Annotated in this window: 107 protein-coding genes, 1 tRNA gene and 1 pseudogene (1 of these 109 cut by a window edge); 64 read left to right on the top strand and 45 right to left on the bottom strand. The window is 73.5% G+C overall.

What is annotated here, in order from left to right:
* Positions 1-1,239, bottom strand: the 5' portion of a protein-coding gene (locus V6U79_RS21710; protein WP_334615615.1) for a DUF6311 domain-containing protein. Its footprint begins 576 nt before the window's first position; the window shows 1,239 of its 1,815 coding nt (coding positions 1-1,239); the start codon lies at positions 1,237-1,239; its stop codon lies beyond the left edge, outside the window.
* A gap of 208 nt (positions 1,240-1,447) precedes the next feature.
* Here V6U79_RS21710 and V6U79_RS21705 point away from each other — a divergent pair, with 208 nt between their 5' ends.
* Complete coding sequence (locus tag V6U79_RS21705) at positions 1,448-2,158, top strand: class I SAM-dependent methyltransferase (protein WP_334533199.1); 711 nt, start codon at positions 1,448-1,450, stop codon at positions 2,156-2,158.
* 66 nt (positions 2,159-2,224) lie between these two features.
* Here the strand turns inward: V6U79_RS21705 and V6U79_RS21700 are convergent, their stop codons facing one another.
* The 3 genes from V6U79_RS21700 to V6U79_RS21690 form a co-directional block, all read right to left on the bottom strand.
* Entirely contained in the window at positions 2,225-2,749 is a 525-nt protein-coding gene (locus V6U79_RS21700; RefSeq protein ID WP_334615614.1) for a YbhB/YbcL family Raf kinase inhibitor-like protein, read from the bottom strand.
* A gap of 168 nt (positions 2,750-2,917) precedes the next feature.
* A complete protein-coding gene (locus tag V6U79_RS21695) occupies positions 2,918-3,817 on the bottom strand; it encodes a 2-hydroxyacid dehydrogenase (protein ID WP_334533205.1) in 900 nt (299 codons plus the stop codon).
* A gap of 187 nt (positions 3,818-4,004) precedes the next feature.
* Positions 4,005-4,091 (bottom strand) — tRNA-Ser (locus tag V6U79_RS21690).
* A gap of 221 nt (positions 4,092-4,312) precedes the next feature.
* Here V6U79_RS21690 and V6U79_RS21685 point away from each other — a divergent pair.
* Complete coding sequence (locus V6U79_RS21685) at positions 4,313-5,290, top strand: NAD(P)H-quinone oxidoreductase (protein WP_334615613.1); 978 nt, start codon at positions 4,313-4,315, stop codon at positions 5,288-5,290.
* On the opposite strand, the gene soxR is transcribed toward V6U79_RS21685, so the two are convergent.
* Complete coding sequence (gene soxR, locus V6U79_RS21680) at positions 5,277-5,747, bottom strand: redox-sensitive transcriptional activator SoxR (protein WP_334533211.1); 471 nt, start codon at positions 5,745-5,747, stop codon at positions 5,277-5,279. The two genes, V6U79_RS21685 and soxR, sit on opposite strands and share 14 nt — an antisense overlap.
* A 72-nt stretch (positions 5,748-5,819) precedes the next feature.
* Positions 5,820-6,527 (bottom strand): glycosyltransferase family 2 protein, encoded by a 708-nt coding sequence (locus V6U79_RS21675; RefSeq protein WP_334533214.1) that lies wholly within the window; start codon positions 6,525-6,527, stop codon positions 5,820-5,822.
* 123 nt (positions 6,528-6,650) lie between these two features.
* Here V6U79_RS21675 and V6U79_RS21670 point away from each other — a divergent pair, with 123 nt between their 5' ends.
* Complete coding sequence (locus V6U79_RS21670; protein WP_334615612.1) at positions 6,651-8,876, top strand: hypothetical protein; 2,226 nt, start codon at positions 6,651-6,653, stop codon at positions 8,874-8,876.
* Between the two features lie 145 nt (positions 8,877-9,021).
* Entirely contained in the window at positions 9,022-10,620 is a 1,599-nt protein-coding gene (locus V6U79_RS21665; protein ID WP_334615611.1) for a ricin-type beta-trefoil lectin domain protein, read from the top strand.
* Positions 10,621-10,671: 51 nt separating this feature from the next.
* Here the strand turns inward: V6U79_RS21665 and V6U79_RS21660 are convergent, their stop codons facing one another.
* The 6 genes from V6U79_RS21660 to V6U79_RS21635 all read right to left on the bottom strand — a co-directional run bounded on the left by V6U79_RS21660 (position 10,672) and on the right by V6U79_RS21635 (position 16,498).
* Entirely contained in the window at positions 10,672-11,271 is a 600-nt protein-coding gene (locus V6U79_RS21660; RefSeq protein WP_334615610.1) for a hypothetical protein, read from the bottom strand.
* Between the two features lie 56 nt (positions 11,272-11,327).
* The gene (locus tag V6U79_RS21655; RefSeq protein ID WP_334615609.1) at positions 11,328-12,794 is read right to left on the bottom strand and encodes a sensor histidine kinase; all 1,467 of its coding nucleotides are present in this window, start codon (positions 12,792-12,794) and stop codon (positions 11,328-11,330) included.
* On the bottom strand, positions 12,787-13,479 hold the full coding sequence (locus V6U79_RS21650) for a response regulator transcription factor (RefSeq protein ID WP_334533229.1): 693 nt from the start codon (positions 13,477-13,479) through the stop codon (positions 12,787-12,789). Before V6U79_RS21650 ends, V6U79_RS21655 begins: the two co-directional genes overlap by 8 nt.
* A gap of 68 nt (positions 13,480-13,547) precedes the next feature.
* Positions 13,548-14,060, bottom strand: coding sequence for a hypothetical protein (locus V6U79_RS21645; RefSeq protein ID WP_334533231.1), 513 nt, complete (start codon positions 14,058-14,060; stop codon positions 13,548-13,550).
* 124 nt (positions 14,061-14,184) lie between these two features.
* Positions 14,185-15,225, bottom strand: coding sequence for a phosphotransferase (locus V6U79_RS21640; RefSeq protein ID WP_334615608.1), 1,041 nt, complete (start codon positions 15,223-15,225; stop codon positions 14,185-14,187).
* 100 nt (positions 15,226-15,325) lie between these two features.
* Entirely contained in the window at positions 15,326-16,498 is a 1,173-nt protein-coding gene (locus V6U79_RS21635) for a thiolase family protein (protein ID WP_334533236.1), read from the bottom strand.
* A 100-nt stretch (positions 16,499-16,598) separates the two neighbouring features.
* On the opposite strand from V6U79_RS21635, the gene V6U79_RS21630 reads away from it, so the two are divergent.
* Positions 16,599-17,024, top strand: a complete 426-nt coding sequence (locus V6U79_RS21630; protein ID WP_334533239.1) for a PH domain-containing protein — start codon at positions 16,599-16,601, stop codon at positions 17,022-17,024.
* An 8-nt stretch (positions 17,025-17,032) separates the two neighbouring features.
* On the opposite strand, the gene V6U79_RS21625 is transcribed toward V6U79_RS21630, so the two are convergent.
* Together V6U79_RS21625 and V6U79_RS21620 are read right to left on the bottom strand one after the other, a co-directional pair.
* Positions 17,033-17,974 carry a rhomboid family intramembrane serine protease gene (locus tag V6U79_RS21625; protein WP_334533242.1) on the bottom strand — a complete coding sequence of 314 codons (942 nt, stop codon included), beginning with the start codon at positions 17,972-17,974 and terminating at the stop codon, positions 17,033-17,035.
* A gap of 27 nt (positions 17,975-18,001) precedes the next feature.
* On the bottom strand, positions 18,002-18,529 hold the full coding sequence (locus V6U79_RS21620; RefSeq protein ID WP_334533245.1) for a peptidylprolyl isomerase: 528 nt from the start codon (positions 18,527-18,529) through the stop codon (positions 18,002-18,004).
* 84 nt (positions 18,530-18,613) lie between these two features.
* On the opposite strand from V6U79_RS21620, the gene V6U79_RS21615 reads away from it, so the two are divergent.
* Positions 18,614-19,441: a hypothetical protein gene (locus V6U79_RS21615; RefSeq protein ID WP_334615607.1), complete on the top strand. Its 828-nt coding sequence runs from the start codon at positions 18,614-18,616 to the stop codon at positions 19,439-19,441.
* 70 nt (positions 19,442-19,511) lie between these two features.
* Here the strand turns inward: V6U79_RS21615 and corA are convergent, their stop codons facing one another.
* From corA to V6U79_RS21600, 3 genes are all read right to left on the bottom strand, one after another.
* On the bottom strand, positions 19,512-20,660 hold the full coding sequence (gene corA, locus V6U79_RS21610; protein ID WP_334533251.1) for a magnesium/cobalt transporter CorA: 1,149 nt from the start codon (positions 20,658-20,660) through the stop codon (positions 19,512-19,514).
* 434 nt (positions 20,661-21,094) lie between these two features.
* Positions 21,095-22,189, bottom strand: a complete 1,095-nt coding sequence (locus V6U79_RS21605; protein ID WP_334615606.1) for an aminotransferase-like domain-containing protein — start codon at positions 22,187-22,189, stop codon at positions 21,095-21,097.
* Between the two features lie 157 nt (positions 22,190-22,346).
* The gene (locus V6U79_RS21600; RefSeq protein WP_334527794.1) at positions 22,347-22,736 is read right to left on the bottom strand and encodes a CBS domain-containing protein; all 390 of its coding nucleotides are present in this window, start codon (positions 22,734-22,736) and stop codon (positions 22,347-22,349) included.
* Between the two features lie 117 nt (positions 22,737-22,853).
* Here V6U79_RS21600 and V6U79_RS21595 point away from each other — a divergent pair, with 117 nt between their 5' ends.
* From V6U79_RS21595 to V6U79_RS21575, 5 genes are all read left to right on the top strand, one after another.
* Positions 22,854-23,303 (top strand): NUDIX domain-containing protein, encoded by a 450-nt coding sequence (locus V6U79_RS21595; RefSeq protein ID WP_334615605.1) that lies wholly within the window; start codon positions 22,854-22,856, stop codon positions 23,301-23,303.
* Positions 23,300-24,070 (top strand): hypothetical protein, encoded by a 771-nt coding sequence (locus V6U79_RS21590; RefSeq protein WP_334615604.1) that lies wholly within the window; start codon positions 23,300-23,302, stop codon positions 24,068-24,070. The genes V6U79_RS21595 and V6U79_RS21590 overlap by 4 nt, the downstream gene beginning before the upstream one ends.
* A gap of 79 nt (positions 24,071-24,149) precedes the next feature.
* Positions 24,150-24,881 carry a phosphocholine cytidylyltransferase family protein gene (locus V6U79_RS21585; protein WP_334615603.1) on the top strand — a complete coding sequence of 244 codons (732 nt, stop codon included), beginning with the start codon at positions 24,150-24,152 and terminating at the stop codon, positions 24,879-24,881.
* Positions 24,869-25,936 (top strand): iron-containing alcohol dehydrogenase family protein, encoded by a 1,068-nt coding sequence (locus V6U79_RS21580; protein ID WP_334527754.1) that lies wholly within the window; start codon positions 24,869-24,871, stop codon positions 25,934-25,936. The genes V6U79_RS21585 and V6U79_RS21580 overlap by 13 nt, the downstream gene beginning before the upstream one ends.
* Complete coding sequence (locus V6U79_RS21575) at positions 25,911-26,633, top strand: CDP-alcohol phosphatidyltransferase family protein (protein ID WP_334527756.1); 723 nt, start codon at positions 25,911-25,913, stop codon at positions 26,631-26,633. The genes V6U79_RS21580 and V6U79_RS21575 overlap by 26 nt, the downstream gene beginning before the upstream one ends.
* A 528-nt stretch (positions 26,634-27,161) precedes the next feature.
* Here V6U79_RS21575 and V6U79_RS21570 read toward each other — a convergent pair.
* Positions 27,162-28,418: a glycosyltransferase family 4 protein gene (locus V6U79_RS21570; protein ID WP_334615602.1), complete on the bottom strand. Its 1,257-nt coding sequence runs from the start codon at positions 28,416-28,418 to the stop codon at positions 27,162-27,164.
* Between the two features lie 136 nt (positions 28,419-28,554).
* Between V6U79_RS21570 and V6U79_RS21565 the strand changes: the two genes are divergently transcribed.
* The 5 genes from V6U79_RS21565 (at position 28,555) to V6U79_RS21545 (ending at position 34,123) form a co-directional block, all read left to right on the top strand.
* Positions 28,555-29,415 (top strand): Fpg/Nei family DNA glycosylase, encoded by an 861-nt coding sequence (locus V6U79_RS21565; protein WP_334615601.1) that lies wholly within the window; start codon positions 28,555-28,557, stop codon positions 29,413-29,415.
* A 267-nt stretch (positions 29,416-29,682) separates the two neighbouring features.
* Positions 29,683-31,254, top strand: coding sequence for a sugar transferase (locus V6U79_RS21560; RefSeq protein ID WP_334527797.1), 1,572 nt, complete (start codon positions 29,683-29,685; stop codon positions 31,252-31,254).
* A 39-nt stretch (positions 31,255-31,293) separates the two neighbouring features.
* Positions 31,294-32,517 (top strand): sensor histidine kinase, encoded by a 1,224-nt coding sequence (locus V6U79_RS21555; protein ID WP_334527765.1) that lies wholly within the window; start codon positions 31,294-31,296, stop codon positions 32,515-32,517.
* Positions 32,518-32,549: 32 nt separating this feature from the next.
* Positions 32,550-33,311, top strand: coding sequence for a LytR/AlgR family response regulator transcription factor (locus tag V6U79_RS21550; RefSeq protein ID WP_334527768.1), 762 nt, complete (start codon positions 32,550-32,552; stop codon positions 33,309-33,311).
* Between the two features lie 161 nt (positions 33,312-33,472).
* A complete protein-coding gene (locus tag V6U79_RS21545; RefSeq protein WP_334527771.1) occupies positions 33,473-34,123 on the top strand; it encodes a DUF5701 family protein in 651 nt (216 codons plus the stop codon).
* 41 nt (positions 34,124-34,164) lie between these two features.
* Here V6U79_RS21545 and V6U79_RS21540 read toward each other — a convergent pair whose 3' ends face one another.
* Both V6U79_RS21540 and V6U79_RS21535 read right to left on the bottom strand, forming a co-directional pair.
* Complete coding sequence (locus V6U79_RS21540) at positions 34,165-35,370, bottom strand: sialidase family protein (protein ID WP_334615600.1); 1,206 nt, start codon at positions 35,368-35,370, stop codon at positions 34,165-34,167.
* Positions 35,357-35,878 (bottom strand): RNA polymerase sigma factor, encoded by a 522-nt coding sequence (locus V6U79_RS21535; protein WP_334615599.1) that lies wholly within the window; start codon positions 35,876-35,878, stop codon positions 35,357-35,359. Before V6U79_RS21535 ends, V6U79_RS21540 begins: the two co-directional genes overlap by 14 nt.
* 192 nt (positions 35,879-36,070) lie before the next feature.
* Between V6U79_RS21535 and V6U79_RS21530 the strand changes: the two genes are divergently transcribed.
* The 19 genes and pseudogenes from V6U79_RS21530 (at position 36,071) to V6U79_RS21440 (ending at position 56,686) form a co-directional block, all read left to right on the top strand.
* Complete coding sequence (locus V6U79_RS21530) at positions 36,071-36,748, top strand: response regulator transcription factor (protein ID WP_334527780.1); 678 nt, start codon at positions 36,071-36,073, stop codon at positions 36,746-36,748.
* Between the two features lie 68 nt (positions 36,749-36,816).
* Positions 36,817-37,818, top strand: coding sequence for a HAMP domain-containing sensor histidine kinase (locus tag V6U79_RS21525; RefSeq protein WP_334615632.1), 1,002 nt, complete (start codon positions 36,817-36,819; stop codon positions 37,816-37,818).
* Complete coding sequence (locus tag V6U79_RS21520) at positions 37,815-39,536, top strand: DUF4153 domain-containing protein (RefSeq protein WP_334615598.1); 1,722 nt, start codon at positions 37,815-37,817, stop codon at positions 39,534-39,536. Before V6U79_RS21525 ends, V6U79_RS21520 begins: the two co-directional genes overlap by 4 nt.
* Before the next feature lie 74 nt (positions 39,537-39,610).
* Positions 39,611-40,057, top strand: a complete 447-nt coding sequence (locus V6U79_RS21515; protein ID WP_334615597.1) for a DUF485 domain-containing protein — start codon at positions 39,611-39,613, stop codon at positions 40,055-40,057.
* Position 40,058: 1 nt separating this feature from the next.
* Positions 40,059-41,699: a sodium/solute symporter gene (locus V6U79_RS21510; protein ID WP_334615596.1), complete on the top strand. Its 1,641-nt coding sequence runs from the start codon at positions 40,059-40,061 to the stop codon at positions 41,697-41,699.
* Positions 41,700-41,798: 99 nt separating this feature from the next.
* The gene (locus V6U79_RS21505) at positions 41,799-42,560 is read left to right on the top strand and encodes an ABC transporter ATP-binding protein (protein WP_334527790.1); all 762 of its coding nucleotides are present in this window, start codon (positions 41,799-41,801) and stop codon (positions 42,558-42,560) included.
* Positions 42,561-42,577: 17 nt separating this feature from the next.
* On the top strand, positions 42,578-44,245 hold the full coding sequence (locus V6U79_RS21500; RefSeq protein WP_334615631.1) for an ABC transporter permease: 1,668 nt from the start codon (positions 42,578-42,580) through the stop codon (positions 44,243-44,245).
* A gap of 535 nt (positions 44,246-44,780) precedes the next feature.
* Positions 44,781-45,326 (top strand): annotated as a pseudogene (locus tag V6U79_RS21495) (flavin reductase family protein); the annotation flags it as partial.
* A 177-nt stretch (positions 45,327-45,503) separates the two neighbouring features.
* The gene (locus V6U79_RS21490; RefSeq protein WP_334615595.1) at positions 45,504-45,875 is read left to right on the top strand and encodes a DUF485 domain-containing protein; all 372 of its coding nucleotides are present in this window, start codon (positions 45,504-45,506) and stop codon (positions 45,873-45,875) included.
* Positions 45,853-47,526, top strand: coding sequence for a monocarboxylic acid transporter (locus tag V6U79_RS21485; RefSeq protein ID WP_334527807.1), 1,674 nt, complete (start codon positions 45,853-45,855; stop codon positions 47,524-47,526). Before V6U79_RS21490 ends, V6U79_RS21485 begins: the two co-directional genes overlap by 23 nt.
* A 123-nt stretch (positions 47,527-47,649) precedes the next feature.
* Positions 47,650-48,627: an NAD-dependent epimerase/dehydratase family protein gene (locus tag V6U79_RS21480; RefSeq protein ID WP_334615594.1), complete on the top strand. Its 978-nt coding sequence runs from the start codon at positions 47,650-47,652 to the stop codon at positions 48,625-48,627.
* Between the two features lie 78 nt (positions 48,628-48,705).
* Positions 48,706-49,935, top strand: coding sequence for an LCP family protein (locus V6U79_RS21475; RefSeq protein WP_334527812.1), 1,230 nt, complete (start codon positions 48,706-48,708; stop codon positions 49,933-49,935).
* Positions 49,936-50,223: 288 nt separating this feature from the next.
* Positions 50,224-51,435 carry an LCP family protein gene (locus V6U79_RS21470; RefSeq protein ID WP_334527815.1) on the top strand — a complete coding sequence of 404 codons (1,212 nt, stop codon included), beginning with the start codon at positions 50,224-50,226 and terminating at the stop codon, positions 51,433-51,435.
* Between the two features lie 213 nt (positions 51,436-51,648).
* The gene (locus V6U79_RS21465) at positions 51,649-52,557 is read left to right on the top strand and encodes an LCP family protein (protein WP_334527818.1); all 909 of its coding nucleotides are present in this window, start codon (positions 51,649-51,651) and stop codon (positions 52,555-52,557) included.
* Between the two features lie 50 nt (positions 52,558-52,607).
* Positions 52,608-52,943: a rhodanese-like domain-containing protein gene (locus V6U79_RS21460; RefSeq protein ID WP_334527821.1), complete on the top strand. Its 336-nt coding sequence runs from the start codon at positions 52,608-52,610 to the stop codon at positions 52,941-52,943.
* A 10-nt stretch (positions 52,944-52,953) separates the two neighbouring features.
* Positions 52,954-53,745 carry a glycerophosphodiester phosphodiesterase gene (locus tag V6U79_RS21455; protein ID WP_334615593.1) on the top strand — a complete coding sequence of 264 codons (792 nt, stop codon included), beginning with the start codon at positions 52,954-52,956 and terminating at the stop codon, positions 53,743-53,745.
* A gap of 52 nt (positions 53,746-53,797) precedes the next feature.
* Positions 53,798-55,255 carry a PAS domain-containing sensor histidine kinase gene (locus tag V6U79_RS21450; protein ID WP_334615592.1) on the top strand — a complete coding sequence of 486 codons (1,458 nt, stop codon included), beginning with the start codon at positions 53,798-53,800 and terminating at the stop codon, positions 55,253-55,255.
* 26 nt (positions 55,256-55,281) lie between these two features.
* The gene (locus V6U79_RS21445) at positions 55,282-55,743 is read left to right on the top strand and encodes an ATP-binding protein (protein ID WP_442933340.1); all 462 of its coding nucleotides are present in this window, start codon (positions 55,282-55,284) and stop codon (positions 55,741-55,743) included.
* Between the two features lie 61 nt (positions 55,744-55,804).
* Complete coding sequence (locus V6U79_RS21440; RefSeq protein ID WP_334527832.1) at positions 55,805-56,686, top strand: DUF5926 family protein; 882 nt, start codon at positions 55,805-55,807, stop codon at positions 56,684-56,686.
* A 48-nt stretch (positions 56,687-56,734) separates the two neighbouring features.
* On the opposite strand, the gene V6U79_RS21435 is transcribed toward V6U79_RS21440, so the two are convergent.
* The gene (locus V6U79_RS21435; RefSeq protein WP_334615591.1) at positions 56,735-57,943 is read right to left on the bottom strand and encodes an arginine deiminase; all 1,209 of its coding nucleotides are present in this window, start codon (positions 57,941-57,943) and stop codon (positions 56,735-56,737) included.
* A 163-nt stretch (positions 57,944-58,106) separates the two neighbouring features.
* Between V6U79_RS21435 and V6U79_RS21430 the strand changes: the two genes are divergently transcribed.
* The 5 genes from V6U79_RS21430 (at position 58,107) to pheA (ending at position 61,607) form a co-directional block, all read left to right on the top strand.
* Positions 58,107-58,844, top strand: coding sequence for a hypothetical protein (locus tag V6U79_RS21430; protein ID WP_334527837.1), 738 nt, complete (start codon positions 58,107-58,109; stop codon positions 58,842-58,844).
* 180 nt (positions 58,845-59,024) lie between these two features.
* On the top strand, positions 59,025-59,483 hold the full coding sequence (locus V6U79_RS21425) for a PAS domain-containing protein (RefSeq protein WP_334527839.1): 459 nt from the start codon (positions 59,025-59,027) through the stop codon (positions 59,481-59,483).
* 74 nt (positions 59,484-59,557) lie between these two features.
* Positions 59,558-59,947: an ACT domain-containing protein gene (locus V6U79_RS21420; RefSeq protein ID WP_334527842.1), complete on the top strand. Its 390-nt coding sequence runs from the start codon at positions 59,558-59,560 to the stop codon at positions 59,945-59,947.
* A gap of 102 nt (positions 59,948-60,049) precedes the next feature.
* Positions 60,050-60,640, top strand: coding sequence for a hypothetical protein (locus tag V6U79_RS21415; protein WP_334615590.1), 591 nt, complete (start codon positions 60,050-60,052; stop codon positions 60,638-60,640).
* A 10-nt stretch (positions 60,641-60,650) separates the two neighbouring features.
* Entirely contained in the window at positions 60,651-61,607 is a 957-nt protein-coding gene (gene pheA, locus V6U79_RS21410; RefSeq protein WP_334615589.1) for a prephenate dehydratase, read from the top strand.
* Positions 61,608-61,649: 42 nt separating this feature from the next.
* On the opposite strand, the gene V6U79_RS21405 is transcribed toward pheA, so the two are convergent.
* The 3 genes from V6U79_RS21405 to V6U79_RS21395 all read right to left on the bottom strand — a co-directional run bounded on the left by V6U79_RS21405 (position 61,650) and on the right by V6U79_RS21395 (position 63,357).
* Entirely contained in the window at positions 61,650-62,372 is a 723-nt protein-coding gene (locus V6U79_RS21405) for an AIM24 family protein (RefSeq protein ID WP_334527851.1), read from the bottom strand.
* A 75-nt stretch (positions 62,373-62,447) separates the two neighbouring features.
* A complete protein-coding gene (locus tag V6U79_RS21400; protein WP_334527968.1) occupies positions 62,448-62,792 on the bottom strand; it encodes a metallopeptidase family protein in 345 nt (114 codons plus the stop codon).
* A gap of 133 nt (positions 62,793-62,925) precedes the next feature.
* Positions 62,926-63,357, bottom strand: a complete 432-nt coding sequence (locus V6U79_RS21395; protein ID WP_334527854.1) for an OsmC family protein — start codon at positions 63,355-63,357, stop codon at positions 62,926-62,928.
* A 129-nt stretch (positions 63,358-63,486) separates the two neighbouring features.
* On the opposite strand from V6U79_RS21395, the gene V6U79_RS21390 reads away from it, so the two are divergent.
* The 3 genes from V6U79_RS21390 (at position 63,487) to V6U79_RS21380 (ending at position 66,014) form a co-directional block, all read left to right on the top strand.
* Positions 63,487-64,200: a hypothetical protein gene (locus V6U79_RS21390; RefSeq protein ID WP_334527856.1), complete on the top strand. Its 714-nt coding sequence runs from the start codon at positions 63,487-63,489 to the stop codon at positions 64,198-64,200.
* Between the two features lie 180 nt (positions 64,201-64,380).
* Positions 64,381-65,202 (top strand): HAD family hydrolase, encoded by an 822-nt coding sequence (locus tag V6U79_RS21385; protein ID WP_334527859.1) that lies wholly within the window; start codon positions 64,381-64,383, stop codon positions 65,200-65,202.
* Positions 65,202-66,014, top strand: a complete 813-nt coding sequence (locus V6U79_RS21380; protein ID WP_334527862.1) for an HAD family hydrolase — start codon at positions 65,202-65,204, stop codon at positions 66,012-66,014. Before V6U79_RS21385 ends, V6U79_RS21380 begins: the two co-directional genes overlap by 1 nt.
* Positions 66,015-66,024: 10 nt before the next feature.
* Here V6U79_RS21380 and V6U79_RS21375 read toward each other — a convergent pair whose 3' ends face one another.
* Positions 66,025-66,627, bottom strand: a complete 603-nt coding sequence (locus V6U79_RS21375; protein ID WP_334527865.1) for a bacterial proteasome activator family protein — start codon at positions 66,625-66,627, stop codon at positions 66,025-66,027.
* Positions 66,628-66,707: 80 nt separating this feature from the next.
* Here V6U79_RS21375 and V6U79_RS21370 point away from each other — a divergent pair, with 80 nt between their 5' ends.
* Together V6U79_RS21370 and V6U79_RS21365 are read left to right on the top strand one after the other, a co-directional pair.
* A complete protein-coding gene (locus tag V6U79_RS21370) occupies positions 66,708-67,505 on the top strand; it encodes an alpha/beta hydrolase family protein (protein ID WP_334615588.1) in 798 nt (265 codons plus the stop codon).
* Positions 67,506-67,582: 77 nt separating this feature from the next.
* On the top strand, positions 67,583-68,803 hold the full coding sequence (locus V6U79_RS21365; RefSeq protein ID WP_334527871.1) for an ABC transporter substrate-binding protein: 1,221 nt from the start codon (positions 67,583-67,585) through the stop codon (positions 68,801-68,803).
* Between the two features lie 69 nt (positions 68,804-68,872).
* Here the strand turns inward: V6U79_RS21365 and ddaH are convergent, their stop codons facing one another.
* Positions 68,873-69,706 (bottom strand): dimethylargininase, encoded by an 834-nt coding sequence (ddaH, locus tag V6U79_RS21360; RefSeq protein WP_334527874.1) that lies wholly within the window; start codon positions 69,704-69,706, stop codon positions 68,873-68,875.
* A 59-nt stretch (positions 69,707-69,765) separates the two neighbouring features.
* Here ddaH and V6U79_RS21355 point away from each other — a divergent pair, with 59 nt between their 5' ends.
* A complete protein-coding gene (locus tag V6U79_RS21355; RefSeq protein WP_334527876.1) occupies positions 69,766-70,224 on the top strand; it encodes an Lrp/AsnC family transcriptional regulator in 459 nt (152 codons plus the stop codon).
* Positions 70,225-70,300: 76 nt separating this feature from the next.
* Positions 70,301-72,157, top strand: a complete 1,857-nt coding sequence (locus tag V6U79_RS21350; RefSeq protein ID WP_334615587.1) for a beta-propeller domain-containing protein — start codon at positions 70,301-70,303, stop codon at positions 72,155-72,157.
* Between the two features lie 64 nt (positions 72,158-72,221).
* Here the strand turns inward: V6U79_RS21350 and V6U79_RS21345 are convergent, their stop codons facing one another.
* From V6U79_RS21345 to mobA, 3 genes are all read right to left on the bottom strand, one after another.
* Complete coding sequence (locus tag V6U79_RS21345; protein ID WP_334615586.1) at positions 72,222-73,331, bottom strand: T3SS (YopN, CesT) and YbjN peptide-binding chaperone 1; 1,110 nt, start codon at positions 73,329-73,331, stop codon at positions 72,222-72,224.
* A 90-nt stretch (positions 73,332-73,421) separates the two neighbouring features.
* Positions 73,422-73,676, bottom strand: a complete 255-nt coding sequence (locus tag V6U79_RS21340; protein WP_334615585.1) for a DUF6457 domain-containing protein — start codon at positions 73,674-73,676, stop codon at positions 73,422-73,424.
* Positions 73,673-74,302: a molybdenum cofactor guanylyltransferase gene (gene mobA / locus V6U79_RS21335; protein WP_334527887.1), complete on the bottom strand. Its 630-nt coding sequence runs from the start codon at positions 74,300-74,302 to the stop codon at positions 73,673-73,675. The genes V6U79_RS21340 and mobA overlap by 4 nt, the downstream gene beginning before the upstream one ends.
* A gap of 47 nt (positions 74,303-74,349) precedes the next feature.
* On the opposite strand from mobA, the gene fdhD reads away from it, so the two are divergent.
* The gene (fdhD, locus tag V6U79_RS21330; protein WP_334527889.1) at positions 74,350-75,207 is read left to right on the top strand and encodes a formate dehydrogenase accessory sulfurtransferase FdhD; all 858 of its coding nucleotides are present in this window, start codon (positions 74,350-74,352) and stop codon (positions 75,205-75,207) included.
* A gap of 5 nt (positions 75,208-75,212) precedes the next feature.
* On the opposite strand, the gene V6U79_RS21325 is transcribed toward fdhD, so the two are convergent.
* On the bottom strand, positions 75,213-76,268 hold the full coding sequence (locus tag V6U79_RS21325; RefSeq protein ID WP_334527892.1) for a DUF4192 domain-containing protein: 1,056 nt from the start codon (positions 76,266-76,268) through the stop codon (positions 75,213-75,215).
* 216 nt (positions 76,269-76,484) lie between these two features.
* Here V6U79_RS21325 and V6U79_RS21320 point away from each other — a divergent pair, with 216 nt between their 5' ends.
* The 5 genes from V6U79_RS21320 to V6U79_RS21300 all read left to right on the top strand — a co-directional run bounded on the left by V6U79_RS21320 (position 76,485) and on the right by V6U79_RS21300 (position 83,230).
* Complete coding sequence (locus V6U79_RS21320; protein ID WP_334527895.1) at positions 76,485-77,399, top strand: fructosamine kinase family protein; 915 nt, start codon at positions 76,485-76,487, stop codon at positions 77,397-77,399.
* A complete protein-coding gene (gene moaA / locus V6U79_RS21315) occupies positions 77,396-78,406 on the top strand; it encodes a GTP 3',8-cyclase MoaA (RefSeq protein WP_334527898.1) in 1,011 nt (336 codons plus the stop codon). The genes V6U79_RS21320 and moaA overlap by 4 nt, the downstream gene beginning before the upstream one ends.
* A gap of 3 nt (positions 78,407-78,409) precedes the next feature.
* Positions 78,410-78,655: a MoaD/ThiS family protein gene (locus V6U79_RS21310; RefSeq protein ID WP_334527900.1), complete on the top strand. Its 246-nt coding sequence runs from the start codon at positions 78,410-78,412 to the stop codon at positions 78,653-78,655.
* A 12-nt stretch (positions 78,656-78,667) separates the two neighbouring features.
* The gene (locus tag V6U79_RS21305) at positions 78,668-79,918 is read left to right on the top strand and encodes a metallophosphoesterase (protein ID WP_334615584.1); all 1,251 of its coding nucleotides are present in this window, start codon (positions 78,668-78,670) and stop codon (positions 79,916-79,918) included.
* 120 nt (positions 79,919-80,038) lie between these two features.
* Positions 80,039-83,230 (top strand): UvrD-helicase domain-containing protein, encoded by a 3,192-nt coding sequence (locus V6U79_RS21300; protein ID WP_334615583.1) that lies wholly within the window; start codon positions 80,039-80,041, stop codon positions 83,228-83,230.
* A gap of 97 nt (positions 83,231-83,327) precedes the next feature.
* Here V6U79_RS21300 and V6U79_RS21295 read toward each other — a convergent pair whose 3' ends face one another.
* Positions 83,328-83,945, bottom strand: coding sequence for an A24 family peptidase (locus tag V6U79_RS21295; protein WP_334615582.1), 618 nt, complete (start codon positions 83,943-83,945; stop codon positions 83,328-83,330).
* Between the two features lie 11 nt (positions 83,946-83,956).
* Entirely contained in the window at positions 83,957-84,928 is a 972-nt protein-coding gene (locus tag V6U79_RS21290) for an EamA family transporter (RefSeq protein WP_334527915.1), read from the bottom strand.
* Positions 84,929-85,273: 345 nt separating this feature from the next.
* Between V6U79_RS21290 and V6U79_RS21285 the strand changes: the two genes are divergently transcribed.
* Together V6U79_RS21285 and V6U79_RS21280 are read left to right on the top strand one after the other, a co-directional pair.
* Positions 85,274-85,786: an LppU/SCO3897 family protein gene (locus tag V6U79_RS21285; RefSeq protein WP_334615630.1), complete on the top strand. Its 513-nt coding sequence runs from the start codon at positions 85,274-85,276 to the stop codon at positions 85,784-85,786.
* Between the two features lie 140 nt (positions 85,787-85,926).
* The gene (locus V6U79_RS21280; protein ID WP_334615581.1) at positions 85,927-87,165 is read left to right on the top strand and encodes a DUF8462 domain-containing protein; all 1,239 of its coding nucleotides are present in this window, start codon (positions 85,927-85,929) and stop codon (positions 87,163-87,165) included.
* Between the two features lie 50 nt (positions 87,166-87,215).
* Here the strand turns inward: V6U79_RS21280 and V6U79_RS21275 are convergent, their stop codons facing one another.
* Complete coding sequence (locus V6U79_RS21275) at positions 87,216-87,761, bottom strand: GNAT family N-acetyltransferase (RefSeq protein ID WP_334527921.1); 546 nt, start codon at positions 87,759-87,761, stop codon at positions 87,216-87,218.
* Between the two features lie 138 nt (positions 87,762-87,899).
* Here V6U79_RS21275 and V6U79_RS21270 point away from each other — a divergent pair, with 138 nt between their 5' ends.
* Entirely contained in the window at positions 87,900-88,445 is a 546-nt protein-coding gene (locus tag V6U79_RS21270) for a DoxX family protein (protein WP_334527924.1), read from the top strand.
* Positions 88,446-88,649: 204 nt separating this feature from the next.
* Positions 88,650-90,095 (top strand): glycosyltransferase 87 family protein, encoded by a 1,446-nt coding sequence (locus tag V6U79_RS21265; protein WP_334527927.1) that lies wholly within the window; start codon positions 88,650-88,652, stop codon positions 90,093-90,095.
* 50 nt (positions 90,096-90,145) lie between these two features.
* Here the strand turns inward: V6U79_RS21265 and V6U79_RS21260 are convergent, their stop codons facing one another.
* The 4 genes from V6U79_RS21260 to moaC form a co-directional block, all read right to left on the bottom strand.
* A complete protein-coding gene (locus V6U79_RS21260; RefSeq protein ID WP_334527974.1) occupies positions 90,146-90,571 on the bottom strand; it encodes a molybdenum cofactor biosynthesis protein MoaE in 426 nt (141 codons plus the stop codon).
* On the bottom strand, positions 90,568-91,824 hold the full coding sequence (locus V6U79_RS21255) for a molybdopterin molybdotransferase MoeA (protein WP_334615580.1): 1,257 nt from the start codon (positions 91,822-91,824) through the stop codon (positions 90,568-90,570). Before V6U79_RS21255 ends, V6U79_RS21260 begins: the two co-directional genes overlap by 4 nt.
* 82 nt (positions 91,825-91,906) lie before the next feature.
* Complete coding sequence (locus V6U79_RS21250; protein ID WP_334527933.1) at positions 91,907-92,377, bottom strand: MogA/MoaB family molybdenum cofactor biosynthesis protein; 471 nt, start codon at positions 92,375-92,377, stop codon at positions 91,907-91,909.
* On the bottom strand, positions 92,374-92,865 hold the full coding sequence (gene moaC / locus V6U79_RS21245) for a cyclic pyranopterin monophosphate synthase MoaC (RefSeq protein ID WP_334527936.1): 492 nt from the start codon (positions 92,863-92,865) through the stop codon (positions 92,374-92,376). The genes V6U79_RS21250 and moaC overlap by 4 nt, the downstream gene beginning before the upstream one ends.
* A gap of 670 nt (positions 92,866-93,535) precedes the next feature.
* Here moaC and V6U79_RS21240 point away from each other — a divergent pair.
* From V6U79_RS21240 to V6U79_RS21225, 4 genes are read left to right on the top strand one after another with little or no spacing between them, the layout of a single operon-like run.
* A complete protein-coding gene (locus V6U79_RS21240; RefSeq protein WP_334527939.1) occupies positions 93,536-96,058 on the top strand; it encodes a putative bifunctional diguanylate cyclase/phosphodiesterase in 2,523 nt (840 codons plus the stop codon).
* Positions 96,055-97,353: a glycosyltransferase 87 family protein gene (locus V6U79_RS21235; RefSeq protein WP_334615579.1), complete on the top strand. Its 1,299-nt coding sequence runs from the start codon at positions 96,055-96,057 to the stop codon at positions 97,351-97,353. The genes V6U79_RS21240 and V6U79_RS21235 overlap by 4 nt, the downstream gene beginning before the upstream one ends.
* Before the next feature lie 10 nt (positions 97,354-97,363).
* On the top strand, positions 97,364-97,996 hold the full coding sequence (locus tag V6U79_RS21230; RefSeq protein ID WP_334615578.1) for a phosphoribosyltransferase: 633 nt from the start codon (positions 97,364-97,366) through the stop codon (positions 97,994-97,996).
* A gap of 29 nt (positions 97,997-98,025) precedes the next feature.
* Positions 98,026-98,427 carry a TFIIB-type zinc ribbon-containing protein gene (locus tag V6U79_RS21225; RefSeq protein ID WP_334615577.1) on the top strand — a complete coding sequence of 134 codons (402 nt, stop codon included), beginning with the start codon at positions 98,026-98,028 and terminating at the stop codon, positions 98,425-98,427.
* 84 nt (positions 98,428-98,511) lie between these two features.
* Here the strand turns inward: V6U79_RS21225 and V6U79_RS21220 are convergent, their stop codons facing one another.
* Positions 98,512-98,724, bottom strand: coding sequence for a hypothetical protein (locus tag V6U79_RS21220; RefSeq protein WP_334615576.1), 213 nt, complete (start codon positions 98,722-98,724; stop codon positions 98,512-98,514).
* A 243-nt stretch (positions 98,725-98,967) separates the two neighbouring features.
* Complete coding sequence (locus V6U79_RS21215; protein WP_334615629.1) at positions 98,968-101,634, bottom strand: replicative DNA helicase; 2,667 nt, start codon at positions 101,632-101,634, stop codon at positions 98,968-98,970.
* Between the two features lie 412 nt (positions 101,635-102,046).
* Here V6U79_RS21215 and V6U79_RS21210 point away from each other — a divergent pair, with 412 nt between their 5' ends.
* Complete coding sequence (locus V6U79_RS21210) at positions 102,047-103,609, top strand: hypothetical protein (RefSeq protein WP_334615575.1); 1,563 nt, start codon at positions 102,047-102,049, stop codon at positions 103,607-103,609.
* A 128-nt stretch (positions 103,610-103,737) separates the two neighbouring features.
* Here V6U79_RS21210 and rplI read toward each other — a convergent pair whose 3' ends face one another.
* The 4 genes from rplI to rpsF form a co-directional block, all read right to left on the bottom strand.
* Positions 103,738-104,184, bottom strand: a complete 447-nt coding sequence (gene rplI / locus V6U79_RS21205) for a 50S ribosomal protein L9 (RefSeq protein ID WP_334615574.1) — start codon at positions 104,182-104,184, stop codon at positions 103,738-103,740.
* A gap of 14 nt (positions 104,185-104,198) precedes the next feature.
* Positions 104,199-104,438 (bottom strand): 30S ribosomal protein S18, encoded by a 240-nt coding sequence (gene rpsR / locus V6U79_RS21200; RefSeq protein ID WP_007073789.1) that lies wholly within the window; start codon positions 104,436-104,438, stop codon positions 104,199-104,201.
* Positions 104,439-104,479: 41 nt separating this feature from the next.
* The gene (locus V6U79_RS21195; protein WP_179802407.1) at positions 104,480-105,016 is read right to left on the bottom strand and encodes a single-stranded DNA-binding protein; all 537 of its coding nucleotides are present in this window, start codon (positions 105,014-105,016) and stop codon (positions 104,480-104,482) included.
* A gap of 80 nt (positions 105,017-105,096) precedes the next feature.
* Positions 105,097-105,387: a 30S ribosomal protein S6 gene (gene rpsF, locus V6U79_RS21190; protein WP_120328341.1), complete on the bottom strand. Its 291-nt coding sequence runs from the start codon at positions 105,385-105,387 to the stop codon at positions 105,097-105,099.
* A gap of 628 nt (positions 105,388-106,015) precedes the next feature.
* On the opposite strand from rpsF, the gene V6U79_RS21185 reads away from it, so the two are divergent.
* Together V6U79_RS21185 and V6U79_RS21180 are read left to right on the top strand one after the other, a co-directional pair.
* Positions 106,016-106,798, top strand: a complete 783-nt coding sequence (locus V6U79_RS21185) for a deoxyribonuclease IV (protein WP_334615573.1) — start codon at positions 106,016-106,018, stop codon at positions 106,796-106,798.
* Between the two features lie 5 nt (positions 106,799-106,803).
* Positions 106,804-108,909 carry a hypothetical protein gene (locus tag V6U79_RS21180; protein WP_334615572.1) on the top strand — a complete coding sequence of 702 codons (2,106 nt, stop codon included), beginning with the start codon at positions 106,804-106,806 and terminating at the stop codon, positions 108,907-108,909.
* Between the two features lie 45 nt (positions 108,910-108,954).
* Here the strand turns inward: V6U79_RS21180 and V6U79_RS21175 are convergent, their stop codons facing one another.
* Positions 108,955-110,463: a glycosyltransferase family 87 protein gene (locus V6U79_RS21175; protein WP_334527965.1), complete on the bottom strand. Its 1,509-nt coding sequence runs from the start codon at positions 110,461-110,463 to the stop codon at positions 108,955-108,957.
* Between the two features lie 150 nt (positions 110,464-110,613).
* Positions 110,614-113,254: transglycosylase domain-containing protein (locus tag V6U79_RS21170; protein ID WP_334615571.1), on the bottom strand; the 2,641-nt coding region annotated here is incomplete at its 5' end.

Below are 113,254 nucleotides of genomic sequence, written 5' to 3'. Positions count from 1 at the left end.
GGCCTGCTCGGCACTGAGGGCGAGGAACACCCCGATGATCGGGCCGAGCGCCAGGGACCAGCGGGTGGGCACCACCGAGTGCAGCAGCGGCAGGCCCTCCAGCACCGCCCAGGGCGCGGGCACTCCGGTCTCCCGGCCGTTGAGCTGCACCTCCCGGCCGAGGGAGAGCACCGCGAAGAGCAGGCCGAGGGCGGCCAGGCCGAGCACCACCGCGCTGCGCCGCAGCCACCAGACCAGAGCGACCACGAGTACGACCAGCGGCCACCCGAAGAAGGCGTTCTCCTCGGTGGCGTTCTTCGCCAGCGGGGCGGCGGACCGGGCGTCGCCGGCGAGCGACTCCCGGGAGTACCCGACGAAGGCGGCCAGGTCGGTGCGGTAGCCCCGGATCAGCCGGGAGAGCCCGTGGTAGGAGCCGGGCCCGAAGAGCTGCACGTGAAGCGGGTACGCCAGCAGCGCGCCGGAGAGCAGGGCGGCGACACCCAGCCCGGCGAGGAACGGCCTGGCGTCCCGGCGCCGGGAGGGCCGGCGCAGGGCCAGCGCGCCGACCACCACGGCGAGGCCGATCGCGGTCATCAGCAGGATTTCCAGGTTGATGAAGGCCTGCCAGACGATGAGCAGGCCGAGCAGCACGCCGTTGCGGAGCCAGCGGCCCGGCTCGGCCAGCCGCAGGGTGCGCCAGGCGATCAGCGGTACGACGAACTGCGACACGATGTTCGGGTGCCCGTTGGCGTGCGACACCATCGCCGGGGCGAACGCGCAGAACGCCGCGCCCAGCCAGGCCGGTCCCCGGGAGCGGGTGACCACCCGGGAGAGGAAGAAGTACCAGGCGGTCCCGGTAGCGGCCAGTCCGGCGGTGAGGAAGATCAGGAAGGACCAGTGCGGGCCGAACAGGACGGTGACGGGCGTCATTGGTAATGAAATGGATAATACGGACGTGTTGGCCATCAGGTTCACGCCGTCCGGCACGTTCATCCGGTTCGAGGCGAATGGATAGGCAAATTCGGTCACCACGCGCGCGCCGTGCGCCATCATCCACTCGAACTGCCACTGGTCGGTCCGGTTGTCCCGGAGCGCGGCGCCTGGGCGCGACCAGAGGCGCGCGGTCACCCAGCAGGCCAGCAGGACGTAGCTGAGCACGGCGGCGGCGTCCCGCCACCGCCCCTCCCGAAGTGGTTCGCCGGGCTCGGCGTCCCCGGCCCTGGGGCGCGCGCCCGCGGGGACCGGTTCGGGAGTAGTCATGACAATTCGAGCGTAGTCACGGCATCGAGCTGACGTGACATGTTTCGGGGGACTGGCGTACTATGTGCCGGGTTCGCCGACCGCCGATCACGTGCCCACCCCCGACCGCATTTCGGCCACCACGGTGCCCCGATTCCTCCGCCGCTGAAGCGGATGGTTCACTCTGTCGGTCAGGCGCAGGTCGAGTCATATCGTGAGGAATCGACGCATGGCAGAAATCACTGGGGATCAGCGCGTCCAGTCCGAGGTACTGGAGGGCCTGGCGACCGCGGTCAACCATCGCAGATGGTTCGTCGAACTGGCGGTGCCCCACCTCGGTGACAACCCCATCGAGATCGGCAGCGGGCTCGGCGACTACGCGCTGGAGTGGTCGGCGCACGTCCCCCGGTTCACCGCGACCGAGGCCGATCCGGACCGGCTGGTGTCGCTCAAGGAGCGCCTCGCCGACCAGCCCGGCATCGAGGTACGCCAGATGCTGCTGCCGCACCCGGAGCGCGGCGACTACAGCGCGGCGGTCTCCTACAACGTGCTGGAGCACATCGAGGACCACGTGGGGGCGCTGCGCAGCATGCGCGACCTGGTCCGCCCGGGCGGCAAGGTGATCATCATCGTGCCGGCCTTCCAGTTCGCGATGAGCCCGGCGGACATCGCCACCGGACACGTCCGCCGTTACACGAAGAAGACGCTGGGCGCGGCGATGACCGAGGCCGGCCTGCACGTCGAGACCATGCACTACGCCAACGCGCTGGGCCTCATCGGCTACTTCATGGCGACCAAGGTCTTCCGGCTGATGCCGAAGGAGGGCCCCATGGTCAAGGTCTACGACACCCTGGTGCTCCCCGCCACCAAGGCCGCCGAGCAGCGGATCCGTCCCCCGTTCGGCCAGTCCGTCTTCGCGGTGGCCCGGGTTCCCGCCTGACCCACGCCGACGAGACCGGGCCCCCGCCGACGGCGGGGGCCCGGTCTGCTTCCGCACGGAGCGGCGTCACTCCTTGATCTGGTACGTCGGGCGGATGACCGCCCGGGCCAGGGTGTGGGAGGCGAGGTTGAAGCCGACGTAGGCCGGGGTGGCGCTCCGGTCGACGCCGAGGCGCTCCACGTCCAGGGCGTGCACGGCGAAGACGTAGCGGTGCGGGCGGTCGCCGGGGGGCGGGGCGGCACCGCCGTACCCGGTGTCGCCGTAGTCGTTGCGGACGCTGAACGCGCCGCCGAGGTCGGCCTCCCGCACCCCGGTCGGCAGCTCGGTCACCGACGACGGCAGGTCGACCAGCACCCAGTGCCAGAAGCCGCTCCCGGTGGGGGCGTCCGGGTCGAAGCAGGTCACCACGAAGCTCTTCGTTTCGGCCGGGAAGTCCGACCAGGCCAGGTGCGGGGAGACGTTCTCGCCGCCGTGCGCGTACCGCGCGTCCATCGGCTCGCCGTTGTGCACGTCGTCACTGGTCAGGTTGAACGACGGAACGGTCGGCAGCAGCTCGTACGGGTCCGGGGCGATCGGTCGTTCCAGGGTCATCGGGGGTCCTTCCGGTGCGCATGATGTACTGCGCCCTTCTTACCCCGCGATCGGGTTCGAACGAACCGAAAGCGCCACACAGGCGGGTCGCCGCTCGACGAGATGTACCCGCCAGCGCTCGCGCGGCAGCTCCGGGAACCTGCGTCCGCCCCCGGTGGGACCCGAAAGCTAGGGCCCGACGACGACGTTCGCGAGCGGCTCGCCCGCCGCGTACCGCCGCACCTGGTCGACCAGCAGCCGGCGAGCCCGGGGCGCCAACGCCGCGGTGAGGCCGCCGACGTGCGGGCTGATCACGACGTTCGGTGCGGACCACAGCGGGTGGTCGGCGGGGAGCGGCTCGGGTTCGGTGACGTCCAGGGCAGCGTGCAGCCGGCTCGTGCTCAGCTCGGCGAGCAGCGCCTCGGTGTCCACCACCCGCCCGCGCGAGACGTTCACCAGCAGGGCGCCGTCGGCCATCCTGCCGAGGAAATCCTTGTTCACCAGACCCTCGGTCTCCGGGGTCAGCGGCGTGGCCAGGATGACGACATCCGCCTGCGGCAGCATCTCCAGAACTTCGGAGACCGGGCGTACGCCGGGGCGGGCGCTCCGTGCCACCCGGCTGATCTCCACCTCGAACCCGGCGAGCCGGCGCTCGATCGCGGCCCCGATCGAGCCGTACCCGACGATCAGCACCCGGGCGTCAGCCAGCCCGGTCGACCAACCCGGGGCCCAACGGCCCTCGGCCCCCGCCCGGACGAATTCCGGCAGCCGGCGCCGGGCGGCAAGGGTGAGCGCCACGGCCAGCTCGGCGGTGGCCGTGTCGTGCACGCCCCGGCCGTTGGCCAGCGTCAAGCCGGGCCGCAGGTACGGCAGGACATGGTCGTAGCCGGCGGTCACGGTCTGCACCACTTTGAGCCGGGGCATCCGCGCCATCGGCTCGCAGAAGCGCGGATCGATGACGCCGTACGGGAGCGCATAGAACTCGACATCGTCGAGGTTCTCCGGCGTGGGTCGGTTGCCGTCGTACAGCGCGACGTCCAGCTCGCCAAGGTCGGCCACTGCGTCGGGGTGAGGGATCAGGTAGCGCATGGCGCCAATCTTGCTGAATCAGGCAGGTCCGGTCAGGCCCGCACGCGGTCGCCCAGTGCGCGAGCAGAGCGGGGACGTGCTGTTGAAGGTCTACGCCTCGTGCACAAGCGGCCAGGATGAGGTCTCGCCGTTCAGAGACACGCACCTGACCGCATTCGTTCGCGCTGGTCAGGGACTGCTTCTGCTGCGGAGGGTGTGGGATTCGAACCCACGAAGACATCGCTGCCTTACCGGTTTTCAAGACCAGCGCCATCGGCCACTAGGCGAACCCTCCCGGACCGCCACCCGCAGGTGCGCGACCGCTGCCTAGTCTGCCACGGGCGTGCCGCGGGCGAGCAGACCTCCCCGACCCGGCCACCGCGCCGGCTCGGCGTGGGTCACCCCGGACACCAGGCCAGGCCCCACTCAGGCGTCCACTGTGGCCCGGTGGCACGCACGGTGGACGAAATCCGCGCCCCGGCGTGGTCGAAAGGGCGGATCGGGTAAGACTGGGCCATGCGCGCGATCACGATCCCGAAACCCGGTGGACCCGAGGCACTCGTCTGGGCCGAGGTGCCCGACCCCGAGCCCGGCCCGGGCGAGGTGCTCGTCGACGTGCGGGCCAGCGCGGTGAACCGGGCCGACCTGCTGCAACGACAGGGGCACTACCCGCCGCCGCCGGGCGCGCCCGCGTACCCCGGTCTGGAGTGCTCGGGGGTGATCGCCGCGATCGGCCCCGACGTGACCGGGTGGGAGGTCGGCCAGCAGGTCTGCGCGCTGCTCGCGGGCGGCGGGTACGCCGAGCGGGTGGCCGCGCCCGCCGGGCAGCTGCTGCCGGTGCCGGCCGGCGTGGACCTGGTCGACGCCGCGGCGCTGCCGGAGGTGGCCTGCACGGTCTGGTCGAATGTCACCCGGCAGGCCGGGCTGGCCGCCGGCGAGACGCTGCTGGTGCACGGCGGCGGCAGCGGGATCGGCACCTTCGCCATCCAGTTCGGGGCGGCGCTCGGCGCGACGGTGGTGGCGACGGCCCGAGCGGCCAAGCACGAGCGGCTGCGCGAGCTGGGCGCGGCGCACACCGTCGACTACCGCGAGCAGGACTTCGTCGAGGAGGTCCGCCGGGTCACCGACGGCCGGGGCGCGGACGTCATCCTCGACATCATGGGCGCCTCCTACCTGGGCCGGAACGTGGCGGCGCTGGCCGACGGCGGTCGGCTGGTGGTGATCGGCATGCAGGGCGGGCGCAAGGGCGAGCTGGACCTGGGCGAGCTGCTGGCCAAACGGGCCACGGTGGCGGCCACCGCGCTGCGGTCCCGTCCGCTGGAGGACAAGGCGTCGATCGTGCGGGGCGTCCGGGAGCAGGTCTGGCCGCTGGTGGAGTCGGGCGCGATCCGGCCGGTGGTGGACCGGCGGGTGCCGATGACGGCGGCGGCCGAGGCGCACCGGCTGGTCGAGTCGAGCGACCACCTGGGCAAGGTGCTGCTCACGACGCCGTGACGTGGCCGTCCGACTCGGCGGGCCGGGGCAGCACCAGCCGGGCACCGGGCCCCTCGCCGGAGAGCGAGTCGCCCGGGTTGTTGAGGTGGCAGCGCTGCAACGAGAGGCAGCCGCAGCCGATGCAGCCGTCCAGGTCGTCGCGGAGCTTGCCGAGCAGCCGGATCTTCTCGTCCAGCCGCTCCCGCCAGGTGCGGGAGACGGCGGCCCAGTCGTCCGGGGTGGGGGTACGCGAGGCAGGCAGCGAGTCCAGCGCCTCGCGGATCTCGTCGAGCGAGATGCCGACCTGCTGGGAGATCCGGATGAAGGCCACCCGGCGCAGCTCGGTGCGGGCGTAGCGGCGCTGGTTGCCGCCGGTGCGCTCGGCGCGGATGAGACCGAGCCGTTCGTAGTAGCGCAGCGCCGACTGGGCCACGCCGCTGCGGGCGGAGAGTTGCCCGATGGTGAGGGCCTCGTGCATCACGGTCACCTTGAGTTGAAGTGAACTTCAACTTTCAGGCTAGCCGGGCGACCACCCCGGCCGCCACCGCCGTCAGCGCCGGGTCGAGCCCAGGGGGCGGCGGCGGGTGCGCTCCCGGCCGAGGATCCAGAGCGCCTCGACGCCGTCCTTCCAGGTGATCTTCTTGCCCTCCTCGCGGCCGCGCGCCCGGTAGCTGATCGGCACCTCGTACGGGCGGATCCGCTGGCGCAGCAGCTTGCCGGTGACCTCGGCCTCCATGCCGAAGCCCCGGGAGCGGATGTCGAGGGAGCGGTAGAGCGCGACCGGCATCAGCTTGAAGCAGGTCTCCAGGTCGCCGATGTAGGAGTTGAACAGCACGTTCGCCGCCATCGTGACGCCCTTGTTGCCCATCACGTACCAGAAGCTGTAGGCGCTGTGGCTGCCGAAGGTCCGGTTGCCGTAGACCACCGTGGCCCGGCCGTCGAGCACCGGGTCGAGCAGGCGCGGGATGTCCTGCGGGTCGTACTCCAGGTCGGCGTCGAGGATGACCATGTACTCGCCGTCGGCACTGTCGACCGCCGTCTTGATCGCGGCGCCCTTGCCGGCGTTGCGCTGGTGGGTGATCACCCGCAGCCGGGCGTCGTCCGCGCGCCCGAGGATCTCCCCGGTGCCGTCCCGGCTGCCGTCGTCGACCACGACCAGCTCGATCTCGCACGGATAGTCGACAGCCAATGCCTGCTTGAGGGCATCCGCGATGCGTTCTTCCTCGTTGTAGACCGGCATGAGGATCGAGAGCTTCACGGGAATCTCCACGGTGGCGACAGCAAGTCGCCCCTAGCCTAGCCTGGCTGCTGAGCAGCGCGGAGTCCGCCACGACCCCCGGCGGGCACCCGGGCGTCAGGAACATGGTGTTTACTTCCGCCCATGTCGGCAGCCGGCTGGATGCTCGTGGCGGCGCCGGTCGCCGCGCTCGTCGTACTCACCCGGGTTCTCCGTCCGCGCCGCGACCGGATCGCGCCGCTGCGGTTGGCCGTGGTCCGGGCCGCGCTGACCACCGGCGTCTTCGCCGTACTGGCCGTGGAGGTGCTCGGGGCGGCGCGCGCGCTGACCCTTCCGGCGCTCGCCGCGGCGTGGCTGCTCTTCCTGGTCGCCGTCGCGGCCGGCGCCCGGCTGGGACGCGGCCGGGCGGCCGTCCACCGGAGCGCCGCCGTCCCCACCGCGCGCCGGGAGGCGCTGGTGGGCGCGGGGGCGTCCACCACCGACCCGCCCGGCCACACCGGCCCGGTCCCGGCGTCCCTGCCGGACTCCGACGCCGCCGGGGCGGCGGTCCCGGCCTCCGCGCGCGGCGGCGTCGCGTCGGCGCTGGCCGGATGGACCGCCCGGCTGGCCGACTTCCGGCGTACGGCGGGCCGGGGCGAGCGGCTGCTCGCCGGCACCGTGCTCGGGGTGGTGCTGGTGGAGCTGCTCGTGGCGCTCCTCGCCGAGCCCAACAACTTCGACTCGCAGACCTACCACCTGCCCAAGGTGGAGCACTGGGTCGCCCAGCACAGCCTGGAGTTCTGGCCGACCGCCATCCACCGCCAGGTGACCATCCCGCCCGGCGCGGAGTACCTGCTCCTGCACCTGCGCCTGTTCACCGGCGGGGACGCGCTGCACAACCTGGTGCAATGGGCCGCGGGGATCGGCTGCCTGCTGGTGGCCACCCGGATCACCGCCCAGCTCGGCGGCGGGCGGCGGGCCCAGCTGCTCACCGCGTTCCTGGTCGCCACCACGCCGATGGTGGCGCTCCAGGCGACCAGCACCCAGACCGACCTGGTGGCCGCCGCCTGGGCGGGCTGCGCCGCCACCCTGGCCCTGGGCGGGCTGCGCCACCGCGCCGGCCTCGGCGCCGTGCTGGCGCTCGGCGCGGCCACCGGGCTCACCGCGCTGACCAAGACCAGCGGGCTGATCGCGGTCGGACCAATGCTGGTGCTCTGGGGCGTCGCGCAGCTCCGGCTGGCGTTCCGGCCGACCCCGACCGACGGCGGACCTGCCGACGACGACCGCGTACCCGGTGTCCGGCGGTCCCCCCGACCGGCGGGTGGGGTGCTCCGCACGGTGGCCGGCTCACTGCTGGTGCTGCTGGTCGCGGCGCTGGTGGTGGGTCCGTTCCTGGCCCGGGTGACCGCCGAGTTCGGCCACCCGCTCGGCCCGCCCCGGCTACGTGAGTCCATCCCGATGGAACGGCACGACCCGTTGTCCATCCTGGTCAACGCGCTGCGGATCGGGCACACCGCGTTCGACACGCCGCTGGCGCCGCTGCGCGCCGGCACCGCCGAAGCGATCATGGACGGTTCCCGGGCGGTCGGTGTCGACCCGCAGGACCGGGCGATCACGTTCGGCCGGGAGGTCTTCCCGGTGCCGGCCTGGTATCCGGACGAGGACCGGGTGGCGTTTCCCCTCGCCGGGTCACTGGCGCTGCTCGGGGCGGTGTTCGCGCTGGCCCGCCCGGCCCGGATCAGCCCCGGGGGCCCGGGGCCGCTGCGGGCCTACGCGGTGACGATGGTGGTGGCCGTCGGGCTGCACACCGCGATGATCAAGTGGCAGCCGTGGGGCAACCGCCTGCTGCTCTACGCGCTGGTGCTGGCCGTACCGCTGGCCGGTCTCTGGCTGGACGCGCTGTTCCGGCGCCGGCCCGCCCCGGGTCGGCGCCCGGTGGCGGCCGGGCTCGCGGTGGCGGTGCTGGCCACCGCCGCGCTCTCCGGCGTGCTGGCCCTGTCGTACGGCTTCCCGCGCCGGCTGGTCGGCGCCGGATCGGTCTTCACCACCGCGGAGTGGGACACCCGCTTCCTGCGCCGCCCGCAGTGGGCGGAGGAGTTCCGCTGGGCGGCCGAGGCGGTACGGGCCAGCGATGCCCGCCGGATCGGCCTGGCGCAGCAGAACGACAACTGGGAGTACCCCTGGTGGCTGCTGCTGCGCGACGCCGACGGCCGGTCGCCGGAGCTGGTGGCGTTGCAGTCGGTGCTGCCCGACCGGCCGCCCGCCGCTCCGGCCTCGGTCGACGCGATCGTCTGCACCGGCCCGCGCGCCGCCTGCCTCAAGCTGGTGCCGACGGGTTGGCGCCTGGAATATCGCGGTTACGTCGGCTACGCCCTCCCCCCGGCCTCCTGAACCACCCGCCGCCAGCGCTCGGAGCGGGGTCCGGCGCGCAGATGGCGGAAACCCTTCCGAGAGACATTCACATACCTCACTGTCACGCGTTACCTTCCGGTAACTCGATCGACGTCCCGCGATCGAACCGGAAAGGAGTGCGTCGATGCTTGGCACCCCCACCAGGCGCGCACCGGCGGTCCGACGGCACACCCTGGCCGTCGTCTCCGCCGCCGCCCTCGTCCTGCCGATGCTCCTCGGCCCGGCGTCCCCGGCCACCGCCGACGACCGTCCGACCGTCCAGCCGCTCCCGTCCCACCTCGAAGCCGTCCGGGCCTCCGAGGCCACCGCGCTCTACGGCTCGCCGGAGATCCGGCCGCTGGAGCAGCGGCGCACCGCCCTGGTCACCATGGGCGACAGCGAGATCTCCGGTGAGGGCGTGGGCAACTACGTCCCCGGCACCCACCAGCCCGGCAACTGGTGCGACCGCTCGTACGACCAGGCGGTGTTCCGCACCGGCATCCCGTCGGACACCCAGTACAACATCGCCTGCTCCGGGGCCACCCCGTGGCACCTGATCGCCGGCGGACCCACCCAGCACAACGAGCTCAACCAGGGCGACCACCTGGCGATCAAGGCCCGCAACACGCACGTCAAGCTGATCTGGGTGGTGGTCGGCGCCAACGGCGACGGCACGATCCAGTTCGGACCGGTCGCCACCGACTGCACCATCCGCCGGGTCTTCTTCCAGGGCCCCTGCTACCCGACCTACACCGACCAGTGGACCATCCGCACCGACGGCAGCCGTCGCGCGGTCACCGAGGCGCTCACCTCGATCCGGCAGACCATGACCGGGGCCGGCTACCGGAGCGCCGACTACGAGCTGGTGCTCATGTCGTACCCGAGCCCGGGCAGCCCGGACGTGGAGGACAACCCGAACTTCCCCGGCTGGTACAGCGGCGGCTGCCTGCTCTACCTGGCCGACGCGGCGTTCGCCCGGAACAAGGCGGTGCCGCTCTTCGAGTCGGCGCTGCGGGCGGCGGCGACCGAGACCGGCACCCGCTACCTGGACGCCAGCCGACTCTTCCACGGCCACGAGGTGTGCACCGACAACACCTCGGTGCGCGGCCTCTACATCGAGGTGGGCATCTGGGACGAGAACGCCGCACGGCAGTCGTTCCACCCCAACGCCCGGGGGCACGGCATGTTCGCCCAGTGCATCACCCAGTTCTGGAACTCCGGCCAGGCGCGGGCCACCTGCGTCGACCCGGCCAGCACCGGCAGCGGGGTGCTCTACGGCGGGCTGTTCGAGTTCAAGCAGCTCCGCAACGCCGCCACCGGCACCTGCGTGGACGGCAAGGGCTACGACTCACGCAACGGCACCGCGCAACAGTCGTACGGCTGCCACGGCGGCCGCAACCAGGGCTTCTGGTACGACCCGACCCGCCGGTCGCTGCACTCCGAGCTCTCCCACGACCGCTGCCTCGACGTGGCGGGCGGGTCGTTGACCGCCGGTACCGCGGTCAACATCTACGACTGCAACGGCAGCGCCGCCCAGCAGTTCGTCTTCGCCGGCAACCAGCTCAAGCCGGCCGGCGCGACGAACCTCTGCGTGGCGTTCGACAACCCGTGGTTCGGCACCCCGCGGCTGCGGCTGGCGGGCTGCTCCACCAGCACCCGGCAGCAGTGGTCGTTCGAGTCCCGGTCGTTCGCGAACCCGGTCGGGTACGGCCACGACGACTTCATCGGCTCCCGCGTCTACTGACCCGACGACGAGCGGAGCGGCCGTCCGGCGAGGGACGGCCGCTCCGCCCCCTCACCGCTGCTTGGCGGGGACCACGATCAGCCGGGCGACGGTGGCGTCGCCGTCCCGGGCACCGGCGACGCCGACCGTCGTACCGACCTCGATGTCCTTCGAGGCAATGGTGGTGCGCCGCTCGACCACCCGGAGCTTGTCGCCGAAGGTCCAGGTGAGGGTGAAGCCGTCGGCGGACTTCACGGTGACGGAGTCGCCGTCGATCGCGGTGACCTCGCCGCGCTGCACGACCACGGTCTTCGTGCCGCCGTCCCGGGTCTTCACCACCACCTCGCCGTGCAGGGTGTTCTGCCGCAGCAGCACCCGGGCCGGCCGCCGCTTGCGCCACTCGTCGCCGCGCTCGCCCGCCCTGTCCCGCGGGCCGGTGGACGCCTCCGGCGCGGCGGACGACGGCGCGGGAGCGGCCGCCAGGTCCAGCTCCCCGGGCTCGAAGCCCATGGCGGTGAGCGCCTGTCCCTCCGCGCCCAGCGCCGCGGCCACCTCGACGGCCGCCTCCTTCGCCGCGCCCGGCGACCGGTCGGCGGGCCCGCAGCCGGCGACGCCCAGCGCGAGCGCCGCGAGCAGCGACGTGGTGGCGATGGCGATTCCCTGACGTGCCATTGGTCTTCCTCTCGTCCGTGGTGTACCCAGCGTCGCCCGGCGGGATGGGCGGAAGGTCAGGTCGATGTTCGGGTCGGGTAAGGATCCGGGGGCAGCACGACGGTGAAGGCCGCCCCACCCTCGGCGGCGTGCCCGGCGGTGATCCGCCCGCCGAGCCGGCGGACCAGGCCGGCGGCGAGCGCCAGCCCCAGCCCGCTGCCCACCTTGCGCACCCCCCGGTAGCGCTGGTGCAGCGCGCCGCGTTCGAAGGCCACCGCCAGGTCGTCGTCGGTGAAGCCGGGCCCGCCGTCACGGACCTCCACCACCCCGCCGGCCGCCGGGCCGGCACCGGCGGGCCGGACCGCGAGCACCACCGGCGCACCCGGCGGTACGACCCGCAGCGCGTTCTCCAGCAGCCCGTCCACCACCTGCCGGATCCGCCCCGGATCGGTGTACGCCGGCACCGGCGCGTCCGGCAACTCGGCGCGGAACGGCACCCCGACCGCCGCGCACCGGTCGGACCAGGTGCGCGCCGCGTCGGCGGCGAGTCGGGTCAGGTCGACCGGCACGGGCTCCAGCGGGAAGTCCGCCGCCTCCAGCCGGGCCAACGCCAGCAGGTCGCTGACCAGCCGGTCCAGGTGTTCGGCCTCGGCCAGCATGGTGCGGCCGGTGCCCGACGTCTCGTCCCCGCCGATCACCCCGTCGGCGAGCGCCTCGGCCCAGCCCCGGATCGCGGTCAACGGGGTGCGCAGCTCGTGCGAGACGGAGAGCAGGAACTCCCGCTGCCGCCCCTCGCTGGTGGCCAGCGCGGCGGCCAGCCCGTTCAGCGCGTACGCCAGGTCGGCCACCTCGTCGGGCGGCTCCACCGGTACCCGTACCGCGCGGTCACCGGCGCGCAGCCGGGCGGCGGCGGTCGCCGCGACGCGGATCGGGCGGGCCAGCCGCCGGGCGAGCAGCAGCCCGGCCACCACCCCGGCGGCGAGCCCGGCCAGCAGCGGCAGCCAGAGGCTGCGCAGCACCTGACGCCAGGGGCCCTCGGTGGCGGCCCGGGTCAGCACCACGCCGTCCCCGCCGGGCAGCGGCCGTCCCTCCACCAGGGTCCGCTTCCCGGCGACGAGCCGCCGGCCGGAGACCTCCCTGCCGGCGGAGATCCGGTTCACCACCTGCCGGGGCAGCCCGGGCCGGTCCACCGTGCCGCCGCGGACGACGTACACCTCGATCTTCTGTTGGCGTAGTTGGCGGATGAGCCGGTCACCGGCGGCGTCGCGCTGCCGGGGACGGAGCCGCAGCACGTCCGCGGCGAGCCGGGCCTGGGCGGCCAGCGCGTCCTGGTCGCGCCGCTCCACACCACGTACCGCGAGGGGAACCGCGACCAGCGCGGTGACCAGGACGGAGACCAGCGCGACCGCGCAGGTGACCAGCACCGCGCGGGCGGTCAGCGTGCGGCCGAACCGGCGGCGCGGGGCGGTCGGCGCCGGGCCGGGACCGATCACCGGCAGCGCAACGGTGGGCTCGTGCGGCTGCGGCGGGCCGGGGTCAGCCATCGGCGGCGTACCCGACGCCACGGTGGGTGCGGATGACGCTGGCCGGGCCGAGCTTCGCGCGGACCTGCGCGACGTGCACGTCGACGGTGCGGGTGCCGGCGTGGGCGGCGTACCCCCAGACGCCGGCGAGCAGCTCCTCCCGGGTGAAGACCCGGCCGGGCCGGGCCATCAGGTGCGCCAGCAGGTCGAACTCGGTGGAGGTGAGCTGGACGGGGGTGCCGGCCGCGGTGACGGTGCGGCGGGCCGGGTCGAGGGTGACCGGGCCGACCACCCGGGGTCGGTGCGCGCCCTCGGGCGCACCGGCGGTGCGGCGCAGCACGGCGCGGACCCGGGCCACCAGCTCGCGGGGGCTGAACGGCTTGGTGACGTAGTCGTCGGCGCCCAGCTCCAGTCCGACGATCCGGTCGACCTCGTCGTCGCGGGCGGTGAGGAAGATGACCGGGGTCCAGTCACCCGCCTCCCGCAGGCGCCGGCAGATCTCGGTGCCGGCCAGCCCGGGCAGGGTGATGTCCAGTACGCAGGCGACCGGGCGCAGCCGGCGGGCGGCGGCCAGGCCGGCGTCGCCGTCCCGTTCCAGGTGTACGCCGAAGCCCTCCCGGCTCAGGTAGAGCCGGACCAGGTCGGCGATCGCCGGCTCGTCCTCCACCACGAGGACGAGCCCGCGCTGCGGAGCGTCGACGGTCACCGGGCCATGATGACCGACCGACGGTCACCAGGGATGCGCGGTCGTGTTCGGGTCAGGTAAGGATGGGGTCAGCGGGCCGGTACGGGGCGCAGCGTGGTGCCGGGCGCGACGGCCGGTGGCTCACCGATGGTGGCGACGACCCGCTCCCGGGGCGTGCGCAGCCGGGTGCGGAACGCGTGGTGGAGCAGCGTGTCGAGCTGCCACACCTGCTTCGGGTGCTGGGTACGGATGACGAACCGTTCGCGGGCCCCGTCGATCGCGGTGGCCGACAGCTCGACGGTCTGGGCCCGCGGGTCGGGGCTCCAGGTGACGTTGCTGAGTTCGCGCAGCTCGGCGTTGAGGTGCAGACGGAGCCGGTGCAGCACCCGGGTCTGCTGGGTGACGACCATCCGGCGGTGGGTGAGCAGGAGGAGGTACTCGCCACCCACCGGGTGGTCCGGTCGGCTGCACCGGGTGACCAGGATGGTCGCGTCGCCGGAGCCGACGCACTGCCGGAAGACCGGCATGTGCCGGCTCACCGTCTGGACCGCCAGTCCGGTCTCGGCGGCGGCCGGGAGGAACGTTCGCGAGAACACGTCCATGCCCTGGTAAACGAGTCGTGACCAGGGGTGACGTGGGTCACTGCCGCATTTTGGAAGTTCCACGGGCGTTCGTCGCACCGGGTGTGCGACGAACGCCGCCCCGGCGTCGGTCGCCGCGCGGGCGCTACCCGGCGGCCCGTGGGGGTTCCACGGTGGCCGGTCCGCCGGGGGTCACCGGGGGCGGGGCGAGCAGCTCCTCCAGCCAGCCGGGGACGGCGGCGGCGTACCCGGCGCGGGCCGGATCGGGCGTGTCGAGGGCCCGCCGCCAGGACAGCGCCCGGCTCACCGTGGTCACGGGCAGCGCCAGGTCGACGGCCTCCCGCAGGGTGGCCCGGTCGTGGCGGTCGGACCAGGCTTCCAGGTACGCGTCCCGCAGCCGGGTCAGCGCCGGGTCACCGACCGGCAGCGCGAAGGTGTGGGCGACCGAGCGGAGCGTCACCAGCAGGGTGCCGAAGGGGTGGGCGACCGAGGCGTCCCCCCAGTCGAAGAAGCGGTGGCCGCCGGCGGCGGCGAAGACGTTGCCGTCGTGCAGGTCGTCGTGCTGGACGGTGGCGGGAACGCCGATCTCGGCGAGCCGCCGGCACCGCTCGGCGTACGTGGCGCGCTGGGCGCGCAGCCGGTCGTGCGCCTGCGGGGTGAGTCCGTCCTCCGTGCCGAGCAGCAGGGACTCCTCGTCGTCCAGCAGCGCCTCGAACAGCCGCGGCAGGGTCTCGGGCCGGTGGTCGGGCACCCCGAGGGCGAGCAGCTCGTCGGCGTACGGGGTCATGGTGAGCTGGAGGTCGGCGTACTCCGGCAGGACCCGTTCCCAGCGGGCCGGGTCGCGGTCCCGCCCCAGCACGTCGCGCAGCGACTCGCCGCCGTCGGGCAGCAGCGACCAGCCCCGCTCGGCGTCGACCGCGATCGGGTCGAGCACCCGGCCGGGGGCGCGGCGGGCCAGCGCGGCCAGGAGCGCCGCCTCGTGCCGGGTGCCCGGGTTGTTGGCCTTGAACCAGACGTCCCCGGCGTCGGTCGGCACCCGCCAGACCAGTGACCAGGGACGTACCCGGGGCTCGACCGGGCCGGTGACGCGGCGGCCCTGCCGGCCGAGCTGCCCGGTCACCCAGTCGAGGGCGGCGCGCTGAAGGTCGGGGTCGGCCCAGCCGGGGTGCGAGGTCTCCAGGGTCACTCCGGCAATCTAGGGCCCCCGGCGACCCGCGGGCCAGCCGGTTTCCGGGCGACCGTCACCGCCCGGCGATGGTCAGAGCAGCATCACCGCCCGGCGATGGTCAGAGCAGCTCGACGATGGTGGCGTTGGCCATGCCGCCGCCCTCGCACATGGTCTGCAGGCCGTACCGGATGCCGTTGTCGCGCATGTGCTGGAGCATCGTGGTCATGATCCGGGCGCCGCTGGCGCCGAGCGGGTGGCCGAGGGCGATCGCCCCGCCGCGCGGGTTGAGCCGCTCCGGGTCCGCCTCCGTCTCCGCCAGCCAGGCCAGCGGGACCGGGGCGAACGCCTCGTTCACCTCGTACACCCCGATCTCCTCGATGCCCAGCCCCGCGCGGCGCAGCGCCTTCGCGGTGGCCGGGATGGGGGCGGTGAGCATGGTGACCGGGTCGTCGGCGGCGACCACGGCGGTGTGGATGCGGGCCAACGGGCGCAGGCCGTGCCGGCTGGCCCACTCGCTGGTGGTGACGGCGAGCGCGGCGGCCCCGTCGGAGATCTGCGACGCGGAGCCGGCGGTGACCACGCCGTCGGACCGGAACGGGGTCTTCAGCTCGCCGAGCTTCTCCAGCGAGGTGTCCCGGCGGATGCCCTCGTCGGCGGCGAACTTGCCGCCGTCGGCCAGCGCCACCGGGGCCAGCTCCGGGTCGAACGCGCCGGCGTCCTGGGCGGCGGCCGCCTTCTCGTGGCTGGCCAGCGCGAACTCGTCGAGCTGGGTACGGGAGAAGTGCCAGCGGGCGGCGATCAGCTCGGCGCCGACGCCCTGGTTGAACGGGAGCGGCTGGTCGTCGGCGAAGCCCTCGACGCCCCGGTAGCGGTCGCGCAGCTGGTCACTGAAGGGCATGCCCCCGCCCACGCTGGAGCCCATCGGCACCCGGGTCATCGACTCCACGCCGCCGGCGACCACCAGCTCGGCCTGGCCGGAGGCGACGGTGGCGGCGGCGAAGTGCAGCGCCTGCTGGCTGGAGCCGCACTGCCGGTCGAGGGTGGTGCCGGGGACCGACTCGGGCCAGCCGGCGGCGAGCACGCCGTTGCGGGCGATGTTCCAGGACTGCTCACCGACCTGGGAGACGCAGCCCCAGACCACGTCGTCGACCTGGCCGGGCTCGATCCCGGTGCGCTCGGCGAGGGCGCGCAGCACGTGCGCCGAGAGGTCGACCGGGTGGACGGCGGCGAGGCTGCCCTTGCGCCGCCCGACGGGGGTGCGTACCGCGCCGACGATGACTGCGTCACTCATGACTACTCCCCGGTAACTTGGGCTGCGTCGATCCTACGTCCTCCGGCGGCCGGTCGTCCGCCCCCGGGTCGCGCCGCCACCGCCCTGGCATGCTGGACCCGTGCACACCCCATCGTCCCCGGCCCGCCAGTGGCGGGTGCCGGCGGCCCTGCCGGTGGCGAAGCTGGTCGGCGCGGTCGCCCTGGTCCTGCTGGGCCTGCTCTTCGCCGACGGCGACCCGGTCCAGGTGGTGCTCGCCGTGGCGGCCGCGGTCGGACTCGCCGGGTGGGCGCTGCGCGACCTGCTCGCCCCGGTACGCCTCGCCGTCGACCCGGACGGCCTCACCGTGATCCACGGATACGCCGGCCGGCGGCGGCTGCCCTGGGCGGCGGTGGAGTCGATCACGGTGGAGCGGCGTACCCGGATGGGCCTCGCCGCCGAGACGTTGGAGATCGACGCCGGGGAGTCGCTGCACCTCTTCGGCCGGTATGACCTGGACGCTCCGCCGGCCGACGTGGCGGAGGAGCTGCGGGCCGCCCGCCCCTGACCGCCCGCTCAGGCGATCAGCGCGGCGGTGCGTACGAGCACCAGACCCAGCAGCGCGACCACGATGATCGCCGTGCCGGCGGCCTGGAAGACCGACCGCCGCATCCGCGGCGCGTACGCCAGCACCCAGCCCATCGCCGCGCCGGTGACCAGGCCACCGATGTGCCCGGGGATGGAGATGCCCGGCACGGTGAACGTGAAGATCAGGTTGATCACCAGGATCGGCACGATCGAGGAGGTGTCCCGGCCCAGCCGGCGCATCAGCACGAAGACGGCGGCGAAGAGACCGAAGATGGCGGTCGACGCGCCGGCCGAGGCGGCGTTCGGGTGGCTGAAGAGATAGGCCGCGACGTTGCCGCCGAGACCGGCGACCAGATAGAGCGCCAGGAAGCGCAGCGGCCCGAGCAGGGCCTCCAGGTCCCGGCCCAGCACCCAGAGCGCCCACATGTTCAGCAGCAGGTGCACCAGGCCGTAGTGCAGGAACATCGCGGTGACCAGGCGGTACCACTCACCGGTGGCGACACCCTCGATCGGGAACTGCGGCGGCCACTGCGCGAGCACCGCGCCCCACTGGGTCAGCGGCGTGCCGCCACCGAGCAGGCCACCCAGGCCGGAGCCGCCGACCATCGAGTCGCCGCCCCGGTCGCTGAGGATCGACAGCACCATGGCCAGCAGGTTCAACGCGATCAGGGTGCGGGTGACCAGGCCGCGGCGGCCGGCGGCACCGCCACCGAAGGCGGTACGCGCCGGCCGCACGCTGCGGCGTCCCTCGTTCACGCACTCCGGGCACTGGTGGCCGACGGAGGCTTCCCGCATGCAGTCCGGGCAGATCGGCCGGTCGCACCGGGTGCACCGGACGTACGTCTCCCGGCCGGGGTGGCGGTAGCAGACCGGAGTGGTCGGCACGGACCCACCGGTGGCGTCGCCGGCCGGACCGGGGCGTTCAGTCATGCGTGCAAAGGTACCTCGCGGGGGCGATCAGGCCGCGCGCTCGATCTCGACCCGCTCGATCACGACGTCCTGCAGCGGCCGGTCGTTCGGACCGGTCGGGGTGTTCGCGATCGCGTCGACCACCTTCGCCGACTGCTCGTCGGCCACCTGGCCGAAGATGGTGTGCCGGTTGTTCAGGTGCGGCGTCGGCGAGACGGTGATGAAGAACTGCGAGCCGTTGGTGCCCGGCCCGGCGTTCGCCATCGCCAGCAGGTACGGGCGGTCGAAGCGCAGCTCCGGGTGGAACTCGTCGGCGAACTTGTAGCCCGGGCCACCCCGGCCGGTGCCGGTCGGGTCGCCCATCTGGACCATGAAGCCGCTGATCACCCGGTGCGAGATGGTGCCGTCGTAGTACGGCCCGCTGCCCGGCTGACCCGTACGCGGGTCGGTGTATTCCTTGTTGCCCTCGGCCAGGTCGACGAAGTTGCGGACCGTCTTCGGCGCGTGGTTGCCGAAGAGCTCCAGCCGGATCGGGCCAGCGTTGGTGTGCAAGGTGGCGTAGACAGCCTCGGCCACGGGTACTCCTCACTCGTTGGTCAGTTCCATGCGGATCCTCCCATGTGCCCGATCTGGCAGTGCGGAGGCATCCGAAGGTGGAGGATGACGAAGGAACAACTCCCAGGAGGTGGGACCGTGTTTGGAATCGGGCGGCGCAAGACCCAGGGGCAGCTCGCGAGGGTGGAGCTCAACCAGGGCATCGGTCACCTGAGGCAGGCCGCGACGTACGCGGCGAAGGGCGCCGGCGCCACGGTCGGCCCGCGGGTCCAGGCAGCCCGGGTCGCCGTCGCGCCGACCGCCGTCGTCGTGCGGGACCGGGCGTCCACCGGCTTCGCGTCGACGGTCGCGGCCCTCGCGCCGCTGGCCCTCGCGGTCCGCAACGCCCAAGCCGAGGCGGCGGGCAAGGTGGTGACGGGCCGGAAGGCCGCAGCCGCCAAGCAGGCCGCGGTCAACAAGAAGGTCAAGGCCAGGAACATGAAGAAGAAGAAGCAGAAGAGGTCCGGCGGGATGTTGACCGGCCTGCTCGCCGCCGGTGCGGTCGCCGGGGTCGCCGGGGCGATGGCCATGCGCCGCCGCCGCGAGCAGCAGGAGTGGGCCGAGTACGACCCGACCCGCGGCGTCGACCCGGTGAGCGACGAGGTCGACACCCTGGTGGTGCAGACGCCCTCGGCGAACGGTGGCAAGGTGACCGACTCCTCCACCATGTCCAGCGGCGCCGGCACGGCCGGCGGCCCGACCGGCGCGGGCAGCTCCGCGGTGGCCGGCGGCGACAGCGCCTCGACCACCACCCCCGGCGCGCAGCCGGTGATCCACCGCAACGACAAGGTCCCGTCGGTCGCCGAGGGCGCCACGGACGTCTCCGGCCGTCCGGCGGACGACGTGAGCAAGGCGCTCGGCAAGGGCACGGCGAAGTCCAACAGCCGACCCTGACCAGGGACATCGCCGGCGGCGCGGGAGGCGACTCCCGCGCCGCCGGCGTGTCCGGGGGTCGGTGCGACGGTCAGAGCCAGCCGTTGCGGCGGAACCAGCGGTAGAGCGCCAGCGAGATGGTGAGCATCAGGGCCAGCACGCCCGGATAGCCGTACGTCCACTTCAGCTCGGGCATGTTCTCGAAGTTCATCCCGTAGACCCCGGCGAACGCGGTCCAGACCGCGGCGATGGCGGCCCACGCGGCGATCTTGCGCATGTCGTTGTTCTGGTCGACGGTGACCTGGGCCAGCCGTGCCTGGAGGATCGAGTTGAGCAGGTCGTCGTAGGAGTTGACCTGCTCGACGGTGCGGCTGAGGTGGTCCTGCACGTCCCGGAAGTAGCGCCGCACCTCCTCCGGCACCTCCCGGTTGGCCTGCGCGGTGAGGGTCATCAGCGGCCGCTGCAACGGGATCACCGCCCGCTTGAACTCCACCAGCTCCCGCTTCATCTGGTAGATCCGCTGGATCCGCCCGGTGCTCTGCCGGTCGAAGACGTCGGCCTCCAGCACGTCGAGGTCGTCCTCCAGCCGGTCGGCCACCTCCAGGTAGAGGTCGACCACCCGGTCGGTCACCGCGTACGCGACCGCCCACGGGCCGTGCACCAGCAGGTCGTGCCGGGTCTCCAGGTCGGCGCGGACGGCGGCGAGCCGGCAGGCGTCGCCGTGCCGGACGCTGATCAGGAAGTTCGGGCCGATGAAGAGCATCACCTGGCCGGTCTCCACCACCTCGGAGTACTCGGTCAGCTCGGTGTGCTCGCAGTAGCGGGCGGTCCGCAGGACCAGGAAGGCGACCTCGCCGAAGCGCTCCAGCTTCGGGCGCTGCTGGGCCTTGACCGCGTCCTCGACCGCCAGCTCGTGCAGGCCGTACGTCTCGGCGATGGCGGACATCTCGGTCAGCTCCGGCTCGTGCAGGCCGATCCAGACGAACGCGTCGCGCTCCTTGCGGGCGGCCTCCAGCGCGTCGGCGTAGTGCCACCGCCCGGGCTGGCGCCGGCCGTCGACGTAGAGGGCGCAGTCGACCACGCCGCTGCGTCCCGGGCCGGTCGGGGTGGGGGTGCGCGGGGAGCCGTCGGCGTTGAGGATCCGGGACATCGCGCGGACCGGCGCCGCCCAGGCCCGGGGGCGGGGCGGCCGTCCGGCGTGCGCTGTGGTCGGCCGTTCCTGGTCCGTCCGGTCGATCATGGCGTCCCCCTCCCCACGTCCCGCTGCGGCTTGCAGGTTACGCCGTGGCAGGTGCTCCGGTCGGCCGCCGGACCTGCCGAGGCGCGCCCGGGGAGCGGGCGTCCGGTGATGCTCGTCACCGGCGAGGCGTCGGGGCGGTCGGATCCGGCCGGACCGGGTGCCACGCCGCGGCCGATGGTGGGGCGGGGGCAGTGGGTGGCGCCGGGCGGGCCGGGCCGCCGCCAGGGGGGTGGGGGGCGACCCGGCCCACCCGGCGCCGTGGGGGCGGGGGTGAGGCCGCGGGGCGCCGCCGGCCGTCCCGTGGCGGCACCGACCCCCTGGTCAGGCGCTCGTCGGGACGCGAGCGACGCTCGCAGCATTGTGGGCCGCCGGCCGGCCCGAGGCGAGCCCCGGACCGGCCGCGATCGCGCTACTGTCGGAAACCCGACAGAAAATCAGCCCCGGACGGCCGCCACGGCCTCCGCGAGCCGACGGACGCCCTCGTCGATCCGGTCCGCGGTCACCGCGCTGAAGGCCAGCCGGAGCGCGTGCCGACCGCCGTCGATGACGAAGTCGGTCCCCTTGACCACGGCGACGCCGCGTTCGGCGGCCGCCGGAGCCACCCTGTCCACCAGCACGTCCTCCGGGAACTCCACCCAGAGGAAGTAGCCGCCGTCCGGCTCCACGAAGCGGACGTCCGGCAGGTGCCGGCGCAGCGACTCGGCGAGCACCCAGGCCCGCTCACCGAGCGCCGTGCTGACCTTCTCGATCGAGCGCTGGATGTCACCGGAGACGCAGAACTGGTGCACGATCGCCTCGGACACCATGCCCGGCGAGATGTAGAGGCTGGTGGCCTTCTTGGCGATGTCGGCGATCAGGTCCGCCGGTCCGACCAGGTAGCCGACCCGGACGCCCGGGCAGACCGTCTTGGTGAAGCTGGAGGCGTGCACCACGACGCCACGGTTGTCCATCGAGAGCATCGACGGCAGCGGCTCGCCCCGGAACCGGATGTCGGCGTACGGGTCGTCCTCGAAGATCGTGAACTCGTACTCGGCGGCGAGGTCGAGCAGCTCACGCCGCTTCTCCAGGGAGAGGGTCACGCCGGCCGGGTTCTGGTAGTTCGGAATGACGTGCGCCAGCCGGGGCCGCACCCCGGACTCCAGCAGCTTGCGCAGCTCGGCGGTGTCCAGGCCGTCCGGCTGGATCGACACCCCGTGGATCTCGCCACCCATCCGCTGGAGGTTGAGCAGGGTCCGGTCGTACGTCGGGCGCTCCACCACCACGGCGTCGCCACGCCGCACCAGGTGGTCGAAGAGGAACGCGTCCGCCTGGAGCGAGCCGTTGGTGATCAGCACCTGGTCGGCTTCGACGCCGTGCTTCTCGGCGATCCACTTCCGCAGGGGTGGGTAGCCGACGGAGGTGCCGTACGCCGTGATCCCGGCGGGGTCGGCGTCGAAGGCACGGACGGCGGCGGCCTTGAGACCCTCGACATCCACGATGTCCAACGAGGGAGCGCCACGGGCGAACGAGATCAGCTGCTCGGCGGTCATGCGCACGAGCCTAGGGCCTGGTCGGGTCGGTCCGACCGGCATACACGCCAAGTTCAACATGCGGGCAGAAGATCCACCAGCGGACGCGAGCAGAGCTCTCGTCCGCGCTGGTCAGGGGCCGCCTCGGCAGCACGTCGGCGGCCCCGGACCGGCGCGGTCAGCCGACCGCGAGCCGCTGCTGCGACCAGACCCGCATCAGGTCACGGACCGAGATCACCCCGGCCACCTCCCGCCCGTCGAGCACCACGAGGTGCCGGAAGCCACCCCGCGCCATCGCCGCGGCCGCCTCCTCCACCGTCCACTGAGGACCGGCGTAGACGACGTCCCAGCTCACATGGGCACCGGTGCGCTCGACGTCGCAGTCCAACCCGGCCCCGATCGCGTTCAGCACGTCACGTTCGGTCATGATGCCGACCCCTTCGGACTCCGGGTCGATCACCACCGCCGAGCCGACCCGGCGGGCCGACATCATCTGGGCCGCCTGGCGGAGCGTGTGCTCCGGACCCACGACGAGCACCTGGCTGGACATAGCTTCCCGAACCTGCATCACGCATCACCCCTTTGGGACGGCGGCACCCGGTCACCCCACATGGTGGGCCTCGGGCCAGACCGGGACAAGACCGGGCATCGGCGTGGCCCGGCTCCTCCTCGCTACTGTCGTGACGTGCCCACCGAGCCTCTCCGCTGCGCCGGCGCGCTGATCGTGCACGACGACGGCCGCCTCTTCTTCCAGCGCCGGTCCCCAGAGCGGCGACTTTTTCCCAATGCCTGGGACGTCGTCGGCGGCCATCTGGAACCGGGCGAGGAGATCGAGGACGCGCTGAGCCGGGAGGTCGCCGAGGAGACCGGCTGGTCGCTGTCGCACGTGCTAGGGCGGATCGGCGAGTTCCGCTGGACCGGCGACGACGGCGTGCCCCGGGTCGAGACCGACTTCCTGGTCCGGGTCGACGGCGACCTGACCCGGCCGCGCCTGGAGGCGGGAAAGCACACCGAGTTCCGCTGGCTGGCCGAGCGGGACCTGGCCGTGCTGGACGAGAACCGGAACGCCGGCGACGGACAGATCCGGCGGATCGCCGAGGACGCGTTCGCCGCGCTCCGGTCGATCGGTCTGTGAACTCCGCGGTCGAGCTGGCGCCGCACCGGTTCGCCGGGCTGGTCGCCCCGGCGGTCGACCGGACCTTCGTCGCCGGCATGCTCGCCGGCCGCGACGGCGGCGGCGCCGAGCTCAGCCAACGGTACGGCGGGCCGGCGGCCACCGGCTTCCTGGTCGAGTTCCGCACCCGGCTGGCCGCCCCGGGCGGCATGGTCGACGGGCCCGGCTTCGCCGCGGTCACCCGGTACCGGGATCCGGCCACCTGCCAGCGTGCCCTGGACAAGCAGGTCGCGCACGGGATGATCGCCCGGCGGGCGGACGGCGGCTTCACCGCCACCGAACGCGGCGCCGGCTTCCTCGCCGAGATCTACCAGGTCCACGGCGAGGTCACCGAGGAGCTGTGGGCGGGCCACGACGACCGGGTGCTGCGGCTGGTCGAGGCGTTCGGGCGGGTGCTCGGGTACGCGCTGCTGCTGGCCGAGGAGCCGGACGCCGAGCCGGGGGCGGCCTTCGCCACCATGGCCCCGCCGTACGAGCCGGAGGGCACCCCGCCCGGGGTGCTGCTGCTGAACCGGCTCGGCACGCTGCGTTACCACCGGGCGGACGCGCACGCCGCCGCGTGGACCGCCGCCGGGCACACCGCGGCCAGCGTCGTCGAACTGCCCGACGGGCCGGAACGGCACGCCATCGAGCTGGAGACGGACCGGCGGGCGGCCGGACCGTACGCCGCCCTGACCGCCGAGGAGCGGCTGACGGTCCTCGCCGACCTGGCAGCCCTGCCCGGCTGAGGCCCGGTTGACGCCAGGGCCGCCGTCACCCGGCGCTATCCTCCACGGTGACCTGGAGTCGTACGAGGGAGGACCCCGCATGATCGGGATGGTGCTCGCAGCCGGTGCGGGGCGCCGACTGCGCCCGTACACCGACACCCTGCCCAAGGCGCTGGTGCCGGTGGACGGTGAGACCACCATCCTGGACATCGCGCTGCGCAACCTCGCCGAGGTGGGGCTCACCGAGGTGGTGATCGTGGTCGGCTACGCGGCCGACGCGGTGGTTGCGCGCAAGGCGGCGCTGGAGAAGCGCTACGGCGTCCGGCTCACCCTGGTGCACAACGACAAGGCCGAGGAGTGGAACAACGCCTACTCGCTCTGGCTGGCCCGGGAGCACTTCAGCCGGGGCGTGCTGCTGGTCAACGGTGACACCGTGCACCCGGTGAGCGTGGAGAAGACCCTGCTGGCCGAGCGCGGCCCGGGGATCCTGCTGGCCGTCGACACCATCAAGGTGCTGGCCGAGGAGGAGATGAAGACCACCTTCGACGCCGCCGGCCAGCTCACCCGGATCACCAAGATCATGGACCCGGGCGAGGCGTACGGCGAGTACATCGGCGCCACGCTGATCGAGCCGCAGGTCGCCGAGGCGCTCGCCGACGCGCTGGAGACGACCTGGCGGCGCGACCCGAACCTCTACTACGAGGACGGCTACCAGGAGTTCGCCGACCGGGGCGGCGAGGTGCGGGCCGCGCCGATCGGCGACGTCTCCTGGGTCGAGGTCGACAACCACGCCGACCTGGCCCGGGCGCGGGAGATCGCGTGCCGCTACTAGCCCGCACGGTGCTGACCCCCCTGCACATCGACGTACGCCGGGGGGCCGTGGCGGACCTCGCGGCGATCCTCGCCGACGGGCGGATCTCCTCCGGCGGCGACGTCGCCGTGGTGGTCGGCCCCGGACAGGGCGAACGGATCGCCGAACTGGTCCGGCCGTCGTTGCGCTCGGCGGACGTGTTCACCGTCGCCGGGGGCACCCTGGACGCCGCCGACGACCTGGGCAGCAAGCTCCGGGCCCGCTCGTACGACGCGGTCGTCGGCATCGGCGGCGGCAAGACCATAGACGTCGCGAAGTACGCCGCCACCCGGCGCGGGCTGCCGATGGTCTCGGTGGCCACCAGCCTGGCCAACGACGGCATCGCCTCCCCGGTGGCCAGTCTGATCACCGATGGGATCAAGGGCTCCTACGGGGTGCACATCCCGATCGCGGTGATCGTCGACCTGGACTTCGTGGAGAGCGGCCCCGAGCGGCACAACCGGGCCGGCATCGGCGACGTGGTGAGCAACATCAGCGCGCTGGCCGACTGGGAGCTGGCCCGGCGGGTACGCGGTGAGCCGTTCGACGGACTGGCCGCCTCGCTCTCCCGGGCGGGCGCCGAAGCGGTGATCAACCACCCGGGCGACATGAGCGACGACTCGTTCGTCGCCGTCCTCGCCGAGGCACTGATCTCCAGCGGCCTCGCGATGGCGATCGAGGGCACCAGCCGCCCGTGCAGCGGCGGCTGTCACGAGATCATGCACGCGGTGGACGCGCTCTTCCCGGGCACCGCGTCGCACGGCGAGCTGGCCGGTCTGGGTGCCCTCTTCTGCACCTGGCTCCGCGGCGACCTGACCCGCTTCGCGCAGATGACGTCCTGCCTGGTGCGGCACAACCTGCCGGTCGTCCCGAACGACGTGGGGCTGACCGAGGACCAGTTCGTCGACGCGGTGCAGTTCGCGCCGCGTACCCGACCGGACCGCTACACCATCCTCGAGCACCTGGCGATGTCGCCTACCGAGACTCGGGAGCGGCTGGCAGACTACGCCGATGCAATCCGCGACCACTGTGGCTGATCCCCGTCCCACCGTCGCCGACTTCCACCGGGTCAACCGGGGCGGCGGCCTGTTCAGCGAATCGGTCAGCCAGTGGCTGGGCGCGGCGTTCGCGCTGGTCGCCCAGCGCCTCGGGCTGCGTCCCACCGCGCTGACCATCACCAACCTGGTGCTCGGGCTGGCCACCTCGGTGACCGTGGTGGCGCTCGCCGGTCGGGTCGCCGCCGGGGACGTGCCGGCCTGGGTGGTCGGGCTGGTCGCGCTGGTCGGCTGGCAGGTCGCGTACGCCCTGGACTGCGCCGACGGGCAGCTGGCCCGGGTGACCGGGCAGGGCAGCGCGGCGGGCGCCCGGATCGACGTGCTCTGCGACGTGGCCGCCCAGATCGCGCTGGTCGCGGCGCTCGGGGCGACCGCGGTGGCGCAACGGCCGGCGACGCCGACCTGGCTGGTGGCGCTCTTCGCGGGCAGCTGGATGGTCAACCTGGTGACCTCGGTGATGCAGTCCGGCCCGAACGCCGCCAGCATGGTCACCTCGACCTCGCTGCCGGTGCGCCTGGTGAAGCTGGTCCGCGACTACGGCGCGGTGATCTTCGTGGCCGCGCTGGTGCTGATGGTCGCCCCGGCGCTGACCTTCTGGGTCGTGGTCGCCTTCACGATCGTCAACGGCGGCTTCCTGCTGGCCAGCATCGCCTTCACCGCCCGCACCGCGCTGCGCTGACATCCACCTCGCCCCGCACGGCGCGGCGCGCAAGATCGTGCTCGATCCTGGAAGTAGTGGCCTCGACGCGAGTCGGACCGCACTGTTTCCAGGATCGAGCGTGACCTTGCACGGCACGGCGCGGCGCGGCGATCAGCCGGCGGGCCTCTCCTGCCCGGCGCGGACCGACGGCGGGCGTCTCCGTGCCTCTGATACCTCACAGGCATTTTGATACCTCTGAGGCATCACGCTCACCGGGACGCGCGTCTCCGTCGGGCGCCGGGCCCGGCAACGACATCGCGCCCGGCTACCTCCCCCGCCGTCAACCAGCGCGTCCCGCGTGGCGGCATCCCGACCTTCCAGGACGACCGGGGCCCAGCCCCGCCCGGCGAGCGGCCCAACCCGCCCGCACAAGGCGTCCCATCCGCCAGGCGCGAGCCTCCGAGCGCGCCCCGCGGGGGCGCGCCGGACGTCGCGGGGGCCCGCCGGCGTGCAGGCCCGGCCCGCGTGCAGGCCCGGCCCACGTGCGGTGGCCGGGTGGACGTCGGGTCAGGCGGGGTGGGCCGTGCGGGCCACGCCGGCGTAGATGTCGAGGAGGCGCTTGGTGACCACGTCCGGGTGGAAGGTCTGCTCGTAGCGGAGGCGGGCCGGCGGGGAGAGCGCGGCGGCGCCGGCCCGGGCGACCGGGAAGGCGGCGGCCATCGCGGCCGGGTCCGGCGGCACCACCCAACCGGCGGTCCCGGTGACCACGCCGGCCGGCGGCGGCGGCACGGAAATGCCCGTGGAGGCACCGGCGGAGGCGACGGCGGGCTCCCGGCTGCCGTCCGCCCCGACCAGGTACGGGATGCCACCGAGCGCGGTGCCGAGCACCGGCCGACCGCTGGCCATCGCCTCGATGATCACGGTGGGCAGCACGTCGTGCCACATCGAGGCGGCGATCACCACCGCGCTCGCCTCGACCGCCGCGCGCACCCCGGCCCGGTCGAGCTGACCGAGGTAGACCACGTCGGAGCGCTCGGCGGCGGCGGCCTCCACCAGCGGGCGCAGCTCGCCGTCGCCGGCGACGCGCAGCGTGCCGAGGGAACCCACCGGGTGCCGGCGCCAGGCCTCCAGCAGCAGGCCGAGCCCCTTCTCCGGCGTCAGCCGGGCCATGTAGAGGAACCCGTCGCCCAGCGGCGCCGGTGCGCCCGGGTCGGGCACGGCGTTGGGCTTGACCACGATCCGGTCGTCCGGGATGCCGTAGTCGCGCAGATGGTCGGCGATCGCCGAGGTGAGCGCGATGAACCGGTCCACCGACCGCCAGGTGCCCCGGTGCACCGCCAGGGTGGTGGCCATCAGCGCGCTCTGCGCCGCCGAGTCGCGGTAGCAGCGGTGCACGATCGCCGGCACACCCAGCGCCCGGCCCTTGCAGTCCTGGCAGATCGCGCCGTCCCGGAAGTAGATCCCCGACGAGCAGACCTGCCGGTAGTTGTGCACCGTCTGCACCACCGGCACGCCGTGCCGGTGCGCGGTCCGCACCACCCACGGCGAGATCAGGGGGTACGGGTTGTGCAGGTGCAGCACGTCGGGCCGGTGCTCGGTGAGCAGGCGGCTCAGGTCCTGCTGGGCGCGGGGCGCCCAGATCGGCGAGATGGGCAGCAGGGCCTTCGCCGCCTTCGACATCGACGGGATCTCGTCCGAGCTGCGGATGAACGGCAACACCTCGACGCCGGCGGCGCTGAGCTGGGCGATCTCCGAGTCGACGATGGTGTTCTCGCCGGACGGCTGGGCTTCCCGGTACCGGTTGTGCGCCACCACGATTCTCACGGAGCTCGCCTTTCGTTCGCGGTCGTACCGACTCCTGCTCGCGGCTGCGGGGCTCGCAAGCTCACTCCTCGCGCTCGCGGCAGGAACTCGCAAGCTCATTCCTCGCGCTCACCGGAAAGAAGGCTACCGTTGTCTGATGCCCGAACTACCGGAGGTGGAGGCGCTCGCGGGTCACCTGCGTGAGCGCGCGGTGGGGCGTCGCGTCGACCGGGTCGAGGTCGCCGCGATCAACGCCCTCAAGACGTACGATCCGGCGCCCGACGCGGTGGCCGGCCGGCCGGTGGTGGACGCCCGGCGGCACGGCAAGTTCCTCGACGTGGTCTTCGACGGCGGCCTGCACCTGGTGGTCCACCTGGCCCGGGCGGGCTGGCTGCACTACCGCGAGGCGTTCCCGTCGACCACCCCGCTGCGCCCGGGCAAGGGCCCGATCGCCGTGAGGGTACGCCTCGACGACGGCTCCGGCTTCGACCTGACCGAGGCGGGCACCCAGAAGAAGCTCGCCGCGTACCTGGTGACCGACCCGGCGCAGGTGCCCGGGGTGGCGAAGCTCGGCCCGGACGCGCTCGAGGCGGACCTGGCCACCTTCACCGAGCGGATGCGCAGCCGGCGGGGGCAGGTCAAGGGGGTGCTGACCGACCAGGCGGTGCTCTCCGGGGTCGGCAACGCGTACTCCGACGAGATCCTGCACGCGGCGAAGCTCTCCCCGTTCGCGATCACCGACCGGCTCACCGACGACCAGCTGGCCACGCTGCACGCGGCGACCCGGGCGGTCCTGGGCGACGCGGTCCGCCGTTCGGTGGGCCAGCGCGCGGCGGAGCTGAAGGGGGAGAAGCGCTCCGGGCTGAAGGTGCACGCCCGGACCGGGCTCCCCTGTCCGGTCTGCGGCGACACCGTACGGGAGGTGTCGTTCGCCGACTCCAGCCTCCAGTACTGCGCGACCTGTCAGACCGGCGGCAAGCCGCTCGCTGACCGACGGTTGTCGCGCCTCGTACGGTGAGTTACGACACTCTCCGGTTACGGAGAGGAATCGTCCCCGGCGCGTGGAACGTGCCCGTCCGCGCCTCTACCCGGCACCTCATCCATCGGTATAGTGGCTCGGTCCCCGGCTTCGAAACTGACGTGGAGCCGGCCGGATCCCGCCTGGTGAGTCCAGACGCGCTGCTCTTCGGGGCCGCGTCCGGTGCTGAGCCCGCGTGGGAGACTGGAACGGTGGGCGACCCGGGCCCCTCACGGCGAGTGAGCGGCGCGTGTCATGCGGGAGGACATGGGTGAGGTGACGACAAGCCTCCAGCGCCCGGTAACCAACACAGGCCGGAGCAAACTCGTGCGGCACGTCGACAGCTTCGAGATCCAGCCGCCGACACCGCCGTCGCACAACGGCGTCCCACGGTCGGCGTGGGCGCGGGCCCGCCGCCGGGTCTCGCGCTGGCACCGCCCGTACACCGTGGTGCTGCTGCTGCTCGACTTCGCCGCCGTGGTGCTCGCCGACTGGAGCGCCCAGGAGGCGTTCGGCCAGGCGCGGGCCGGCTTCTACAACGCCCAGGAGGACCCCACCTGGTTCTACACGGTGGCGTTCGTCCTGCTGCCCCTGGGCTGGCTGGTCATCCTCTGGGGCAACCGGGCCTACGACCGGCGCTACATGGGTCTCGGGCCGGACGAGTTCAAGCGGGTGATCCGGGGTGGGGTCGCGGTCGCCGCGACGGTCTCCTTCCTCGCGTTCGCGACCAAGACCGACCTCTCCCGTTGGACGGTGGGTTTCGCCCTGCTCGGGGCGCTGCTGCTGATCCTGGTCGGCCGGCTGCTGGCCCGCTTCACGCTGCACGCGGTACGCCGTCGCGCCGGCCAGGCCGGGCACCGGATGGTGCTGGTCGGCACCCTGCCGGAGTGCCTGGAGGTCTACACCGCGGTCACCCGCAACCCGGACGCCGGCCTGGTGCCGGTCGCCATCCACATCACCGACGGGTACGCCGCCGCCCGCGGCATCCAGACCCCGGTGCCGGTGTACGCCGGGCGGGACGTCCTCGCGCTGGTCCGTGAGGTCGGCGGGGACACCATCGCGGTCTGCGGGTCGGCCAGCGCCGAGCCGGGCGAGCTGCGCCGGCTGGCGTGGCAGCTGGAGGGCTCCGGGGTCGACCTGGTGGTCGCCCCGCAGCTGACCGACATCGCCGGCCCCCGGGTGCACATCCGCCCGATCGAGGGCCTGCCGCTGCTCTACGTCGAGGAGCCGACCCTGTCGGGGCCGGCGCTGCTGATGAAGAGCCTGATGGACCGGGTCGCGGCCGGGCTGGGCCTGCTGCTGCTGATGCCGGTCTTCGCAGCCATCGCCCTGGCGATCCGGCTCTCCGACCCGGGTCCGGTCTTCTTCCGGCAGCCCCGGGTCGGTCACGAGGGCCGCACCTTCCGGGTCTGGAAGTTCCGCACCATGTACGTCGACGCCGAGGACCGGCTGGCCGGCCTGGTCGACCAGAACGAGACCGACGGCATGCTGTTCAAGATGAAGCAGGATCCCCGGGTCTTCCCGGTGGGCCGCTTCCTGCGCGCCTCCTCGCTGGACGAGCTGCCCCAGTTGATCAACGTGCTCTGGGGGGAGATGTCGCTGGTGGGGCCGCGTCCGCTCCCCGCCGACGACGGCGACTTCCTGGGCGACGTGCGACGCCGGCTGCTGGTCCGGCCGGGCATGACCGGGCTGTGGCAGGTCTCCGGCCGCTCCGACCTGTCCTGGGACGAGGCGGTCCGGCTGGACCTCTACTACGTCGACAACTGGTCGCTGGCGTACGACCTGAGCATCCTGTGGCGGACCGTCGGCGTGGTGCTGGCCCGCAAGGGCGCGTACTAGGGGCTTGGCGCGGCGGCCCGGAGGGGCCAGGATCGCGGGGTGGGTGGCAACCTCTCCGCCGTCGTCGGCGTCGTCTCACTGGTCAGCGCGCTGGCCGCCGCGCTGTACGCGGTGGGCCGGCTGCGCGCCCGACGGGGCATCGCCACCGCCACCCAGCGGGCCACCTACGAGGTGCTGCACACCGCCGGCCTGGCCGCCGAGCCGCTGCGCGCGGGCCTGCACCCGGCGGGCGCGGCGAAGGCCGTACGCCATCTGCGGGCCCTGGTGGGTGCGGTCGGGCTGGCGTTGACGGACCGGGAGGCGCTGCTGGCCCTGGACGGGCGCGGCACGCACCACGGTGACCAGCTGCTCGCGGCGGCCCGGCGGGCGGCGGAGACCGGGCGGTCGACGGTGCTGGGCGAGTCGGAGCTGCACTGCGACCGGGTGGACTGCCCGGTCCGGGGCGCGGTGGTGGCGCCGCTGGCCGCGGAGGGCCGGGTGGTGGGCGCGCTGGTCGCGATCGCCGACGCCCCACCGGCGCCCGGCCTGGTGCAGGCCACCCTGGAGACCGCGCACTGGGCCGGCAACCAGCTCGCCCTGGCGGAGCTCGACTCGTCCCGGGAACGGCTGGCCCGGGCGGAGATCCGGGCGCTGCGCGCGCAGATCAGCCCGCACTTCATCTACAACGCGCTGACCGCGATCGGCTCGTTCGTCCGCACCGACCCGGAGCGGGCCCGGGAGCTGATCCTGGAGTTCGCCGAGTTCACCCGGTACTCCTTCCGGGCGCACGGCGAGTTCACCACCCTCGCCGAGGAGCTGCGCTCGATCGACCGCTACCTGACCATCGAGCGGGCCCGGTTCGGCGACCGGTTGCAGGTGCGGTTGCAGATCGCCCCGGAGGTGCTGCCGGTGACCCTGCCGTTCCTCTGCCTCCAGCCACTGGTGGAGAACGCGGTCCGGCACGGGTTGTCACGCAAGCCGGGCACCGGCATGGTGAGCATCGAGGCCCGGGACGCGGGTGCCGAGTGCCACATCACGGTGGAGGACGACGGGGTGGGGATGGATCCGGCCACGCTGACCGCGGGGATCGCCGAGCTGACCCGGGCCGGCAGCGACCCGGCCGAGGACGCCGGCCAGCACGTCGGGCTCTCGAACGTCGACGAGCGGCTCCGGTCGGTCTTCGGGGACCGGTTCGGCCTGGTCGTCGAGACCGGCCCCGGCTCGGGTACGAAGGTGAGCCTGCGGGTGCCGAAGTTCCACCCCGGGGTACGGGCGGGCTCGTGAGCGAGCGCAGCGAGCGAACAGGGGCCGGCACAGTGAGCGGGTCCGGATTTCTCCGGGTGCTGGCGGTGGACGACGAGCCGCCGGCGCTGGACGAGCTGGCGTACCACCTGCGGGCCGACTCCCGGGTGGCCCGGCTGCACACGGCGGGCGACGCCACCGAGGCGCTGCGGGTGCTCCGCGACACCGACGTGGACGTGGTCTTCCTGGACATCCGGATGCCCGGCCTGGACGGGATGGAGCTGGCCCGGGTGCTGCGCCGGTTCGCCCGACCGCCGGCGATCGTCTTCGTCACCGCCTACGACGACGGCGCGGTGGACGCGTTCGACCTGGGCGCCACCGACTACGTCCGCAAGCCGGTGCGCGCCGAGCGGCTGGCCGAGTCGCTGCGCCGGGTGATCGGCTCGCGGGTGGTCCCCTCGCACCCGGCGGCGCTGGCGCGGGCGGAGGAGGACCCGACCATCCCGATCGAGCTGGCCGGCACGACCCGGATGCTGCCCCGCTCGGCGGTGCGCTGGGTGGAGGCGCAGGGCGACTACGCCCGGCTGCACACGGCCGACGGTTCGCACCTGGTGCGGGTGTCGCTGGCGACGCTCGCCGAGCGCTGGGCGGACGCCGGGTTCGTCCGGATCCACCGGTCGTACCTGGTGCAGTTGCGGTTGATCGCCGAGCTGCGGCTGGTCAACTCCGGTTACGTGGTGGTGATCGACTCGGCGGAGCTGCCGGTGAGCCGGCGGCACACCCGGGAGCTGAAGGACCGGCTGGTCCGGGCGGCGAAGCAGGACTGGAACCGCTGATCCCGGCGCCGGCCCCGCCCACCGTCCGTGACCCGCCGCGACCCGTCAGCCCTGAGCCGCTCGACTACCCGTACGGACACGGCCGTGCGTTTTTCGTGGTTCGGGAATAGGGCCGCTTCGTCGTACGCTGTACGGTACTCCGTACGAGAGTGGAGGCCGCCGTGTTCGACGCCGCTACCGAATTCGACCGCCAGGTCGACCGCCTGGTCGAGCTGGGCTACCCGGCCCTGGCCGACCTGACCGAGGACGCCTTCCGTGACCTGGTCGCCCCGCTGCGCGCCGCGGCGGTCTCCGGGGCGGCGGGCCTGCCCGCGCCGACCGAGGGTCGGGTGCCGTTCCTGCTGGTGATCACCCGCGAGCTGGTGCCGGTCGAGGCCCGGGTCGCGCTGACCACCCTGGCCGGCAAGCGGAAAACCGGCATCGTCGACCGGCACTACGCCGAGGGTGACCTGCCGCGCTTCGACCCGATCAAGGAACTGGAGGTGCCGGCCGGGCCGGCGTACCTGCTCTTCGACGTCGACCGGGGCGAGGAGACGCTGAACCTGGCCCCCGCCGCCGCGATGGAGGTGATCACCGGCCAGGGTCGGCTGCCGCTCACCATCGACGAGGGGCTCGCGTTCGTCACGCTGCACCCGGAGGCGCTGGCGAAGAACAAGTGCTTCTCGCTGGTCGGCTCCCGCTGCGGCGACAAGCGGGTGCCGGCGATCTGGATCAGCCAGGGCGCGCCGAAGCTGGGCTGGTGCTGGTACGGCAACCCGCACACCTGGCTCGGCTCGGCCACCGCCCACCCGGTACGGGTCGGGCTCGCCTGAGTCCGCGGCGGCGCGGCCGGTCGGCCGCGCCGCCGCACCACTCAGAACGCAAGTTGGAACTGGTTCCAGGAACGCCCGTCCCGCGTCAGGACGAAGTGGTCCGGCTCGCCGTTCGACCCGTCGTAACGATCGAAGAGCCACGCGTAGCCGGGGGCGACACTCGCCGAGCCGACGGGCCGGCCCTTCCCTCGCGCCAGCGTGAAGCTACCTCCGTTGTCCCGACTGACCAGGACTTCCGCCATCCGGTTGCCCTCCGGGCCGGTCTGAGTGACCGCCAGCAGGGACCCGTCCACCCCTACCGTCAGGTCCCAGTGCGGCCCCGTCGGCAGGTCGGCGCCGGTGGTGGACCAGTTCCTCCCGCCGTCGGTGCTCCGCGCCAGCGTCACCGAGCCGTCCGCGGCCGACACCAGCTGGTATCCCGCCCGGCCGTCGCCCCCCACCAGCGCCAACAGGCTCGTACCGGCCGGCGTCGTCCAGGTCTCCCAGGTCGCGCCACGGTCGATGCTGCGGGCCCCGGCCGTCGTCGAACCTGTCCGGTATGCCGCCCAGATCGTGCCGTCCGATGCCGGGTAGAGGCTGAAGAGCTCAAGCGGTGACGGCTGCTTCCCGGTGAGCCGGTAGACGTTCCCCGTCGACGGGTCCACCGCCAACGGCTCATCCATTGCCCCACAGTCGTACTGGCAGAAGACCGGTCGGGCGGTTGCCGGGAACGCGCGCACCCCCACGATTGCCCGGCTCGCGTCCCGCCAGGTACGGCCGTGGTCGGTGGAGAGGCGGAGCAGCCCCCCGTCGTCCACCAGATAGAACCGGTCACCGAGTACGGAATAGTCCAGGTTCCCTGCCTGCCCGCCCGGGCCCGGCTGGCATCTGGTGGCCTGATACCGGGCTTCGTTCCAGTCGGACCAGGTCCGGCCGCCGTCGCCGGTGTGCGCGAAGCGGAGCACGCAGCCGTCGACGCGCACATCCACCCCGGAGTCCGGGCCGGTCAGCGTGAAGTCGCCGGGGTTGCCGAGCAGGGTGGGGCTGGGCGACGGCCCGTGCGGCCGCCCCGCTGACTCGAACCGCTCCGGCGGGGCCACCAGCGGCGCGACCGCCACCACAGCCAGCAGGGCCAGGGCGGTCGCCGCCAGCGCAACCGACCGGTGCCGGCGGGAGCGGGCCAGGGCGCGCAACTCGTCGAGCGGCGGCTGCCGGACCGCGCCGGCGATCGTGTCGACCTCGAAGCCGGACAACTCACGATCGGACATCGATCCTCCCAGTGCTGGTACTGCCGGTGACGTCGGAGTCGGTGAGCAGCGCCGCCAGCGCCTGCCGCCCACGGGAGAGCCGGGACTTCACCGTGCCGGCGGAGACGCCGAGGGTCGCCGCGACCTCATCCACCGGCAGGTCGACCAGGTAGTGCAGGGCCAGCGCGTGTCGCTGCCCCTCGGGCAGCTCCCGCAACGCGGCCAGCAGGGCCAGGTGATCTGGTGAGCGGTCGGCGACGGCGGGCGGCGGACCGATCCGGAGCAGCAGCCGGTCGAGTACGCGTCGCCGCCGATGCCGGCTGCGGGCGACGTTCACCGCGACCCGCCGCAGCCACGCCTCCGGGTTGTCCAGGCGGGCGAATCGCCCGGGCGCCGCCAGAGCCCGGGTGAAAGCCTCCTGGACCGCCTCCTGGGCCTCGCTCAGGTCACCGGTCATCGCGTAGAGCTGGACCACCAGCCGTCGGAAACAGCCGGCGTACAGCTCGGAGATCAGATCACCGTCGGACACCGTCACCTCCCTTCTCCACCTGTCCCACTCCTCGGCGGGGCGGAAGGTTCCGGTGACGTGGACAGTTCGGCCCGTCGTCCACAACGAACCCGCGCTCATCCACCGGGTTATCCACAGGAGTGAGGCGTTCTCCACAGGTTGTTCACAACGTCCCCCACCGATCTCCACGGCCGCTCCCTACAGTCGGGGACCATGAACGAACGCCGGGTACTGGTGGTCGAGGACGAACGGACCATCGCCGAGGCGGTGGCCGCCCGCCTGCGCGCCGAGGGCTTCACAGTGGACATCGCCGCCGACGGCCCGAGCGCCGTCGCCCGATTCCGCGACGGGCGGCACGACCTCGTCGTACTCGACGTCATGCTGCCGGGCTTCGACGGCCTGGAGGTGTGCCGGCGGATCCAGGCCGACCGGCCGGTGCCGGTGCTGATGCTCACCGCCCGCGACGACGAGAACGACCTGCTCGTCGGATTGGCCGTCGGCGCCGACGACTACCTGACCAAGCCGTTCTCCATGCGCGAACTGGCGGCCCGGGTGCACGTGCTGCTGCGCCGGATGGACCGGGCGGCCAGCGCGCCACCGGCCGGCGTACGGCTCGGCGACATCGAGATCAGCCCCAGCGAACGCCGGGTGGTCAAGGGCGGCGTCGAGGTGCACCTCACCCCGACCGAGTTCGACCTGCTGGTCCACCTCGCCGGGCGGCCCCGCGCGGTGCTGCCCCGGGAGCGGCTGCTCGCCGACGTCTGGGGATGGGCCGACGGCACCGGCACCCGCACCGTCGACAGCCACGTCAAGGCGTTGCGGCGCAAGCTCGGCGCCGACCTGATCCGGACCGTCCACGGAGTCGGATACGCGCTGGAAGTACCCGCGTGATCGGCGAGCTGATCGACTGGGCGAACCGGGTGCTGCCCCGGCCACTCGACCCGGTCCGCTCGATCAAGATGAAGCTCGGCGTCCTGCTGGTCGCCTCCTGGACGGTCGCCATCGGCTACTTCTGGTACGGCATCGGCTGGCTGCCGCCGGGGACGACGGTGACCGTCATCTGCATCGCCCTGGTCACGTCGCAGGTGCTGGCGCACGGGATGACCTCTCCGCTGCGCGAGATGACCGCCGCCGCCGGGGCGATGGCCCGCGGCGACTACACCCGCCGGGTCCGGGCCACCTCCCGGGACGAGGTGGGCGAGCTGGCCCAGGCGTTCAACAAGATGGCCGAGGACCTGGCCGCCGCCGACCAGCGCCGCCGGGAGCTGATCGCCAACGTCTCGCACGAGCTGCGCACCCCGATCACCGCGCTCCAGGGCGTGCTGGAGAACCTGGTCGACGGGGTGGCCGACCCCGATCCGGCCGCGCTGCGCGGGGCGCTCGCGCAGACCGAACGGCTCGGTCACCTCGTCGCCGACCTGCTCGACCTGTCCCGCCTCGACGCCGGCGTGGTCCCGCTGCGCCGGGTGCGCATCGACGTCGCCGATTTCCTCGACGAGGCGGTGGAACACGCGACCGCGACCGCCGCCGGCGCCGGACGCGACGTCCGCTTCCGGCTCCGCGACCTGCCGGCCCCGATGACCGTGGAGGGCGACCCGTGGCGGCTGCACCAGGTCTTCGCCAACCTGCTCGACAACGCCGCCCGGCACAGTCCGGCCGGCGGCACGGTGCTGGTCACCGCCGAGGAACACGCCGGCCACCTGCACGTCGAGGTCACCGACGAGGGCGAGGGCATCCCCCCGGCGGAGCGGTCCCGGGTCTTCGAACGGTTCACCCGGGGTGAACGGGCCGCCGGGGGCGGGACCGGGCTGGGCCTGGCCATCGCCCGCTGGGTGGTCGAACTGCACGGCGGCGCCATCCGCGTCACCGATCCGGTCGGGCCGGCCCGCGCCGACCGGCCCGGCTGCCGCGTCCAGGTGGTCCTTCCCCGTACCGCACCGATCCGAGAAGAGGTGGCATGACCAGCGCACCCGTCGGGCCCGTCCCGCCGCCCCCAGGGGCCGGCGGCGCTCTCCGCCCGGCACCGCCCACGCTCCGGCCGCCCTCGTTCTTCGCGCGGCGCTGGCCCGGGCCGGCCGGGGCGGCCCGACCGGTGGTGCTCGGCGCGGTCACCGTCGCCGCCGGGACCACCGCGTCGGTCGTACCGCTGGACCGGCCCGGACTCGGCTGGCTGGTGGCGGCCCTGGCCGGCGCCGGCGCTCTCGGCACGGCGGCCACCGTGCGGCCCCGGCCGGCGACACCGGCCGCACCGGCGCCCGATCCGGCCCAGCCGGCCGCGCCCGGGTCACCGCCGCTCCCGCCGCCGGGGCAGGCGGCGTCCACCGGACCGACGAGCGGATCCCCGGCGACAGCCGGCGTACCCGACGGGAGCACTGCCACGGGGGGCGACGCGGTCGTCCGTCCCGGCGCCACGGGGGCGCCGGGGCGGGCGGTCCGGCTGGCCTGGACGGCGGCCACCCTCGCCCTGGTCGGGGTGGGGACGGTACGGGCCGCCGGTTGGCTCTTCGTGCTCTGCCTGCTCGCCGCCGTCGTCACCGGGACGCTGGCCGTGGTGGGTGGTCGTACCGTGCCGGGGATGCTGCTGGCCGGGCTGTTGCCGCCGGCCGCGACCGTGCGGGCGCTGCCCTGGGCGGCGCGGGGGCTGCCCCGGCCCCGCCCGGGCGGTCCGAGCATCGGGCGGAGCCTCGCCACGGTGGCCGTCACGGCGGGGCTGCTCGTCGTCTTCGGGCTGCTCTTCTCCTCCGCCGACGCGGTCTTCGCCGGCCTCCTCGCCGACCTGCTGCCGGACATCTCCACCCCGGGCGTGACCGGCTGGGTCCTCCGCCTGCTCCTGGTCGGCGCGGCCCTGCTCGGCGGGGCGTACCTGCTGGCCGCGCCGCCGGACCTGGACGGCCTGGCCGTGACGCCGGGCCGGACGGTCCACCGGCTGGAGTGGGCCCTGCCGCTGGCCCTGCTCGACGCGCTCTTCGCCGCCTTCGTGCTGGTGCAGCTCGCCGTGCTCTTCGGCGGCTCCGGCCACGTGCTGCGCACCGCCGGGCTCACCTACGCGGAGTACGCCCGTGGCGGCTTCTGGCAGCTGCTCGCCGTCTCCGCGCTCACCCTGCTGGTGATCGCCGGGGTCTTCCGCTGGGCGCCCCGCCGCACCCGCGCCGATCGGATCCTGGTCCGGCTGCTGATCGGCGCCCTCGCCGCGCTCAGCCTGATCGTGGTCGCCTCGGCGCTGTACCGGATGCAGGTCTACGCCGACGCGTACGGGGCGACCCGGCTGCGGCTCGTGGTGGCGACCGTCGAACTCTGGCTCGGGCTGCTCTTCGTGCTGGTCGGGGCGGCCACGATCCGGCTGCGGGCCGGTTGGCTGCCGAGGCTGGTGCTGGCCGCGGCGGTGGTCGCGCTACTCGGGCTGGCGGCGGTCGACCCCGACCGGTTCATCGCCGAACGCAACGTCGACCGGTACCTGCGGACCGAGCGGCTGGACGTGCACTACCTCTCCGGGCTCTCCGCGGACGCCGTACCGGCGCTGGACCGGCTGCCCGAACCGATGCGCTCCTGCGCGCTGCGCTGGATCGGGGCCGAACTCCCCGCCGACGGTTGGCGGGCCGCGAACGTCGGGCGGTCGCAGGCCCGGGCGACACTCGCCCGGCGTCCGGTGGACCCGGCCGGCTGCCTCGCGCGGTGGTGATCCGGGCGGCCCCCGCCGCCGTGCGAGAGGCCGGGCGCCCTTGACATTCCCGGTGATCGGGCGAGACTGCCGGGATGACCGGAGCCGGTGAACCGCGCGCGCCGGGGCGGCCCGCGCCGGCCGCCCCGGCGCCCGGCCGGCGGCTGGCGGAACAGTCCGGGCGTACCCGGGTCGTGCTGGCCGAGGCGTCCCGCCGGGACAGCCGTGCCGACCGGACCCGCACCGAGCTGACCCAGCAGACCCGGGTCGGTGAGGCGCTCGTCCGGGGGCTGGTCCGGGCGCAGCTCGCGCTGGCGCTGCGGATGAGCCTGGTGGTGCTGATCGGGCTCGGTGGCCTCCCCTGGCTCTTCGCGATCGCGCCCGCCGTCGGCCGGGTCACCGTGCTCGGCGTCAACCTGCCCTGGCTGCTGCTCGGGCTGGCCTCCTTCCCGTTCCTGATCGCCGTGGGGTGGGCGTACGTGCGGCTGGCCGAGCGCAACGAGCAGGACTTCACCGACCTGGTCCAGCGGCCGGAGCACTGAGATGGGCAACGGGTTCGTGGTCCCGGCGATCGTGGCGGTCACCCTGGTCACCCTTGGGATCGGCTTCTACGGGCTGCGGCTGGCCCGGACCACCTCCGACTTCCTGGTCGCCTCCCGGGCGATCAGCCCGAGCTGGAACGCCGCCGCGATCGGCGGGGAGTACCTGTCGGCGGCGAGCTTCCTGGGCATCGCCGGCCTGATCCTCAGGTACGGCGTGGACGTGCTCTGGTACCCGGTCGGCTTCGCCGCCGGCTACCTGGCGCTGCTGCTCTTCGTGGCCGCGCCGCTGCGCCGCTCCGGCGCGTTCACCCTGCCCGACTTCTGCGAGCTGCGGCTCGGGTCGCGCCGGCTGCGCATCCTCGCCACCGTCTTCGTGATCTTCATCGGCTGGCTCTATCTGGTGCCGCAGTTGCAGGGCGCCGGGTTGACCCTGGCCACCGTGGCCGGGTCGCCGTACCCGGTGGGGGCGCTGCTGGTCGCGGCCGTGGTGACGGCGAACGTGGCGCTCGGCGGGATGCGGGCGGTCACCTTCGTGCAGGCGTTCCAGTACTGGTTGAAGCTGACCGCGCTGGCCGTACCCGCGATCTTCCTGGCGTTGCAGTGGCAGGCCGACGCTCGCCCGGCGGTGACCCCGCCCGACGGGCCGGCGTTCCGGACCGCGACCACCGTCGTGGTCGAGCACCGCGCGGCCCTCACCTTCCCCGACGGCACCACCCGGGAGGTACGCCCCGGCGACGAGCTGACCTTCGCGGCGGGCGAACCGGTGCCGGAGGTGTCCGGGGTGGCCACCGACGCGGCCGACTGGCTGCTGCCCAGCGCCGCCGGGGACGACGACCGCGGCCTGTTCGCCACGTACTCGCTGATCCTGGCGACGTTCCTGGGCACCATGGGGCTGCCGCACGTGCTGGTCCGCTTCTACACCAACCCGGACGGGGCGGCCGCCCGGCGGACCACCCTGGTGGTGCTCGCCCTGGTCGGCGTCTTCTACCTGCTGCCCACCCTGTACGGCGTGCTCGGCCGGATCTACACCCCGCAGCTGCTGGTGAGCGGTCAGACCGACGCGGTGGTGGTGCTGCTGCCCGGGGCGGCCCTCGGCGACGGCACCACCGGCCGGCTGCTCGCCGCGCTGGTCGCCGCCGGGGCGTTCGCGGCCTTCCTCTCCACCTCGTCGGGGCTGCTCACCAGCGTCGCCGGGGTGATCTCCACGGACGTGCTCGGGCGCGGCTCGGTCCGCGGCTTCCGGCTGGCCACGGTGCTCGCCGGCGGGGTACCCGCGGTGCTCGCGCTGAACGTCTCCGGGCTGAACGTCTCGCAGGTGGTGGGGCTGGCCTTCGCGGTGGCCGCGTCGAGCTTCTGCCCGCTGCTGGTGCTCGGCATCTGGTGGCGTGGGCTGACCGACCTGGGCGCCGCCGCCGGGGTGCTGGTCGGCGGCGGCGCGGCGGCCGGGGCGGTGCTGGTCACCGTGCTCGGCCCGCCGCTGTCCGGCTGGCCGGCCACGCTCACCGCGCAGCCGGCCGCCTGGACGGTGCCGCTGGCCTTCACCGTGATGGTGGTCGTCTCGATGGCGACCCGACGCCGGGCCCCGGCCGACGTCGGGGCCACCATGCTCCGGCTGCACGCCCCGGAGGCGCTGCGGCTGTGAGGGGGCCGGTCGCCTCTGGCGCGGATACGTCGCGGGGATGACCGGGGATCATCCTGCGGCGGGAGGATGGGTTGGCCCGGCACCGATACGGTCGGACCCATGACTGGTGAGCACTCCGCGCTGGCGCTGCGTGGCCTGGCGAAGCGGTTCGACAGCAAGGTCGCGGTGGCCGGCGTCGACCTGGACGTTCCCGCTGGTTCCTTCTACGGGCTGCTCGGTCCGAACGGGGCCGGCAAGACCACCACCCTGTCGATGGCCGTCGGGCTGCTCCGCCCCGACCACGGGCGGGCCTGGGTGCTGGGGCACGACGTCTGGGCCGACCCGGTGGGCGCGAAGCGGCTGCTCGGGGTGATGCCCGACGGCGTACGGCTCTTCGACCGGTTGAGCGGGGCGGAGCTGCTGGCGTACCACGGTCTGCTGCGCGGGATGGACCCGGCGGTGATCGACCAGCGCGCCGCCGAGCTGTTGGACGTGCTGGCGCTCACCGACGCCGGCCGGACCCTCGTGGTGGACTACTCGGCGGGCATGAAGAAGAAGATCGGGCTGGCCTGCGCGCTGCTGCACGGCCCCCGGCTGCTGGTGCTGGACGAGCCGTTCGAGGCGGTCGACCCGGTCTCCGCCGCGCTGATCCGGGACATCCTCCAGCGGTACGTCGGCGGCGGCGGCACGGTGGTCTTCTCCAGCCACGTGATGGAGGTCGTCGAGCGGCTCTGCTCGCACGTCGCGATCCTCGCCGAGGGCACCATCAAGCGGGTGGGCACGCTCGACGAGGTGCGCGGCGGCGACCGTTCCCTGGAGGACGTCTTCGTCGAGGTGGTCGGCGGGCGGACGGCGACCGGTGAGGAGCTGGCGTGGCTGTAGTGGGGAGCCCCTCGACGATGCCGGCCCGGCCGGTCACCGCCCGGCACTTCGTCCGGCTGAAGCTGCGGGTGATCGGCAACAACTTCCGCGGCCAGGGCTGGCGGATCGCGATGTTCGTGGCCGGGATCCTGGTCGGCCTCTGGTTCGCCGCCGGTGGTTTCCTGGCGCTCGCCGCGCCGGGCTTCGCCGACGAGCCGCGCTACGCGCTGCTGACCGCCGCGTTCGGGGGCGGAATCCTGGTGCTGGGCTGGCTGCTGCTGCCGCTGGTCTTCTTCGGCGTGGACGAGACGCTCGACCCGGCCCGGTTCGCGCTGCTGCCGCTGACCCGTCGCACCCTGGTCACCGGGCTGTTCGCGGCGGCGCTGGTGAGCGTCCCGGTGGTCACCGTGCTGATCGCGCTCGGCGGGCTGGTGGTCACCGCCGTCGCGCTGGGCGGCTGGCCGGCCGGCCTGGTCGCCGCGATCGGCGCGGTCGGCGGCCTGCTGCTCTGCGTCGCCGCCAGTCGCGCGGTGACCAGCGCGTTCGCCACCATGCTGCGGTCCCGGCGGGTGAAGGACCTGGCCGCCGTGCTGCTGGCGGTGGTGGCCGCCCTGCTCGGGCCGCTCCAGATCCTGGTGCTGGCGGCGGCGCGGGAGGCGGACTGGGACCGGCTCACCGGCGTGGCCCGGGTGGTGGGCTGGACGCCGTTCGGAGCGCCGTGGACCGTCGGCGTCGACGTGGCGGAGGGTCGGGGCTGGGCGGTCCCGATCAAGCTGCTGATCACCGCCGTCACCATCGGCCTGCTGCTGTTCTGGTGGTCCCGGTCGCTGGAGTCGGCGATGGTCGGGGCGGAGACCGGCACCCCGGCGAAGGAGCGGCGCGGCCCGGCGGGCGGCGCGGTCGGGCAGCTCTTCCCCCGGGTGCTCGGCTGGGCCGGCCGGGATCGGTTCGGCGCGCTGGTGGCCCGCGAGTGCCGCTACTGGTGGCGGGACGCCCGGCGGCGGGCCAACCTGATCACCGTCGCGGTGGTGGGTGTCTTCGTACCGGTGATGGTCAACATCGGGGGCACTGGCTTCACGGTCGGCCCCGCCGGGGAGGGCTTCCCAGGCACCGGTGAACCGTCACCGGTGCTACTCAGCCTCTCGATGCTCTTCGTCGGGGTGCTCGCCGCGGTGACCCTGGCCAACCAGTTCGGCTTCGACGGCAGCGCGTATGCGGCGAACGTGGTCGCCGGGGTGTCGGGCCGGCTGGAGCTGGGTGCCCGGATGGCGGCCTTCTCGGTGTACGTCGTACCGATGCTGGGCGTGGTCTCGGTGTTGATCGCCGTGGTGCTGGGGCGGCCCGGGTGGGTCGGGGTCGCCGCCGGCGCCCTGCTCGCCTCGTACGGGGCCGGGTTGGCGATCAACTCGTTCATGTCGGTGCTCGGGGCGTACTCGCTGCCGGAGACGAGCAACCCGTTCGCGATGAACACCGGGGCGGGGGTGGCGCGGAGCTTCCTCACCCTGCTGTCCATGCTCGGCTCGGCGGCGGCCGGGATGCCGCTGGTGGTGGCCGCGGCGCTGCTCGGGGAGGCCTGGCTCTGGCTGGCCCTGCCGCTGGGCGCGGCGTACGGGACGGGTGCGGCGCTGCTCGGCTCCTACCTGGCCGGGGACGTGCTGGACCGCCGGGCGCCGGAGCTGCTGGCCACCGTCACCCCGCGCCGCTGACCCGCGCGCCGGCCCGACCGCCGGCCGCCCCAAGATCGCGCTCGATCCTGGAAAGAGTGGTCTCACCGCGAGTTCGAGGCCACTACTTCCAGGATCGAGCGCGATCTTCCACGGCCCCTCTCAGTCGAGGCGGCCGGAGCGGGCGTGGGCGACGAACGAGCGCCAGGCGCCGGGGGCGAACGTGAGGGTCGGGCCGGAAGGTGGCGCCGGCGACCGGCGTGCCGGGCGCGAGGGCGCCGCAGGGGTCGGCTGGCCGGCCGAACCAGCCGCCGGCGTGGGCGACCGCGCCGACGGTGGCCCTGCCGCGACCGGGTCGCGCGGGCTGGTTGACTCCGGCGCAGGCTTGGCGGGCGAACGGCCGACGGTGACCACCGCTCGACTGATACCTCTGAGTCATCAATATGCCTCAGGGTCATCGCGCTCGTTGGGGCACGCGCCTCCGGCCGCCGACACGCCCGAACGCACCACCGCGCGGGCCGCCACCGCGCCCACCGCGGCCGGGAACCGGCGATGAGCAGGCGCTGCTCGTGTACTGGCCCGGGGCGGCACAATGTTTCACGTGAATCATGAGCCGGGTGCCGAGATCCACCACACCGACCCGTTCGCGGTGCCCGCCGGGCAGCGCTCACCCGTACGCCGGTTGCGCGGGCGGCTGGCCGCCCCGGTGACCCTCTGGACGGCGCCGGGTCCGGCGGGGCTGACCGTCTCGTCCACCCTGGTCGCCGAGGGCGAGCCGGACCGGCTGCTCGGACTGATCGACCCGGAGTCGGACCTGTGGGCGGCGGTGGAGGAGGCCGGGCGGTTCGCGGTGGCGCCGCTGGGGCCGCCGCACCGGCAGCTCGCCGACCGGTTCGCCGGCCTGTTCCCGTCCCCGGGCGGCCTCTTCGCCACCGGCTCGTGGACCGACACCCCCTACGGCCCGGTCCCCACCGACGCCGGCGGGTGGGCCGGCTGCCGGCTCGACACCGCCCGGGAGTACGGCTGGGGCCTGCTGGTCGAGGCCACCATCGAGGCCGTCGACCTGACCGAGGAGACCATGCCGCTGCTGCACTACCGGGGTCGGTACCACGGGCTGACCTGACGGCCCGGCGCCGACCACCCGGCGGACCGCTCATCGAAGTGACGTGCGTCACTCGGCGCAGCCGGCAGACCGTTCGGCGCAGCCGCCGACCGGGCCCGATCTCGGCCTTCCGTGGACGGGAGCGCGCTGCCTACGGTGCGCGAAACTCCCCATGCCTGTGAAGGTGGTGATCCACAGATGTCCACGGACACACCCGCGTCCGCCCCCGCCGAGTCGGCCGCCGAGCGGTATCTCGCCGTACAACGGTCGGACGAGTTCGCCGGGTTGCGTCGCGCGTTGCGCGGCTTCGTCTTCCCGATGACCGTCGCGTTCTTCCTGTGGTACGCGCTCTACGTGATCCTCTCCGCCTACGCGCGGGACTTCATGGGTACGAAGCTCTTCGGCAGCAACATCAACATCGCCCTCGTCTTCGGCCTGCTCCAGTTCGTCTCGACCTTCGTGATCGCCTGGCTCTACTCCCGGTACGCCGACCGGAGGATCGACCCGGTCGCCGACCGGATCCGCGCCGAGATGGGGGAGGTGAACCATGAACACGGTCCTCGCGGCTGAGGCGGGCAGCACCACCGCCCGCAACCTGACCATCACGCTCTTCCTGGTCTTCGTGGCGGTGACCCTGGCCATCACCATCTGGGCCAGCCGGCAGACCAAGACCGCCACCGACTTCTACGCCGGCGGCCGGTCCTTCTCCGGTTTCCAGAACGGCATGGCGATCGGCGGTGACTACATGTCGGCCGCCTCGTTCCTCGGCATCGCCGGCATCATCGCCCTCTACGGCTACGACGGCTTCCTCTACTCGATCGGATTCCTGGTCGCCTGGCTGGTGGCGCTGTTGCTGGTGGCCGAACTGCTGCGCAACTCGGGTCGGTACACGATGGCCGACGTGCTGGCCTTCCGGATGCGGCAGCGGCCGGTGCGTACCGCCGCGGCGGTCTCCACCATCACGGTGTCGATCTTCTATCTGCTGGCTCAGATGGTGGGCGCGGGCGCGCTGGTGGCGCTGTTGCTGGGGATCAAGCCGGGGACGACCTTCCTCGGCATGGACGCCGACACCGCCAAGGTCGCCACCATCATCATGGTCGGCGCCCTGATGATCATCTACGTGACGGTGGGTGGCATGAAGGGCACCACCTACGTGCAGATCGTCAAGGCGTTCCTGCTGATGGGCGGCGCGCTGGTGATGACGCTGCTGGTGCTGGCGAAGTACAAGTTCAACCTGTCGTCGCTGCTCGGCGACGCCGCCGCCTCCTCCGGCAAGGGCAGCGCCTTCCTCGAACCCGGACTGCGCTACGGCGTCGAGGTGGCCGGCAACTCGACCCAGACCTTCTACAACAAGATCGACCTGCTCTCGCTCGGCATCGCGCTGGTGCTCGGCACGGCCGGCCTGCCGCACATCCTGATCCGCTTCTACACGGTCCCGACCGCCAAGGCGGCTCGCAAGAGCGTGCTCTGGGCGATCGGCATCATCGGCACCTTCTATTTGCTCACCCTGGCGCTCGGCTTCGGCGCCGCGGCGCTGGTGGGCGGCAAGGCGATCACCGCCCAGGACAAGGCGGGCAACACCGCCGCGCCACAGCTGGCCGAGGCGCTCGGCATCGACTTCCTCGGCGGCAACCTCGGTGGGGCGACAATGCTGGCGATCATCGCGGCGGTCGCCTTCGCCACCATCCTGGCCGTGGTGGCCGGGCTGACCCTGGCGTCGTCGTCGAGCCTGGCGCACGACTTCTACGCCAACGTGATGAAGAACGGTCAGGCCTCGGAGCGGCAGGAGGTGACCGTCGCCCGGGTGTCCGCGCTGGCCATCGGTGCGGTCTCGATCGTCCTGTCCATCTTCGCGCAGAGCCTGAACGTGGCCTTCCTGGTGGCGCTGGCCTTCGCGGTGGCCGCGTCGGGCAACCTGCCGGCGATCCTCTACAGCCTCTTCTGGAAGCGGTTCAACACCTCGGGAGCGGTCTGGGCCATCTACGGCGGACTGCTGGCGGCCGTGTTCCTGGTGTTCTTCTCACCGGTGGTCTCCGGCGCGCCGACCTCGATGTTCCCCGACCAGGACTGGCAGTGGTTCCCGCTGTCCAACCCGGGCATCCTCTCCATCCCGTTCGGCTTCCTGTGCGGGTGGATCGGCACCGTCATCTCCAAGGAGCACGACGAGAAGAAGTACGCGGAGCTGGAGGTCCGCGCCCTCACCGGGGCCGGAGCGCACTGACCTGCGGTACCCGGCCGGGGCCCTCGACGCGGACGCGTCGGGGGCCCCGTGCCACGCCCGACGGGCCCATCGGCGACGCGGGCCGCGGGGCGTACGAGCGCGTTGCTGAGTAGGCTGACCGGCATGAAGGTAGCCCCTCGTTTCGGCACCGGTCACCGTGTCCTCGTCACCGGCGGCGCCGGTTTCGTGCCGTCGCACCTGGTCGACGCCCTGATCGGGCGCGGATGCACGGTCGTCGCGTTGGACAACTTCGTGACCGGCTCCAAGGACAACGTCGCCCACCTGGCCGAGGAGCCGACCTTCACGCTGGTCGAGGCGGACATCTCCGAGGGGCTGCCGAGTCACCACCCGGCGTTCGCCGAGCGGTTCGACGCCATCCTGCACATGGCCTCGCCGGCCAGCCCGACCGACTTCGAGAAGCTGCCGGTGGAGATCCTCCGGGTCGGCTCGGTGGGCACCCTGCACCTGCTGGAGCGCGCGGTCGCCGACGGCGCCCGGTTCCTGATGGCCTCCACCTCCGAGGCGTACGGGGACCCGAGGGAGCACCCGCAGCGGGAGACGTACTGGGGCAACGTCAACCCGATCGGGGTGCGCAGCGTCTACGACGAGGCCAAGCGCTTCTCCGAGGCGGCCACCATGGCGTACCACCGGAGCCGGGGGCTGGACAGCGCGATCGTCCGAATCTTCAACACGTACGGCCCGCGGATGCGCCCCGACGACGGCCGCGCCATCCCCACCTTCATCTCCCAGGCGCTGCGCGGGGAGCCGATCACCGTGCACGGCACCGGCGACCAGACCCGGTCGATCTGCTACGTCGACGACCTGGTGCGCGGCATCCTGCTGCTGCTCGACTCCACCGAGACCGGGCCGATCAACTGCGGCACCGAGCACGAGATGTCCATGCGGCAACTGGCTGAGACGATCGTGTCGCTCTCCGGAAGCGCCTCCCGGGTGACCTACGTCACCCGCGGCTCGGACGATCCGGAGATGCGCCGCCCGGATCTGACCCTCGCCCGCACGCTGCTCGGATACGAGCCGAGCGTGACGCCCGAAGAAGGCCTCCGGCGCACGATCGACCACTTCCGCGAGCGGCTAGGGTAGCCGACCCCGCGCCACGCGGAACGGGACCGGACGATTGCCTTCCGGCAACCCTCGACCGTGCTACGTACGCTGAGACACATGTCCGCGACATCGTCTGCCGGTCTCCCGCTCCCGTACCTGCGCCAGCGCGCCGGTCGCGCCTCGGTCCCCGAGCCGGGTCGCGCCCGGGCGTCGTCCGACGCGCAGTGGTACCCGTCGTACGACGAGCAGCAGCCGCGCGGCGGTGTGCCCGGCGGCCCGGGCGGACCCGGCACGCCGCAGGGCCCGGGCGGGCCGGGCGGTCCCGGCCGGGGTGGCCCGCGTCCGCGCTGGGGCCGGATCGGCCTGGTCGCCGGGATCGCGGTGCTGGTGCTGGCGCTGCTCGGCGGGGCGGGGGCCTGGTTCTACGCCCGCAACCTCAACCAGGACCTGGCCCGCACCGACCCGTTCTCGGAGATCACCGGGGGCCGGCCGGCGAAGGCGGTGAACGGGGCGCTGAACATCCTGCTGGTCGGCTCCGACTCGCGGGACCCGGACGCCCCGGTGGACCAACAGAGCAAGTGGCGCGCGGACACGGTCATCGTCATGCACATCCCGGCCGACCACAAGAGCGCCTACCTGGTCTCCATCCCGCGTGACCTCTACGTGCCGATCCCGGAGAGCGCCGGCGCGGAGTGCGGTACCGGGCAGCGCGCCAAGATCAATGCTGCCTTCGCCTTCGGCGGCCTCCCGCTCGCGGTCCGTACCGTGGAGTGCTTCACCGACGTCCGGATCGACCACGTGATGGCGATCGACTTCGCCGGCTTCAAGCAGGTCACCGACGCCCTCGGCGGGGTGGACCTGAAGGTCGAGCGGACCATCACCTCGATCCACAAGCCCTACCGGACCTTCACCAAGGGCACCCAGCAGATGAACGGGGCGGAGGCGCTGGACTGGATCCGCCAGCGCAAGCAGTTCCCCGACGGGGACTTCGCGCGAATGCGGCACCAGCAGGAGTTTCTCCGGGCGCTGATGGACAAGGCGGCGAGCACGGGCACGCTCACCAATCCGAAGAAGTTGAACGCCTTTCTCCAGTCGGTGACCGACGCGGTGACCGTGGACAACGGCTTCTCGCTGGTGGACATGGCGCTGGAGTTCCGGAATCTGCGCGGCGAGAACCTGACCTTCGTCACCAGCCCGAACTCGGGCAGCGCGACCATCAACGGCGAGTCGGTGGTGGTCTCCGACCGGGAGAAGGCGCTGGCGATGTACAAGGCGATGTCGTCGGACACCATGGCCGCCTGGGTCGCGGCCAACCAGAAGCCGGGCACGACGGGCGGCGGGAACTGACCCGCCGCGGCGGCCGGGGTGACCCGGCCGCCGCCACCCCGCCGCGCGAACGGCGCAGGCCCGGCCGGGCAGGTGACCGGCAGATTTCGACGGACGTCATCAGAGGTGCCTTTCCGAGGAATCGAACATCGTTCGCCAACCACCGACCGGGCGCATCGACTCATACTTTCGGTCGAATTACCAGGCAACTGTCGGGATATCTGTGATTTGTGTGCCTGACGATCTCGCCCTGACGGGGAGCGGTACGTAAAGTGGGGCCGCCCCCCGATCACGCGAGCTGGAGCACGAATGCCGGTTCAGACCCGCCCCCGCCCGACGCCGCTGGATTCCGACCCCGATGCACGCCGGTCGACGACCATCCCGTCGCAGGGCGGTCGCAGCGGTCGGCGCGCCGGCGGCGCCCCGAAGCGCACCCGACGCAAGGACCCGCTCTGGGCCCGGCTCACGGTGGTCTTCGGCGCAGTGCTGATGATGACCAGCGGCATCGCCATCGTCGGCAGCAAGGCGATGATCAGCCAGGCCACCGGCAACATCGCCCAGCGCAACCTGCTCGGCGGGGCGGGCAAGACCGAGGCCGAGGGCGGCGCCAACCTGGACGGCCCGATCGACATGTTGCTGCTGGGCGTGGACGCCCGCGAGCGCTGGGCCGCCGACGACGTCCGCGCGGACAGCATCATCGTGCTGCACATCCCGGCCAGCCACGACCAGGCGTACCTGATCTCCATCCCGCGGGACACCGAGGCGCAGATCCCGGCGCACAAGAAGAGCGGCTACCGGGGTGGCACCGACAAGATCAACGCCGCGTTCCACGCCGGCGCCCAGAACGGCGGCGGCTGGGAGGGCGGCGCCCAGCTGATGGCCCAGACCATCAAGAACATGACCGGGATCAGCTTCGACGGCGCCGCGATCATCAACTTCGGCGGCTTCAAGAACGTCATCGACACCCTCGGCACGGTGCGGATCTGCGTCAAGCACGAGGTGAAGTCGATCCACACGGTGATGGTCGACGGCAAGCAGATGTGGAAGGCGGACGCCAAGAAGACCGGCCGGCCGATGTTGCCGGTGGTCTACAAGAAGGGCTGCCGGCAGATGTCCGGCATGGAGGCGCTGGACTACTCCCGCCAGCGGTACGGCCTGCCGAACAGCGACTACGACCGCCAGGCGAACCAGCAGCAGCTGATCAAGGCGATGGCCCGCAAGGCGACCGACAAGGGCATGCTGAGCAACCCGATCAAGATCAATCAGCTGATCCGGGCCGCCGGCAAGGCCTTCGTCCTGGACACCGGCGGCGCGCCGGTCGAGGATCTGATCTTCACGCTGCGCGGGGTCACCGGCAACGAGCTGACCATGCTGCGTACCAACGGCGGCACGTTCAACGGCAACGCCAACAACCGCGAGGCCCTCAGCCAGCAGACGCTGGAGATGTTCGACGCGATCAAGCGGGACAAGCTGGGCGAGTTCGTGTACGCGAATCCGAACGTCATCTCCAACCGCAAGTGACCCGACCGTCCGGCAGTCGCGGGAACCTCCTCGACGGCCGGTGGCCTCCCCGTAGCCTGACGTGAGGGAATCTCACGCAACGGCCACGGGGAGGGCGTCACGGCCAGGTCAGCGCGGGCCGACCGGCCGAGCGCACCGTCGGCCCGGTGGCCCCGGCGGCTGCTCCGCCTGGGCCTCGTCCTGGTCCTGCTGGCCGTCCTCGCCGCGGTGGGGATGCAGGCGCTGACCGCCCGGTACGACCGCACGGTCACCAGGGAACCGCTGCTCGCCCCGGACGCCCGGCAGGACCACACCGACCTCTCCGGCGGACTGAACTACCTGCTCGTCGGCTCCGACCGGCGGGTCGACTCCGCCCGGCCCGACCAGCGCTCCGACACCATCCTGATCGTGCACGTCCCGTCGGGGCTACGGCAGGCGTACCTGATCTCCGTCCCGCGCGACCTGCTGGTCGCCATCCCACCGGCCCCCGGGTACGGCGGCGGCGAGGACAAGATCAACGCGGCGTACGAGCACGGCGGAGGGGGCCGGGAGGGCGTCCAGCTGCTCTCCTCCACCCTGACCCGGCTCACCGGCGTCCGCTTCGACGGGGCCGCGTTGATCGACTTCTCCGGCTTCCGCAAGGTCATCGACCTGCTCGGCGGAGTCCGGATGTGCGTCGACACCGAGGTCCGCTCGATCCACACGAACACCCTCTTCAGCGCCGGCTGCCAGCAGATGGACGGCGCCCGGGCGCTGGACTACGTCCGCCAGCGCTACGACCTGCCGGGCGGTGACTACGACCGGCAACGGCACCAGCAGCAGCTGCTGCGGGCGGTGCTGGACCGGGCCGGCCAGGCCGACCTGCGCCGCGATCCGGTCAAGCTGGACCGGGTGCTGCGGGCGGCGGGCGGCTCGCTCACCGTGGACACCAACGGCGTACCCCTGGACGAGCTGCTCTTCGCCCTCCGGTCGCTGCCGGCGGACGCGCTGAGCGGGGTCCTGGTGCCGTCGTACCCGCAGACCATCGGCCAGGTCTCGTACGTGATGCTCGACAACGGCGGCAACGGGCTCTTCGCCGCGGTCGAGAGCGAGCGGATGCCGGACTGGGCCCGCGCCAACCCGCGCTGGATCAGCCGGCTGTGACGGCACGGCCCGCGCCGGTCCGGCCGGGCGAGGATCTACCCTTGGTACCCGTGTTCGGACCTCAGGTACCCACCGTGACCGTGACCGAGATCGACGACCAGACCTACCTGCTCGACGTCCGCGAGGACGACGAGTGGAACGCGGGCCACGCGCCCGGCGCCCACCACCTGCCGATGATGGAGCTGCCCGCCCGGCTCGCCGACGTGCCCACCGACCGCGACGTCGCGGTGATCTGCCGCTCCGGCGGGCGCTCCGCCCAGGTCGTCGCCTATCTGATGCGCAACGGCTGGGAGCAGGTGCGCAACGTCGAGGGCGGGATGGGCGAGTGGGCCGCCGCCGGCAAGCCGGTGGTCGGCGGGGACGGGCAGCCCGGCCGGGTCATCTGAGGCCGACCCGATGGGCGAACCGCTGGTCTTCGCGCACCGCGGCGCGTCGGCCGACCTCCCGGAGCACACCCTCGCCGCGTACCTGCGGGCCCTCGACGAGGGCGCCGACGGGCTGGAGTGCGACGTCCGGCTCACCCGCGACGGGCACCTGGTCTGCGTGCACGACCGCCGGCTGGACCGGACCAGCAACGGTCACGGCCTGGTCAGCGGCCGTACCCTCGCCGAGCTGGAGCTGCTCGACTTCGGTTCGTGGCACCCCGGCTGCGTACCGGTCGACGGCGCCGAGGTGGTGGACGAGTCGCACACCCGGCTGCTCACCCTGGAACGGCTGCTGGAGGCGGTGCTGGCCGCCGGCCGCCCGGTCCGGCTGCTGGTGGAGACCAAGCACCCGTCCCGGTACGGCGGCCACGTCGAGCGGAAACTGGTGGCGCTGCTGCGCCGCTTCGGGCTCGCCGAGCCGGGGCCGGACGACCCGGTCCGGGTCACCGTGATGTCCTTCTCGCCGCTGGCCGTGCGGCGGGTCCGGGAGCTGGCACCGGCGCTGCCGACGGTGCTGCTGCTGGAGGTGCTGCCGCGCTGGCTGCGCCTGGGCCGGCTGCCCTTCGGCACCCGGATCGCCGGGCCGGGCATCGGGCTGGTGCGGACGCGCCCGCAACTGGTGCCGGCGCTGCACGCCGCCGGCAACCAGGTGTACGTCTGGACGGTCAACGAGCCGGACGACCTGGAGCTGGTCCTCGACGCCGGGGTGGACGGGGTGATCACCGACCGACCGGCCCGGACGCTGGCCCGGCTGGGCCGGTGAGGCTCACCGGCCGGGGGTGCCCGAACTCCGGTCGAGCGGGCACACTCGGGACATGCCGGAGCGTACCGACCTCACCGCCCTCATCGTCGGCCATGGCGAGGTGATCGAGATGATCAATTCGGGCGACGCGGCGTTGCCCGTCCTCACCCAACTGCTCCAGGTGACGCAGTCGACGCTCGGCGCGGACGGCGTGGCCTTCGTCGAGTTCGCCCCGACCGGTGGTCGGGTCATCGCCGCCAGCGGCGCCGGGGCCTGGACGATCGGGCGTCCCCTGCCCGCGTCCGACCCGGCCACCGTCTGCCTGCTCGCCGGTCCCCGGGTCCGGCAGGTGCGGGTGGACCGCCTCCCCGGCCCGCTCGCCGGTGACCTCGCCGACCGGGGGCTGCGCCACATGATCGTCGCCCGGGCCGAGATCGGCGGGCTCACCGTCGGCAGCCTGCACGCCCTCTACCACGACGGCGACGACTCCGAGGACGCCACCCAGCACGCGGTGCTCAGCTACGTCGCCTCCTGCATCGCCCACATGTACGGCGACCAGACCGGGCTGCCGGTGCACGGCGACGGTCCGGTGGTGGCGGCGCTCGCCGACGGCCTGGCCGTGGTCGACCGGGACGGCCACGTCCGGCTCTGGAACCCGGCGGCCGCGCAGGTCACCGACCGGTCCGCGGCGGAGGCGCTGAACCGCCCGCTGCCGTTCCCGCTCCCGCCGTCCGGGCAGGTGCTCGACCACCGGCTGCCCGACGGCCGCTGGCTGAAGATCACCTCCGGTGAGCTGCCCGGTCCGGGCACGCTGCGGGTGGTCACCTTCCGCGACATCACCGACCAGCAGCGCCGGGACGCCGACCGGGACCTCTTCGTCGCGGTGACCAGCCACGAGCTGCGCACGCCGGTCACCGTCATCAAGGGGTACGCGGACACCCTCACCGACCACTGGGAGTCGCTGACCGAGGCCGACCGGCGGCAGGCCGCCCGGGTGATCGGGCAGCGCGCCAACGAGCTGGCCCGGCTGGTCGACCGGCTGCTCTCCTCGGCCACCGACGCCCGCCCCGCCGGCGATCCGACGGTGCCGTTCGACCTCGGTGACGCGCTCCGCGCCGCGGTGCCGGACCTCCCCGCCGACCTGCGGCACCGGCTCCTGCTCGACCTGCCGGCCGACCTGCCCAAGGCGCTCGGCGACCGGCACACCCTGGCCACCGTGCTGACCGAGCTGAGCACCAACGCCGGCAAGTACTCGCCGCCGGACTCCCCGATCGAGGTGACCGCCGACGCCGACGGGCAGACGGTCTCCTTCCGGGTCAGCGACCGGGGCATCGGCATCCGTCCCGAACACGTCGAGCGGGCCTTCGACCGGTTCTGGCAGGGCGAGTCCGGCAACCGGCGCGGCTACCCCGGCGCCGGGCTCGGCCTCTATCTCGTCCGCCGGATCGTTGAACAGCAGAATGGATGGGTATCCCTCCGTCCGAGGAGCGGTGGCGGTACCGTCGCAGAGGTGCGGCTGCCCCGGGGATGACCCGCCAGGCGGGCGGGGCGCGGGGAATGAGGAGCGCGGTGTCGGCGAAGGCGGTCGAACGTTCGTGGTGTGTGGTGGTGCCCCACCACGCCACCGGGGCGCGGCTGGCCCGACACCGGCTCGCCGACGAGCTGACCGACGTCGTACCCCCGATCCTGCTGGCCGACCTGGTGGCGGTCCTGGCGGAACTGGTCGGCAACGCGGTCCGGCACGCCGACCCGCTGCCCGGCGGGGTGGTCCGGGTGGCCTGGCGGCTGCGGCCCACGCCGACCGGTCCGGCCGTGTCGGTCCGGGTGACCGACGGCGGCGCCCTGCTGGGGCCGCGGATGCGGGCGGCCAGCCCGGACGCGGTCGACGGCCGCGGGCTGCACATCGTCTCCGGCCTGGCGAGCCGCTGGGGCGTCGAGCGGGACGGCCTGGGGCAGAGCGTCTGGGCCGAGTTCGACCCGACCGGCACGCCCCGGCCGGACCTGGTCACGACCGGTTGACCGGGGTACGCGGGCGGGTCTGTCCCACGCGCTCCCGGTCCGGCCTCTAGGCTGTCTCGCCGTGAGCAAGCGACGGAAGAACCAGCGCGCCGAGGCCGCTCCCCGCCGGGAGAAGATCCGGGACGTCTTCGTCCCCCGCCCGTTCGAGGGGCTGGCGGACGAGCCGGAGTGGATCGCCCTGCGCGAGCTCGTGCCGGCCGCGTCCGCCCCGCTGCGGCTCACCGCCGACCTCGTCGAGGAGTACGGCGACCGCCCGGTCGTCCTCGCCACCGTGCTGCCGATGGCCGCGCCGGCGATGACGAAGCCGGACGGGCGGGTCTTCGTCGGCCTCCAGCGCCACCAGCAGTCCGGCGACGTCTCCCGGGACCTGGCCGAGGCGCTGCTCTGCGCGCTGCGCACCGAGCCGGGCGGCCAGGTGGCCGTGCCGCCACTGCCGGGCCCCGGCCCGCGCCTCCAGGACCTCCTGGTGGACGGCCCGCTGGAGATCACCATGCACGACGGCTTCGAGTTCTGGCTCGACCCGGGCGCCGCCGACGACCCCACCGTGCAGGCCTCGCTGGAGCGGGCGAACGCGGCCGTCTACCCCACGGTCCGGCTCTCCGCCGCCCGGGCCGCCTACTGGTGCCAGGTGCCGGAGAAGGCGCACGTGCGCTGGGTGCTGCCGGAGGACGAGGACACCGCGCTGGACGCGCTGTCCCGACTCTCCGCCGCCGGCTCCCTGACCCTGGGCGAGGGCACGAAGTTCGCCGGCATGTTCCGGGCGCACGGCCGGCTGGTGCCGGTCTGGGACCTGCCGCAGGACATCCCGGCCGCCGACTGGGAGGAGCCGGTGGCCGGGTTCGCGAAGCGGTACGCCGACGTGCTGGCGGAGCGGGAGCCGCTGGACGCCGCGGGCCGCCGTGCCCGCCAGGGCCTGCTGGGCCGCCAGCTCACCCTGCGCTGAGCCGGCCGGGTGTCGGGAGGGCCCCGGCCGGCGCCGGGGCCCGCTCCGTCAGCCGCGCAGCGGTTCCCGGACCAACGGGCAGGACATGCAGCGCGGGCCGCCCCGGCCGGAGCCCAGCTCGGAGCCGGCGATCGGGATGACCTCGATGCCGGCCCGCTCCAGCTGGGCGTTGGTCTCCACGTTCCGCTCGTAGCCGACGCAGAGCCGGGGGGCGAGGGCGAGGGTGTTGTTGCCGTCGTCCCACTGCTCGCGCTCCGCGGTGACCGGGTCCAGCCCAGTGTCGATCACCCGGAGCTGGTCGATGTCCATCGCGTCGGCGGCGGCGCGCAGGAACGGCGCCGGACCGTCCACCCGCGGCTCCCCGTCCGGCCCCGCGATCACCGTGTACGCCGAGAGGGTGCTGGCGATGTTCGGGTACATCAGCACCGCGTCGACGTCGACCATCGTGCAGACCGTGTCCAGGTGCATGGTGGCCCGCTCCTGAGCGATCGGCACCACCAGGATGGTGTGTGCCAGCCCCGCGGCGAAGACCTGCCGGGCGAGCCGTTCCGCGCCGGCCGGGGTGGTCCGCTCACCCACCCCGACGGCGAGCACGCCCGGGGCGAGCAGCAGCACGTCGCCGCCCTCCAGGTGCTCCAGCTCGGGGTGGTAGACGAACTCGGTGCCGGCGAAGCGCGGGTGGTGACGGTAGATGGCGTCGGTGAGCGTGGTCTCCCGCCGCCGGGCCGGCATGGCGAGGCTGGTCACCCCGACCCGGTCCCCGATCCACAGTGCGGAGTCCCGGGTGAAGAGCAGGTTGGGCAGCGGGGCGATGACGAAGTCGTGCCGGTCCATCAGCGTCCACACCAGCCCACCGGGGCGCTCCGGGCTGATCCGTACCTCCTCGTGGGCGAGCCCGGCGATGAGCACGTCGGCGAGGGCGGCCGGGTCGAGGTAGGCGAGGTGGTCGGCGACCCGGCGGCGCAGGGTGTCGCCCAGCCTCGGCGACCGGAGCACCTGCTCGGTGAGTTCGGCGCGCGCGTCGGGCACGGCGAGCGTCTCGGCGAGCAGGGTGGCGAGGTACAGCACCTCGACGCCGCGGTCGCGCAGCGCCGTGGCGAACGCGTCGTGCTCCTCCTGGGCCCGTCCCACCCAGGGGATGGCGTCGAAGAGCAGCGAGTCGTTGTTGCGGGGGGTGAGCCGGGCGAGTTCCGGCCCCGGCCGGTGCAGCAGCACGGTGCCGAGTCGACCGACCTCGCTGTCCACGTAGTGGGTCACCCTCGCAGCGTAGGACAGGTGTGAGCGATCTTCAGCGGAAGAACTGTGGATGAATATGGCATTCATCCGCACTCATTCCGGCGCTCCAACTTGCCGAACCCCCCGAGTGGCAACGTAGGGTAGTGAGGACATAACTTCGAGGGACCTTTTGCCGGAGGTCGCGATGACTGTCTTTCCCGCTCGTCGAGCCGTACCCACCCGGGCACTGCCGCCCGTGACGGTGCCGCACCCTCGGGCCGATGCGCCGTCGGCGCTCGAGCCGGCCCGCCCCACCCCGTTGGAGTGGGCCCGCCGTCGCCGCGCCGAACGGGGCGCCCGACGGCTGGAGGCGGCCGGCGCCCGGGCGCTCGGCCAACTCGACCACCTGGGCCCCGCCTGGCACGTCATCGAGTGGCCGCGCACCGACGTCTCCGACGTCCTCCTCGACCACGGCCAGGACGAGCGGGCCGGCTTCCTCGCCATCGGCCCCAGCGGGCTGTACGCGGTGAGCATCGCCGACCACGGGCGGGCCCGGGTGCTCGTCGCCGGGGACGTGGTCCAGATCAACGGCAAGCGCCCGCCGTACGTCGCGGAGGCCCGACGGGACGCCAAGCGGGCGAGCAAGGCGCTCTCCACCGCGGTGGGGCTGCCGATCCCGGTGACGCCGGTGCTGACCTTCGTCGGCTCCGGCGTCATCAGCGTCTACGGCCTGCCCAAGGACTGCCTGATGGCGACCCACCGGGAGCTGGACCGGCTCCTCGTCGCCGCGGGCAACCGGATCAGCCCGGCCACCGCCGAGAAGCTGTCCCGGATCGCGCAGCAGCCGCAGACCTGGCTCAACGGCACCTACCGTCCCGCCGCCGACTACCGGTGGTACGACGAGGGCCGAACGGCCGCTGACAAGCCGGCCGCCCGCCGGTAACGTCACCGGCGACGCACGCGGCCCGGAGGCTCACCGAAGACACCACCGGTCCGCGCCGTCGCCGGCCGCCCGCCCAGGGCACCCGATCGTCCACCGGCGGCCGGTGGCGCCAGCGCGGTCCAGCGGCCGTCGCGACGACCGGCTAGCGTGGACAGACCGTCGGTGTACCTAGGAGGCGCGGTGGCCCACGTCGAACTCTCGCTCTCAGAAGTGTTCGTGCCGGCGGCCCGCACACCGACGGAGCAGGGGTCCGACAACTTCGGCCAGTGGTCGGCGACCGTCTCCCACGCCGACGAGCCCTGCCTGCTGATCGACGCGGACACCCGGGTGGTGGCGATCTCGTCCTCCGGGTGCGACCTGCTCTGCCTCGGCGCCCCCGAGGACGTGGTCGGCCTGCCGCTGCTCGAGGGCGGCCTGCGGCTGCTCGACTTCACCGCGGCCCGGCACGAGCTGACCGAGCAGGAGACCGACAAGATCCCGCCGCTGCTCGCCCTGCACTCCGGCCGGCTCGCGCGTGGCCTGCTGCGGGTCCAGGCGGCGGGCGCGGAGTCGTCGGACGCCACCGTCGACGCCATCTCCACGCCGGTGCTCACCCACGGCGGGGTCGCCGGCTCACTCACCTTCTTCTCCGAGGTCTGACCTGCGAGGGACTGTGGCGTGCGCCGCACGTCACGATGCTGGGGCGGCACTCACCGACGCCGTAAGGTGCCCTCATGCTCGATGTCGCGCTGCTCCCGGGGGAGTACGTCGTGTGCCGCCTGGCGGCCGGCACCCCGCTCCCGCCCGCCCTCTGGGCCGACCCGGGTGACGCCGACGTGGTCACCGTGAGCTGGACCGCCGACGGGATCTCGATCATCTGCCCCAGCGAGCGAGCCCCCGCCCAGGCCGACCTGGAGACCGACTGGCGGTGCCTGCGGGTCGTCGGCCCGCTCGACCTCGCGGTCACCGGGACGCTCGCCTCACTGGTCGACCCGCTCGCCGCGGCCCGGGTCAGCGTGGTCGCGTTCTCCACCTACGACACCGACCACGTGCTGGTGCCGGCGGTGCGGCTCGCCGAGGCGACCACCGCGCTGGAACGGGCCGGGCACCGGGTCCTGCGCTGACCTTCTCCCGCCGCCCCGATCCTCCTACGATGGCCTCGGCCATCCCGGCCGCAACGACCCCTCTCGATGCCGTTGAGGCTCGATCCCCCCGAGGACCGGTCCGTGCCGCCTGACGTACCGCACCGCATCCCGCTCCGCCGGCTGGTCGCCGCCGGCGTTCTGCTCGCCGCGCTGCCGCCCGCCGCGTGCGCCGGCCCGCCGGGCCAGAGCCCCGCCGCCCCGCCGGGCCCGCCCGCTCCGCCCTGGTCGACGGTCAGCCGACCGGCGACCGCCCCGCCCACGACCCTGCCGACGGGGCTTCTGCCCACCCCGCCGGCGACCCCGCCCGTCGGCTTCCCGCCGCCCGGGGGGCCGGCGCCGACGCCCACCCCCGACCCCGGCCTGACCGTCGCCCCGTGCGCCGACCGGCCCACCGCGGACCGGGTGGTGGCCCTGCTGCGCGGCAAAGTGCTGCCCCGGGGCGTGTCGGTGCGGGCCAGCCGCGGGCCGCTCTGCGCGGCCGACTGGCAGTACACGGTGTTCGCCGTCCGGGGGCACGAGGAGCTCCAGGTGGTCACCAGCGGCACCCCCGCGGCGCTGACCCTGGTCACCGCCGGGACCGACGTCTGCTCGGTCGAGGTACGCGCCGTCGCCCCGCCCGCCATCCGGACGCTGGCCTGCGACGACGGCACCCCGGCCCGGCCGGGTGCGTAGGCTGGTCGGCATGCCGGGAACACCGCCGACCCGATTCGTCTACCTCGGACCCGAGGGCACCTTCGCCGAGCAGGCGCTGCGCACCGTGCCCGCCGCCGAACACGGCGGTCGTACGCCCGCGCGCAGCGTCGGCGAGGCGCTGGAGAGCGTACGGGCGGGAGAGGCGGACGCGGCGCTGGTGCCGCTGGAGAACTCGATCGGCGGCGCCGTCGGGGTCACCCTGGACGAACTGGCCGAGGGGGAGCCGCTGGTGATCACCCGGGAGGTGATCCTGCCGGTCGAGTTCGTGCTGGGCGCCCGACCCGGCACCACCCTCACCTCGATCTCCAGCGTGGCGGCCCACCCGCAGGCGTCCACCCAGTGCCGGGGCTGGCTGCGGGACCACCTGCCCGACGCGGTAGTGGTGGACGTGCTCTCCAACGGCGCCGCGGCGGCCGGCGCGGCGAACGGCGAGTACGACGCGGCGATCTGCGCCCCGATCGGCGCCGCCCGGCACCGGCTCGCGGTGCTCGCCGACAAGATCGCCGACCATCCCGACGCGGTGACCCGCTTCGCGCTGGTGTCCCGGCCCGGCCCGCCGCCGCCCCCGACCGGGGACGACGTCACCTCGCTGGCGGTGTACATCGCCCACGACCGGGTGGGCGCCCTGCTGTCGGTGCTGATGGAGCTGGCCGTACGCGGGGTCAACCTGACCCGCATCGAGTCCCGCCCCACCGGCGAGGCGCTCGGTCGGTATCTCTTCTTCCTCGACTGCACCGGGCACGTGGCGGACGTCCGGATGGGCGAGGCGTTGCAGGGGCTGCGTCGGGTCTGCGCCGACGTGCGCTTCCTCGGGTCGTACCCCCGGCACCGCTTCAGCGGCGGCACGGGTGACCGGCCGGTCCCGGCCCCGGCCGGGCTCTCGGACGCCGACTACGCCGACGCGGCGGCCTGGCTGGCCCGGCTGCGCGCCGGCGAGCTGAGCTGACGACGGTGGGGCGCCCCGGCCGGGACGCCCCAGCGCACGAGCTCAGCTGAGCAGGCCGCCGAGCAGGCCGCCCTGCTGCTGCTGGGTCCCACTGCCCATGACCGGCGGCTCCTCCGACGGCTGCACCACCACGAAACCCTGGCCGGCGAAGCTCATCGTGAACGCCTCGCCGGTGCTGCGCCCAAGCAGCGCGCCCAGGCCCAGCTGCTCGGCCCGGTGGTAGCCGGTCTGCAGGTTGGCCGACCAGCAGACCGCCGCCTGCGGGTCCACGTAGGTGGGGGCGTCGACGTTCAACACCACCGGGGTGCCCTTGGTGGTGATGGCGATCCGGCCGTGTCCGGAGAAGACGCAGTTGAACAGCCCGGACGACGAGGCCATGCCCGCGCCGCCGACCATCTTGATGTCGTACGACAGCGTCGAGTCGAAGGCCAGCACGCTGGACCCGTTGATGGAGAGGGCGTCGCCCGGCTCCAGGTCGATGATGTGCACGTCCTTGGCCAGCTCGGCGAGGAAGACGTCACCCCGCCCGCTGAGCTTCATCAGCGGCACGCCCTCCCCGGTGAGACGCTGCTTGATGAACTTGCCGAGGCCACCGGAGCCGAGGGCCTGGAACTGCACCTGCCCCTGGTAGGCGACCATCGAGCCGACCCGGGCCATCGCCTCGCCGTTCAGCTCGATCTTCAGCATCTTGGAGTTCTGCAGCCGCATGCCGGGCTGGGCGGACTCCTTTTCCAGGTTCTCCGCGGAGAACAGCGCGCTGCGCATGGATTTCCTCCTGATTCGGGTGCTCCACACCACGGTAGGCAGCCGTCGCAACAGCGACCACCGGCCGAGCGGCGGTCAGCCCCAGCCCAGCGCGTGCAGCCGCGCGTCGTCGATGCCGAAGTGGTGGGCGATCTCGTGCACCACCGTCACCGCCACCTCGTCGACCACGTCGTCCTCGGTGTCGCAGATCCGCAGGATCGGGTGGCGGTAGATGAGGATCCGGTCCGGCAGCACGCCGGCGTAGTCCCAGCCCCGCTCGGTGAGCGCGTGCCCCTCGTAGAGGCCGAGCAGGTCCTCCCCGGCCGGCGGGTCGTCCTCGACCAGGATCACCACGTTGCTCATCAGCCCGAGCAGCTCCTCGGGCACCTCGTCGAGGGCCTCGCCGACCAGCTCCTCGAACCGTTCCCGGCTCATCTCCACCGCCACCACCCCATCTTCCCCGACCCGCACCCCCACCCACCCGCCGACATCGATGCGGATCCCCGGGTGGGCGACGGGCGCCCTCCCCGCTGACCGCGGGGAGGGGCCGCCACGCGGAGCGTGCGGGGGTGGGTCAGGAGGCGAGGCGGACGCTCAGGGTGATCTCGGCGCCCGGGGAGAGCAGGCGGGAGATCGGGCAGTTCTCCTTGGCGGCCTCGGCCAGCTTGGTGAACTCGGCCTCGTCGAGCCCCGGCGCCTGGCCGACCGTCTCCAGGTCGATCCGGGTGACGGTCATGCCCGCGTCGGTCTTGTCGAAGTGGACCTTGGCGGTGGTCTCCACCGACGTGCCGGTCGCACCGGCGTCGGCGAGCTGCTTGGAGAACGCCATGGAGAAGCAGCCGGCGTGCGCCGCGCCGATCAGCTCCTCCGGGTTGGTGCCCTCGCCCTCCTCGAAGCGCGACTTGAAGGAGTAGTTCCCGGACAGGCCACCCTTGCCGGTGCGGACGGTCCCGGCACCCTCGGTGAGATTGCCCTGCCAGTTTGCGGAAGCGGTACGGATTGGCATGCACCGACGCTAACCGAAACGGCACCGGCCGGGCGACCGACCCGGGCGATCCGGCGAGGCGCGTACCCGGTTGCGGGCGGCCGGTCGTGACATCATGCGGGTCAGGCCCGAGACGGTGGAAGGTGGCCGATGTCCGAGGAGCTCCCCATCCCCCGGCAGGACGACCGCTCCGACGGCACCACGGTGCTGGAGTGGGGCGCGGCGGAACCGGCCAGGGCCGGGCGACTCGGACGCTGGACGGGCGGGCTCGACCGGGACCCCCGGCTGCCGCGGGTGGTGGCCGCCCTGGGCGCGGTGGCGGCGATGGCCTCCCTGGTCGGCGAGTGGCTGGTGACGACCGTGCCGAACGGCGGCCGGGACGGCGAGAGCACCCTCCGGGTGCCGGGCGGGGTGGCCGAGGTCGGCGGATTCGGCGTCGCGTACCTGGTCGGGCTCCTGCTGCTGGTCGGCGCGGTGGCGCTCGCCCTGGCCGGCCGGCCAGAGGTCCGGCACGACGCGCGGGTCGCCGGTCTGGCCGGGGCGGGCGCCCTGCTGGCGCTGCTCACGGCCACCATGCTCAGCCTGGACGACGCCGGGCAGCGGGCCCTCCTGTACTCCTCCCCCGAGGACGGCTTCCGGGTGGAGTACGGGCGGGGACTGGTGATGGCCCTCGTGGCGACCGCGCTCCTCGGCGCCGCGCTCCTGCTCGCCGGCCGCCGGCCGGCCGGGCGGTCGGACGCCGGGGCATCGGCCGACGCGTCGCCCCCCGGACCCACCCGTGACGACCACGAACCGCCCCCCGGGCCCGCCGACCTGACCGTGACGCCGACGGTGCCGTTCGCCCGCCGCGGACCGGGCAGCTGAGCCCGTCCGGGCAGGCGGAACGGCACGTCGACCGGTCACCCGGCGTTGGCACCCGATTCGCCGGGAAGCCATGGTTGCGACCCGTTCCGCGAGGTACGGTTGCTGCCCGCCGTCACTCCGGGTCGAGGCACCGAGGACCGAGAACGGCTGGCTGCGACGGCGGCGGGCGAAGGAGGAACCATGACCCGCCCGGGACTGCCCAAGCTGATCGCCACCGATCTCGACGGGACCCTCGTCCGCAGCGACGAGACCGTCTCGGCGTACACCCACGAGGTGCTCGACCGGGTGCGGGCCGCCGGGATCCCGGTGGTCGGCGCCACCGGACGAGGCCCCCGGCTGGCCGAGCTGACCCGCAACGACATCCGCGCCGCGGACTTCCTGGTGATGGCCGGCGGTGGCCGGGTGGTCGACCAGAGCGACCCGGGCGGACCGGTGGTGCTCCGCGACGAGCGCCTCCCCGGCGAGGTGCTCGCGCACCTGCTCGCCGAGCTGGAGGCCGAGGTGGGCCCGCTCACGGTGATGGTCGAGGCGTCCGACGAGCCCGACGCGCCGCTCTGGGGCGACTACCACCCGAGCTGGCCGTACCAGGACCGGTTCGAGGAGCGCAGCCGGGCCGAGTGCCTCTCCTGCGACGTGCTCAAGGCGTTCGCCCGGACCGCCGACCACCACGTGGACGAGCTGCTGGCGACCGCTCGCCGGATCATCCCGCCGCAGGTGGCCACGCTCACCCAGGCCGGCCTCGGGTTCGTGGAGATCTGCGCGCCCGGGGTGGACAAGGCCACCGGGCTCAGCGTGGTGGCGGAGCGGCTCGGCGTCGACCCGGCGGAGGTGCTCGTCTTCGGGGACATGCCCAACGACCTGCCGATGTTCGCCTGGGCCGGCTGGTCCCGGGTGGCCGTGTCGAACGCCCACCCCGAGGTCCGCGCCGCCGCGGACGAGATCACCCTGCGCAACGACGACGACGGGGTGGCGGTGTACCTCGATCGACTACTCTCCCGATGATGGGATCCACCCCCCGGCTCGTCGCCACCGACATCGACGGCACCCTGCTCGCCGACGAACGCACGATCACCGCGCGCACCGCCGCGGTGCTGAACCGGATCTGCGCGGCGGGCACGCCGGTCGTGCTGGTCACCGGCCGCCCCATCCGCTGGCTCCAACTCGTGTACGACCAGCTGGCCGCGCCGCTGCCGGCGATCTGCGCCAACGGCGCGGTGGTCTACGACCCGGTCGCCGACGAGGTGCTGCGGGCCGACCCGCTCGCCCCGCAACTGCTCGCCGAGGTGGCCCGCCGGCTGCGCGCCGAGGTGCCCGGGGTGAGCTTCGCGGTGGAGGTGGTGGACAGCCGGCAGATGCGGCACGAGACGCACTACCCGCTGCGCTGGGACGCCGACCACGACGCGATCCGGGCCGTCGAGTCGCCCGAGGAGCTGTGCTCGGTGCCGGCGGTGAAGCTGCTGGCCCGGGCCGGGGAGCAGGACCCGGACGCCTTCGTCCAGCTGGTCGCGGGGATGCTGGACGGGCTGGCCGAGGCGACCCACTCGTCGTACACCGGGCTGGTGGAGATCTCCGCGGCCGGCGTGACCAAGGCGGCCGGGCTGGCCTGGTACGCCACCCGGCTGGGGGTGGACGAACGGGACGTGCTGGCCTTCGGGGACATGCCCAACGACGTGCCGATGCTGACCTGGGCCGGCCGGTCGGTGGCGGTGGCGAACGCGCACCCCGCCGTCCTGGAGATCGCCGACGAGGTGACCGCGGCGAACTCCGAGGACGGCGTGGCGGCGTACCTGGAGAAGGTCTTCGAGCTGGGCTGAACCGGCCCGGTCAGAGGTACTGACCGGTGGGGTGCCCCTCACCGCCGGACGGCTGACCCAGGCCCGGCATGCCGGGCATCCCCCCGCCGGGGCCGCTGGGCAGCGCGGGCCGGCCGGAGCGCATCTGCTCCAGCTGCACCCGGGCGGCCATCTGCTGGGCGACCAGGGCGGCCTGGATGCCGTGGAACAACCCTTCCAGCCAGCCGACCAGCTGGGCGTGGGCGATCCGCAGCTCACCCTCGCTGGGCGCCTTCTCCTCGGTGAAGGGCAGCGAGATCCGCTCCAGCTCGTCGCGCAGCTCGGGGGCGAGGCCCTCCTTGAGCTCGACGATCGACCGCTCGTGGATCTCCCGCATCCGGTGCCGGCTGGCGTCGTCCAGCGGCGCGGACTTGACCTCCTCCAGCAGCTGCTTGATCATGCTGCCGATCCGCATCACCTTGGCCGGCTGCTCGACCAGACGGGTCGGGTCCTCACCGGCCGCGTCGTCGGTCTGCACGGTGCCGACCGGGCGACCGTCCGGGCCGACCACCACCACGGTGCCCGAGTGCTCGCCACCCTCGCGGCCCGGCTCGTCGTTCTGTCCAGGGAAATGCGCGTCGGTCATGGGAACCATCTTTACCCACCCCGGCGGGCGGCACGCGCCGGGACCGGCTCCCGGGTGGCGCCGCCCGGCGCGTCGGCTACCGTCGCCGCATGCCCGCCGACCCGCGCGCCGTGCTCACCCGTCCCGCGCCGCCCGCCGACGTGACCGTGGCCTACGGCGCGCACCCCGACCAGGTGGCCGACCTGCGCCGACCGGCCGGCGACGGCCCGGCCCGGCCGCTGGTCGCGGTGCTGCACGGGGGGTTCTGGCGCGCCGAGTACGACCGCGCCCACACCGGCCCGCTGGCCGCCGCGCTGGCCGGGCTCGGCTGGCCGGTCGCCCAGCTGGAGTACCGCCGCACCGGGCAGCCCGGGGGCGGCTGGCCGGGCACCCTGACGGACGTGCTGGCGGGGGTGGCCGCCCTGCCGGAGCTGGCGGCGCGGGCGCTGCCCGGACGGGTGGCCGCCGGGCCGCCGCTGCTGCTCGGGCACTCCGCCGGCGGGCACCTCGCGCTCTACGCGGCCGCGCACGCCCCGGCGGCCGTACGCGGGGTGCTGGCGCTGGCTCCGGTGGCGGACCTGGCCGAGGCGTACCGGCTGGACCTGGACGGCGGGGCGGTCGCCGCGCTGCTCGGGGGCGGTCCGGCCGAGCACCCCGACCGCTACGCCACCACCGATCCACGTGCGTTGGTGCCACTCCGGACACGCACGGTGATTCTGCACGGGGTGCTCGACCGGCAGGTGCCGATCGAGGTCAGCCGCTCGTACGCGGCGGCGGCCCGGGCCGCCGGAGCCGAGGTCGACCTCGTTGAACTGCCGAAATGCGAGCACTTCGGGCTCATCGACCCGCTCTCGGCGGCCTGGCCGCAGGTGAGAGGTGCGTTGCAGTCGCTGCACAAAGATCAATAGCCATTGACGCAGCGTCGCCGAACAGGTAGAACGCCGAGGGGGCGGTGACGCCCGGCAACGCTCCCGGAAGGATTTCGGTGTCGCAGATGAACCGCAGGCGCGCCCTGCAACTCCTGGCCGCGCTCGGTACGACCGGCCTGGCCGCCGGCTGCGCCACGGAGGACGACAGCGAGGCCCGGCCCACCGGCGCCCCGATCCGGATCGGCCTGATCAGGCCGGAGAGCGGCCCCGGCAAGCAGGTCGGCCAGGACATGGCCAACGGCTTCGACACCTACCTCGCGCTCAACGGGCAGCGGCTGGGTGGCCACCCGGTGACCCTGGAGGTCGCCGACGAGGGCGACAGTGCCAAGACCGGCCAGGCCGCCGTGGACGGGCTGCTCAAGAAGGGCGTGCTCGCCCTCACCGGGGTCGTCGACTCGCAGGTGCTCGCCGGGGTCCGGGAAGACGTGGAGCGGGCCCGGGTGCCGCTGGTCGCCTCGAACGCCTCGCCCACCAGCCTGCAGAGCGTGGTCTACATCTGGCGCACGTCGTACGTGCTGGACGAGCCGGGCCGGGCGCTCGCGGACTACCTGAAGGTGCGGCTGCCGGCCAGCAGCCGGATCGCGATCGTCGCGCCGGAGGGCGCGGCCAGCCTCGACGTGGTGCAGGGCTTCCGCCGGCAGTTCGGCGCCGACGACAAGCGCATCGTCGGCGAGCCGATCTGGACGACCGCCGCCGCGAACCCGAACGACAGCACCTACCGCTACGACATCCGGCAGGCCCTCGGCCGCAGGCCGACCGCCATCTTCTGCAACTTCTCCGGCAAGGCGGCCATCGAGTTCGTCCGCCAGTTGCGCCTGCGCGAACGCTGGGCCGGCAACGTCTACGCGCCCGGCTTCCTCACCGAGGGCACCGTCCTGAGCGAGTTGCGCGGCACCCTGGTCGACCAGCGGGACAACCTGAAGCCCGGCACGATCCAGACGGTGCTGAACTACTCGGCCGACCTGAACAACAACGCCAACCGGGTCTTCGCCGGGGCGTACCGCAAGAAGTACGGGGTCCAACCCACCACGTACGCGATGGCCTCGTACGACGCCGCTCAGGTGCTCGACAAGGCGATCGGGCTGGCCGGGCCGGAGCCGACGCCGCAGCAGGTCAACCTGGCCCTCGGCAAGATCGGCCAGATCGACAGCCCGCGCGGGGTGTGGCAGTTCAACCAGCCCCGCACCCCGCAGCAGAAGTGGTACCTGCGCCGGGTCCAGTTCGACGGCCGGCTGCTCTCCAACGTCACCATCAACGAGATCGCCACGCTCGGCTGAGCCGGCCGGCGCCCGTACGGTGAAGGGCCGGTCTCCCCGCGGGGAGACCGGCCCTTGGTCCGGGTCGGGTCAGTGGCGCAGCTCGGCGATGCAGCACTTCACGCTGCCGCCGCCCTTCTTCAGCTCGGCCAGCTCGACCGGCACCGGGGTGTACCCGGCCGCCTTCAGCTTCCCGGCCAGTCGGGTCGCCTCGCTGTTCAGCACGACGTTCGCGCCGTCGCTGACCAGGTTCAGGCCGAAGGCCATGGCGTCCTCGTCGTCGGCGATCACCGCGTCGGGGAAGAGCTGCGCGAGCACCCGCTGGCTGGCCGCCGAGAAGGCGCCCGGGAAGTAGACGACGTTCTCGTCGTCGATCGAGGCGAGGGCCACGTCCAGGTGGTAGAAGCGCGGGTCGACCAGGCGCAGCGAGACCACCGGCCGGCCGAGCGCCTCCTGCGCCTCGGCGTGCGCCGGCAGCTCCGTCCGGAAGCCGTGCCCGGCGAGGATCAGGCCGCCGTGCGCGTCCGGCAGGTACGCGAAGTCGCCCTCACCCTCGTTGGTCTCGCTCGGGGCGATGAACCGCCAGTCCTGCGACTCGTAGAACGCCCGGTGCGCGGCGGCCTCGGCGGCCCGCTGCTCGTGCTTGAACTGGGCGCCGTAGACGGTCCCGTCCACCACGAACGCGCCGTTCGCGGCGAAGACCATGTCCGGCAGCCCGGCCTCGGGGGTGAGCAGGTGCACGTCGTGACCGAGACCGACCAGCGTCTCCCGCAGGCGGTCCCACTGCTTGACCGCCAGCTCCGCGTCCACGGGGGTCGTGACGTCCATCCACGGGTTGATGGCGTACTCGACCGCGAAATGCTCGGGCGAGCACATGAGATATGTCCGCTTTCGCGGGACTCGCTGCTGGTTCACGGTCACCAAGAGTAGGTACCGTAGAACTTTGGTAACAGCCGTAACCATTGCTTCCCGAGGGCGGAACGTTGCAGATAGACGCGGTGGACCAGCGAATCATTGCGTTGCTCGTGGCAGACGCCCGAGCGTCGTACGCCGACATCGGCGTTCGGGTGTCACTCTCCGCTCCGGCGGTCAAGCGACGCGTCGACCGGCTCCGCTCGACGGGGGTCATCCGGGGCTTCACCGCGGTGGTCGATCCGGCCGCCGTCGGCTGGACCACCGAGGCGTTCGTGGAGCTCTTCTGCGCCGGGCGGACCACCCCCGCGCAGATCGGGGTGGCCGCCCGGCGGCACCCGGAGGTGGTCGGGGCGTACACCGTCTCCGGGGAGGCCGACGCGCTCGTGCACCTGCGCGCCGCCGACATCTCCCACCTCGAGGACGCGCTGGAACGGCTGCGCGCCGAGTCCTTCGTCACCTCCACCCGGAGCACCATCGTCCTCTCCCGCCTGGTCGAATCTCCGGGCGTCGGCCCCTCCACCGGCTGACCCCGCCGATCGTCCCGGTCGCCGCCGCGCCCGACCCACCGGAACCGGACGGGGTCGGGGCCGCGTCGAAGCGGACATGACACGGGGAACCACTCACGCCGCCGTCGGGGCCCTGCTCGCCCTCGGCCTGCTGGCCGGGAGCACGCCGCACACCGGCGGGCCCGAGCGGACCGCGCCGCCCACCGCCGCGCCCCGACTGGTCGGCTACGACTCCTGCGCCGAGGCGCTCACCGACCTTCGCGCCGCCGCCTCGGCGGTGGTCGGCCCCTGGGGTTTCGGGCCGAGCTGGCGCACCGGGGTCGACCTGGCGCTACCCGCGGCCGGGGGCGCCGTGCCCATGACCGCCCGCAGCGCCCCGGCGCACTCCACCACCAACTCGCACGAACCGGACGCCGCCGAGCCGGACCTGGTCAAGACCGACGGCCGGCGGATCGTCACGGTGACCTCGGGCGTGCTGCGCGTCGTCGACCCGGCGACCCAGCGGGTCACCGGGCGACTCACCGTCGACCCGCCCGGGAGCCGGGGCGGCGGGGCCCGGGCGGACCTGCTGCTGCACGGTGACCGCGCGCTGGTGCTGACCCACCCGGTCGCGCCGCTCGCCGAGCGGGTCAAGCCGACGGGCCCCGCGACCGACGATCCGAGCGGCCCGCGCCTGCTCCTGGTCGACCTCGCGGGCGCACCACGGGTCCTGGCCACCTACCGGATCGACGGCGCCCTGCTCGACGCCCGCCAGACCGGTGCCACCGCCCGGGTCGTCGTCCGCACCGCGCCGCGGCTGCCCTTTTCGTACGACGAGCGGGGCACCGACGCCGAGCGGACCGCCGCGAACCGCGCGGTGATCGCCCGCGCCGGACTGGACGCCTGGCTGCCCGCCTACGAGTGGACGGCCGGCGAGGCGCGCGGGACGGGCCGGGTCGGCTGCGACCGGGTGAGCCGCCCCGACACCGGCAGCGGCACGTCACTGGTCACCGTCCTCAGCTTCGACCTCGGGGCCGACCGGCTCGGCGACGGCGACCCGGTCGGCGTGGCGGCCGACGCCGACCTCGTCTACGGCACCGCCGACGCCCTCTGGCTGGCCGGTTCCCGGTTCGCGCCCACCCCGTGGAACGCGCGGGGCCGGTGGGCGCGGCCGGAGACGACCGACGTCTACCAGTTCGACCTCACCGGCCCGGGTCGCCCCCGGTACGTCGCCGCGGGCCGGGTGCACGGCGTCCCGATCAACCAGTACGCGCTCTCGGAGTGGCAGGGCGACCTGCGGATCGCCACCACCAGCGACACCTCCGTCGGTCCCGTCTCCGAGTCGGCCGTGCAGGTGCTGCGCCGCCGGGGCGACACCCTGGAGCGGATCGGGCAGGTGACCGGCCTGGGTCGGGGCGAGCGGATCAAGTCGGTGCGCTTCCTCGGCCCGACCGGTTACGTGGTCACCTTCCGGGAGACCGATCCGCTCTACCGCGTCGACCTCTCCGATCCCACCGCGCCCCGGGTCACCGGCGAGCTGAAGATCACCGGCTGGTCCGCGTACCTGCACCCGCTGCCGGACGGGCGGTTGCTCGGCGTCGGCCAGGAGGCGGACCGGCGGGGACGCCCACTCGGCCTCCAGGTCGCCGTCTTCGACGTCCGCGACCCGCAGCGGCCGGTCCGGTCGGCGCAGTACCACGTGCCCGGCGCGGAATCGATCGTCGAGTTCGAGCCGCACGCGTTCCTGCACCAACCGTCGACCGGCCTGGTCGCGCTGCCGGTGGACCGCGGCGTACGCCTGCTCCGGGTGACCGCCACGGCCGTCACCGAGGTCGGCCGGGTCGACCATGAAGGCGCCGACCTGGTCAGCCGGTCGCTGCTGGTGGGAGACGTCCTCTGGACCGTCTCCCACACCGGCCTCAAGGCCACCGACCCGACGACCGCCCGCAGCCTGGCCTGGCTCCCCTCGACCTGACCCGTCCTCCGCCGATCCCGCACCTCCCGCCCGGGCCGGAAGTGCGGGATCGGCGCGGGGAGGGTCAGAGGTACATGCCGGTGCGGTGTTCGGAGGCGGCGCGCTGGGGCTTGTCGCCCTCGCCGAAGAAGCGCTTGCCGCCGAACTCACCGTGCAGCCGGTCGTCCAGCTCGTCGGCCAGCCCCGTCATCACCTGCACGGCGAGCATCAGGTGGGTGGCCTGGAAGTTCCGGCCGAAGACCGGGATGGAGGCCCAGACGGTGTCGTCGGCGCAGTAGAGCCGGCCGATCGGCATCCGGTTGGTCAGCTCGGAGAGCTTCACGTAGAGCCGCTCGGTCGGCTCGACCTCGGTCAGCACCGGGGAGAAGACGTCGACCAGGGGCGGGTTGTCGCGAACCCGGACGAAGACCATCGCCGAGCCGGCCCGGATGTTGATGTCCCCGTCCGAGTCGATCTGGAGCTGGTCGGACTTCGACTTGAGCATCGTCGAGACGACCGTGCGGACCCGCTCGGCCAGGGCGTGCACGTCACCGTCGCCGTCCTGCCCGGCCGCCGTCGCGGCGGCGGCCAGCGCCTCGTCGAGGTCCGCCTCGACGTCGCGGTCCGGGCCGAACTCGCTGCGGGCCGTGCCGAGCGGTTCGACCGGCAGCGGCTCCCCCTCGGCGTCGTGCATCAGGTAGACCAGGAAGGCCGGGTGGGGCGCGCCGTAGACGTCGCGGAGGGTGCGGGAGAGCAGCGCGGCCAGCTTGCTGGCGTCACCGGCGGAGCCGGCCAGGCCGAACTGCTCGCCGGAGCCCTCCACCACGCCCGGCGGCGACCAGCCCAGCGCCACCATGTCGGCCACGGCGGCCCGGTCCAGCCGGTAACCCTGCGGCAGGGTGGCGTTGCCGACCGCCCGGGCCGAGAGGCGGCCCTCCGCCCCGACGTCCACGCTGATCGAGTAGACCGCGTCACCGGTGCCGGACGCGGTGGGGTCGAGGGTCAGTTCGAGGTGCGCCCCGGTCGGCAGCGTGCGCAGTCGCTCGGCGAGCGCCCGGGCGAACTCGCGCCACGCCTCGGTGACCTTCGCCCGCAGGTCGGCCGTGGTCGGCTCGTCCAGCAGGACCGACTCGTGATGCCCCGGCGACCCGCCGGGCTGATCACCGGCCGGCATCGAGGGGTGCTCTGCCGTCATGATCGCCTCCGTCCGTCAAGGTCACCCTACCCATGCGGACCGGGGAACGAATCCACGCGACCGGCATCGGACATGCCGGCCGGCGGACGGTCAGCCGGGCCGTTCGCCGCCCAGCTCGACCGGCCAGGTGCCGGCCAGCGCGCTGAGCCGGGCGGCCGTCTCCGCCGGGTCGGCTCCCCGCCCCACGGCGACACCGAGCAGGTACGCGGTGACCGGGGCACCGGGCCGCAGCACCTGGTGGGCGACGTCCTTGGCCAGCTCCAGCACGGTCGGTACGGGCACGTCGGCCGGGTCGAGACCCAGCTCGGCGCAGGCCGCCGTGACCCAGTCGTCCATCACCGTCATCGCGTCCACTCCTCCGCCCGGCGTACGTCCAGGTCAGTGTCGCAGTCGAACCACGGCGGCGGACCCGAGCCGGACCAGGGCAGCTCGCGGACGGCCAACTCGCCGAGGAGCTGGCGCATCGACGCCCCGTCGAGGGTGCCGCCGCGCCGGACGGCGAGCCGGTCGAGCGCGGCGCGCAGCGGCCTCACCCGCCACACCCCGCACAGCGGCTGCCGGCGCCCCGCGTCGTCGAGGAGGCAGACCCCGTCGTGCTCGCCCGCCAGCGCGCCCAGCAGCTCGCCGAGCGCGTCCCGGGTGAGCAGCGGCAGGTCGGCGGCGAGCAGGGCGACGGTGGTCGTGGTCGTACCGGGGTCGAGCAGGGCGAGCCCGGCGGCGGTGGCGGCCACCGGTCCGCCTCCCGGCGGATCCTCCCGGGTCACCAGCACGCCGGCGGGGACCGGGCCGGCCGGCCCGACCAGCACCCGCGGGGTGGCGTCGGCGACCGCCGCGAGCACGCGCTCCCGCATGGGTCGCCCACCCACCGGCAGCGCGGGCTTGTCCCGTCCACCCATCCGGCGCGCCGCGCCGCCCGCGAGCACCACCGCCGCGTACGCCGTCACCCGGCCACCGTAGCCGCAGCACTCCACCCGAGGCCGTCGCCCGTGGCGGTGACGGGTGGGGGCAGGATGGCGGGATGGGACGGGCGACCGACAGACGTGGCGTGCTCCGGATCGACCTGGACGCGGTGGACGAGGGGCGTGCCCCGGTACGCCGCCCGGACACGCTGTCGGTGGAGGAGCCGTTCGAGATCCGGGTCGGCAGGGCCGGTCCCGGCCGGCGGCGGCCGCTCGCGGTGACCATGCGCACCCCGGGGGACGACATCGACCTGGCGATCGGCTTCCTGCTGACCGAGGGGCTGATCCGGTCGACCGGGGACGTGCTCACCGCCCAGCTCTGCGCCGGTGCGGAGACGCCGAACACGTACAACGTGGTCGACGTGGTGCTCGCTCCCGACGTGCCGGAGCCGACCACCGATCCGTCGCGGAACTTCTACACCACCAGCTCGTGCGGGGTGTGCGGGAAGGCCAGCATCGACGCGATCCGGACCCGGTCGCCGTACCCGGTGGCCGGGGACGCGCTGACGGTGCGGGCGGACGTCCTCACCGCCCTGCCGGACCGGCTGCGGTCGGGGCAGCGGGCCTTCGACCGCACCGGCGGGCTGCATGCGGCGGGCCTCTTCACCCCGGACGGCGAGCTGGTGGTGCTGCGCGAGGACGTCGGCCGGCACAACGCGGTGGACAAGGTGGTCGGCTGGGCGGTGCGGGAAGGCCGGCTGCCGCTCACGGGGCACGTCCTGCTGGTCTCCGGTCGAGCCAGCTTCGAGCTGACGCAGAAGGCGTGGATGGCCGGGGTGCCGCTGCTGGCGGCGGTCTCCGCGCCCAGCTCGCTCGCCGTCGACCTGGCCGACGAGGCGGGGATGACGCTGGTCGGCTTCCTGCGGGGTCGGGCGATGAACGTCTACGCCCACCCGCACCGGGTGACCGTCGGCTGACCGGCTCATCCGATCTGCCGCCGGGGACGGCGCCGCCGGGGACGGCGGCGCACCACCCCCGGGTCCCCCACCGCCGGCCAGCCGTCCAGCTCCGACGGGGGTACGCCCCGCCGGAGCAGGTCGTCGAGGAGCTGGGCGAGGGAGTAGTCGGGGTGGGTCGCCAGCGCCCGCTCCAGGGCCACCGCCGCCAGCGCCCCCTGCCCGGCCCGCCAGGCGGCGAAGGCCAGCAGGCTGGCCGGCGCGGCGATCAACTCCTCCTCGGCGCGACGCAGCACGTCGCCCCAGAGGCTGATGTCCTCCTCGCGCCCGTCGGTGCGTTCCCAGGCGTGGTCCCGCACCGGCAGGTGGGTCAGGAGCAGGCTGAGCCACGCCACCTCGTCGTCGGTCAGCCGCTCGCCCCGGCGGTGCGTGCGCAGGGCGGTCCGGACCGCGTCGACCCCGGCCGCCCGGACCGTCCGGCCACCGAGCAGGTCGGCGGGGGGCGCCTCCGCCAGCAGCGCCAGCAGCCGTCGCTCGGCCCGGGCGGCGGCCCGCCGCAGCGCCTCCCGGGCATCTCCCTCGACCGGTGCCACCTGCGCGGTGAGCGCGGCCCGGTCGGGGAGCGCCACCTGGCCGGCGAAGACCGCGGCGGCGCTGACCTGACTGGCCGCCTGGTCGTACGGGGTGCCCTCCGGTGGGCAGCAGTCCGGGGCGGCGCAGAGGTAGGACCAGTAGCGTCCGGCGGTGACCCGCAGCGCGTCCAGCACGGTCAGGCCGGCGTCGGCCAGCACGGCGCGGACGGCGTCCACGGCGGGGGTGACCCGCTCGGCCGGCCCGTATCCGAGCACGGTCGCCGACTCGGCGTCCTGGCGGCCGAGGACTTCGCCCAGGTGCCGGGCGGGCAGTCGCGGGTCGGTGCCCGGGTCGGGGAGGTCCGCCCGTGCGACGAAGACGATCCGCCGTCCCCGCATCGCCACCACCACCACGCTGTCGGCGGGGTGGAAGCCGAGCAGGTACGGCACGGCGGCGATGAGGTCGGCGGGCGAGCGGACGGTGAGCCGGGGAAGGTCGGTCGCGGTCATGTCGGCAGCCTGCGACCCGCGAGGCCCGAGCGACAGGCCCTGTGGACGACACGCGGTCCATCCACAGACACGGAGAGTATTCCCCCAGCTCGGGGCGGTTCGGGCCGGTGGCCGCTGGGCGCACCGGCGACGCCGGACCGGCAGGACACCGCCCGGTCGTGCCCGGCGGACGCGAGCCGGGCCGCCGCCGGGCCGGAAAGCCGATACCTTGCGCTGATGGACCTGGCGTACCTGCGGGCACACCCGGAGCACCTGCCGACCTTCCTGACCCACCAGCGGATCCGGGAGACGCCGGTCTCCGGCGGGGACAGCTGCGCCGCCTCCCGGCTCACCCTGGACGACGGCCACTCCGTCTTCGCCAAGACCTGGCCGGAGCGGGCCGACCGGCCGCTGCCCGAGGGCTTCTTCGCCGCCGAGGCGGCCGGGCTGCGCTGGCTGCGGGAGACGGGGACGGTGGCCGTGCCGGAGGTGGTGGTGGCGTTGCCGGAGCTGCTGGCGCTGGACTGGGTGGAGCCGGGCGAGCCGTCCCCCGAGGCGGCCGAGCGGTTCGGCCGTGAGCTGGCCGGGATGCACCGGGCCGGAGCGTCCGTCCTCGGCGCGCCGTGGCCCGGCTTCATCGGTGCGCTGCCGCAGGACAACACCGTCGACGAGGGACCCTGGTCGACCTGGTTCGCCGACCGCCGGCTGCGCCCGTACCTGCGCCGGTCGGTGGAGAACGGGGCGCTCACCGGCGCGGAGACCGCCCTGGTCGAGGAGGTGGTGGCGCGGATCGGCGAGTTCGGCGGGGACGAGCCGCCGGCCCGGCTGCACGGCGACCTCTGGCCGGGCAACCTGCTCTGGGGCGCCGACGACCGGATCTGGCTGGTCGACCCGGCGGCGCACGGCGGCCACCGGGAGACGGATCTGGCGCAGCTGGCGCTCTTCGGCGGTCCGCCGCACCACGCCCGGATCCTCGACGCCTACCGGGAGGCGTGGCCGCTGGCCGACGGCTGGCGGGACCGGGTGCCGCTGCACCAGCTCCAGTTGCTGCTGGTGCACACCGCGCTCTTCGGCGGGGCGTACCGCGACGCGGTCGGCCGGGCCGCCCGCGCGGCGCTGCGCGGGACCGACCGCGCTACGGTCGACAGGTGACCGCCGCCCCGACCGACGGCGTCCTCGTCGACCGGTACGGCCGAGTCGCCCGGGACCTGCGCGTCTCGCTGACCGACAAGTGCAATCTGCGCTGCACGTACTGCATGCCGGCGGAGGGGCTGCCCTGGCTGGCCGGGCCGCAGCTGCTCGGCGACGACGAGATCGTCCGGCTGGTCCGGGTGGCCGTGGAGCGGCTCGGGGTGACCGAGGTGCGCTTCACCGGCGGGGAGCCGCTGATCCGCCCCGGGCTGGTCGGCATCGTGGCCGCGGTGGCCGCGCTGGCGCCGCGCCCCCGGATCTCGCTGACCACCAACGGCCTCGGCCTGGACCGGCTCGCCCGCGTCCTGCGCGACGCCGGCCTGGACCGGGTGAACGTCTCGCTGGACACCGTCGACCGGGACCGGTTCGCCACGCTGACCCGGCGGGACCGGCTGGCCGACGTGCTCGCCGGGCTGGCCGGGGCGGCCTCCGCCGGGCTCACCCCGGTGAAGATCAATTCTGTGCTGATGCGGGGCGTCAACGAGGACGAGGCGCCGACGTTGCTCCGCTTCGCCCTCGACCACGGCTACCAGCTGCGGTTCATCGAGCAGATGCCGCTGGACGCGCAGCACGGCTGGGACCGGGGGACGATGGTCACCGCCGACGAGATCCTCGCCGCGCTGGGCGCGCGGTTCACCCTGACCCCCGATCCGGCCCGGCGGGGCGCCGCCCCCGCCGAGACCTGGCTGGTCGACGGCGGCCCGGCCACCGTCGGCGTGATCGCCAGCGTGACCCGGCCGTTCTGCGGCGACTGCGACCGCACCCGGCTCACCGCCGACGGTCAGGTCCGGGCCTGCCTCTTCGCCACCGAGGAGTCCGACCTGCGGGGTGCGTTGCGGGCCGGCGCGGACGACGCCGAGCTGGCCCGGCGCTGGCGTACGGCGATGTGGGGCAAGCGGGCGGGCCACGGGATCGACGACCCGACGTTCCTGCAACCGACCCGGCCGATGTCGGCGATCGGGGGCTGAGCCGTGGACCTCACCGTGCGCTACTTCGCCGGGGCGCGGGCCGCGGCCGGCCGCCCCGAGGAGACCGCATCCGCGGGCCGGTCGCTGGACGAACTCGTCAACGAACTGGCGCACCGGCACGGCGAGCGACTCGCCGCGGTCCTGGCGGTGGCGAGTTTCCTGGTCGACGGGGTGGCCTGTCATGATCGTCGGACACCGCTGCCGGCCGGGGCCACGATCGACGTGCTGCCTCCCTTCGCGGGCGGCTGAGAGAGGCCTCAGATGTTGGCGACCCTGGCGTTCGTGGCCACCCTGACCCTGATCATCGGGGGGATCCACTTCTACCTGTGGAAGCGGCTGGTGAAGGACACCACCGGTCCGGGGCGGTGGCGGCGGATCGGCGGCGGCGTCGCGCTGGTGCTGGCGCTGCTCGTCCCGGCCACGATGGTCGGCACCCGGGTCGCCGGGGCGTTCTGGCTGGCCTGGCCGGGCTATCTCTGGCTCGCGGTGATGTTCTACCTGCTGGTCGTGCTGCTGGCGCTGGAAGTCCCGATGGCGGTCGCGAAGCTGGTGCTGCGCCGCCGGGTGGTGGCCGCCGAGGCGAGCGCCGCCGCGCCGGAGCCGGTGCTGGTCGGGGCCGCCGGCTCCGCCGACCCGCCGGCCGCCGAGGCCGTCGGCCACGCCGACCACGACCCGTCCCGCCGGTTGCTGCTGGCCCGGGGGGCCGCGATCTTCGCCGGTCTCACCGCCACCGGCGTGACCGGGTACGGTGTGCGCACCGCGACCGGCCCGCCGCAGCTGGACCGGGTGCGGATCCCGCTGGCGAAGCTGCCCCGCAGCATGGACGGCCTGCGCATCGCCACCGTCTCCGACATCCACCTGGGGCCGCTGCGCGGCCGGGTGCACACCGAGCGGATCGTGGCCGCGATCAACCGGCTCGACGCCGACCTCGTCGCGATCGTCGGCGACCTGGTCGACGGCTCGGTCGCGGAGCTGGGGGACGCGGCGGCGCCGCTGCGCGACCTGCGCTCGAGGTACGGCAACTTCTTCGTCACCGGTAACCACGAGTACTACAGCGGGGTCGAGGAGTGGGTCCAGGAGGTGGACCGGCTCGGCCTGCGGGTACTGCAGAACCAGCGCCAGGAGATCCGGGCCCGGGGTGGCGTGCTGGACCTGGCCGGGATCAACGACGTGACCGCCGCCGGCACCGGGCTGGCCGCGCCCGCGGACTTCGCCGCCGCGCTCGGCGACCGGGACCCGAGCCGTCCGGTGGTGCTGCTGGCCCACCAGCCGGTCGCCGCGTTCGAGGCCGCGAAGTTCGGGGTCGACCTGCAACTGTCCGGGCACACCCACGGCGGGCAGATGGTGCCCTTCAACTACCTGGTCAAGCTCCAGCAGCCGGTGGTCTCCGGTCTGGGGGAGGTCGACGGCACCAAGGTCTACGTCACCAACGGCGCCGGCTTCTGGGGCCCGCCGGTGCGGGTGGGCGCCCCGCCGCAGGTGACCCTGGTGGAGCTGCGGGCCCGCAGGTGACCCTGGTGGAGCTGCGAGCCCCATAGCGCGACCAGGCGGCGGAGTCCAGCACCGCATTGCTCAGGTCACGCCCACGCGTGGCGGCGGGCGGAGGACGGACCGGTCGTGACAGGATGCGGCGTGCCTCCGTTCAGCGCCGCGTCCCCCGGTGGCGTCCCGTCGTTCGTCGCGGACCTGCACATCCACTCGAAGTACTCGCGCGCGTGCAGCCGTGACCTGACCCTGCCGAACCTGGGCTGGTGGGCCCGGCGCAAGGGCATCGGGGTGCTCGGCACCGGCGACTTCACCCACCCCGCCTGGTACGACCACCTCCGGGAGACCCTGGAGCCGGCCGAGCCCGGCCTGTACCGGCTCGGCCCGGAGGCGGAGCGGGACATCGCCCGCCGGTTGCCGCCCCGGCTGGCCAGCGAGGCGGAGACGGACCCGGTCCGGTTCATGCTGAGCGTGGAGATCTCCACGATCTACAAGCGGGACGACCGGACCCGCAAGGTGCACCACCTGGTCTACCTGCCGGACCTGGACGTGGTGGCCCGGTTCAACGCCGCGCTCGGCCGGATCGGCAACCTCGGCTCGGACGGCCGGCCGATCCTCGGCCTGGACTCCCGGGACCTGCTGGAGATCACCCTGGAGGCGAGTCCGGACGGTTACCTCGTCCCGGCCCACATCTGGACGCCCTGGTTCTCCGCGCTGGGCTCCAAGTCCGGCTTCGACGCGATCGGCGACTGCTACGCCGACCTGGCCGAGCACATCTTCGCGGTGGAGACCGGTCTCTCCTCCGACCCGGAGATGAACTGGCGGGTCGGCAGCCTGGACCGCTACCGGCTGGTCTCGAACTCCGACGCGCACTCCCCACCCGCCCTGGCCCGGGAGGCCACGGTCTTCGACTCCGGCCGCGACTACTTCGCGATGCGGGAGGCGCTGCGGACCGGGGAGGGGCTGGCCGGGACGATCGAGTTCTTCCCGGAAGAGGGGAAGTACCACGCGGACGGGCACCGGCTCTGCGGCGTCAACTGGTCGCCGGAGCGGACCCGGGCGGCGGGCGGGCGCTGCCCGGAGTGCGGCAAGCCGCTGACCGTGGGGGTGCTGAGCCGGGTCGAGGAGCTGGCCGACCGGCCGGAGGGGCACCGCCCCGCGCACGCCCGGGAGGTCACCCACCTGGTGCCGCTGGCCGAGATCCTCGGCGAGATCAACAAGGTGGGGGCGCGCTCGAAGAGAGTCGAGGGCCAGCTCAACGACCTGGTCGCCGCGCTCGGCCCGGAGTTGGAGATCCTCACCCGCACCCCGCTGGACGAGATCGGCCGGGTCGGTGGGGAACTGCTCGCCGAGGGGATCGGCCGGCTGCGCCGGGGCGACGTCCGCCGGGTGCCGGGCTACGACGGCGAGTACGGCGTGATCACCCTCTTCGACCCGGCGGAGCTGGGTGTCGGTGGGGCGCCGGTCGCGCAGGAGACGCTCTTCGACGTACCCGTGCCGGCGCAGCGCACCCCCGCGGAGCCGGCGGCGAAGCCCCGGGCGAAGCGCCCGGCGGCGGCGAAGGCCGAGCCGAAGCGGAAGGCCGCGCCGCCCCCGCCGCCGATCGCGCCGGCGCCCTCCCCGCACGAGCCGTTCGAGCCGATGCTCGCCGGCATGGAGGAGGTCGGCACCGGCCTGCTGGACCGGCTGGACGCGATGCAGCGGGTGGCCGCCTCCGCGCCGGGTGGTCCGCTGCTGATCGTGGCCGGACCGGGCACCGGCAAGACCCGGACGTTGACCCACCGGATCGCTTACCTCTGCGCGGAGCTGAACGTCTTTCCGGAACAGTGCCTGGCGATCACCTTCACCCGGCGGGCCGCCGAGGAGCTGCGGCACCGCCTGGACGGGCTGCTCGGCCCGGTGGCCGAGGACGTCACGGTCGGGACCTTCCACTCGCTCGGGTTGAGCATCCTGCGGGAGAACGCCGACGCGGTCGGGTTGCCGGCGGACTTCCGGATCGCCGACGACGCCGACCGGTCCGCCGCCCGGGCGGAGGCCGGCGACGACGACGCCCGGTACGCCGCGCTGCTGCGCAAGCGGGACCTGGTCGACCTGGACGAGCTGCTCACCCTGCCGGTCGCGCTGTTGCGGGCGGACAAGAAGCTGGTCCGGGAGTACCGCGAGCGCTGGGGCTGGATCTTCGTCGACGAGTACCAGGACGTCGACGCGGTGCAGTACGAGCTGCTGCGGCTGCTCAGCCCCGCCGACGGCAACCTCTGCGCGATCGGCGACCCCGACCAGGCCATCTACTCGTTCCGGGGCGCGGACGTCGGCTACTTCCTGCGCTTCTCGCAGGACTTCACCGACGCGCGACTGGTCCGGCTGAACCGCAACTACCGCTCGTCGGCGCCGATCCTGGCCGCGGCGGTGCAGGCCATCGCGCCGTCGTCGCTGGTCCGCGGCCGCCGGCTGGACCCGGCCCGGCTCGACCCGGAGGCGCCGCTGGTCGGTCGCTACCCCGCGGCCTCCGTCTCCGACGAGGCCGACTTCGTGGTACGCACCATCGACGAGCTGGTCGGTGGCCTCTCCCACCGTTCGCTGGACTCGGGCCGGATCGACGGCCGGACGACCACCCTGTCGTTCTCCGACATCGCGGTGCTCTACCGCACCGACTCGCAGGCCGCGCCGATCGTGGACGCCCTGGCCCGGGCGAACATCCCGGTGCAGAAGCGTTCGCACGACCGGCTCCGGGACCGGCCGGGGGTGGCCGCGATCGCCCACGAGCTGCGGCACGCCGACGGCCTGGGCGGCGGTCTGCCCGCCCGGGTACGCCTCGCCGGCCAGGTGCTCGCCGAGCGTTTCGCCGCCCCCACCCTGGACGGCCCCGGCACGGTCCGCCCCGAGGACGTCCGTTCCGCCGTCGACCTGCTCACCCCGCTGGCCCGCCGCTGCGGTGACGACCTGGAACTGTTCCTGTCCCAGTTGGCCACCGGCGCGGAGGTGGACGCGCTCGACCCGCGGGCCGAGGCGGTCACCCTGCTCACCCTGCACGCCGCCAAGGGGCTGGAGTTCCCGGTGGTGTTCCTGGTCGGGGCGGAGGACGGGCTGCTGCCGCTGCGCTGGCCCGGCGCGACGCCGGACGACGACGCGGTCGCGGAGGAGCGGCGACTCTTCTTCGTCGGCCTGACCCGGGCCCAGGACCGGCTCTACGTCAGTCACGCGGCCCGGCGGGTGCGGCACGGGTCGGAACGCGACTGCCGCCCCTCGCCCTTCCTCGACGTGATCGACCCGGGGCTGTTCGAACGCTTCGGCGAGGCCGTACCCCGCCGTCCGAAGGACCGCCAGCTCCGGCTGATCTGAGCGGCCCGGCCGCGCCGGCCCGGGGGCGGGCCTGACGCCGCCCCTCTCGTCACCTCTCGGGAATCACGCTCACCGGGACGGGGCGGGGAACCGGGCGTCAGGCGAGCAGGGCGGCCAGCCAGGCGCCGGCGAGCAGGGCCGGCCCGAACGGCAGGGGCGTGTCCCGGCGGACCCGGCGGGCGGCCAGCAGGCCGAGCACCACCACCCCGTTGAGCAGGTGCGGCAGGAGCAGGCCCAGGCCGAGGGTCGACCAGCCCAGCCAGCCGAGCGGCAGCCCGAGCACGGCGGCGAGCTTCACGTCGCCGAAGCCGAGCCGGGAGCCGGGCAGCAGCGCCAGCAGCACGTACCCGCCGAAGGAGAGCGCGGCCCCGGCCAGCGCGACGAGCAGGCGGCCCGGTGTGCCGGCGACCAGCGCCGCCACCAGGAGACCGGCGAACCCCGCCAGCCCGGCCGTGGCCACCAGTGGATCGGGCGGCCGCAGGCAGGCCAGGTCCACCACCGCCAGTACCAGCCCGACCGCCGCCACCAGCAGGAACGCCGGCAGCGCCGGGTCGGTGCCGAGCGCGACGGCCAGCCCCGCGCAGGCCACACCGCCGACGGCCGCCAACCCGGCCCGGTGGCCCGCCACCCCGGTCCAGCGGCGGGCGATCGGCGGTGCGACGGCGCCGGCCAGGACGCCGAGCAGGGCGGCGGAGGTCACCAGGCCGACGGACACGGCCCGGGACGTTACCGGCGGGCCGGCTCCACGGTTGTCCCGGCGGTCGCGCGCCGGGGACGTTCGGTGGTCACCACCAGCGCCACGCCGGCCACGATCACCGCCCCGCCGAGCAGCACCGGAACGGTGACCGGCTCGGCCACCAGCAGCGCGCCCAGCGCCACGGCGACCACCGGGTTGACGTAGGCGTAGGTGGAGACCAACGAGATCGGGGCGTGGTGCAGCAGCCAGACGTACGCGGTGAAGGCGACCAACGAGCCGGCCACCATCAGGTACGCCAGCGCCGCCCAGGAACGGGCGGTCACCTCGGCCGGCGAGAAGCCACGCAGCTCGTCCCGGCCGAGGGCGAGGAGCAGGAGGACCGCCGCGCCGGCGACCATCTCGTACACCGTGGCGACGAACGGGTCGGCGGGCATCCGCAGGCGTCCGGAGAGGAAGGAGCCCACCGACCAGCTGGTCGCGGCGGCGACCACGGTCAGCGCGCCGGCCAGCGGGACCGCGGCGCTGTCGCCGGTGGGCAGGACCAGCAGCACCAGCCCGAGGAAGCCGAGCGTCACCCCGGCGAAGGTCCAGGCCCGGGGCCGGTCCCCGGTGGCCGTACGGAGGAGCACGACCAGCAGCGGAACGGTGGCCACCAGCAGTGCCGCGACGCCCGACGGCACGGCCGTCCCGGGTGGGCCGGACTCGGCGAGCACCACCAGACCGTTCCCGCCGGCCAGCAGGAGCGCCCCGACCAGCGCGGCGGAGGCGAGCTGGCGCCGGTCGACGCGCAGGGCGCCCGGCCCGCGGCGGAGCCGGAGCACGACGGCGAGCACGAGGCCCGCCGTGGCGAACCGGGCGGCGGCCGAGGCGAGCGGCGGCAACGACTCCACCGCGATCCGGATGCCCAGGTAGGTGGAGCCCCAGAGGACATAGACCAGGAGCAACGCCGTCCAGATCAGCGCCGGGCGGCCGGGAGTCGCACTCGCGGGAGGTGAGCTCATCGGTGGACCACGCTACGGTGACCACGGCGTCGGTTCCCTTGCGGGTGGCCGGCGTCTCGTTACCGACGCAGGAGGGCGTTCATGGCGAACTACGGACCACCCGGTGGCGGCTCCCCGGAGCCGTGGGGTGGGCGACGTCCCGACGACGCGTACGGCCGCGGACCGGAGCCGCGGCCGGGCACCGGCTGGGGCGAGCCGACCCCGGGTCGGCCGCAGCCGTCCGGCGTCCCCGGCCAGCCGTATCCGCCGTACGACGGGCAGGCGTATCCACCGTACGGCGGGCAGCCGGGCCACCCGTCGCCGTACGCCGCGCACGGCTACCCGCCCGCCGGCTCGTACGAGCCGGTGGACCGGTACCGGTCGGCGGGGCCGGAGGCGTACGCCGGCGACCCGGCGCCGAAGCGGGGCCGGGGACGGCTGATCGCCGGGCTCGCCGCGCTGGCGGTCCTCCTCCTGGGCGGCGCCGGCATCCTGGTCTACCTGTTCGGGCCGGGCGACGACGAGCCGCCGGTCGCCGGTCCGGGCGCGCCCACGGCGTCGACCGGGGCGAGCGCGGAGGTGCCCGCGCCGGTCGGGCCGGTGCCGACCACGCCGGCCCCCGCCTCGTCGTCGGATCCGCGGTTCGTCAAGACGGGGCAGTGTGTCCGCAACGAGGGTGCGGCGGGCGGCAAGCCGAAGCTGTCGATCAGCGGCTGCGCCCCGAAGACGTACGAGGTGCTGCGCCGCTTCGACGGGGCGACCAGCGGGGAGAAGGACGCCGAGGCGAAGTGCGCCAAGGTCTCGGGTTACACCAACTGGTACTTCTTCGACAGCGAGCTGGACACCCTCGACTTCGTGCTCTGCCTCCGGCAGCGCTGATCCCGTCCGTAGTCGAAACTAGGGCTGTCTAGCGATTTTGCTAGACAGCCCTAGTTTTATGTCGAGGATCCGGGACACGCCGGTAGCCACATCTATCCATCTCTAGCTCTCCGGCTAGACGGGCCGATACTGTGCGATGCGTGGATCCGGTCCGCAACCCGTACGCCCCCGGCGCCGGCCAGCGCCCGCCCGAGCTCGCCGGTCGGGGGCGGGAGCTGGACGTCTTCGACGTCGTGCTGGAACGCATAGCCCGGGGCCGCCCCGAACGCAGCCTGATGCTCACCGGCCTGCGCGGGGTCGGCAAGACGGTCCTGCTCAACACCCTCCGCTCCCAGGCGATCAACCACCTCTGGGGCACCGGCAAGATCGAGGCCCGCCCGGACCAGTCGCTGCGCCGACCGGTCGCGGCCGCCCTGCACATGGCGGTCCGCGAGCTGGCGCCGCGACACCGGGCGCCGGACCGGATCGACGCCTTCCTCGGTGTGCTCAAGGCGTTCGCCCAACGCTCCACGCCGACCGCGCGTGGCGCCGCCCCCAAGCTGCGTGACCGGTGGCAGCCCGGCATCGACGTCCCCGCGAGCAGCGGCCGGGCCGACTCCGGCGACATCGAGATCGACCTGGTCGAGCTGCTCAGCGACGCGGCGGCGGTCGCCGCCGACGTGGGCACCGGCATCGCGGTCTTCATCGACGAGATGCAGGACCTCGGCGCGGAGGACGTCTCCGCGCTCTGCGCCGCCTGCCACGAACTCTCCCAGCTCGGCGCGCCGCTGATCGTGGTGGGCGCCGGCCTGCCGCACCTGCCGGCCGTGCTCAGCGCCGCCAAGTCGTACTCCGAACGGCTCTTCCGCTACCAGCGCATCGACCGGCTCGACCGGATCGCCGCCGACCACGCGCTCTGCGCGCCGGCCGAGCGGGAGCAGGTCGAGTACGAGCAGAAGGCGCTCGACCTGCTCTACGAGAAGTCCGGCGGCTACCCCTACTTCGTGCAGGCGTACGGCAAGGCCACCTGGGACCACGCGCCGCGCTCACCGATCACCGCCGCGGACGTCCGGGTGGCCGCGCCGGAGGCGGAGGCCGAGCTGGCCGTGGGCTTCTTCGGCTCCCGCTTCGAGCGCGCCACCCCCGCCGAACGCGAGTACATGCGCGCCATGGCGACGTTGTCCCTGAGGGAAGGGGAGGCCGACGGGGGTGGCCGGGACGACATGGACGCGGCGGTGCCGACCGCGGAGATCGCCCGGGCGCTGGACCGCAAGCCGGCCAGCCTCTCCCCGGCCCGGGACGCGCTGATCAAGAAGGGGTTGATCTACTCCGGCGAGCGCGGCACGGTCGCCTTCACCGTCCCGCACTTCGGCCGCTACCTGCGCACCCAGCCGGCCTGACCGCGCCGTCGGCGCTCGCCGGAGGTCGGACGGTGGACGGCCGGCCCGGCTCAGACCCGGGACCAGGGCGCCGGGAAGACCACCTCGCCGCGCGGCGGCGCCGGCTCGCCGCTGACGGACGGCGGCAGCACCAACGCCTGCCACGGCTCCCCCAGGCCGGACCACGGGCTGGTCAACCCCATCCGGTCGGCCGGGGCGAAGCCGAACCGCCGGTAGTAGGCGGGGTCCCCGAGCACCACCACCAGGCGCTCGCCCAGTTCGGTGGCGGCGTCCAGCACCGCCTGCACGGCCGCGGTGCCGTGCCCGACGCGCTGCCGGTGCGGGGCGACCGCCACCGGTCCGAGCGCCACGGCCGGGGCCGTGACGTCGTCGGACTTCACCCGGACCCGGCTCAGCAGGGCGTAGCCGACCACCTCGCCGCCGTACTCGGCCACCATGGCCAGCTCGGGGATCCACGCCTCGCTGCCGCGCAGCTCTTCGACGAGGGCCACCTCGCCCGGGGTCGTGCCGTCCGGGCGGGCGAACGCGGCGGCCAGCACCCGGCGCACCGGGCCGGTGTCCGCCGGGCCCTCGGGTCGCAGCCGCAGGGTCGTCACCCGCGCGACGTTACCCGCCGTGACCGATCCATCGGCGACGGTCCGTCGAATCGGCGTGGCGCACCGTCACGTCAACGTCGGCCGATCGGATCGGCCGTTGCCGGGGTGGCGACCGCCGCAACGGGGTATGACTGATCCATGAAACCCGTGCGCTCCCTCGCCCGTGTCATGTTGAGCGGCATCTTCGTGGTCAGCGGCGCCCGTAACCTTCAGAACCCCCAGCGGCTGGTGCCGGCCGCCACCCCGGTCACCGATCGCGTCGCTCCGATGATCAAGCGGGCCGCCCCCCAGCTGCCCACCGACACCGAGACGCTGATCCGGTGCAATTCGGCCGTCCAGCTCGCCGCCGGTCTGCTGCTGGCCACCGGCCGGCTCACCCGGCCGGCCGCGCTGGTGCTCGCCGGCACGCTGGTGCCGGCCACCGCCGCCGGACATCCCTTCTGGAAGAACGACGACCCGACGATGCGGCACAACAACCAGATCCACTTCCTGAAGAACCTCGGGCTCTTCGGTGGCCTGCTGCTCGCCGCCGCCGACACCGAGGGGAAGCCGGGTCTGCGCTGGCGGACGGGCCATCGCATCGGTCACTCTCGACGCTCGGTCCGCCGGGCGGTGCGTACCGTCCGCCGGGAGGCCAGGATCGCCGTCGTCTCGGCGTCCGCCGCCCGACGACTTCCGGGCTGACCTGCGTCAATACGGCCACCACCCCCCGCAAGGCCGCGAATTACCTGAACCACCCGACACCCGTTAACGCGGTGGAAATGTCAAAAACATGTGTGGGATCGGACACGGTCGCATAACGCGGGAGGCATCAACGTGAGGCGCCGTTCTAGGCTCCCTACCGGACCTGGACGGGTAGGACGACCTTGGTACGGGGGTGGCCACGCCATGCCGGCGACCGTCGGTAGAAGGCTGGACCGCCTCGCCCCAGTCCGTCGCGCAACGCGTGGGATCGATCGTAGGACAGTCGTACGGGTCGGCATCGTGGCCGCCGTCGCCTATGCCGCATGGCTCGCCATCGGTGCTTTCGGGCGGCCGTACAACTTCTTCGACATGAAGATCTACCACGGCGCGGTGGTGTGGTGGGCGAGCGGTCACCAGCTGTACGAGTTCATCGCGCCCACCACCACGCTGGGGTTCACCTACCCACCCTTCGCCGCGCTGGCGATGCTGCCGATGGCCTGGCTGCCGGTCGAGTCGGCCGGCTGGGTCAACGCCGCGGGCAGCATCGCCGCGCTGGCGGTCGTCCTGGCCGCGCTGCTGCGTCCCATCGTCGATCGGCTGGGCTGGCCGCTCTGGTTCACCGTCGCCATCGCCACCCCGACGGCCGTGGCCATGGAGCCGGTCCGGGAAACCCTCGGGTACGGGCAGGTCAACCTGCTCCTCTTCGCGCTGATCATGGCCGACCTGGTCGGGCTGCGCTGGCGTTCCCGCCGGGGCACCCATGGCCGCTCCACCGACGGGGCCTTCCTGCGCTTCGTCTACAGCGGCGCCTGGGCGGGCGCGGGCATCGGCCTGGCCACCGCCGTCAAGCTCACCCCCGCCCTCTTCATCGTCTACCTGCTGATCACCCGGCAGTGGCGGACCGCCGCCACCGCCGTCGGCACCACCATCGGCGTGACCATGGGGGCCTTCGCGCTGGTCGGCACGGAGTCGCGGGCCTACTTCGGGGGCGTGCTCTGGCAGACCGAACGGGTCGGCGCCGCCGACATGACCCCCAACCAGTCCCTCGCCGGGCTGCTGGCCCGGCTGTACGACTCGATCGAGACGCCCGGCCTGCTCTGGCTGTCGTTCTCCGTGCTGGTCCTGGCGCTGGGGCTGTCCCGCGCCGCCACCGCCCGGGCCGACGGCGACGAGTTGACCGCGTTCACCCTGGTCGGGCTCACCGCCAACGTGATCAGCCCGATCTCCTGGTCGCACCACCTGGTCTGGGTCATCCCGGCGATCATCGTGCTCGCCGACGCCGCGGTACGCCGCCGCGAGGCGAGCCGGGGCCTCAGCCTGCGGGCCGGGCAGGGGAGCTCGTTCGGCGGCCCACCCGGGGTCAACGGCCTGCGCCCGCCGATCTGGTACCCGACGCTGACCGGGCTACGGCACGGCGTCGCCGCGATCGGGCTCTACCTGCTCTTCGTGATCTCGCCCATCTGGCCGTACGAGCACCAGCTTCCCGAGGTGTCGCACTACCAGGACGGTCTCTTCGGCGCCCTGATGGAGAACTCGCTGGCGCTGGCGCTGATCGTGCTGGTCGCCGCGCTGCCCTGGCGGCCCGGGGCCGAGCCCGCCTTCTACACCGACCGGCCGGCCCGCACCGCCGTCGCGACCGGCCGCCGCTGACCGCCGGGCCGGGCCACCGACCGTGGGGCCCGGCCGCCTGGCGACGACCGTCAGGGGCAGTTCACCCACTCCTCGGTGCCGTCGGCGAAGACCTGCCGCTTCCAGATCGGCAGCCGGGCCTTCGCCTCGTCGACCAGCCGGGCGCAGGCCGCGAACGCCGCCGCGCGGTGCGCGGTGCTGACCGCCGCGACGAGAGCCACGTCGCCGATGTCGAGCCGGCCGATCCGGTGGGAGACCGCCACCGCGTACACGTCGGGGTCGGCGGCGACCTCGGCGGCGACCTCGCGGAGCACGTCGGCGGCGCTCGGGTGGCCCTCGTACTCCAGCAGGGTGACCGGCCGGCCGTGGTCGTGGTCGCGGACCACGCCCTGGAAGGAGACGACCGCGCCGGCCCGGCGGTCGGCGACCGCCGCCTCGTGCGCGGCGAGGTCCAGCGGTTCGTCCGTCACCGCGAGCACGGTCACCGCCGCGGTCACCACGACCGCTCCCCGGGCAGCAGGGGCAGCGGTACGACCGGCACCCGCGCCCCGACCTCGCCCGTGGTGCCGGGGCGGATCACCGCGAACCCGTCCGCCCCGGCCAGCCCACGCAGCATCGCGGAGCCGACGTGCCGGACCGGGTGGGCGGTGCCGGCGGCCGGGTCCAGCCGGACCAGCGCCAGGTGGGTGTGGTCGCCCCGGCCGGCCACCGGCTCGGCGAGGGTGGCGTGCGGCAGCACCGGCATCGGCCGACCCTGCAACCCGGCGAGCAGCGGCGCGACCAGCGACACCAGGGCGACGATCGCGGACTGCGGGTTGCCCGGCAGCCCGGCCACGAAGCGGACCCGGCCGTCGGCGCCGGCCAGCCGGGCCAGCAGCATCGGGAAGCCGGGGCGGACCGCGACCGTGTTGACCACGTAGTCGGCGCCGAGCGCCTCCAGCGTCGGGTGCAGGTGGTCGACCGGGCCGTGCATCGTCCCGCCGGTGGTGCAGACCAGGTCGGCGGTGGCAAGCGCGGCGCGCAGCGCCGCCACGTGGGCGGGCAGGGTGTCGGCCACCGGGCCGACCACGTCGGAGGAGCGCACCTGGCAGCCGTACCGGCGCAGCCAGGCGGGGACGGCGGGGCCCAGCGCGTCGCGGACCCGGCCGGCGCCGGGCGGGCCCGCGGTCAGCAGCTCGTCACCGAAGACCAGCAGCGCGGCCCGGGGCTGCCGGCGGACCCGCAGCTGGTCGTGCCCGCAGGAGGCGGCGAGGCCGATCAGCGCCGGGTCGACCGGGGTGCCGGCGGGGAGCAGCTCCTCACCCGCGTCCGCCTCCTCGCCGGGCTGCCGCCACTCCGGCGTGGCCCGGGGCGTGCCGGCGACCCGCCCGTCGGCGGTACGGCTCGACTCCTCGATCCGCAGCACGGCGGTGGTGCCCTCGGGGACCATCGCTCCGGTGGCGATCTCGACGGTCGTCCCGTCGGCGGTCAACGGCGCCGGGGTGTTGCCGGCCAGCACCCGTCCGACCACGTCCCACGGCCCGGTGCCGCGCACCGCCCAGCCGTCCACGCTGGAGGTGGGGAAGGCGGGCAGGTCGGTCCGGGTGGTCAGCGGCTCGGCGAGGGTGTGCCCGTCGCTGTCGGCGAGCGCCCGCCGGACCGCGGGGAGCGCGGCGGCGAGGCCGACGGCGTACACCCGGGAGCGGGCCTCCTCCCAGCCGGCCGGCGGTGGCGCGGCGACCTGCGCCGGGGCGGCGGTTTCCGTGCTCACCGGGCTGACCCTCCGTCCGTACCGCGCGCCGGCGGGTCCGCGCGCTCACCGGCGAGCCTATCGCCGCGCGCGGGCCGCGTGGTCAGTGGTCGCCGCCCCGCAACTGGTCGACGGCGTGGACCAGGATCGGGCCGAGCACGGCCAGGCCGTCCTTCGCCCCGCCTCTCGACCCGGGCAGGTTGACCACCAGCGTCCGGCCCGCCACGCCGGCGAGCCCCCGGGACAGGGCGGAGGTGGGAACCCGTTCGCGGCTGTGCGCCCGGATCGCCTCGGCGATGCCGGGGATCTCGTAGTCGAGCAGCGCGCGGGTCACGTCCGGCGTCCGGTCGGTGGGGGTGATGCCGGTGCCGCCGCTGGTGACCACCACGTCCACCCCGTCGGCCAGGGCGGCGCGCAGCGCCTCGCCGACCGGCTCGCCGTCGCCGACCACCACCGGCTCGTCGACGGCGCAGCCCAGCTCGCGCAGGCCGGCCACGAGCAGCGGGCCGCTGGTGTCGGCGTAGACCCCGGCGGCGGCCCGGTTGGAGGCCACCACCACCCGCGCCCGGATCACGGTCGGTCCTCCGGCCGCATCCACTCGCCGGTCTTGCCGCCGGACTTGCGGAGCACCCGGACCGCCTCGACCGAGGCGGCCGGGTCGACCGCCTTGACCATGTCGACCAGGGCAAGCCCGGCCACCGCCACCGCGGTCAGCGCCTCCATCTCGACGCCGGTCCGGTCCGCGGTCCGCGCGGTCGCGGTGATCTCGACGGTGTCGTCGGTGAGCCGGAGGCCGACCGTGACGCCGTGGAGCGCGATCGGATGGCAGAGGGGGATCAGGTCGGGGGTGCGTTTGGCGCCCATGATGCCGGCGAGCCGCCCGACCGCCAGCGCGTCGCCCTTGGGCAGGCCGTCCCGGCGCAGCAGTTCGACCACCTCGGCGGTGGTGCGCAGCCGGCCGGCCGCGACGGCGAGCCGGCCGGTGACGGGCTTGGCGGAGACGTCGACCATGCGGGCGTCGCCCGCCGCGTCGACGTGGCTGAGCTGCGGGCTGTCGGTCACGGTCGGGAGCCTATCCGTCGGGTACGACCGGCAGGGGAACCCCGCCGCTCGGAGCGCGCGACGACTCGATGCCCCGATTCACGACACGCTGTTCATCAGCGGTTTCCCGATCCGGGACTGAGCGGTTCAGGCGGGAGTGGACAACGCCAGGAGCACGGCTCGGCACCCGGCGAAGTGGATGCGACGGTGAAAGGCGCAACTTTCAGATCGCGAATCACTACGAATGCACGGCCGTCACCATAGGAGAGTTTCCGTACGACTACCCTCCGTCCACCATCGCCGCCTCGCCGCTCCCATGTGCGGCTGGCGCCACCTCGGGGTACCGGAAGTGGGGCCCTCTGTCCGATGACCGAACCGATGCCGCTCCGCCATTATTTAGCGTTAACGAGAATCGATGGCCGCGCAGCGGTCAGTCTCCGCGAGGAAACGGAACGTCACGACCTACCGCCCAATTCTCATCTATTGCCCATAGTCACATTTATCCCTCCAAAATCGGCCTAACCGCACTTAGCCTGTGCTGGTCCGCAACACCGACCGCAGTCGGAGTCACGACCAGCGAAGGGATCAGGCGATGTCCGCACACGAGTGGCTGTAGACGATTGTGGCGACGGGATGACCGCACGTAGCCTTGGCCTCTGCTCACCGGAACCGAGTGGCAGTCGAGGACGCGGTGGCACGACCGGACGAAGGCAAGACGGAGGCCGAGCGGCAGCTGACGCTGCACGTCGGCCTCGTCTGCGTTGTGGCCGCCGTCGCGGTGGCCTCCTCCGTGCACCAACTGATCCACCTCGACCTCTCCGCTGACGACCTCACGCTGTCGGTGCCGCTGGTCTTCATGGCCGCCCTCGGCGTCCGGATCAACTGGCGCATCCGCATTCGCGCGACAGTGCACGCGATCTCCTGGAGTGAGACGGCCATCGTTCTCGGCCTGGCGGTCGCACCGGCGCCACTGGTGGTGCTCACCACCGGCGTCGGGGTGGCGACCGCCCTGCTGGCGATGAAGCCGTCGCCGTTGAAGACGGCGTTCGGTGTCGCGAAGAACATCCTGCTGGCCGCCGGCGCAGGCGTGACCCTGCACGCGCTGGGCTGGTCGGAGACCGCCGACCTTTGGCACGTCATCGGCATGGTCGGCGTCGCCTACGCCGTTGCGGTGGTCCTCGACGAGGTGCTGACGCTGCCGGTCATCGCACTGGCCACCGGCACCCAGGTCCGCCGGCTCTTCCGGGACGACCTCGGGCTGCGACTGACGAGCGCACTGGCCCGCTTCATCCTGATCGCCGTCACCCTGGTCATCCTCCGGGGCGACAACCGGTTCCTGCTGGCGGTGCCACCCCTGGTGCTCAGCCTCCACCTGCTCTACTCCAACCGGGTCAAGGCCCGCACCGAGCAGCAGGCCTGGCAGCGCCTCGCCCGCACCACCGACGCGCTCAACGTGGTCGACCTCGACAAGGTCCTCACCACCGCGGTCGTCCAGGCCGCGGAGCTCTTCTCCGCCGACGAGGTCGAGATCGAACTGCGCGACGGCGGCCGCACCGTTCGCGGGGCCGGCGGCACCATCACGTACGACGGATTGGCCGGCGAACCCAGCACGGTCGACGGGGCGGTGGTGCCCACCCGGCTCGAGGGTCACGACAGGACCGCCGACGTGGGAGAGCTACGACTGCGCTTCCGCGGCCCGGTCCGGCTCTCCGAGCGGGAGCAGTACACGCTGCGCACCTTCGCCTCGGCGCTGTGCACCGCGGTCCGCAACGCCCAGGCGTACGCCGAGCTGGCCCGGGTGGCCGACGAACACGCGCACGCCGCCACCCACGACCCGCTGACCGGGCTCGCCAACCGCCGGCACCTCCTGGAGAGCGGCACCGAGCAGCTCGGCAGCCGGCACGCCGAGGGCGTCACCGCGCTGGTGCTCATCGACCTCAACCACTTCAAGGAGGTCAACGACACGCTCGGCCACGCCGCCGGGGACCAGGTGCTGATGCAGGTCGCCGACCGGCTCGCGGCCGCCGCCCGGCCCGAGGACCTGGTGGCCCGGCTCGGCGGCGACGAGTTTGCCGTGCTGCTGCGCGGGCTGCCCGCCCCGGCGGTCGCCGCCCACCGGGCCGAGGCACTGATCGGCGCCCTGCACGAACCCCTCGATGTGGACGGCATGCGGATCAGCGTGGAGGCCAGCGGCGGCATCGCCGTGGCCCCGGCCAGCGGCGGCATGCCCGAGCTGCTGCGCCGCGCCGACGTGGCCATGTACCAGGCGAAGCGGGCCGGCCAGCGGGTCTCCACGTACGCCCCCACCCGGGACACCGCCGACCTCGGCCGGCTCACCCTCGGCGGCGAGCTGCCCCGCGCGGTGGCCGACCACGAGTTCACCGTCAACTTCCAACCCATCGTCGACCTGGGCAGCGGCCGGGTGACCGGCGCGGAGGCGCTGGCCCGCTGGCACCACCCCACCCACGGCATGATCGACCCGCTGCGCTTCCTGGAGGCGGTGGAACGCTCCGGGCTGCTGCCGGCGTTCGCCGAGGCGATCCTCGACCAGGCGCTCATCGCGGCCGGCAGCTGGCGGGCCGCCGGCTTCGACCTGCCGGTGTCGGTGAACGTCTCCCCGCGCAGCCTCCTCGACGCCCGTTTCCCCGGCGCCGTGCTGGCCCGGCTGCGGGCGCACGACCTCCCACCGGACCGGCTGGTGCTGGAGCTGACCGAGACGCTGACCCTGAGCCAGCTCGACGTGGTGGACCGGGTGCTCAGCCGCCTGCGGGACTCCGGCGTACGCCTCGCGCTGGACGACTTCGGCACCGGCTACTCCTCGCTCTCCCTGCTCTCCCGCATCCCCGTGCACGAGCTGAAGATCGACCGCAGCTTCGTCACCGCAATGGACAGCTCGGCGGAAGCCGCCGCGGTCATCCGCTCCACTCTCGACCTGGGCCGCAGCCTCGACCTGGCGGTGGTGGCCGAGGGGGTGGAGAGCGAGTCGCAACGCCGCGCGCTCTGGGAACTGGGCTGTGTCAGCGGGCAGGGGCACCTCTTCGCCCGGCCGCTGCCCGCCGGCAGCCTCCTCGCCACCCTCCAGCGCGGCTCCGGCGGACGCCCCGGCATCCTCGTCCCGCCGCTGCACGACACCGGCGCGGTGATCCGCCTCGCCCCCGGCCGCCGCCAGCCGGGACGGAACCGTCCCACCGGTCTGCCACACTTGCCGGCGTGATCGCCGTCCACCGAGCCGCCCGCGCCTGGCGGGCCGCGGACTCCGCCGCCGGCGGCCTCCCCCTCGACCTCGGCCTCTACGCCGTCTCCGCCGCGTTCGCCGCGGTCACCGCCGTCACCTCCACGTTGCCACCGCACCGGGCCTGGGGAAGCGTCGCCGCCGTCGGCTACCTGCTCGCCGCCCTCGCGGTGGCCGGTCAACTGCTCGGCCGGCACCGCTGGCCCGCCACCGCCACGGTCCGGGCGCGGGCGGCGGTCACCGGTTTCGCCTGGGCGACGACCGCCCTGCTGCCGCTGCTGCTCCAGGCAGTGCAGCGGGCGTCGGGGCGTACCGACCGGGCGCAGGAGGAGGTGGTGGTGGTCGAGGACGCCGGCATCCGGCTGGCCGACCAGGGCAGCCCCTACCTGAGCCACGACGCCATCGCCGCGCTCCCCGCCGACGAGCGGCTGCTCGGCTACACCCCGTACCAGCCGGGGATGGCGCTGTTCGGGCTGCCCCGGGCCGCCGCCGACGCCTGGTGGACCGACTCCCGCGTCTGGTTCGCGCTGGTCACCGCGCTGGTGCTGGCCCTCGCGGTGACCACCCTGCGCCAGCCGGGTCGCCCCGGCGCCGGCCGACCGGCCGGTGCGGTGCTGCGGGGCGTACAGGCCGCGACCGTGCTGCCGGTCTGCGCGCTCACCCTCGCCACCGGCGGCGACGACCTCCCCGTACTCGCGCTCTGCCTGCTGGCGCTGGCGTTCGCCGCCGCCGACCGGCCCGGCGCGGCCGGCGTGGCGGTCGGGCTCGCCGGCGCGCTGAAGCTCTTCGCCTGGCCGGTCGCGCTGGTGCTGCTCTTCTGGGCGGTCACCCGCCGGGCCACCGGCCGGTTCACCCTCGGCGCGCTGGGCCTGCCGCTGGCCGCGCTGGTCCCGGCCCTGCTGGTCGACCGGGACGCCCTGGTGGAGAACGTGCTGCGCTTCCCGCTCGGCCACGGCCTGGTGACCAGCCCCGCCCAGTCACCGTTCCCCGGTCACCTGATCGCGACCGCGCTGCCGGCCGGCCGGGGCGTCGCCGCCGCGCTGCTCGTCGCGGCCGGTGCGGCGATCGCCGTCCGGCTGCTGCGCCGACCGCCCGGCACGGCCGCCGCCACCGCGCTGGTCTGCGGGTACGGGCTGCTCGCCGCGATCCTGCTGATGCCCTCGACCCGCTTCGGGTACCTGCTCTACCCGCTCGCCCTGCTGGTCTGGGCCCCCGCACTCCGACGACCTGAGCCGGTTTCGGCGGAGTCGCGGACGGCGGCCCTCTCCAGGGCGTAGACCTGGAGACATGAGCACCTACCGCGATCGCGAGGAGGCCGGGCGGCAGCTCGCCGACCGGCTCACCGGACTCGTCGGACAGCCGGACGTCATCGTGCTGGGGCTGGTCCGGGGCGGGGTACCCGTGGCGCGGGTGGTCGCCGACCGGATCGGTGCCCCGCTGGACGTCCTCGTCGTCCGCAAGCTGGGCATGCCCTGGGCCCCCGAGGTCGCCTTCGGCGCGCTCGGCCCCGGCGGCGTACGCGTCCTCAACGACCTCGTCGCGGCCCGGCTCGGCCCCGAGGAGGTCGCCGAGGTACAGCGCCGCGAAGAGGCCGAGCTGGAGCGCCGGGAGGCCCGCTACCGGGCCGGCCGCCCACCGCTGGACCTCACCGGGCGGACCGCGGTGATCGTCGACGACGGGCTCGCCACCGGCGCCACCGCCCGCGCCGCCGTCCAGGTCGCCCGCCACCTCGGCGCCCACCGGGTCGTGGTGGCGGTGCCGGTGGGTTCGCAGGAGGCGTACGAGATGCTGGCCGCCGAAGCCGACCAGGTGATCTGCGCGCAACGCCCACCGGAGTTCGGCGCGGTGGGCGCCTACTACGACGACTTCCACGAGGTTTCCGACTCCGAGGTGACCGAGACGTTGATCGCCACCGCGTGACGTTCGCCTCGACCGGGTACCGTCGAGCGATGCAGCTCACCTGTCCCAAGTGTCACGGAGACATGCGCCAGTACGAGCGCAGCGGAGTCGTCGTCGACCAGTGCACCGAGTGTCGGGGGATCTTCCTCGACCGCGGCGAACTCGAGAAGCTGTTCGAGGCCGAGGCCAACTGGAGCCAGCAGCACGCCGGTTCCACCCCCGCCCAGCAGCAGGCCCACCCCCAGGGTGGGTACGCCCCGCCGCCGCCCGCGCCCCAGCCGGGCTACGGCTCGGCGCCCCCGCCGCCCGCCCACGGCTACCCGCCGCAGCCCGCCTACGGCGGCCACGGGCAGCAGCACCAGCAGCACCAGCAGCACCAGCAGCACCAGGGCTACCACGGCCACTACAAGCGGAAGAAGCAGAAGAGCTTCCTCGACGAGATGTTCGGCTGAGCACCCGGCGACCGGGTCGGCCCCGCGCCGGCCCGGTCGTGCCGCTCCCCGGCCGACCGCCAGCCCCGCCCGACGTCGACGACGTCAGTTGCTGGCGGTCCTTCCGACGGGAACGGTGACACGGCCCGGCACGTCTGGTGGGCCCGCCGCTGTGCCGCTGCCATTCGCGCCGGCATGCCGCCGGAAGTGGGTCTGCTCGGGCCCGCCCAGCTCGACCTGCCGAGTTACCCAGCCCTCGGCATCGGCCTCGAGGAAGAACCAGGTCACGCTCTGGTCGGTCAACGCCCGCACGATCACCCAGCGCAAGGTCCCCGACGAGATGCTCGGCCGCTACGGCGCGGCGACCCGGCTATTCACCTTCGGCGCCATGCCGCGGGGCGCGGCCCTGGTGGGCCTGCTGGCCGAACTGGGCGGCATGCGGCTGGCCTTCGCGGTGTTCGCGGTGGCCACAGCTGTGACGCCGGTGCTGTTCCTCAAGACCATCACCCGGTCGGGCTGTGGAATCCCGTTAGGAATCCGAGGCCCTGCGGTCAGGCCGGCTCAGACGATGGCCATGTCGACGAAGCGGGACAGGTGCAGCTGGGCGGCCACGGTGATGCTGTCGGTCGGGCCATTTCTGTGCTTGGCAACAATAAAGTCGGCCTCGCCGGCGCGCGGTGACTCCTTGTCGTAGTAGTCGTCCCGATGCAGCAGGATCACGACGTCGGCATCCTGCTCGATCGAGTTGTGGGTGGCGATCCCGTTCGCGATGAAGTTGTGGGTGCCCAGCACGGTCGCGTCGAAGACGTCCCGCTCACCGAGGGACTCGATGGCGACGATCTCGTCCCAGAAGATGTCGTTGGTGGCGTGCAGGTCGAGGTCAGCGGCGTCGAGCACCGCGGCGACCTTCGCGAGTCTCGATCGGCTGGGTGCGTGCTTCCACAGCGTGCTGCCACAGAACTGGGTGCCTATCGCCTTCGCGAACTCGCGGTGACTCATGCCCTGCTCAGCGAGGATCTCCCGGACTCTGGTCCACACCTCCGCCGGCACCGTGTCGACGTTGGTGTTGCTCTCCATGGATTCCAGCGACGCGAGCAGATCCGCACAGTTGCGGGACCTCTCACCGTGCACACCGATCTCCCGGAGGAACCGCAGCTGGTCATCCCGGCCTGACACGTCCAGGGTGTACTGCGGCCGGTGTCCCACTACGGGCACTACCTTCAGCCGGGCGGTGATCCCGTACCTGAGCAGGAGACGAGAGATGTCTTCCAGCATTCGACGGCTGGTGGAGGAGAAGTAGATCCGCCCACCCCGGCCCGACTTGTTGAGGCAGACGGAGCCGTCCGTCGCCCACAGGTGCCGGAGGAAGAGCGTGACCTGCTCCTTGGGCATGCTGAAGACGGACTGCGGGAGGAACTTCTCGTGGGACCTCAGCCCGAACAGGCCAAGGCCGTCCAACCATTCGGCGATCGGATTACGCCGACCCCGCGCCAGCCGGTAGGGGGCGGGCAGCCGCAGCGTGGTGACCCTGGCCGCCGCGTAATCGTCACGGACGGCAGTGACCCCGAAGTGCTTGGCCGCCTCCGTCACCGCGTCGAGGTTCTGCTCATCCCGGCTGGCGTACCGGATCGGCTGACGCCGGACGAACGACCCGTCGCCGAGCAGGTGCGCCAGCATGATCACCTCGGCCTCCTGCCAGGGGCGGATGGCCAGGGGCGGCGGGACGTGCCTCGGTGTGGCGAGGCGTGCCCCCGGCGTCAGCTCACCCAGCGGCATCCATCCGGCGAAGGTCAGGAATGGATGGTTGGCCGTCGCATCGATCTGCTTACCCGAGGCCAACGTCATGCGGAACACTTCCCGGGTACCGCTCGGGAAGACGTGGGTCATGGTTCGCGGTTGGTAGCGCAGATTCTCGTCCAGCGCCCAGACCGGGATCTCCTTCGCCCCGGCCGCGAGCAGCTCACCCAGGGTGACCTCGGAGTTGTCGTCGGCCCGGATCAGCCGGGTCTCCGCAGTCAGGCAGCCCGACTCACGCAGGTCGGACAGCTGCGGGCGCTTGTCGGTGCGCTGCTCGGGACCACGGTTCAGCTGGCTCACCGCGATCACCGGGCACTCAACCTCCTTGGCCAACAGCTTCAGGCCACGGGAGAGGTCGGCGACCTCCTGCTGACGGCTCTCGGTGCGCTTCGGTGAGGTCATCAGCTGGAGGTAGTCCACGACAATCATCTTGAGGTCGTGTTTCTGCTTGAGCCGGCGCGCCTTGGCCCGGATCTCCATCAGGTTCATGCTCGGGGTGTCGTCCACGAAGAGCGGTGCCTCGCTGATCTCACCCATGCACCGGGCCAGCTTGGTCCAGTCGTCGTCGGAGAGCTGGCCGCTGCGCAGCACGTGCAGCGGCACCCGGGCTTCGGCCGAGAGCAGTCGCATGACGATCTCGACCTTGCTCATTTCCAGGGAGAAGATCGCCGCCGCCTGGTTGGCGCGGATAGCCGCATTTCGGGCAAAGTCCATACTAGCGGTTGATTTGCCCAAACCGGGCCGCCCGGCCACGATGATCAACTGGCCCGGGTGGAGGCCGTTGAGCAGCCGGTCGAGGTCGGTGAAGCCGGTCGGCACACCGGTCATCACGCCGCCCTGCGCGCCGACCGCCTCGATCTCGTCCAGGGTCGGCTGGAGCATGTCGGCCAGCACCGCGAAGTCCTCGCTGACCCGGCGCTCGGTGATCTCGTAGACCGCCTGCTGGGCGAGGTCGACCACGTCGTCCACGTCGCGGCTGCCGCCGGCAGCGGTGCCGTAGCCGAGCTGCACGATGCGGGTGCCGGCCTCGACCAGCCGGCGAAGCACCGCTCGCTCGCTCACGATCCGGGCGTAGTAGGCGGCGTTCGCCGCCGTCGGCACGGCGGCCATGCAGGTGTGCAGGTAGGGGGCGCCGCCGACCCGGGCGAGATCGCCGGAGTCGGCCAGGGCCGCCGCGACGGTGATCCCGTCGGCCGGCTCGCCCCGGCCGTAGATGTCGAGGATGGCGTCGAAGATGGTGGCGTGCACCGGCCGGTAGAAGTCGGTCGACTTCAGGATCTCCACGACGTCGGCGATGGCGTCCTTGGAGAGCAGCATGCCGCCGATGACGCACTGCTCGGCGGCGACGTCCTGCGGTGGGGTCTTGTCGAACTGCCCGTCGCGCTGCGCGGGGGCGGGCGACTGTCCGCCGGCCCGGGGCTCCGCCCGCATGTCGTCGGTGACCGACACGGATCCCCCTCCACTGCGATCGAGTACCAGCTCTACCCGGCGGGTCTGACAACTTCCGATCGGACCGGTCCGGTCGATCGGGGGCCATCGCGCGACCGGTCGGTGCCCCACGATACGGAACCCGAGGTCAGACCCCAACCAGGCCGGTGGACGAGCCTCGGGACAACCTGTGGACGCGGGTGGACAAGCATGTGCGCAGGGTGTGCACAGCCTGTGGAAAACCGATGGGGAATTCCGGGCCGATCGACGTTGACCTGCGGAAACGCTGTCCCCACCCTGTGGACGATTAATTTCCGGTAGGGCTGGAGGGCGGTTCTTCCCGTACTATCTGCTGCAAACGGCTACACCTGGACAGCGGATTGCACTTTCGGTTGAGAAGGGTCACGCTCCGGCCGTGAGTTACCGGGACTGGGAGCGCGGGGAGGGCAGCCCGCGTGAGCGTCAGCCGATCGCCCCGTGGGACGACCGCGACCAGCCCGTTCCGGCCGATCCGTACTCCTCCGTCACGGATCGCCACCGCACACCGAGCCGGCGCCGGGCGATCGAGCGCGGCCACGGTGAGCCGGTCGACGCCTACCTGCCCCGCTGGGCCGTGGAGTCGGGCATCGCGCACGCCGACGGCCGGGGCCGGCACGCCGCCCCGGACGACGACGAGGACGACGACCGCCCGGTCTCCGGGGGTGGCCGGCGTGCCGAGCGCCGGCGCCGGGAGAGCGGCCGGGCCGAGGTCAGGGCGATCGGCGCCGCGCCCGGGTCCGAGCACACCCGCGAGTGGACCTTTGACCGTCCCCAGCAGGAGCAGGGGTACGTCGGCAGCCGGCGCGCCGACTCGGACAAGGACGACCCGGTCTCCGCGCCGGCGCCGACGAGCCGGCCACGTCGATCGGCATCCCGCCGTCCCCAGGTGATCTGGTCCGGCGGCGACGAGTCCGACCTGTCGGCCGCCGACCCGGAGCCGGAGCGACCGACCCGGCGGGGGCGGCGGGCCGCAGCGGATTCGGGGTCCCGACCGGCCGTCGACCCGTGGCGCCGCGCGGTGGAGCCGGAGCCCGAGCCGCAGTACCGGCCGGCCGTCGATCCGTGGGACGCGTCCGGGGTGCACTCCTGGCAGAGCCCCGAGCCGGACGGCCGCTGGGAGCGGTCCGGTGCGGGATCGCGGTGGCAGCAGGGCGACGACACCGCCCAGTGGGACCGGTTCACCGACACCGCCCAGTGGGACCGTACGGACGTCGGCCAGTGGGACACCGGCGTCACGGCGGACCGGTGGGACCGCACCGACGGCGGGGGCGACTGGGGCCGGCCCGAGCCGCCGCGCTCGGTTGAGCCGGCTTCGGGTGAGGCCTGGCCCTGGTCGGAGCAGCCGGAGGGATTCTGGTCCGGGACCCGACTGGCCGGCGACGATCCGCGGTGGATGGACCCGGCGGCGTCGGCGCCCCGGTCGCCGGTGGTCGCCTACACCGCTCCCCGGCCGCGGATGGCGCCTCGACGCCGGGCCGAGCCCAGCGTCGCCAGCCGTGCGGTACCGGCGTCGTCGCTGCGGCAGCGGATCGATTCGGTGGGCGGCGGGACGTGGCACCGCCGCCTGGAGGACGACCTGCTCGACCCGGATCCGGGCGGCCCGCTGCGTCCGGTGGTGTACACCGCCGCCTGTTACCTGGTGCCGGCGGCGCTGGTCTTCCTCTGGCTGCTGACGCTGAGCGGTCAGGCTCCGGCCGGCTGCGTCACCGACATCAGCGGCGGTGGTTGTGACTCACCGCGGGCCCACGCCTTCGCGTCGCTGGTGGCGGGTGCGCCGCGGTTCGGGCTGGCGCTGGTCAGCAGTCTGGTGGTGGCGGTGCTGCTGCGCCGGGTGGGCACGACCTGGCGCTCGGCGACGGTGGCGTTGGCCGCGGCGGTGGTGGGTGGGGGGCTCTCCACGGTGATGATCAGCGCGGTGACCGGCCAGCCCATCGGTTGAGCCGGCGTCCGCCGCGACCCGTGGTCGCGCCGGTCCCCGCCCCCGGCCGGGGCAGGGACGGAAGTGGGACATGCGGAAGGGCCCGCACCGGAGTCCGGTGCGGGCCCTTCCGTCGTGCGTTACGGGTGTCAGCCCTGGACGACGGTGAGGTCGAACTTGGCGGTCACCTCGGGGTGCAGCTTGATCCGCACCGGGTAGGAGCCGGTCGTCTTGATGTGACCGGGCAGCTCCAGCCGACGACGGTCGAGGGCCGGGCCGCCGGCCGCCTTGACGGCGTCGACGATCTCGGCCGGGGTGACCGAGCCGAAGAGCCGGCCACCGTCACCGGCGCGGGCCTTCAGCGTGACCTTCAGACCCTCGAGCTGGTCCTTGACCTCGCTGGCGTGGCCCAGGTCGCGGATCTCACGGGCCGAGCGGGCCCGCTTGATGACCGTGACCTGCTTCTCCGCACCCTTGGTCCAGCTGATCGCGAAGCCCTGCGGCAGCAGGTAGTTACGGCCGTAGCCGTTCTTGACCTCGACGATGTCGCCGGGGGCACCGAGACCGGAAACTTCCTGAGTCAGGATGATCTTCATGTCGGTGCCTCCTCTCAGCGGGCCGTGGCGGTGTACGGCAGGAGCGCCATCTCACGGGCGTTCTTGACCGCACGGGCGATCTGCCGCTGCTGCTGCGAGGTGACGCCGGTCACCCGCCGAGCGCGGATCTTGCCGCGGTCGGAGATGAACTTGCGCAGCAGCGCGGTGTCCTTGTAGTCGATGTAGGTGATCCCGTCCTTGTCGAGCGGGTTCACCTTCTTCTTCGGCTTGCGAAGTGCCGCAGCCTTGGCCATTGCTCGTGCTCCTGGTTTGCGATCGCGGGCGCTCGGCGCCATTAGAACGGGGGCTCCTCGTCGAAGTTTCCGCCGCCCGAACCAGAGCGCGAAGGAGACGGTGCGGCCGAAGCCCAGGGGTCGTCGAAGTTGCCTCCGCCGCCACCCTGGCCACCACCGCCACCGGAACCGAAGCCACCGCCGCCGCCACCGGAGCGCGACATCTTCTGCACCTTCGCCGTGGCGTAGCGCAGCGACGGGCCGATCTCGTCGACCTCGAGCTCGATGACGGTGCGCTTCTCACCCTCGCGGGTCTCGTACGACCGCTGGCGCAGCCGACCCGAGACGATCACGCGGGCGCCCCGCTGGAGCGACTCGGCGACGTGCTCCGCCGCCTGCCGCCACACGGTGCACGCCAGGAAGAGCGGCTCGCCGTCCTTCCACTCGCCGGAGGCCTTGTCCATGAACCGGGGCGTCGAAGCGACCCGGAACTTGGCGACCGCCGCACCGGACGGGGTGAACCGCAACTCGGGGTCATCGGTCAGATTGCCGATGACCGTGATGGTGGTGTCTCCTGCCATGACCATCTCCTCGCGCACTCATCGTTCTGCCGTACAGGCTCTCAGAGCCGTGCGACAGTGCCGATGAGGCTGATCCGGGCGAACCGGGATTTGAATGCTTAGCGCATCTCCGGCCGGATGACCTTGGTGCGCAGCACGGACTCGTTGAGCCGCAGCTGACGGTCCAGCTCGGCCACCGCCTCCGGCGTCGCCTGCAGGTCGATGACGGCGTAGATGCCTTCGGCCTTCTTGTTGATCTCGTACGCGAGGCGCCGGCGGCCCCACACGTCGGTCTTCTCCACCGAGCCACCCGCGGTCCGGATCACGTTCAGGTACGTGTCGAGCGACGGGGCGACGGTGCGCTCCTCGAGACTGGGGTCGAGGATCACCATTACTTCGTAATGACGCAAGACGTGCTCACCTCCTGTGGGCTTGGCGGCCACGGTCCTTCCGTGGCAGGAGGTCGTGCGTCGCTGCCCGCTCCGGGCCCGGGGGAACCCGGCCGGACGCGGACAACCGGACCAGGATACCCGGTCCGGACGATCATGCCCGGGCAGGCCGGAGCTGCGGGCCGGGCGTGGCGACAGGGGCCCGCCTCCGGCTCCCGAAGGCCGGTGGCGGACCCCTGTCCACGAGGCCGCGAGGCGTCCCGTCCGCATTCCTTGGGTGGGACCTGGGGAGGAACGACCACACCGATGAGGTTGGATCGAGGACGCCCCGCGGAGCTTTTTCCTGTTGTTATCCGACGATACAACGGCACTCGTACCCTGATGGTGGAAATGCCACTATTCGTCGGACAATCTTCTCGGCCGCCGCCGGGGCGCCGGCCAGGTCCGCCCCCCGCGTGCCGGGCCGCACGACGGGGGTGAACCCGTTGCGGGACTCGGTGACGCGACCTGCGGCGCGAAGCCGTCGGAAGAGTCATCCGTCGATCCCACCCGGGTCAACGACCACCCGCCCGGAGGGTGACGCTTTCCGGACGCGAACCGCCCAAGACCGACACCCCAGGCGTCGGATGCTCGACGTAGGCTCGCCTCCATGCGTATCGGAGCCCACGTCGACCAGGCCGACCCGCTGGCGGAGGCGGACGCCCGCTCCGCCGAGGCGGTGCAGTTCTTCCTCTCCGACCCGCAGGGCTGGAAGGCGCCGAAACCCCGGGCGGACGCGGACCGGTTGCGCGCCGCCGAGGTGGACCTCTACGTCCACGCCCCGTACGTCATCAACGTCGCCACGCTGAACAACCGGATCCGCATCCCCAGCCGCAAGCTGCTGCTCGGTCACGCGCACGCCGCGGCGGAGATCGGCGCCAAGGGGCTGATCGTGCACGGCGGGCACGTCAACGCCGGTGACGACCTGTCGGTGGGCTTCGACAACTGGCGCAAGACCTTCGCGTACGCCGCGGAGTCGGGCGGCTTCCCGCTGCCGATCCTGATCGAGAACACCGCCGGCGGCGACAACGCCTGCGCCCGACGCCTCGACGCGCTGGCCCGGCTCTGGGACGCCCTCAGCGACCATGAGGTCGGCTTCTGCCTCGACACCTGCCACGCGTACGCCGGCGGCGAGGAGCTGCTCGACCTGGTCGACCGGGTCAAGGCGATCACCGGTCGGATCGACCTGGTGCACGCCAACAACTCCAAGGGCGGGTTCAACTCGGGGCAGGACCGGCACGACAACCTCGACGGCGGCACCATCGACCCGGAGCTGCTGGTGGCGGTGATCCGCGCGGCCGGCGCGCCGGTCATCGTGGAGACCCCCGGTGGCGTGGCCGGGCAGGGCGCCGACATCGCCTTCCTGCGTGAGCAGCTCGGCACGGGAGCCTGACCCGGATGACGACGAACGCGACGGGCGGCGGCCAGCCGACCGGCAGGACCGGCGGGCCCACGGACGACCACGCCGCTCCCACCGGCGGGTCGGCGAGCGACAGCGGCAGTGCGGGCGGCACCGGGGCGGCGCCCGGCCCCGGGGACCGACCGGCATCCCCGGCCGGGGCCGGGCAGCCGGCGCCGACGGACGCCACCGCCGGAAAGGCCGGCACCACCGGCTCGAAGGTCGCGGACGGCGGGACCGACGCCGCGGAGAAGAAGGGCACGGCCGAGAACAGCGCGGACAAGAGCAGCGCCGGCGAGCCGAGCGCCGCGAAGGAGAAGGACGCCCCGCCGGACCGCTGGTCGGCGTTCGCCCCCGCTCCCGAGCCGGTGCCCGGCCGCGTCGGTCGGGCCGTGCGCGCGGTCGGCCGGCTGGCGGTCCACGAGTGGACCCTGGCCGCGCTCGGCTCGCTGCTCCTCGCCGTCGCGCTGACCTGGCCGACGCTGCGGTACCCGCTCTACACGCTGCCGCAGGACTACTGGGACCCGAGCCTCCAGGCCTGGCAGATGGCCTGGTCCGGGCACATCCTGCGCACCGACCCGGGCATGCTGTGGCAGTCCAACGCCTTCTTCCCGGAGAAGGACAGCTTCGCCTTCTCCGACACCCTGCTGGGATACGCGCCGGCCGGAATGATCGGCACCGGCCCGGACGCCGCGTTGCTGCGCTACAACATCATGTTCGTGCTGGCCCACGCGCTCGCCACGTTCGGCGCGTACGCGCTGGCCCGGCAGCTCGGCTCCGGACGGATCGGCGCCGCGGTGGCCGGCGTCAGCTACACCTACGCCCCGTGGCTGCTCGCGCAGGCCGGTCACCTGCACATCGTCTCCAACGGGGGCATCCCGCTGGCGCTGGCGATGCTGGCCCGCGGGCACGGCTGGTCGCTGCGCCACGGCTACCGGCCGGAGCGGCGCCACGAGGGCTGGACGTACACCGGGTGGATGGTGGCGGCCTGGCAGCTCAGCCTGGGCTTCGGCATCGGCCTGCCGTTCGCGTACGTCCTCGCCGGCATCGGCCTGGTCGCCACCGTGACCTGGTTCCTGCGGCGCTGGGTCGTCCGGCCGGTCAAGCGTCCGTTCGGGGCCCGGCTGCTGGTCGCGGACCTGATCGGTGGCCTGCTCTTCGCCGGTGTCGGTGCGCTGCTGGCCATCCCGTACTTCCGGGTGGCGCAGGCGCACCCCAACGCGGAGCGCACGATCGGCGACATCGGCGTCTACTCGCCGCCGGCGAGCGGCTTCTTCACCGCGCCGGCCGAGTCCCGGGTCTGGGGTGCGTTGCACGAGGGGGCGCGGGCGGCGCTGCCCTGGCACCCGGAGATGACGCTGCTGCCGGGCTTCGCGCTCTACGCGCTGGCGGCGGGTGGGCTGTTCTTCTCGATCTGGCGGCTGCGGCACCGGCTGCTGCTGCTCGCCGGGGTACTGGTCACGATGGTGCTGGCCATGGGCACCCGGTTCTTCGGCGGCACCCTGACCTACGTACCGCTCTTCGAGTACCTGCCCGGCTGGAACGGGCTGCGTACGCCCGGCCGGATGATGCTCTGGACGACGCTGCTGCTCGGCCTGCTCGCCGCCGGGGCGGTGAGCGCCTTCGCCCGCCGGGTCCGGGAGATCTCCGCCGAGCGGGTGCCGGCCCGGCCGTCGCCGTGGCTGCGGGTCGCCGCCCTGCTGCCGCTGGTGCTGGTGGTGGTGGAGGGACTGAGCACCACACCACACCCGGTGGTACCGGAGCAGCCGGTGGCGATGCGGACCGTGGACGGTCCGCTGCTGGTGCTGCCGAGCAGCCAGAACCTCGACCAGCCGGTGATGCTCTGGTCGACCAGCCGGTTCCAGGAGATCGTCAACGGCGGCAGCGGCTTCACCCCCGTCCAGTTGGACGAGGTGCGCCGGGTGACGCTCGCCTTCCCCGACCAGACCAGCGTCGACTACCTGCGCACGCTCGGCGTGCGCCACGTGGTGCTCCTGCGCGACCAGGTCGTCGGCACGCCCTGGGAGGTCACCGTCGACACCCCGGTCGACCAGCTCGGCATCACCCGCGAGGAGGTCGGTGACGCGGTGGTGTTCCGGCTCTGAGCGGGTGATCGCCCGGCCGGCGGACGGGGCCCTCCTCGCGCCGGCTCAGGCGTTCGCGTCGGCCGGTTCGGCCATGCTCGGCGGCGACGGGTGCCGCAACCGGTGGTGCCACGGCGCGTCCGGCGCCCCGTCGAGGACCCCGCCGTCCGGGTCGTCGGCGTACGTCCGCCGCACCGCGTCCCGTTCGGGGCGCAGGATGTCCCGCACCACCAGCACGCAGAGCAGCACGACGGTGCCGAGCCGGAGCGTCGCGGCCAGCACGAACACTCCTTCGGGGAAGACGGGCCGACTGGTCGCCGCGCCGAGCAGCTCGCCGTAGAAGGCCAGGAAGTAGCCCACCTCGGCGAGCTGCCAGGCGAGGAAGGCGCCCCAGCGGGGGCGGGCCAGCACGGCCAGCGGCAGCAGCCAGAGCACGAACTGCTGCGACCAGACCTTGCTGAAGATCAGGAACGCGGCGACCACCAGGAAGGCGAGCTGGGCCAGCCGGGGACGGCGGGGGGCCAGCAGGGCCAGCGCGGCCACGCCGAGGCAGGCCAGGATGAACAGGGCGTACGTCAGGAGGTTGAGCGCCGGGATGTGGGCGTTCAACCACTGGAACGGCCCCTGGTCGCCGGCCACACCGCTGTTCACCTTGCCGTCCAGGTACCGCCCGATGTACCAGAGCGTGCCCCAGTCGATGGGCCGGGTGCTGTTCAGCTCGAAGAAGCGGTCCCAGTTGTCCTGGTACGGGATCGCGGCCGGCAGGTTGACCGCGACCAGCGCCGCCGCCCCGGTGCCGATGGCGGTCAGCGCGGCGCGCACCCGGGCGGTCCGCCACGCGAGCAGCAGGATGGGCCAGAACAGGAAGAGCGGCCACAGCTTGGCGGCGCCACCCAGGCCCAGCAGCAGCCCGGCGAGCGCGGGTCGGCGTCGGGCCCACGCGGCCAGGCCGAACGCGGCCAGGCCGATGGCGAGGAAGTCCCAGTTGACCGTGGTGGTGAGGAACAGCGCCGGGGCGAGCGCGAAGAGCGCCGCGTCCCAGGGCCGTCGGCGGCGCAGGGCGAGGATCACCACGACGGTGGCGACGGCGAGTGCGCTCAACGTCAACGCGTTGAGGTTGTAGAACCACTGCCCCTGGTTGAGCTGCGGGTCGTCGACGCCGAGGGCGTGCACGGGCAGGCCGAGCACGCCCATCATGTACCCGGTGAGCACCGGGTACTCGACCGGGTGGTCACGGTAGGGGACCTTGCCCTCGTTGAGCCCTTCGGCGTAGTAGAGCGCGAGCACGTCGGTGTAGCAGAGCCGGGTGTACTGCACGTTGTTCTGCCAGGCGCCGTCCTGGCACGGCGACTTCTGCACCCAGTGCAGCGCCAGGGTCAGGCAGGCCAGGGCCAGCACGATCCGGGTCGCCGTCCAGAACCGCCGTTCCCGGCCGGCGGGCCGGTCCAGGGCGGTCGCGTGGTCGCCGAGCGGACCGCCGATCGCCTCCGACAGGCCGCGGACGAAGCCGTCCGACCGCGACGGGTGGTCGCTGCTCCCGGCGTGGTCGATGTCGGCCGTCGGCTGAGTGCTCATGGAGAGGCATCCTGCCGTACATCGGCTGCCGGGACGAGCACCTCGACGGCCGGGACGCAGAAGGCGTGGTTCGCGGCAACCTGAGCCATCTGACGCCGACGGCGGCCGGACCAGTCGGTCCGGCCGCCGTCGGCCTTGCTGTGCGGGTGCCTACTCCCGGCTGCGGGGGGTCAGGGTCGGCAGGAGGCCGCCTCCGCCTCCACCGTCGCCGTCGCCTCCGTTGTTGCCACCGTTGCCGCCCGGTCGGGGATCGTTCGGCGAGCCGGGCCCCTGGTTACCGCCGTTCGGGGGGCAGAGCAGGCCCAGCGGACCGCAGTCCTGCGGCTGCTGCGGCTGGCCGGTCGGCGGCGGGGGCGCCACCGGCTGGACGCCGTTGCCCGCGTTCTGGTCGCCCGCGCCGGTGACGCCCGGCAGGTCGCGCTTCTCCTTGCCGTCGAGCGCGGCGTTCATGTAGCGCTGCCAGATCGCGCCGGGCAGCTTCGATCCGCCGATGTTGACGCCGTCCTTGTCCAGGATCTTCGGCTTCTTCGGGTCCTTGCTGCCGACCCAGACTGCGGTGGCGACGTGCTCGGTGTAGCCGACCATCCAGGCGTGCGCGTTGCTCTCGCCGTCGTACTCCCAGGTTCCGGTCTTGCCGGCCGCCTGCCGGCCGCCCTCCAGCGGGCGGTTCGCCGGGCCGACGGGGATCTGCTTGAGCACGCCGGCCACCTCGTCGGCGACGTCCTGCCGGATCCGCTGCTTCGGGTCGCGCTTCTCACCGGTGTTCGGGACGACCTCCCACTTGCCGGTGTCCCGGTTCTGCTTCTGCACCTTGATGACGAAGTGGGCCTTGTTGTAGAGCCCCCGGTTGGCCAGGGTGGCCAGGCCGTTGGCGTGCTCCAGCACGGTCACCGGGTACTGGCCGTAGGACACCACGTGGTCGAAGGGCGACCGGGTGATCTCCGCGCTCTTGCTCCTCAGCAGGTTCACCGGTTTCGGCGAGCCCTTGGCGGGGGTCGTCCACATGGTGGTGATGCCGGCCGCCTTCGCCATGTCGATGATCTTGTCCGGCCCGATCTTCTCCGAGACGTGGAAGAACGGCACGTTGTACGACTCGACCGTGGAGTACTCCAGCGTGCACCACTTGCCGCAGGTCCTGTTGACATCGCGGCCGGCGTTCTGCACCGGGTTCTTGTAGCCCTCCGGCTTGAACGGGGTGGCGTCCCAGTGCGACTTGACCGAGATGCCCTCGTTGATGGCCGCCGCCAGGGTGTAGACCTTGAACGACGAGCCCGGCGGGTGGCCACCGGTGAGGTTGCCGCTGGCGTCGGTGTTCTTGCCGGCGTAGTCGAGGTCGGCGCCGCTGTCACCGCCGTAGTAGGCGAGCACCCGGCCGGTCTTCGGCTCGATGGAGACCACCGCCGCCATCAGGTTCTTGGGCTGGTCGTAGATCTCCGAGCCCTTCTTCCGCATCGCCGTGTTCTCGACCGCGGCCTGGAGCTTCGGGTCGATGGTGGTCTGGATGCGGTAGCCGCCGTCGCGCAGTTCGTCAGAGCAGCTGCGCTTCCCCGCCGCCTGGGAGTTGGTGCAGACACCCCACTGCTCCATCTCCTCGCGGATGTAGTTGACCACGTTGCCCCGGGGGGTCTTCACGCCGAAGCCGGCGCCGTCCTCCCTGGGCTTGAGCACCTTCGGGTACGCCGCGGGCCGCTCCGCCGCGTTGAGCCAGCCCTCGGTGACCATGCCGTTGAGGACGTACGTCCACCGCTGCTGCGCGTCGGGGAGGTTGACCGCCGGGTCGTACCCCTTGTGGGTATCGCTGGCCACCGGCTGCTTGATCAGCGCGGCGAGCACCGCGCCCTGGGCCACGTCCAGGTCCCTGGCGCGCTTGCCGAAGTAGGTCTGCGCCGCCGCCTCGATGCCGTACGCCCCCCGACCGAAGTAGATCACGTTCAGGTAGTGCTGCATGATCTCTTCTTTGGAGTACGAGTCGTTCAGCTTGGAGGCGAGGATCGCCTCCTTCACCTTCCGGGCGTACGAGTCGTCCTTGAGGCTCTCGTAGGCGTTGCGGGCGTACTGCTGGGTGATCGTCGAGGCGCCCTGCTTGTCACCGCCGGAGAGGTTGTTCCAGGCGGCCCGGGCAATGCCCTTGTAGTCGACCCCGGAATGCTCGTAGAAGTTCCGGTCCTCGGCGGCGGCGACCGCGTGCTGCACGTGCTTGGGAATGTCGTTGATGGTGACGAAGGTGCGGTTCTCGTTGCCGAGCTTCGCCAGCTGCGTCTTGTTGTCCTTGGCGTAGACGGTGGTGGAGAGCGGCAGCGGCACCTTGTTCGGCAGCACCACAGTGGTCGAGTAGTAGGTGAAGCCCACCACGCCGACGCCGGCGAGCATGATGAAGACCGCGAAGCTGGCGATCAGCATGTTGACCCGCTTGCGCTTCTTCGCCCGGGCCACCGCGTCGGGGTCGCCCGGCCCACGACCGCGACCGCGGCCACCACCGCCCGGTCCACCCGGTCCGTTGGGGCCACCCGGCCCGCCGGAGACCGGCGCGACGCCGGCCCGGGCCACCGCGGCCCGGCCACCGACGGCCGCGGAGCCGACGCTGGCGCGGCCGGCGGAGCCCACCCCGACCGAGGCCCGTCCGGGCGCACCCGGCGCCGGGGAGACCGGCACCGAGGCCCGGCCCGCACCGGCCCGGCCCACCGGGGCCGGGGGCACCGGCACGGGGGCCCGGCCCGGTCCCGCCCGGCCCACCGAGGCAGCGCCGGCCGCGCCGGCCGCGCCGGGCGGCACCGACGCGCAGGGAGTCGGT

Origin of the sequence: Micromonospora psammae (assembly GCF_036902725.1) — a bacterium.
In the GTDB taxonomy this organism is placed as follows: Bacteria; Actinomycetota; Actinomycetes; order Mycobacteriales; family Micromonosporaceae; genus Micromonospora.
The sequence above is the reverse complement of the archived record's forward strand: the minus strand, read 5'-3'. Positions and strand labels throughout refer to the sequence as shown.

Coding starts and splice junctions, on each gene's coding strand:
- V6U79_RS21705 (WP_334533199.1), top strand. CDS start 1,448: ATGGCAGAAATCACTGGGGATCAGCGCGTCCAGTCCGAGGTACTGGAG.
- V6U79_RS21700 (WP_334615614.1), bottom strand. CDS start 2,749: ATGACCCTGGAACGACCGATCGCCCCGGACCCGTACGAGCTGCTGCCG.
- V6U79_RS21695 (WP_334533205.1), bottom strand. CDS start 3,817: ATGCGCTACCTGATCCCTCACCCCGACGCAGTGGCCGACCTTGGCGAG.
- V6U79_RS21685 (WP_334615613.1), top strand. CDS start 4,313: ATGCGCGCGATCACGATCCCGAAACCCGGTGGACCCGAGGCACTCGTC.
- soxR (WP_334533211.1), bottom strand. CDS start 5,747: ATGCACGAGGCCCTCACCATCGGGCAACTCTCCGCCCGCAGCGGCGTG.
- V6U79_RS21670 (WP_334615612.1), top strand. CDS start 6,651: ATGTCGGCAGCCGGCTGGATGCTCGTGGCGGCGCCGGTCGCCGCGCTC.
- V6U79_RS21665 (WP_334615611.1), top strand. CDS start 9,022: ATGCTTGGCACCCCCACCAGGCGCGCACCGGCGGTCCGACGGCACACC.
- V6U79_RS21660 (WP_334615610.1), bottom strand. CDS start 11,271: ATGGCACGTCAGGGAATCGCCATCGCCACCACGTCGCTGCTCGCGGCG.
- V6U79_RS21655 (WP_334615609.1), bottom strand. CDS start 12,794: ATGGCTGACCCCGGCCCGCCGCAGCCGCACGAGCCCACCGTTGCGCTG.
- V6U79_RS21645 (WP_334533231.1), bottom strand. CDS start 14,060: ATGGACGTGTTCTCGCGAACGTTCCTCCCGGCCGCCGCCGAGACCGGA.
- V6U79_RS21635 (WP_334533236.1), bottom strand. CDS start 16,498: ATGAGTGACGCAGTCATCGTCGGCGCGGTACGCACCCCCGTCGGGCGG.
- V6U79_RS21625 (WP_334533242.1), bottom strand. CDS start 17,974: ATGACTGAACGCCCCGGTCCGGCCGGCGACGCCACCGGTGGGTCCGTG.
- V6U79_RS21615 (WP_334615607.1), top strand. CDS start 18,614: ATGACGAAGGAACAACTCCCAGGAGGTGGGACCGTGTTTGGAATCGGG.
- corA (WP_334533251.1), bottom strand. CDS start 20,660: ATGATCGACCGGACGGACCAGGAACGGCCGACCACAGCGCACGCCGGA.
- V6U79_RS21605 (WP_334615606.1), bottom strand. CDS start 22,189: ATGACCGCCGAGCAGCTGATCTCGTTCGCCCGTGGCGCTCCCTCGTTG.
- V6U79_RS21600 (WP_334527794.1), bottom strand. CDS start 22,736: ATGCAGGTTCGGGAAGCTATGTCCAGCCAGGTGCTCGTCGTGGGTCCG.
- V6U79_RS21585 (WP_334615603.1), top strand. CDS start 24,150: ATGATCGGGATGGTGCTCGCAGCCGGTGCGGGGCGCCGACTGCGCCCG.
- V6U79_RS21575 (WP_334527756.1), top strand. CDS start 25,911: ATGCAATCCGCGACCACTGTGGCTGATCCCCGTCCCACCGTCGCCGAC.
- V6U79_RS21565 (WP_334615601.1), top strand. CDS start 28,555: ATGCCCGAACTACCGGAGGTGGAGGCGCTCGCGGGTCACCTGCGTGAG.
- V6U79_RS21560 (WP_334527797.1), top strand. CDS start 29,683: ATGGGTGAGGTGACGACAAGCCTCCAGCGCCCGGTAACCAACACAGGC.
- V6U79_RS21540 (WP_334615600.1), bottom strand. CDS start 35,370: ATGTCCGATCGTGAGTTGTCCGGCTTCGAGGTCGACACGATCGCCGGC.
- V6U79_RS21530 (WP_334527780.1), top strand. CDS start 36,071: ATGAACGAACGCCGGGTACTGGTGGTCGAGGACGAACGGACCATCGCC.
- V6U79_RS21525 (WP_334615632.1), top strand. CDS start 36,817: ATGAAGCTCGGCGTCCTGCTGGTCGCCTCCTGGACGGTCGCCATCGGC.
- V6U79_RS21520 (WP_334615598.1), top strand. CDS start 37,815: ATGACCAGCGCACCCGTCGGGCCCGTCCCGCCGCCCCCAGGGGCCGGC.
- V6U79_RS21515 (WP_334615597.1), top strand. CDS start 39,611: ATGACCGGAGCCGGTGAACCGCGCGCGCCGGGGCGGCCCGCGCCGGCC.
- V6U79_RS21510 (WP_334615596.1), top strand. CDS start 40,059: ATGGGCAACGGGTTCGTGGTCCCGGCGATCGTGGCGGTCACCCTGGTC.
- V6U79_RS21505 (WP_334527790.1), top strand. CDS start 41,799: ATGACTGGTGAGCACTCCGCGCTGGCGCTGCGTGGCCTGGCGAAGCGG.
- V6U79_RS21500 (WP_334615631.1), top strand. CDS start 42,578: ATGCCGGCCCGGCCGGTCACCGCCCGGCACTTCGTCCGGCTGAAGCTG.
- V6U79_RS21490 (WP_334615595.1), top strand. CDS start 45,504: ATGTCCACGGACACACCCGCGTCCGCCCCCGCCGAGTCGGCCGCCGAG.
- V6U79_RS21485 (WP_334527807.1), top strand. CDS start 45,853: ATGAACACGGTCCTCGCGGCTGAGGCGGGCAGCACCACCGCCCGCAAC.
- V6U79_RS21480 (WP_334615594.1), top strand. CDS start 47,650: ATGAAGGTAGCCCCTCGTTTCGGCACCGGTCACCGTGTCCTCGTCACC.
- V6U79_RS21475 (WP_334527812.1), top strand. CDS start 48,706: ATGTCCGCGACATCGTCTGCCGGTCTCCCGCTCCCGTACCTGCGCCAG.
- V6U79_RS21470 (WP_334527815.1), top strand. CDS start 50,224: ATGCCGGTTCAGACCCGCCCCCGCCCGACGCCGCTGGATTCCGACCCC.
- V6U79_RS21465 (WP_334527818.1), top strand. CDS start 51,649: ATGCAGGCGCTGACCGCCCGGTACGACCGCACGGTCACCAGGGAACCG.
- V6U79_RS21455 (WP_334615593.1), top strand. CDS start 52,954: ATGGGCGAACCGCTGGTCTTCGCGCACCGCGGCGCGTCGGCCGACCTC.
- V6U79_RS21450 (WP_334615592.1), top strand. CDS start 53,798: ATGCCGGAGCGTACCGACCTCACCGCCCTCATCGTCGGCCATGGCGAG.
- V6U79_RS21445 (WP_442933340.1), top strand. CDS start 55,282: ATGAGGAGCGCGGTGTCGGCGAAGGCGGTCGAACGTTCGTGGTGTGTG.
- V6U79_RS21430 (WP_334527837.1), top strand. CDS start 58,107: ATGACTGTCTTTCCCGCTCGTCGAGCCGTACCCACCCGGGCACTGCCG.
- V6U79_RS21420 (WP_334527842.1), top strand. CDS start 59,558: ATGCTCGATGTCGCGCTGCTCCCGGGGGAGTACGTCGTGTGCCGCCTG.
- pheA (WP_334615589.1), top strand. CDS start 60,651: ATGCCGGGAACACCGCCGACCCGATTCGTCTACCTCGGACCCGAGGGC.
- V6U79_RS21405 (WP_334527851.1), bottom strand. CDS start 62,372: ATGCGCAGCGCGCTGTTCTCCGCGGAGAACCTGGAAAAGGAGTCCGCC.
- V6U79_RS21395 (WP_334527854.1), bottom strand. CDS start 63,357: ATGCCAATCCGTACCGCTTCCGCAAACTGGCAGGGCAATCTCACCGAG.
- V6U79_RS21390 (WP_334527856.1), top strand. CDS start 63,487: ATGTCCGAGGAGCTCCCCATCCCCCGGCAGGACGACCGCTCCGACGGC.
- V6U79_RS21385 (WP_334527859.1), top strand. CDS start 64,381: ATGACCCGCCCGGGACTGCCCAAGCTGATCGCCACCGATCTCGACGGG.
- V6U79_RS21380 (WP_334527862.1), top strand. CDS start 65,202: ATGGGATCCACCCCCCGGCTCGTCGCCACCGACATCGACGGCACCCTG.
- V6U79_RS21375 (WP_334527865.1), bottom strand. CDS start 66,627: ATGGTTCCCATGACCGACGCGCATTTCCCTGGACAGAACGACGAGCCG.
- V6U79_RS21370 (WP_334615588.1), top strand. CDS start 66,708: ATGCCCGCCGACCCGCGCGCCGTGCTCACCCGTCCCGCGCCGCCCGCC.
- V6U79_RS21350 (WP_334615587.1), top strand. CDS start 70,301: ATGACACGGGGAACCACTCACGCCGCCGTCGGGGCCCTGCTCGCCCTC.
- V6U79_RS21345 (WP_334615586.1), bottom strand. CDS start 73,331: ATGACGGCAGAGCACCCCTCGATGCCGGCCGGTGATCAGCCCGGCGGG.
- V6U79_RS21340 (WP_334615585.1), bottom strand. CDS start 73,676: ATGACGGTGATGGACGACTGGGTCACGGCGGCCTGCGCCGAGCTGGGT.
- fdhD (WP_334527889.1), top strand. CDS start 74,350: ATGGGACGGGCGACCGACAGACGTGGCGTGCTCCGGATCGACCTGGAC.
- V6U79_RS21325 (WP_334527892.1), bottom strand. CDS start 76,268: ATGACCGCGACCGACCTTCCCCGGCTCACCGTCCGCTCGCCCGCCGAC.
- V6U79_RS21320 (WP_334527895.1), top strand. CDS start 76,485: ATGGACCTGGCGTACCTGCGGGCACACCCGGAGCACCTGCCGACCTTC.
- V6U79_RS21305 (WP_334615584.1), top strand. CDS start 78,668: ATGTTGGCGACCCTGGCGTTCGTGGCCACCCTGACCCTGATCATCGGG.
- V6U79_RS21290 (WP_334527915.1), bottom strand. CDS start 84,928: ATGAGCTCACCTCCCGCGAGTGCGACTCCCGGCCGCCCGGCGCTGATC.
- V6U79_RS21270 (WP_334527924.1), top strand. CDS start 87,900: ATGAAACCCGTGCGCTCCCTCGCCCGTGTCATGTTGAGCGGCATCTTC.
- V6U79_RS21265 (WP_334527927.1), top strand. CDS start 88,650: ATGCCGGCGACCGTCGGTAGAAGGCTGGACCGCCTCGCCCCAGTCCGT.
- V6U79_RS21230 (WP_334615578.1), top strand. CDS start 97,364: ATGAGCACCTACCGCGATCGCGAGGAGGCCGGGCGGCAGCTCGCCGAC.
- V6U79_RS21225 (WP_334615577.1), top strand. CDS start 98,026: ATGCAGCTCACCTGTCCCAAGTGTCACGGAGACATGCGCCAGTACGAG.
- V6U79_RS21215 (WP_334615629.1), bottom strand. CDS start 101,634: ATGCGGGCGGAGCCCCGGGCCGGCGGACAGTCGCCCGCCCCCGCGCAG.
- rplI (WP_334615574.1), bottom strand. CDS start 104,184: ATGAAGATCATCCTGACTCAGGAAGTTTCCGGTCTCGGTGCCCCCGGC.
- rpsR (WP_007073789.1), bottom strand. CDS start 104,438: ATGGCCAAGGCTGCGGCACTTCGCAAGCCGAAGAAGAAGGTGAACCCG.
- V6U79_RS21185 (WP_334615573.1), top strand. CDS start 106,016: ATGCGTATCGGAGCCCACGTCGACCAGGCCGACCCGCTGGCGGAGGCG.
- V6U79_RS21180 (WP_334615572.1), top strand. CDS start 106,804: ATGACGACGAACGCGACGGGCGGCGGCCAGCCGACCGGCAGGACCGGC.
- V6U79_RS21175 (WP_334527965.1), bottom strand. CDS start 110,463: ATGAGCACTCAGCCGACGGCCGACATCGACCACGCCGGGAGCAGCGAC.